A 115,343-nucleotide genomic window follows, 5' to 3' on the forward strand; every position below is an offset into this window, starting at 1 on the left:
AAGATCGTTTCCTTCACGAGTGCGCTCGCCGACGCCGGCGAAGACCGAGTAACCACCGTGCTCCGTCGCGATGTTACGGATCAGTTCCTGGATCAGGACCGTCTTACCGACGCCCGCACCACCGAACAGACCGATCTTTCCACCCTTCGCGTAAGGCGCGAGAAGGTCGACGACCTTGATACCGGTCATGAGCATTTCAGTCGCCGTCGCTTGGTCTTCGAATTTCGGAGCCGCACGGTGAATGTCCCACGATTCAGTGGTCTTCAAGGGACCCGCTTCGTCGATCGGCTCGCCGATGACGTTCACGATACGACCGAGGACGCCTTCGCCCACGGGTGCTTGAATCATTTTACCCGTGCTCTGCACTTTCGCGCCGCGGACCAGACCTTCAGTCGAGTCCATCGCGATCGTACGGCAAACCGAGTCACCCAAGTGCTGAGCCACTTCGAGTACGAGGTTGTATTCTTGATCGTTGATCGCCTTGTTAGACACGCGCAGAGCGGTGTTGATCGGCGGCATCTGCGATGCGGGGAACTGAACGTCAACGACGGGTCCCAACACCTGTGTTACTTTTCCGGTTTCCATTTCAAAACTCCTTAATCAATCCGTATTAAAAAATTAGTTCAAAGCTTCCGCACCGCTGACGATTTCGGTCAACTCGGTCGTGATCTTCTCCTGACGGGCCTTGTTGTAGGTCAGCGTCAGTTTGTTCATCACTTCCTTCGCGTTGTTGGTCGCGTTTTCCATCGCGGTCATACGCGCCCCGTGTTCGGCCGCAACCGATTCCGCCATTCCGCGGAAGACCTGCACCGTGAAGTGTTTGAGCAGCAGTTGCTCAATCATCTTTTCCGGAGCCGGCTCGAAGATCATATCGGGAGAGAACTGAGTCGCTTCGCCCAACACGCCCGCACGTTCCAGATCGACGGGCAACAGCGTCTCGGTGACCACTTGTTGCGAGATGGCCGATTTGAACTCGTTGTAGACGAGACGGACTTCGTCGTATTCGCCCGCGAGATATTGCTTCATCGCCTTTTCCGCGACTTTCGACGCCAGCGCGTAGCTGATGTCTTTATCCAGGCGCAGAATCGTTTCGACGGGCTTCACCCCGCGACGAGCGAAGAATTCAGCCGACTTTTTACCGATGAACATCAAGTCCAACGTTTCGTATTTCCCTTTGTTGTCACGCAGGTACAATTCGGTGAATTTCGAGATGTTCGCGTTGAATCCACCCGCCAGACCGCGATCCGACGAGAGAACCAACAACAGAACGCGTTTCACTTCCTCGTGGGGAGTGATGAGCGGATGCTTTACTTGTTCCGACTTCACGAGATTGCCGATCACGCGCAGAAGTGTCTGCGCATACGGGCGCATGTTCACGATCTGGTTCTGCGCTTTACGAAGTTTCGCGGCAGAAACCAGCTTCATTGCGCGGGTGATCTGCTGCGTGTTCTTCGTCGAGTCAATCCGCGTGCGGATGTCCTTCAAATTTGCCATACCGGCTTAATCCTTCCGACTTACTTGAAGATCGCTTTGAACTCTTCGAGAGCCTGCTTCAGTGCCGCTTTGGTTTCGTCGGTGATCGCCTTTTTCTCGGCGATGTTTTTAGCGATGTGCGAGTACTTCGTTTTCACGAACTCGAGCATCTCTTTTTCCCAGCGCTTGACGTCTTTTTCGTCAATGCCGTCCGCGTAACCGTTGGTCGCTCCCCAGATCGAGATGATCTGATCTTCGACACGGAAGGGCTGATACTGACCTTGCTTCAAGATTTCGACCAAGCGACGGCCACGGGCCAGCTGCTGTTGCGAAGCCTTATCGAGATCCGACGCGAACGCCGCGAAGGCTTCCAGCGCGCGGAACTGAGCGAGTTCAAGTTTGATCGTTCCCGCGACCTGTTTCATCGCTTTGATCTGAGCGGCACCACCGACACGCGAAACCGACTTACCAACGTCGATTGCGGGACGGATCCCTTTATAGAACAGATCCGATTGCAGGAAGATCTGACCATCCGTGATCGAGATGACGTTCGTCGGAATGTACGCCGAGATGTCACCCGCTTGAGTCTCGATGATCGGAAGCGCCGTCAACGAACCGCCGCCTTTATCCGCCGACAGTTTCGCCGCACGCTCGAGCAGACGGCTGTGGAGATAGAAGACGTCGCCAGGGTAGGCTTCACGTCCCGGAGGACGACGGAGCAAGAGCGACAGCTGACGGTAAGCCTGAGCTTGTTTCGTCAAATCATCGTACACGATCAGGGCGTGGCGGCCGGTATCACGGAAGTATTCCGCCATAGCGGTACCGGTGTAGGCAGCCAAGAACTGCATGGGAGCGGGATCCGAAGCACCCGCCGCGATGATGGTGGTGTATTCGAGAGCGCCGGCCGCGCGGAGCTTTTCAACGACGACCGCGATGGTCGACTGTTTCTGTCCGATGGCGACGTAGAAGCACTGAACGCCCAGACCTTTTTGGTTGATGATGGTATCGATCGCGATGGCGGTCTTACCGGTCTGACGGTCACCGATGATCAATTCACGCTGACCACGGCCGATCGGGATCATCGCGTCGATCGCTTTGATACCGGTCTGAAGGGGTTCGCTGACCGATTGACGGTAAACGATACCGGGTGCCTTCAGCTCGACGACACGTTTGTGTTCTGTCTTGATTTCACCACGTCCGTCGATCGCTTGTCCCAGGGCGTTCACCACGCGACCCAAGAGGGCTTCACCAACGGGAGTTTCGACGATCGCTTTGGTGCGCTTAACGGTATCGCCTTCTTTGATCGCGCGGTCTTCACCGAACACGACAACCCCGACGAAGCTTTCTTCGAGGTTCAAGACCATACCGAAGGTTTCGTTCGGGAACTCAACGAGCTCACCGGCCATGACGTTTTCCAAACCGTACACGCGAGCGACACCGTCACCGACCGACAAAACGGTTCCGGTTTCGTTCACTTCGACTTTTTTAGCGTACTGGCTGATCTGTTCTTTCAGGACGCGGCTGATTTCTTCGGCGCGAATTTGCGTATCCATCGACTGTAGCTCCTTAATAACTTTTCAAAAAAATCTTTTAACTAAATCTATTCCAAGGAAGGCTCGGGTTAGTGTCCCAGTCCCTCTTTCAACGACGTCAAATGCGACGTCAGGCTGTCGTCAAACGTCCAACCGCCGACGGTCGCCACCAGGCCACCCATCAAGGTCGGATCGACATCGAACTTCAAGATGACTTGTTTACCGGTGACCTTACGGACCGTCTCTTCAAGGTTCTTGCGTTGTTCAGGATCGAGCGCGGCGGCCGAACGAACCACGCCACGAGTGACGCCGTTTTTTTCGTCGATCAGAGCCTCGAAGGCTTCCGCAATTTCACCCGCGAAGGCCAAACGATCCTTGTCGTTCAAGACATTCAGAAGATTCTCCACCGGAGCCGAGAACTTGCCTTTCAACGGAGCGAAGATCTTCGCTTTGTCGGCTTGGCTCACGATCGGCGAATTCAAGAAGGCTTTCACGTCGGCGTTTTTGGAAACAGCCTCACCCAACGAACGCAGGTCACCCAGAACTGCGTCGGAGTTTTTCGCTGACTCACTCACTTCAAACAGGGCTTTTGCGTAACGACTTCCGATTTGCGAAATCATGACTGTGCCGCCTCGATATTACGGATGAATTCTTTGTTCAGGCGCTGGTGGTCTTCCGAAGAAACTCCGGCGCTCATTTGGTTACGAGCGGCCGCCACGGCGTCGGTCAAAAGCTGCGTGCGCAGCTGTTCCACGGCGCGGTTCACTTCCAATTTCGCCGAAGTCTCGGCGTCCGTACGCAGACGGTTTGCGGTGGTCTCGGCATCCGCGATCATTTGTTTGCGCACATCCGCCGACTCGGCACGAGCGCGCGCGATGCTTTCCGCTGCGGTCGCTTCAATCCGGGTGAGTTCCGCACGGATCGACTTCAGATCGTTCTCGGCTGCGGTTTTTGCGGCTTGAGTTTTTGCGGCCGCATCGACGTAAGCCACCTTCTGGGCCGCGAAGAATTCGCGAACGGGCTTACGCAAAACGATGATCAAGCCCACAACGAGGATGCCGACGTTGAAGGCCTGCCAGCCAATCAAAGTCCAGTCCGGACCGTGGTGATGACCGTCCCCGTGAGGAGCCGCGATCGCCACATTCGCCAAAATTGTCAGAAGCGAAAAGAGTGTCATCGATTTCATGAGTTCGCCTTCTTCGAAAGAAGTTTCGCCGCGATCGCGTTGGCCACGACGGGAACTTCATCCTTCAGCTTGCGCTGGGCTTCGGTCACTTGGGCCGCCACCGAGGCACGAGCTTTCTCGACGATGGAGTTCGCTTGCTCGCGAGCGGTCGTCAGAATTTTTTCCGACTCCTTCACTCCTTGGCTGCGATTTTCGTCGTAGATCGACTTGATTTCGCCATTGATCGAGCGCGCTTTCGTCTCGAATTGCTGACGGAGAGAGTTGGTCTCGTTGACCAAATCTTCCGACGCGGCGGAAGCACCCTTTGTGCGTTCTTGACGTTCTTCGAGGGCTTTCGCGAACGGCGAAAACAGACCGAAGGTCAGAACAAAGAATGTTACTGAAAAGATAGCGAACTGAAGAAAGGCTGTATGGTTCAGCCCTAGAGCGTTGAGCATTTCCATTCTATTGAATTCCCTACTGAATTGAAGCTGGGGTTATCCCGCTCCAAGAAGAGGGTCAAGGCAATAGATGGCGCTGCTTACGTCTTCGGCATGTACGAAGCACCCTCGAAAACCACGCCCTCATCGATGCGCAGCGAAGGTGAGGTCACGGTGCCTTTGAAAGTCGCGGGAGGATGCATAATCACGCGGCGCCGCGCGAAGAGGTTTCCCTCCACGCGGCCACAAATGACGATGACGTCGGCTTCGATGTTCGCTTCGACAAGCGCACCGGCGTTAATGACGACATTGTCTTGGGTGAAGATCTCTCCGCTGAATTCGCCACCGATTTTCACGGTGCCTTCGAACGTCAGTTTACCCTCGAACCGCGATCCCGACTCCAGAACCGCGGAAATATGCGAGGTGGACAGCTCTTCCCCAAAGATTTCTATGACTTCTGACATCCGACCCGAATCCGATCAACGACGGACGTAAGTTGCTCGTCCGTATAATATTGGATGGCCACGCGGCCCTTACCCTCATGGTAATCAATCGTGACCTTCGTTCCAAGGAGCTTCTGCAGCTCTTCGGACAGACCCTGGATCAAACGACCGGTCACACTTTCCTTGGCCGTGTCCGTCGCCGATTTGGGCTCTTCAGTTTGATCTTTCTTCAGCATTTTCTCAAGCTTACGAACGGTCAGCCCTTCTTTCAGTACGGACTGCGCCCACTTCGATTGCTCTTCGGATTCCGGCAAAGACAGCAGAACTTTCGCGTGCCCCACGGACAGTTCTTTAGTCGCGATCAGTTCGCGAACGTCACGGGGCAGCTGGAGCAAACGGATCGCGTTGGTGACGCTGGCCCGCTCCCGACCGACCTTTTCCGCGACCTGTTGCTGGGTCAATTCGAACTCATGAGCCAGACGTTGGTAGGCCTCGGCCTCTTCCATCGGATTCAAGTCTTCGCGCTGGATATTTTCGATGATGGCCATCTCGAGCGTCTCGCGATCGCCCATGTCTTTCATGATGACGGGAACTTCGTGAAGTCCCGCCAGCTGAGCCGCACGCCAACGCCGTTCACCCGCGATGATCTCGAAACCCGCAGTTCCCGTTTTCCGGACCACGATCGGCTGGATAATTCCGCTGGTTTTGATCGATTCGGACAGCTCTTCCAGCTTCTCTTTTTCAAACTGGGTCCGGGGCTGGAACGGTGAAGGTTTCAGCTTGTCGATTCCCACCTTCCAGATGCGCGCTTCCGCAGGAATTTGCGGTTGTGGAGCGGGCGCCGCCACCGGTGCCGGAGCGGCGGCCACCGAAGCCCCTGCCGCCGGCGTCGGCTGAGCCGGTCTTTGGACCGGCTTTTCGATGCTATTTCCCATCAATCCTGAGCTCGAATTACCTCCAAGCAAAGAACCAATTCCGCGGCCCAAGGCCTTCTTTTTGTTTGAATTATCATTAATGATATCAGGCATTTAGATCCTCACTTGCCATTTCTGCGTTCGCAGATTGCGCAGCCCGAAGATCCCGCTCCACGAGCTCCGTCGCGAGCTCTTGATACTTGATCGAGCCAATCGAACGAGGATCATACTGAATGATGGACTGACCATGGCTGGGAGCCTCGGACAGACGAACATTTCGGGGAATGATGGCGTTGAAAACCTTTTCGCCGAAGTGAGTCCGGATCTCCTGGACAACTTGGTGAGAGAGATTGTTACGGGTATCAAACATCGTCAGAACGATGCCCTCGATATGGAGGGTGGGGTTCAGATTCTTTTTGACCAGACCTGCGGTATTCAGCAGCTGAGAGAGCCCTTCCAGGGCGTAGTATTCGCACTGCAGGGGAACCAGAAAGCTTTCCGCCGAAGTCAGCGCGTTCAGGGTCAAAAGCCCCAATGACGGCGGACAATCGATAATGATGTAGTCAAACTCATGGGCGAAGGGCTTGATCGCACTTTTCAGGCGATATTCCCGCTCCGGCATATCCACGAGCTCAATTTCTGCACCGACGAGGTCCGGATTGGCCGTGGCGATCTTCAGATTGGGCAGCTGGGTATCCGCCAGAACCTCACCGAGCGACTTTTCGCCGATGAGAACGTGGTAGATATTCGACTCTTGAAACTCGTGGCGTTTCAAACCGAGACCGCTGGAGGCATTCCCCTGCGGATCCATATCGATGAGAAGTACGCTCTTACCAGCGGTCGCCAAAGCCGCAGACAGGTTCACCGAGGTGGTCGTTTTACCGACTCCACCCTTTTGGTTGGCAATACAGATGGTCTTCGCCACGCGAGCCCCCTTATGGTGTGAAAAGTTCTCCCTATTAGCGGAGAAATTCAAGGAAATTGCGTTTTTATCCGATGTTCCACGTGGAACATTGGGGGTTTTCAGGTGTTCGATCGCGTTTTCAGCCTTATTCTTTGTTGTGGAGTGGTCATGACTACTCTCACAGGCTGCAAAAAGGCCGATCCCAACCCTGAGTTGAAGGATCCTCTATATCAGGCTCTCCAAGCCGAAGTCGCAGCGGCGACTGCAGATGTGACTGCGGCCCAAACGGCAGTGACCGAGGCCGAGGGAGAGATCAAAAAGGTCGTTCCCCAAACGGGTCAGATCAAATACGCGGAAAAACGCTACTGGGAATCCCGCAACAAACTCACTTTGGCAGAACAGAAGAAGAAAGCTCTCGAAGTTCAGGCTCAAATGCGGCTTTGGAAGACTCGAGTGGCCTGCCTCGAGGCTTTTCACGCCGGAAAAGAGTGTTCCGATCCTGCGGCCCTCGCAAACTATCAATTGGATCAAGCCGTGCAGAAATCTCCTCGCAATTGGAGCGTAAAAGATCGTCGAGCGGCTCTTGGCCTGTCGACCGGTCGCACTCCTGACGGAGATCCTACAGCGGCCGCCGCAAAACAAGCGGAAGGGGCTCAATCAGGGGCCGAAGCCGCTCCCGCCCATTAATGTTCCACGTGGAACATTGGATATCCGTCGACGCAATGCGCTGCTTAACCGAGAAGAAGTCGGTCCGTTCTATTCCGAAAACTTGTCGGTACGGACAATGGAGAAATTCACTTCTCCAATGGGGAGGCGATATTCGGCCATGAGAGCCGGACGCCAGAAGCTGCAAAGTTGAGTGGGAATTTCCGAGACCTCTTTGAACCACTCTTCGCCTTTCATATGAAAGACGACTCCACCCTTCTTGACGGGCTTACGGAGGACAAGAATACTACGACTAATTGACGCGAGGCCCCGACAAACCACGAAGTTCATCGATCCTTCCGGAAGTTTGTCGATCTGACTAGTCACGACCTTCAGGCTGTTCAAACCGAACTGTCGAGCCAGACTAGTCACGAACTCCGCCCTTTTGGGGTCCGGAACCACGAGAGTAGTCTGAGTAGTCGGACTCAGGATACTCATGATCAGTCCAGGAAGTCCGTTGCCTACTCCAATATCGAAGACTTCATTTTTACCAATAATTTTAAGCATTTCCCGAGACGCCAAGATGCAGTCCGCGAAATGAATCGCGTCCGCATGACTAATCGTCTTCACGCCAATCAAGTTCATCGACTTATTGGCCTTCAAAAGCTCTTCATGGAAGACTTTAAACTGCCCCAGCTGTTGAGCACTCAGCTCCGGAAACCATTGCGGCAGTCGCCAATGAATAGCCAGACCTTCACCCAGATGGGCTTTATCGTTTTCGTCTTTTGCGCCTTTTCCGAACTTAGACGGTTTGTCCAAGCGATTCCCCTGACTTCTGCCTTGATCGCAGGAAAATCATTATCGCCTGAATTGCCGAAGGATTCACACCACTGATGCGCTGAGCCTGACCGAGAGTTCTCGGTTTTACGGCCGCCAGCTTCTCTTTCTCTTCATTCGAGAGCCCGCGAATCTGTTGGTAATCCAGATCCGAGGCCAAATGAAGCTCTTCGAACTTTCGCGCCTGCTCGATGAGCTCGTGTTGTCTTTTAATGTAACCGGAATATTTCACTTCGATCTCGACGGGTTCACAAACCACGGGATCCGAGTCGATCTCGAAACCCAATTTTCCCAAAGACCATGAGTCCACCTCGGGTCGACGAAGAAGCTCTTCCCAGGTGACCGATTTCAGAAGTGCGGGAGTCCCCAAAGCGAGCAGTTTTTCCTGCATTTCCGGCTTCGGATAACAGCGCTCCGCCCGAAGCTTTTCTAGTAGGGCCGAACGCCGCTCACGCACGGATTGGTACAGCGCATTCGCGCTCTCGTCGATCAAACCCAGACCTAAGCCGATCTGCCCCAAGCGATCGAGAGTATTGTCTTCCCTTAAAACCAGACGATGCTCCGCGCGCGAAGTGAACATCCGGTAAGGTTCGCGGGTTCCTTTGGTCACCAAGTCGTCGATCAAAACTCCGATGTAGGCTTGATCCCGTGAAAGCACGAGCTCATCCCGACCCAAAATCTTGTGGGCCGCGTTTACGCCCGCGATGAAACCCTGCGCGGCCGCTTCCTCGTAACCCGAAGTTCCGTTGATTTGCCCCGCCAAGAAAAGCGAGTCGATCTGACGGGTTTCCAGACGATGCCAAATTTGCGTAGGTTCGAAATAATCATATTCGACCGCGTAACCGTAACGAACGACCTCCACATTTTCGAGACCCGGGATCGTCCGCAGAAACTGATCCTGGGTTTCTTGCGGAAGACTGGTCGAAATCCCCTGCAAATAGATCAAGTCCGTTTCCAAGGATTCGGGCTCCAGAAAAGTCTGGTGTGAATCGCGATCGGCAAAACGAACGACCTTGTCTTCGATACTCGGGCAGTAACGGGGACCCGAACCCTCAATCACCCCACAATACATCGGGGATTGATGCAGATTTTCACGGATAATATCGTGGGTTTTTTCCGTGGTTCGCGACAGATAGCACGCGACCTGGGGAAGCTGGAATTCACGGGACGAACGCATCGAAAACGGAAAGAACTCGGGATCCCCGTATTGTTCCGTCGTTTTCGAAAAATCGATGCTGCCGGCGCGCAGACGGGCGGGCGTCCCGGTTTTCAGTCGTTTCACTTCAAAACCGAAGGATTTCAGCTGATCGGAAAGACCTAAACTGGCTTGATCACCAACACGGCCCCCGGCGGTTTGCACCGACCCCATATGCATCACGCCATTCATGAAAGTCCCGGTGGTCAAAATGACGGTCTTCGCGCGAATCACCGAACCATCTTGCAGAATCACACCCTCCGCGAGGGCCTGACCGGCAGAGTTCTTACCCAGAAGCAGGCTTTTCACTTCGCCTTGCATGACGGTCAAATTCGCCTGGCTTTGCAGGCGGGTTTTCATCTCGCGGGCGTATTTTTCTTTGTCGGATTGAACGCGGGTTCCGCGAACGGCGGGACCTTTCCGGGAATTCAGGCGTTTGAACTGCAAACAAGTCAGGTCGGCGACCAAACCCATCTCCCCGCCAAGAATATCGATTTCCCGAACCATGTGGCCTTTAGCCAAACCACCAATCGAGGGGTTGCAGCTCATGTAGCCGATGCGATCGACATTCGTGGTGACCATCAAAGTCTTCAAACCCAAACGCGAAGGCGCCAGTGAAGCTTCGATTCCGGCATGGCCGGCACCCACCACGATCACATCAAAATCGGTTCCCATATTACTTCCCAAGGCAGAACTCTTTGAAAATCTGATCGATGACCTGCTCGTCGTAACGAATTCCGAGCAGACTTTGCACCCGAACCAGGGCTTCCTTCAAGGGCATCGCCAGAAGTTCGCGACCGATGCGGTCCCGCGCCATCCCCAAAGCCTCGTCCATGGCGGCTTTCGCCGCCGTCAAAGCTTCGAAATGACGGGCCCGCGAAATCACGACGCTTTCCCCCGCTCCCGTCGCCGAAATCCGCAAAGCCACGGACTCGCGAATCCGCTCGACCAGATCCGCACCCGCACTGCGAACTGAACCTTGCAGTACCGGAATCGCCTCGGCGCCGGAAACAGTCGCCACCGCCGCTTCACCCAAGTCCGCCTTATTACGAAGGAAGACCAGAACATCGGGGCGTTCTCGTAAGATCCATTCCAGGTCTTTCTGATCTTCACCCACCATCACATCGGGAGCGCTGACCCAGAACACCAGATCCGCACGGCGCAGCTGTTCGCGGACACGATCAATTCCTAGGTTTTCGACGACATCCGCGGTTTCACGAAGACCGGCGGTGTCCGTCCAACAGACCCGCACGCCGTTCACCTCGGTCCAAGCCTCGATCGTATCGCGGGTGGTTCCCGCGATCTCGGTCACAATGGCGCGATTTTCACCCAAAACCAGGTTCAAAAGACTGGATTTGCCGACGTTCGGAGGCCCCGCGAAAACGACGCGGAAACCTTCTTCCAAAACCCGGCCACGCTCATAGCCAGCCACCAGCTGATCGATTTCGCGGGAAACCTGTTTCAGCGAAGAAATCAGCTCATCGGAAGACATCGTTTCCAAACCTTCGGTGGAAAAATCGATATCCGCTTCCAGATGCGCGAGCGTATGCAGAATCTGTTTTTCAATCGAGGCGACCTGTTGGGAAACCGCGCCGCCCAATTGCTTGAGCGCATTCGCTTTTTCAAACGGTGACTGGCTTTCGATCACGGACAGGACGCTTTCCGCCTGCACCAGATCGAGTCGACCATTCATGAATGCGCGGTATGTGAATTCACCGGGTTCCGCCGGCAAACTTCCGGCGTGAATCAGTTCTTTTTGAATTTCGTCGATGATCACGGGGTTTCCGTGACAGGAAATTTCGACGCACTCTTCGCCCGTAAAGGAGCGCCCGCCTAAAAAAGGCGTCAACAGAACCTCATCGATGCGATGAGCTTCCATCAGCAGTGATTCAAGATGTCCGTAGTAAACTCGATGCGATTCAACTTCGGCGGGAAGGAAGGGCGCAAGTTTGCGCACCACCGAAACGGCGCCGGGACCGCTGATCCGCAGGACCGCGATTCCCGAACGCCCAAGGGGCGTCGCCAAAGCATGAATGGTTTGCGACTCCCGCAACCGATGGTCAGCCATGGCGACTACCTAGCACATGCTTAAGAATCCGTCCGGCCCTCTTCGACACCCGAAGATTTGGCAGGATAGATTTTGATCTTTTTATAAAGTCCATCGCCGATGGAGCGGCTCTTCACGCGCTCGTCGCCCGCCAGGTGCTGGTGGACGATCTTGCGGTCTTTGGGGGGCAGGGCACGGATATAGACCGATTTCCCCTTGGAAATCGCGGTGTCCTTGAGTTTATCCGCCAGCTCGATCAGGGCCGCATTCGACTCTTCACGGTAGCCGTTGCAGTCGATCTGGATCGAGGTTTTGTCTTCCGAGAAATTGTGCTGAACGACCCGCTGAAGGAACAGCTGGATCGAGTCGATCATTTGGCCTTCACGCTCTTTCAAAAGCTCTTCATCGGGGCCCGAGATCTCGACGTTGATTTGCGGCTGACCTTTGTCGTCATCGCTGGATTTCACGTCGAACGAAAGATCGAAACCGCCCTTTTCGATCAAGCCTTCCATGGTCGCGCGCACGAGCTGTGCGACGTCGCCATCGGCTTGCGAACCCGTCTCTTTTTTCTTTCCGCCGAAGAGGCGGCTTAGGAATCCTGTCATTGTACGTCCCCTTTTCCTTTTAAACTTTTGTCACCGCAACTTTGTTCGACTTGCGATCCAGCATGAAAAGCTGCTGTTGGATCACCCCGAAGAGAGTGCTGATGAAGATATAAAGCGTCAGTCCGCTGGGCAGACCGAATGTAAACACACTGAAGATCAACGGCATCCACAACATGATCCGCGCCTGTGCGGGATCCATCGTGGTGGGCGTGATTTTTTGCTGAACGAACATCGTCACGCCCATCAAGATCGGCAGAACGAAGAAAGGGTCCTTCTGGCTCAAGTCATGAATCCAGAAGATGAACGGCGCTTGGTAAAGTTCGATCGACTGCCCCAAAACCTGATACAGAGCGAAGAAGACGGGCATCTGCAGAAGCAGCGGCAAACAACCACCCAAGGGGTTGACCTTCTGCTCGCGCATCAGCGCCATGGTTTCGCGGTTCAAGGCTGTGGGATCTTCCTTGTAGCGAGTCCGCAGCGCTTGCAGCTGCGGCTGAATGACCTGCATCTTCTTCATCGAACGATACGACGCCATGTTGAACGGCAGAACGATCAAACGAACCAGGACGGTCAAAATGATGATCGCCCAACCCCAGTTGCCGACCAAACCGTGGGACCACTGCAGGACTTTCAACAGCACTTTCCCGATGGGAGAGAAGAAACCGAAGTTCACGACCTTCACCAATTCCGGATTCACCTTCTCGAGAACCGCCGACGACTTGCCGCCCGCGTACGAGATCCATTTGAATTCCATGGTCGGTTGCACGGTGACCGGAGCGTAAGTCGCGATACTGCGCAATTCACCGGTCGCCTCGGATTCCATACGCACCGAGGGCATCACGGCCGATTGATCGACCACCGCCGAAACGAAATACTGCGAGCCGATACCCCACAGATTCGCGGCTTGGTAATCGTGAGCGACGGGCTCACCGTCTTTGATATGCAGACGCTCGACCGAACCGTCGATTTCCGCGAGGAATTCTTGGTGATCCAGCGAGGGCATGAAGAAGTTGCCGCCGGTCACTTTGCGACGAGGCTCGACTTGTTTCACCGTCAGACCCTTAAAGTCCGCGGGCACGTTCTCTAAACGAACCAAAGAGTCGATTTTCGCGGTCTCGGGATCGACGGTCATCGTGTGCGTGATGACTAGGGCCCCCTGGCGAGCCTGACCGACAAAGGTCGTTTCCGACTGGCGCGCGACGACGAAATCCAGAGGAGACGACTGACCGACAACGCCGATTTCGAAAAGACGGAAGCCTTCGACGGCGCCGAGCTTGATCTCTTGCTCTTGATGATCGCGATACTTGCGCAGGCGGAATTTCTGCAGCCCCATCCCTTTGGAAGAGATCTCGAAGGCCACGCTTTCGTTTTCAAAACTGTGAACCGATTCGGGAGTCGAATCGACCGCAGCCTCTTGAGCCACGGCGGCGGCACCGGCCTGCGCAGCATCGGCGGTGGGCGGACTTAAAACGCCCGTGCCCGCAACGGTTCCAGAGCCCGCGGTTTCGCCGGTCACCTCTCCAGAAGCGGCGACTTGCCCTTTGGGCTTATAATATTCGGGATATTTGTGGGTCATCCAGGCTTGCCAGCCGAAGAACAAAACCGCGCAAACCGCGACGGCCAAGATGGTCTTGTTGTCCAAGAAGTTGTTGTTGTTCTCTGGTGTCGTACTCATGGAGTGTCCTCAATGACTTTCGCGGTAAAAGGAACGGGATCATAACCGTAGGGTCCACCGGGACGGCAGCGCCACAGACGAATCAAAGTGAGTTTCAAGGCGGTTCCAGGAGACAAGGTGCGGAAGGCTTCTTCGGCGTAACGTGAACAGCTCGGTTCAAAACGGCAAACGCCACCCATCGACGGGGCCAGAACCACGCGATAAAACGCGATTCCCCAGAGGCCGATCCACCGAAAGATGGACTTAGGACTCAAGCTGAAGCCCACGTGTTTTCCACTGGGATTCCAGGTCTCGCAGTTCGAGAGTGTCGTAATGTTCGCCCTTTTGTGGACGAAAGAAGAAGTGCACATCGATCGACAAGTCCTCATGCTCCCGGACTTGTTTGCGAACGATCTCACGGGCCCAACGCCGGAGGCGATTACGAAGAACGGCCTTTCCCACTTGGCGTGGAATCGAAAAGCCGTAGCGTAAATAACCAACGGTGTTCGGAACGTAAATGATCGTCAGCCAACGGCAGGAGCTCATTTTACGACCCGATTGGCGCAGCCGCTCGAAGTCCGACTTCAGAACGAGGCTACGCCGGGGCCGCGAATTACTTGCTACCAACTGCGACAGTCAGACGTTTGCGACCTTTTGCACGACGACGCGAGAGAACCGCGCGACCGTCTTTAGTTGCCATGCGAGCGCGGAAACCGTGAGTGGTTTTGCGACGCTTATTGCGAGGTTGGTAAGTGCGTTTGCTCATCTGAAGCTCCCTCTGGATGACCTCTGCAGATCATCCGTTTCGTAGTCACGTCCGGTGCTCCTCCATAGAGCTCTCTTTTGAGCGCTCGTTGGAGCGACGCCGAACCGAGATAATTTCTAGAGATTTCAATCTGTTCCGTCGTCGATGGTTTCGAACGAATAACGTCGAAAAGTTCGATCTGGAACTCAGGGCTCTAGAGGCCGGAATAAATCACAACGCATTATGAGGGTCAATAGTTGAAATACCCCCCTCACCCTGTTAGCTCCCTCCCATCCGCCAAGCAAGGTGGCCGACACGAGCAGAAGGGGGTCTTGTTCGTGGAACTGAACTCTGATTTTTGGGCATCCATCAAAAACAGTATCAAAAGCCGCAACCGGGAAAACCGGTTGATTGAGACCTTTTTGGAGCCCATCCATTATGTGGATACCGCCGAGAATTCGGGGCTTCCTAAGATGGTTTTGGGCGTTCCTTCGCCGATCCACCAGTATTTCGTCATCGAAAACCTCCTGGAAAAGATCTATCTCGAGGTCTCGGAGTCCTATCGTTCTCCTTATGAAATCGAAGTAGTTGTCACCGGACAACGTGCGGGCGAAGCCCCCAAGGAAAACCCTGCGGCCGTAGCCCCGGTTCAAGAGGTCATCGAGCCGCACCCGGCGCCTCGGCCCTTTGCGCCAACTCAAGGGAAGTACTTCGATTTCTTGAATCCCGAGTACACCTTCAGCACCTTCGTGGTCGGCCGCAATACCGAGTTTGCCCACGCCGCAAGCTACAACGTCGCCCGCAATCCCGGACAGGGCTATAATCCGCTGTTTATCTGCGGACCTGTCGGAATGGGTAAAACGCATCTTCTGCACGCCGTTGGTCATCAGATTCTCGAACAATTTCCGCACCTTCGGATTAACTACTTCTCGGCTGAGCGCTTTTTGAATGAGTGTATTTCGGCGATCCGTCGCCAAGAGATGGATAAGTTCCGTCAGAAATACCGTGAAAACTGCGACATCCTGCTGGTCGATGACGTTCAGTACATCGGCCGCGGGGAAGCGACGCAGGAAGAGTTCTTCCATATGATCAATGCGTTCATCGAAAAGCGGAAACAGGTGGTTCTGGCTTCCGATCGAATGCCCAAAGACATCCTGAATCTGGAAGACCGGAACCGCTCACGTTTGGAGTGGGGTTTGATCGCCGACATCCAAATGCCCGATTTGGAAACACGGGTGGCTATCCTCCGTTACAAAGCCGAGCGCATGGGCCTTCGTCTGGCTGAGGACGTGGTCAACTACATAGCCAGAATATCCAAACGGAGTATTCGTGAGCTGGAGGGCAACCTCAAAAAAGTGAAAATGTTCAGTGAACTTCAGGGTTTGAGCATCGACATCGAGCTCGCCAAGAAAGTCTTGAATAGTCACGAAACTCAGACCACGATTTCGCTCGAGGATATCCAAAAGCTGGTGGCGGATCATTTTAAGGTGAAGATTGCGGACCTGAAGTCCACAACCCGCGCCAAAGTGATCGTCGTTCCCCGGCAGATCGCCATGTATCTGATCAAAAAGCATTTGGATCGTCCGCTCGTAGAAATTGGACGCGCTTTTGGCGGCAAAGATCACACAACGGTGATGAATGCGCTGGAACGGGTCGATTTTCTACAGAATAAAGATATGGATATTAAGAATGATCTCGAGGAGTTAACGACAAGAATCCACAATATCACAGGGGTGTGAATCTGCCCTGTGGAAAAACCTGTGGAAGAAGTTGAGAACTTCTTTGTGGATTCGAGTTCCCCCCAAATTTGACAGAGATTTGGGTTGGCCTCAGGTGAAACGGTCCACTAGATTCTGCGAGTGTTTTTGAAGAGTTAAGTAGAAAAATGAGTTATCCACGCCCCTACTACGACTACGAGTATTATATGTATATAGAAATAGATAAGAAAGAGCTCCTCAATCTGATCGGGAAGACCCTGAACATCGTGGAGAAAAGAAACACGATGCCCGTTCTGATGAACGTGCTCTTGGAAGCAGATGGTCAGAACCTGAAGGTGTTCGCAACAGATCTTGAGGTCAGCCTCACAGATCAGAGTCCTGCGAAAGTGAACACACCCGGTAAGGTGGCGGTCAGTGCTAAAGCTCTTTTCGATATCGCGAAAGAGTTGGGCGATGGACGTATCTCGCTGACTCGCAAAGAAAACAACTGGCTCGAAATTCGTCAGGGTCGTTACCAATCCAAGATCGTTGGGATCAGCGCCGAAGAGTATCCGGTGTTCCCCACTTTCACCGGACAAGGTTTCGCCGAGATTCCTGGGCCCGTCCTTCGTGAGATGATCGATCGCACGGTGTACAGCGTTTCGAACGACGAAACTCGTTATCACCTGAACGGTGTTTATTTCGAACAAAAAGGCGATGCGGGTTACACGATGGTCGCGACCGACGGTCACCGTTTGAGCCTGATCCAAAAGAAGTTGCCGGCACAAAAGCTCATGACTCAAGGTCAGGGCGTGATCATTCCCCGTAAGGGTTTGAACGAAATCAAAAAATTGCTGGATAGCTTGGAAGGTCCGTTCGAAGTCGCGATCGAAGGTTCGCAGATGATTCTGCGCAACTCGAACACGACGTTGATGATTCGTTTGATCGAAGGGAAATATCCCAACTATTCACAGTTTATTCCACAGAACCTGAAAAAGAAGATCACGATTCATCGCGACTCTTTCCTGACTTCGTTGAAACGCGTTTCGCTTTTGGCGAATCAAAAATCGAAAGCGATCACGCTCTCGATCGCTGACGGCAAAATGGAAATCGCTTCGAACAATCCCGAGCTCGGTGATGCGAAGGAAGAAATCGAAGTCGAATACGCGGGACAAGATCTGCGGATCGGTTTCAACGCGAAGTACATCCAGGATGTGCTGACCGCGATGACCGAAGAAAAAGTCGATTTCGAAATCAACGATCAGCTTTCGCCCGGATTGATCCGTCCGCACAATGATCCCGCCTACACGTGCGTGGTCATGCCCATGCGGATTTGATCGGTAACGGGCAATGCTGAAGCGGCTTCGACTCTTTGATTTCAGAAATTTCAAAGAGCAGTGGGTCGATTTCTCGGCGCAGACGAACGTTTTCGTCGGCGACAACGGTCAGGGAAAATCGAACATCCTTGAAGCCATTTATCTTCTGCTGACGGGCGAGTCCTTTCGCCCGTCGGAAGTTTCCCACTACGTGAAATGGGGATCGGAAGCGGCCTCTTTACGGGGCCTTTTCGAAAACGATCAGCACGAAGCCCTCGACGTTTTTTTGAAAATTCAAAACGGCAAAAAAGCACTGACGGTGAATGAAAAGAAGTTCACCGCGCAGGACTGGCGGCGGATGGATCCGCCGATTCTGTTCAGTCCCGAATCTTTGAACGCGATTAAGGGCAGTGCCGAAGAGCGTCGCGCGCTCGTCGACGAACTCGTGCTGAACCTTTCGCCGATCGCCCACCAAACGCACCAGGATTTCCGTAAAGCGCTGCGAATGCGCAACAAGATCCTCCGGGATCACCGGGACGCCCGTGAAAGCGGAATCGGCCTTGGCGCGGCTCTGGAAAAACCTGTGGATAAAACTTTGGCGTTGCTCGAAGCACTGAATCCAAAGTTCTTGGAACTGGCCGTCATTGTGACGCAACAGCGAATTGAAGCTCTTCGCAAACTCGAGCCGGATGTGAATCTGGCGATGCAGAGCGTTTCTGAGGGATTTCCCGCAATTCAGCTCCAGTACTGGATCTCCCAACAGCCCGCGATCCACTATTCCCACCAAGATATCCACAACTCACTGCAGAAAAGACTCAAAGAATTGCAGTCGGCTGAGCTCTCTTCGGGCACAAGTTTGGTGGGTCCGCACAAGCACGACATCGTGTTCCTATTTGGCGGAAACGATTCAAGATTTTTCTGTTCGCAGGGGCAGCAAAGAAGCTTGATTCTGGCTTTCAAAGTCGCTCAGATCGTGTATCATCGGAAGGTTCTCAAAAGGCGTCCCATCCTGCTTCTGGATGACGTTTTATCGGAACTGGATGGCGCGAAACGAAAAAATTTCGTCGAGCTGATGAAGACCATGGAGTCGCAGATCGTGTTGACCACAACCGACTACGATCTTCCCCAAGTTTTCTCGTCCACTTCCGCTGAATCGCAGATCTCGCTCAAGCGAGTTCTGGATGGGCGTGTGACAGACTAGCCTTGTTTTGTTTTCGAAAGGGCGGGGGATGAGTACGGATACTGTTCAAAAAACCGAACAGAAAGAATACGGCGCGGATTCGATCCAGGTTTTGGAGGGTCTCGAGGCCGTTCGCAAAAGACCTGGAATGTACATCGGCGATACCGGTGTGCGCGGTTATCACCACCTTGTGTACGAAATCGTGGATAACTCGGTCGACGAAGCCCTCGCGGGTTTCTGTAAACACATCAACGTGACGATTTCGACCGATGAGTCGATCACCGTGGAAGACGACGGCCGCGGCATTCCCGTGGAAGCTCACAAAAACGGAAAGTCGGCCCTCGAAATCGTCATGACCGTCCTGCACGCCGGCGGTAAGTTCGATGGCGGCAGCTACAAAGTTTCCGGCGGTCTTCACGGCGTCGGCGCTTCCGTGGTGAACGCGCTTTCCGTGCGGACGCGCGTGGAAGTCAAACGCAACGGCTTCACTTGGATTCAAAACTACGCCAAGGGGCAACCGCAAGGTCCGCTCGAAAAAGGCGAGGCCATCACCAAGACCGGAACGAAAACCACCTTCAAGCCCGATACCGAAATCTTCAAAGATCTTTCGATCTCTTACGATTTCAACACGCTGGCGAATCGTTTCCGCGAACTCGCATTCTTGAATGCGGGGCTTTACATCTCGTTGAACGATGAGCGCACGGGGAAGAAACAAGAATTCCAATATGCGAACGGCATCGCGGAGTTCGTCAGCTACTTGAACCAATCGAAAAAAGCTCTGCACAACGACGTCGTGTACTTCCGCGGCGAACGTGACGATGTCGAAGTCGAAGTGGCGGCGCAGTGGAACGATTCGTATTCCGAGTCGATCTTCTCGTACTGCAACAACATCAACACCATCGAAGGCGGAACGCACTTGATCGGTTTCCGTGGCGCGGTCACTCGGACCACCAACGCCTACGCGACCGAAAAGAACCTGCTGAAGGATCTGAAGGTTTCGCTCGAGGGTGAGGACATCCGTGAGGGGATGGCTGCGGTCGTCTCGGTGAAAGTACGTGAGCCCCAATTCGAAGGGCAGACGAAAACCAAACTCGGTAACAACGAGGTCAAGGGGATCGTCGAATCTCTCGTGAACGAAAAAATGGCCGACTGGTTCGATCGCAATCCAGGTCCGGCGAAACAGATCATCGGCAAATGCGTGGAGGCCGCCCGCGCGCGCGAAGCGGCCCGTAAGGCCCGCGAGCTGACCCGTCGTAAGACGGCGCTCGACGGCGGAACGCTTCCGGGAAAGATGGCGGACTGCCAAGAACGCGATCCTTCGCTCTGCGAATTGTACCTGGTCGAGGGAGACTCGGCCGGTGGATCCGCGAAGCAAGCCCGTGACCGTCGTACCCAAGCGGTTCTGCCGCTGAAGGGTAAGATCCTGAACGTCGAGAAGGCGCGTTTCGACAAAATGCTGTCGAACGAAGAGATCCGCATGATGATCTCGGCCCTCGGAACCGGGATCGGTAAAGACCAAGTCAGCGCCGAAAAAATCCGTTACCACAAAATCATTATCATGACCGATGCGGACGTCGACGGCTCGCACATCCGTACGCTGCTGCTGACGTTCTTCTATCGCCAGATGCCCGAAGTGCTCGAGCGCGGTTATGTGTACATCGCGCAGCCGCCGCTCTACCGCGCGAAAAAAGGCCAGGCCGAGAATTATCTGAAAGACGATCAGGCGCTGAATGAATTTTTGCTCACCAGCGGTTTGAAAGACGTCGTGCTGACCTCGGGTTCGAAGAACGCGGATTTCCGCAAGTTCATGTCGAACATTCAGCGCTTCAATCACGTGTTGAAAGTTGCCCGCAGTAAATTCGATCCCGACCTTGCGGCGTACCTGGTGGCGAATGCGACCGGACTGGAAGAAACCCTGAAGGACGAGTCGAAGACTTTGGCGCTTTTGGCGAAATTCAAAGACTTCTACCCGACCCAGAAAGACGTTTCGATCACGGATATCGCGTGGAAGCCGGTCGTCGAAGACGGCGTTCCGTCGGTGATCGTCGAAACTTTCCGTTTTGCGGATAAGTCGACGACGAAACTGAATGCGCAGTTCCTGAAAATGCCCGAGTGGATTGAATTGAATTCGCTGTGGAGCGAGATCACCGGCGTATCGAAATTGCCCGTGACCCTGACTCTCGGCGGTTCGGAAAAAACTTTTGAAGATTATAAATCACTGCATGCCGAAGTGATGGAGAGCACGAAGAAGGGCTACTACATCCAACGCTACAAGGGATTGGGCGAGATGAACCCCGAGCAGCTGTGGGAAACCACGCTGAATCCCGAGCATCGTAACCTGCTCCAAGTGAGCATCGACGATGCGGTTGCGGCGGATGAAACCTTCAGCGTCTTGATGGGTGAACTTGTCGAACCCCGTCGGAAATTCATCAACGACAACGCACTTAGCGTGCGTGAGCTGGACGTCTAAGGAGCAAGCTCATGGAAGAAAATCAGAGCCCTCGGGGCGTGACCGTCGTCGACATCAACAAAGAGATGCGCGACGCCTATCTGCAATATTCGATGTCTGTCATCGTGGGTCGTGCTTTGCCCGACGTGCGTGATGGACTGAAACCCGTTCACCGCCGGATCTTGTTCGCGCAATACGAGATGGGGAACAGCCACGACAAACCCTACAAAAAATCAGCCCGGGTTGTTGGTGAAGTGATGGGTAAATATCACCCTCACGGTGATATGGCGATCTACGACTCGATGGTGCGGATGGCGCAGGATTTCTCGCTGCGCTACCCGCTTGAAGACGGTCAGGGAAACTTCGGTTCCATCGATGGTGATGCTCCCGCAGCCAGCCGTTACACCGAAGTCCGCGTCACCAAACTGGCCGAAGAGCTTCTTGAAGACATCGACAAAGAGACCGTCAAGTTCGGTCCGAACTACGACGATTCGCTTGAAGTGCCGATGGTTCTTCCGGCGAAGTTCCCGAACTTGCTGGTGAACGGTTCGGCGGGGATCGCCGTCGGTATGGCGACGAACATTCCGCCCCATAACCTGGGTGAAGTGATCGACGGTTGTATCCACCTGATCGATAATCCTGACTGCTCGATCGACGATCTGATGCAGAAAATTCCTGGCCCCGACTTCCCTTCGTACGGCGTCGTCTCGGGCACGCAAGGCATTCATCAAGCCTACAAAAAGGGAAAAGGGATCATCACGCTGAAAGCCGTTGCGGATATCGAAGCCCGCAAAGACGGTCGTGAAGAGATCATCGTGACCGAAATCCCGTACCAGGTGAACAAGGCGAAGCTGATCGAAAGCATCGCCGACATGGTTCGTGAAAAAACGATCGAAGGCATTTCCGATCTGCGTGACGAGTCGTCGCGCGAGGGAATGCGCATCGTGATTTCGATCAAACGCGGTGAAAACGCGTCGGTGATCCTGAATCGCCTGTACAAGTTCACGCAGCTGCAAGTCAGCTTCGGTATCATCATGCTGGCGCTCGACGCGAAGAACCAGCCCGTCACCTTCGATCTGAAGATGATGCTTCAGGCGTTCATCGAGCACCGCCGTGACGTCGTCACTCGTCGTTGCTTGTTCGATCTGAAGAAGGCGCAGGAAAAAGCGCATATCTTGGAAGGTCTGAAGAAGGCCCTCGACAACATCGATGCGGTCATCGCGACGATCAAAGCCTCGGGGGATTCGTCGGTTGCGACCACGAACCTGATGGATAAGTTCGCGTTCTCGGAACGCCAAGCGAAGGCGATCTTGGAAATGCGTTTGCAACGTCTGACCGGCTTGGAGCGCGACAAGATCTTGGCGGAACTCGCCGAGCTCATGAAAACCATCGACTGGTTGAAAATGGTTCTGGCGGACGTCAAAGAAATCTACAAAATCATCGTCGGTGAATTGACCGAGATCCGTAAACGTCACGCCGATCCCCGTCGCACGCAAATCGCGAACGACGGTGGCGACATCGAAGACGAAGATCTGATCGCGGAAGAACCGATGGTCGTCACCATCACGAACACGGGTTACATCAAGCGCATTTCGCCGGATGAATACCGTGTGCAACGTCGTGGCGGCAAAGGCCTGAAAGGCATGGAAACGCGGGACGAGGACTACGTCACCGACATCTTCAGTGCCAGCACCAAGACGAACCTTTTGATCTTTACCGACAAAGGGAAGGTCTATTGGACGAAAGTTCACCGTCTGCCCCAGGGCAATCGGACCAGCAAAGGGAAAGCGATCGCGAACGTCGTTCAACTGCAGAACACCGAAAAAGTGATGGCGGTTCTGCCGGTCGAGAACTTCGACGAAAATCGCTTCGTCGTGATGCTCACTCAAAAAGGGATCATCAAGAAGACTTCGCTCGACGCGTTCGCGAATCCGCGGACCGCGGGAATCATCGCGCTGACGACCGATCTGGATGACCAGGTCATCGACGCGAAGATTTCGGACGGCGAAAGCGATATCTTCATCGCGACCCGCGAGGGGATGTCGATTCGTTTCAACGAAAGCGACGTTCGTGCCATGGGCCGTTCCGCACGTGGCGTGAAAGGGATCACCCTGGCGAAGACCGACGTGGTGCAGACCATGGAAATCCTCGGTAAGGGTTCGAAAGACACCCTGCTGGTGGTCACAGAAGGCGGCTACGGTAAGCGCTCGGAACAAGAGGAATACCGTATCCAAGGTCGTGGCGGCGTCGGCATCATCACCCAGAAGACGACCGACAAAGTCGGGAACGTCGTGGGTGCAAAACGTGTCGCGAACAACCAAGAAGTCATCCTGACCACCGATAAGGGGCAGGTCATCCGCATGAAGGTCACGGACATTTCGCTGTTGGGTCGTAACACCCAGGGCGTACGTTTGATCAACCTTGCGGACAAAGATGAATTGGTGACCGGATTTGCGGTCGTTGACGATGAAGAGCAATTGGAAACCACGCCGCCGGCGGGAACCCAAACGCACTAAATCGGAGTCGAAATGCGAAAGAGCCAACAGAGGCGAAATCTCAATGGACGAGGTCACGGGGTGATTCGAGTCTGGTGGGTTTACGGGTTGGCTCTTTTCTTTTTTCTGGCGTGTGAGCGACCGATTCAGAAAGAGTACAAGAAGGCCGAAACCGAGGCTTCGTCTCAGAACTGGCGTACGGCGGTCAGTTTGTTTGAAGACATCGTCCGGACGGAACCCGCGAGCGCGGAAGCGCTGATGTCGGCGCGGGAAGGAGCGCGTATCGCTTCTCTGGAAATCAAAGACGTCACGCGCGCCATTCCCTTGTATCGCCACTTGGTCTTGTATTCGCCCGAGCCGAAGGAATCCTTGAACGCGCAAAAACAGATCGTGGATATCGTCTTCGCGCAGATTCAGGATTACCCACGCGCCATCGAAGAGATTTCAAGTCTGCTGCAAGTCGAGACCGACGCTGAAGAGCGGGTCGCTTACCGCGTGAAGTTGGCGCGAAGCTATTACCACATGAATAACTTCATGCAGGCGGCGGCCGAGCTTAAAGAGCTTCTGCGTGGCCCTCATGACCATAAGTTGGATTTTGAAATCAAAGAGCTGCAAGCGAACATCTTGATCGCCGACAAAAAGTACGACGAGGCTTCGGTGATTCTGCGCGATCTTCTAACGAAACATCGTGACCAGGCGATTCGCGAGAACGTCCCGATGACCTTGGCGGTCGCTTTGGAAGAGCAAAAGGACTTCAAGGGTGCGATTGGTATTCTTGAGTCGGTGAAGGCCTCACATCCCGTGCCGGAATATGTGGAGCTTCGCCTGAAAAGACTACGCGAGCGCTCGCTCAATCAGCCCGGCGCTCGAGGATGGAAGAAATGAAGCCAAATAAAGGGCTTATTTTCATGGCGATGGGTTTTGAACTCGTCGGATTGATTTTAGGGTGCATATTTATCGGGCAATGGGTTGATGAGAATTACGGCACGAAGGGGCTGGGGCTGGTTGGTTTTTCAGCAGCGGCTTTAGTGGGCTGGCTCGTGCACATTGTGCAGCTCTTGAAGAAGTTTGAAGCGGATTCAGAAGAGCCCGAATCGAAATGAATGTCTTGTCCGAGGGTCAGCGGATCAGTTAAGCCCCATTCGTGCTTAAAAGCTTCTTTGTTATTCAACTTGCTTTGATCGCGCTCGTGACCGTATTGGCCGGTTTCTTCTCGTGGGAAACTGCCGCATCGGTGTTCATCGGCGGTGTGACAATGCTCGTGAATTTCGCGGTGCTGGCCGGTTCTTGGGCTCTGATCAACAGCAAAAAACTCATTGCTCTCTGTGTTTTAATCATTGTAAGTAAGTACACGATTTTAGCCGTGTTGTTGTATCGCATTTTGAGCCTTCCCTGGGTTCAGCCTCTTAGCTTTCTCGTGGGAATCTCGATATTTGTGTTCGCGGCCGTTTTGTTAGGACTTTATCAACAGAGTTCTTTCAAGGCGCAGGAACAGGAATAGGAATTAGCCGATGGCTTCAAGTTTGACCTCATTGATCCCTGGAGTGGGCGACACCTACGCTCACGTTGCGACAGCTGGAATTGTTTCGGCAGGTTTGATCGCCGCAACTTTCATCGCACGCGCTCAACTGGGTACCGGTGAAACGGCGGTTGTTCCCGCTGGCAAACTTTCGTTCCGCGGTTTCTTCGAATTCATCACCGAGTTCATTCAAGGTCTTTCGGACATGGTCATTGGTGAACATGGACGCGCGTTCGTCCCCATGTTCGCGGCGACTTTCACTTTCGTTTTGATTAACAACCTCGTCGGGATGATTCCCGGTATGGTTCCCGCGACGGAAAATCTGAACACCACGCTGGCGATGGGTTTCTTCATGTTCTTCGCCTACAACATCTTCGGCGTGAAAGAGAACGGCGTTGCTTACTTCAAACACTTCCTGGGTCCCATCTGGTGGCTGATTCCGTTGATGCTCGTCATCGAGTTGATCTCGCACTTTGTGCGTCCGATCAGCTTGGGTCTGCGTCTGGCGAACGTCCTTCAAGGTGACCATACGGTTGTCGGCATTTTCTTGAATCTGTTCCCTATCGGGTTGCCGATCCCGTTCTACATGCTGGGCCTGTTCGTGGCCTGCGTTCAGGCTTTCGTGTTCACGCTGTTGTCGATGGTTTACGTGGCTCTCGCGACGGCGCACGATCACTAGAAATTTATTAACAAATCAGAATTGTACAATAAGGAGAAACAGTTCATGAAAAGCACAATCCGTAACATCTTGATCACTATGACTGCTGCAATGGCGGCAACTTCGGCTTTCGCACAAGATGCGGCAGCAGTTGCAACTTCGCAGAACGGCATGATCGCAATGGCAGCTGGTCTGGCCATCGGTCTGGCAGCTATCGGCGGCGCGATCGGACAAGCAATGACCGCAGCTTCGGCTTTGGACGGCATCGCTCGTAACCCCGCAGCTCAGTCGAAAGTCTTCACTCCCATGATCATCGGTCTGGCTCTGATCGAGTCGCTGGTCATCTACGCGTTCGTTATCGCGTTCTTCCTCCAAGGCAAATTCTAATCTCCGCTTTCGCGTAGATTCGAAATCTTGAGACTAAGGCCACCTTCGGGTGGCCTTTTGTTTTGGGGCTTTCACATCTTTTTCACTGTCGATTTTCCGGACGGGCGTCAGTCGTGAAAGGGCCGTTCTTTGCTCTTTCACCGGTCCCGATGACGGCAACGATTTTCGCGTCTTCCAGGCTCCAAAACGGGTGATTCATTTGCACTGACTACCGGGCAGAGGTGGCAGGATGCGATTCTTCGTTTGGGCCCTCATTCTCCAGTTGTCGGTGGTTCCCGCATTCGCGATGAAGTACCGCACACTCCAAGGCGTGAAAGAGTCCACGGTACGGACCCTGAACACGGGCTTCAACGTCCGTAGTGAACGCTCCACCACGAGCTCCTCGCTGGGACAAATACAAGAGCTGATCAACGGTGGAAGGTTTGAAGTCGACGTCCGAGAGGTCGACGAAGATTGGATCCGCGTGCGCACGGCGAAGGGCGATGGGTGGATTCACCGGACCGCGCTTCAAGACGTGGAAGTGAAAACCGATTTTGTCCTACGTCACGAACCGAACTCCATGGCCGCCAATCGCGGCACGATCGCCGAAGGGCTTTTCGTTCGCGAGAACGACGCCATCTTGACCGGACGGACGGAAATCGAAGAGCGCAACGGTAAGACGAACAAGTGGCATGAGATCTTCGTTCGTGGCGAGCGCGCGTGGGTTCATGAAAATGCGATCACCAAAAAGGAAGAGGCGGCGGTGACTCCCACTCCGGCTTCGGAACGCGCGTCGGCCGAGGCGAAAGCGGAAGAAAAGGTCGAGGAAAAGCCGAAACCCAAACCGGAAGTTCAATGCGTGGGGAGTTTGAACGAAGCCCGCGGTGAAGAGCGTTTCCAAAAATTGCTTTCGCGCGGCAACCCGTTCACGACGTGGAACGGCCCTTGGGGCGCGACCATTGCGGTGCAGTCCAACGGGCAAGCGATTCTGAACCATCCGATGAAGGGTAAGATTCCGCTGACGCTGGCGTTGTGTATGGATAAACGTGATCGCGCCTTCATCACGGTGAACGGTACGAAGATCTATTTCAAAGACGAAAACATGAGCCGCATCAGCGTGACCGATCCCACATCGGGCGATGCGTATGATTTCTCCCGGGGTGTTCAATGATGCGTTTCATGACCGTCTTGGCGATGATATTAGGTGCCTCGGGTTTCGCAATGGCGCAAGATTGCCGGTACCAAACTCGCCCGAACGACGTGTTCTTCCAGAACCTTCCTTCCGAAATCAAAGGTTGGGTCAACTGCGGTGCGAGCGGCGGGAACGTGATCTACGTTGCAAAAACCGAAAAGAAATCCGTGATCCAGTGGCAATCTTGGTTCCGCGAATACCAACTGGTTTTGAATCCCGAAGAAGCGAAAATCACCGTGCTGAAAAGTGGAAAGCTGGCGGGTGGAATCGAAACCCATTGGCTGGAAAGTCAGCGGAGCACGGGCGCGACCCGTCATTTGCTGATCGTGAAACCGGATGGCCGGAAGAATAGTTTGGTCTTTATCCAATCGGCGAACGTGGGAACCGGCGAACGGGCCGCATTCACGGTGCCGGATTCCCTACGTCGCATCATTCGCGGAGTGGATGCGGTCTTGCTCGATCGGGAATTCCCGCTGAATTAAGGGCCCGCGTTTCCGCGCGCCCCGGATCACTCACAGATATTTGTTCACGACGTTTTCGACGCGATCGCGGATGCGCTTCAAGCCCGCTTCGCTGGTCGACTCGAAACGCAAGACCAGGACGGGTTGCGTGTTCGACGAACGTGCGAGCGCCCAACCATCTTCGAAACTCAGGCGGATGCCGTCGGTTTCGTCGATCTTGTATCCCGCACCGCCTTGAGGGAAGGCTTCTTTGATCTTCTCGACGATCAAAACCTTCTTTTCCTCAGTAGTATCCACACGAATTTCGGGAGTGTTGAACGCCGAGGGTAGGCCTTCCAGAAGTTGCGTGATGGTCTTGCCGGTTTTCGACAAGATCTCGCAAACGCGCAGTCCTGCGTACAATGCATCGTCGTAACCGTAGTTACGGTCCGCGAAGAAGATATGTCCGCTCATTTCGCCGCCGAAGGGGCTTTTGTCGGATTTGATTTTTTCTTTGATGAGCGAATGTCCGGTCTTCCACATGACGGGAACGCCGCCGTTGGCTTTGACGTCCGCGTACATGCGATCCGAGCACTTCACGTCGCCGATGATTTTCGCGCCGGGATTGGCTTGCAGAACGCTCCGACTGATCAAAACCATCAGCTCGTCGCCGTAAATCATGCGGCCCGTTTCGTCGATCAGACCAATGCGATCGGCATCGCCGTCGAAACCGATGCCAACGATGGCTTTTTGCTCGAGAACTTCTTTGCGCAGATCCACCAGGTTTTTTTCGACCGTGGGATCCGGATGGTGGTTGGGGAAGCGTCCATCGGGTTCTTCGAAGAGGATCGTGGGCTTCAAGCCTACGGCTTCGTACAAGCGACGCGCGATGCAGCCGCCCGCGCCGTTACCCGTGTCGAGGACGACCTTGATTGGCTTCATCAAGCCGAATTCCTTTTTATACTTTTCGACGTAGGCCGGAAAGATGTCGTACTTTTCGCTGGTGCCTTTGCCCTGCAGGAACTCGCCTTTGTCCATGATCCGACGCAGCTCTTGAATCGCTTCGCCGAAGATCGTTCCCTTGCCGACGGAAATCTTGAAGCCGTTGTAGTCGGGAGGATTATGCGAACCGGTGATCATCACCGCGCCCGCCACGTTCGGGATCGTGAAGGTCGAAAAATAAGAGATGGGCGAAGTGATCAATCCCAAATCCAGAACGTTGAGTCCCGACGACGTCAGGCTTTCCACCATGGCATCGCGAATCGAAGGACTGGAAAGGCGAGCGTCAAAACCCACCGTGACGGTCGAATTCGCCGCGTTCGTTTGGCGTTGCAGATAAACCGCATAGGATTGACCGAGTTTGCGAACGAACTCGAGATCGAACTGCTTTTCAAAAACTCCGCGGATATCGTACTCACGGAAGATCACTGGATCGTGCATGACGTCCTCCAAAATATAGGAATTCAGCCAATCTACGGGCTAAAATCAAGTGCCATTTTAAGCGCGGCTTTCATTGAGCCGTGCTTGGCGCGGCCGGTGCCGACGAGCTCCGTCGCGGGGCCGTGATCGACGGATGTTCTTAGAAAGGGCAGGCCGAGGGTCACGTGGACGCCCTCATCGAAGCCGTGGATCAGCTTGAAGGGAATCAGGCCCTGATCGTGATACGCGCACAGAAAAGCCGCGTATTTTCCCCAGTTTTCCTTCTGGAAGGCCGTGTCGGGTACGAGCGGGCCGACCAGGCGCGCCGATTTTAGCCCCAGGTTCTCTTCTTCCTCGCCGATCAAGGACTTGTCGCCGGCGTGGGGATTCAGGCCGACGAAAGCGAGGGGACGTTTGTCGTCCGGAGTGGTGGCGCGCAGAAAATTCTGAGTCAGTTCCGTAACATTCTGAATTCGCTCGGCGGTCCACTGTTTCGGAACTTTCGAAACGGGAATGTGCCCGGTCACCAAAACGACATTGAAATGCGAACCCCAAAAACTCATGTAGAGCTCCCCGGATTTTGAAACTCGGCGCAGAATTTCGGTGTGGCCCAGATCCGTCAGCCCCGCCTTGATGATTCCGGGTTTGGACAGAGGGCCGGTGACCAGCGCGGCGAACTTTTCGTCAAGGCAAGCTCGCGCGGCTTGCTCGACCCAAAGCGCGGGGGCCGCGCGGTCGAGTAAAATCTGTGCTCCGGGTTCGGAAGTCTGCGCGGCGATTTCCCAGTCATCGAACATCGGCAATTGCCGGCCGATCGCGCGCGTGAAGGCGGGCTCCTGCTCGGGGTGGAGCACGACGGTGACGTTTTGCTTAGAGCTCAGCTTCAATTCACGCAGGGACTTCGCCGAAATTTCGGCGCCGATACCGTTCAGGTCCCCGGTGGTCAGGATCAGGCGGCGCACGCGATCAGCCTTGATTGATGCGTACGAAGGCGTCGTCGCGTTTGGTCTCGATCCAATGTTGGAACTGCTGTTGGAAGGACTTTTCGCTCAAGACCGCGCGCAGGCGTTCTTTCTCTTGTTCGAAACGCGGATCGGGAATCACTTTGCGTGCGACGACTTTTAAGATGTGAAAGCCGGTGCGCGAGGGAACCACGCCTGAGCTTTCGCCGGGCTGCAGACCTTGAACGGCGCGCTCGAATTCAGGACTCATCTCGCCGGTTTTGAAAACTCCCAACGATCCACCTTGAGTGAAATTGGAATCCTCAGAGTGCTGTTCGGCCAGGGCGTCGAAAGTTTGTCCGCCTTTGATTTTTGCGGCGACTTCTTCTGCGCGTTGCTTTGCCGCTTCAGGCCCGCCTTTGCGCGGATTGAAATAGATGTGCGCGAGCGTGTACTCGGCGCCCGATTCCGACTTCGGGAAGCGGCGTAGGTACTCGGCCAGGACGTCTTCGTCGCTGACGCGAACTTTCGAGGTGATCTCTTGCTCCATGAGAGCCTGACGCTCGATCCGCGTTTTCATGAACTGCTGGTATTCGGACATACGCACACCCTGCCCGAGCAAAGCTTGGGTGAGTTCGGCGCGGCTCATATTATTGCGTTTTGCGATCTCGCGAATTTCTTGTTCGACCCGCTCGATGGTGACGGCGAGGTTCAGGCGTTTGATTTCGGAATCCAGAATGCGCTCCGAGATCAGATAGTTCAGCTGCGCTTTCGGATCGGTCTTCAGTTGATCGGGTTTCATGCCCACCAGCAAAAGTTCGTCGATCATGCCGTTGTTTTTGATCTTTTCCCGAAACTTATCCACATCCGAACGCAGGATAATTTCGTTGTTCACGACGGCGACGATGCCTTCAAGAGGTTCGCGCGCGGCTTGAGCGCTCGAGGCGACCAGCAAGGCTAGGATGAATGCTTTCACGTCAGCTCTCCTCATCTGTCAGATCTCGGCGAACGATCAATCGCGGGTTTCGACTTTGAGCGCGTTGATCAGGTCACGATTGATCGAAACCCGGGACGAACGCAACTGTTCGTCCATCCATTGGGTGTACTCTCTTTGCTCTTGCTGACCAATGAGAATCTTGCGGATGACCGGTCTCAAATCGTCGAATTTACGGTAGCCCGCGGGCTCCTTCTTTTCGACTTTGAAAATGTGAAAGCCGTAGGTGCTTTCCAGCACCTGACTGGTTGCGCCACCGGCCGAGAGGCCAAAAGCTTTGTCGAAAACGTCCAAGGAGCCGCGTTCGATCCACCCGACCAAACCGCCGTTTTTTCCCTCTGGAGCGATGGAGTACTTCGTTGCCAGGGTTTCGAACTTCTTTTTGTTTTTGAGCTCGGTGTGGATGTCCTGCGCTTTACCCAGATCGTCGACGACGATCTGGCGTAGATACACCCGTTCGGGGTGGCGGTATTTTTCTTTGTTCTCTTCGTAGAACTTCTTCATTTCCTCTTCGGTCGGGGCGATCGCCTTCTTTTGGAACTGCGCGAAGACTTTTTTCTGCAGCAACAAGAAGCGGATACGATCACGCCATTCCGAAAGGGACAGGTTTTCTTCGGCGAGTGAGCGGCGGAAGGAAATGTCGTCCGGAAATCCCGAGCGAATTTCGTTTACCTCTTGGTCCCACTCACCGCTGGAGACGTCGACTTTATTGTTGGTCGCGTAACGGGTAAAAAGGGCTTCGGTCAGAAAATCTTGGATCACGGACTTCCGCGCGCGATCCACCTGTGCGGGATCTTTCGCGGCGAGGGCGTCGAAATTTTTGAGCTGGCGTGAAAGGCGGTCGCTGAACTCTTTCAGATTCATGCTGCGGTCATCGACTTGGATGACCGCCTGGTCCGCGACGGGAGTGTTCTTCCAAAAGCAGCCGGTCGGAAGAAAAAGCAAAAATGCGCCGGCCGCCAGGAACTGAAGTTTCATGACCTCAGTTCTACTCTAGAGCTTTGATATTGGTCGAGATTTTATAGGTCTTTTTAACGCGGTCGAAATAGTCGTTAAAGAGGTCCAAACGCTTTTCGTTGTGCACGGCCATGCGGATTTGACGTTTGTCGGCATTGGCGAAAGTCCGGCGTCCGGTGACCCGCACGATGTGGTAACCGAAGGGCGTATCCACCAGGCCGCGAGTTTCGCCGACGCGCATTTTCGACAGGACGTCGTAGAAGTTCGGCGTCAGGGTCATGCGGCTTTGGAAACCCGCATCGCCACCGGTCTGTTTGGTCACGAGGTCATCCGAGTACAAACGGACCAGCTCTTCGAAGGGGCGTTTTGACTTGGTCACTTCGCCGTAAATTTCGTCGGCGCGTTTTTTCGCTTCCGCACGTTGGGCGGCGGTGGCTCCCGGCTTCACTTCGATCACGATATGCGAAAAGCGGATTTCGGGATTGCGCTTGTAATACTCTTCCATCTCTTTGTCCGAGACGGTGATTTTTTGGATGCGATCGCCCAGTTCCTTTTCGAGGAAGGTCTTGTAGAGTTCCGCTTTCACGCGCTCTTGGAAGATCGGATCTTTTTCCAGATTCCGTTTTTCCGCTTCCGCCAAACCGACTTCGAAGCGCACCAAGTCTTCCAGGAACTGCTGCTTCGTGGGAGGGTTGAACGTGTTTTTCACTTCGTTGAAGCGGCGATTGAAGTCTTCGACGGTGATTTTGCGGTTGCCGACGGTGGCGACGACTTCGTCTTTTTTGCCTTGCGCGATCGCGAGCATGGGAATGGTCAGCATGACGAGCGCTACTCGAAGAAATTTCTGAGTCATTTCAAGTCCTTTGAGAAGTCCGTTTCTCTGTCCGTACAGAGTAACACCCTTAAGGACGGGGCAGCAAACTTTTTGCGGCCTGAAGTCGGGACTCATGGAGCGCTTTTTCGAGTCCCTCCTTCAGGACTAAAGACCGGGGATCCTCGTCTTTGCTGACCGGCGGAAGCGCCTCGGCCCAATCGATCAGGACGCGCGCGAAGGGTTTAGGAAGAAAAGTTTTGTTCCACGACTTTTCGAAACGCCAAGCCCGGTCGACCGCGACGCCGACGGGAAAAATGGGCGCCTGAAGCATGCGACTGACTTCGAACACGCCCGGCTTCACTTGATAGATGGGGCCCTTGGGGCCATCGACCGCGAAGCTGGAATTGCGGCGGTCTTCACGAATCTTGCGGATCAAACCTTTTAGCGCGCCGACCGCACCCCGCGTGGAAGATCCACGTGTCGAGGTCGCGCCTTGCAAGTGCAAGATCGTGTTCATCAGCTCGCCGTCTTTCGACTGCGAGGCGATGGTCGTCACTCGATATTTTCCGATGAGGTAAAGCAGCACGAGTTCGTCCCCGTGCCAGTGCGCGAACAGGACGGTCGCGCGATCACGTAAGGCCTGGGTCAAAGATTCGGGCTGACGAACTTCGATCCTCCAGGTGAGGACCAAAGTGCGATAGATCAGCCAAACGATGAAACCCAGGACCTTTTGCTTCAGCATTATTTATGCAGGAGCGTTTTGAACTCTTGAGTCAGCTTCGGCACGATTTCGAACGCGTCACCGACGAGTCCGTAAGTCGCTTTTTGGAAGATCGGTGCGTTCGCATCGTTATTGATCGCGACGATCACTTTCGAACCGCTCATTCCCGCCAAGTGCTGAACCGCGCCCGAGATTCCGACCGCGATGTACAAAGTGGGGGCCACCGTTTTGCCGGTCTGGCCGACCTGCATCCCGTGACCGACCCAACCCGCATCGACGACCGCGCGCGAAGCGCCCACCGTCGCGCCCAGCACGTCCGCGAGCTCTTCGAGCATTTTGAAGTTCCCGGCCTCTTTCAAACCACGACCGCCTGAAACGATGATGTTCGCTTCGGTGAGATCGAGCTTCGCGCTGGCGCCTTTGACGACCTCTTGGATCTGCGCCCACAGGGGAGCTTTCACCGCGAGGGTCGTTGCCGAAGGCGACGAGGTTTTCGTCGAAGCATTCACCGGAAGTTGGTTCGCGCGCATCAGCACCATCTGTACGGGCGAATCTTGGAATCCGACTTTGGCGAAGACTTTACCCGCCATGTAGGGCTTTTTCGCGGTGACGGTCGTACCCGACCATTCCAGACCGACGCAGTCGCTGGCGACGCCGGCTTTCAAGCGGGCCGCCGCGCGGGGGAAAAGGTCGCGGCCGCTGGCGCTGGCCGAACCGAGGATCACGGTCGCGCCGGATTTTTGTGCGGCTTCGACCAAGACGTCCGTGAAAATTTCAGGATTGTAGTTGTCCGTCGAGGTATCGGTCGCGACGAAGACATTTTCCACGCCCCACGTGCCGAGTTCGCCGGTCAGCGAAGCGGCGTTCGCGCCAAAGGCCACCGCCGAGGTCGTGAGGTTCGCACTTTGCGCCCACGAGAGAAGTTCGGTGGCGCTGCGCTTGAGTTTGCCATTTTGATGTTCGCAATAGATCAGAACTTGTGACATTCGCGGCGCCTTTCTTAGATGACTTTCGCTTCGTTACGAAGCGCTTCGGTCAGGGTTTTCGCTTGGGTGGCGGCATCGCCGCTCAACATCTTGACCGCGGGTTTTTCGGGCGGCATTTCGAAGCTCAGAACGGGAGTCTTCGCTTCGAGCTTCACGCCGAGGGTCGCGCCGTCGATTTCCTTCACGGTTTTCTTCTTCGCTTTCATGATTCCTTGCAGGCTCGCGTAACGGGGCATGTTCAGGCCCTTGTTCGCCGCGATCACGGCCGGGAGTTTCACACGCACGACTTCTTTCGCGCCACCTTCGGTGTCACGTTCGACGGTGACCGCTTCGGGATTCCAGCCGAGTTTCGAAACGACCGAGGTGTGACCGATGCCGAGGTTTTCCGCGAGCATTTGACCGACCGCCGAGGCGTTGTCATCGATCGCGAGCTTTCCCGAAAGGATCAGCTGCGCGGGGCCTTCCGCGGCGATCGCCTTTGCGAGCAGTTCGGCCGTGACCGAGGCATCGATGTTTTCCGGAGCGTCGACGACGAGGCCTTCATCGGCACCCATGGCCAGCGCGGTCCGCACGACTTCGATCGCGCGTTTCTTAGGACCCACGGTGATCGCGAAAATCTGGCTTCCCGCATTTTGATCACGAATTTTGATCGCTTCTTCCACGGCGTATTCGTCGTAGGGGTTCATCACCCATTTGACGCCCGCGGCGTCGAGGCTTTTGCCGTCAGCGGCGATTTTGACTTTGGTTTCCGTGTCGGGAACCTGCTTGATGCAGACGAAAATCTTCATCGTTTAACTCCTGGTCATGACATGCTCTTCGAGGCCCGCACTATCAGCGAATTCGAAAAGTGAATCAAACCGATTTTGCCCTTTGAAAAGGCGTTTAACATTGCGCAGCGAGATTGCATTTTCCGAAGCTTTCCAACGCCTTCTGGACAGAAAGTCGAGCCGGGCGTATGAATGAAAGGGAACTGATAAAACGCCTCCATTTTGACAGGGATTTCTATGGCAAATGCAGCAGCAAATGCAGTGGGAGCGGGTGCGAAAGCCCGGCCCTTCTTTCTCACGAGCATCGGTAAAAAATATTTGATGGGTTTGACCGGTCTGATTTGGGCCGGCTTCGTGTTCGGTCACATGGCCGGCAACATGCTCATGTTCATCTCGGCCGATATGTACAATGCATACGGACACGCGCTGGTGAGTGGGAAAATGATCTACGTGATCGAAACGGTGCTGGTGACGGCGCTTCTGGTTCACGTGGTGGCCGCGGTCAGCCTGACGCTCGAAAATCGGGCGGCTCGTGGCGGTCAGCGCTACGCGGTTCGTAGCAAAACCGCGAAGGGCGCCTCGCTGGCGTCGCGGACGATGGCCATTCAGGGTTCCGTCGTTCTGGCGTTCGTGATCTTGCATCTGGCGACATTCAAGTACGGCACTTACTATGAGACGACGGTCGATGGCGTGGTGATGCGCGATCTGCACCGTTTGCTGGTCGAAACCTTTCAGTCTCCGGGTTACGTGGTGTGGTACCTCGTCGCCTTGGTGATCTTGGGTTTCCATCTTTCGCACGGGATCGGATCGTTGTTCCAATCCCTGGGCGTGAAGAACGAACGCACCGAACCTTTGATCAACAAAGTCAGTCTGCTCTACGGAATCGTGGTCGCGGGCGGATTCTTGGCGCAACCCATTTACATCTTTTTGAGCGCGTAACGGGAGTCAATCATGTCGACAATTCTGAACAGCAACATTCCCGGCGGCGCGGTCCAAGACAAGTGGGACAACTTCAAGTTCGAAGGCAAACTCGTCAACCCCGCGAACAAACGTAAACACACGATCATCGTTGTGGGCACGGGCCTAGCGGGCGCGAGCGCCGCGGCTTCGCTGGGTGAGCTGGGTTACAACGTGAAAAGCTTCTGCGTTCACGAAAGTCCGCGCCGCGCGCACTCGATCGCCGCGCAAGGTGGAATCAACGCCGCGAAGAACTACAAAAACGACGGCGACTCGGTCTACCGTCTGTTTTACGACACCGTGAAGGGCGGGGACTTCCGCGCCCGTGAAGCCAACGTCTATCGTTTGGCGCAAATTTCGACGCAAATCATCGATCACTGCGTGGCGCAGGGCGTGCCCTTCGCGCGCGAGTACGGCGGCTTGCTCGCCAACCGCTCGTTCGGGGGCTCGCAGGTTTCGCGGACGTTCTACGCCCGCGGTCAGACCGGTCAGCAGCTTTTGTTGGGCGCTTATTCGGCGCTGATGCGGCAAGTGGATTTGAAGCAGGTTCAACTTTACTCGCGTCGCGAGATGCTCGACGTGGTGACCGTGAACGGTCAGGCGCGCGGGATCGTCGTGCGCAACCTGAACACCGGGGAAATCGAAGCTCACGAAGCGGACGCCGTCTGTATCGCCAGCGGTGGTTACTCGAACGTCTTCTTCTTGTCGACGAACGCGATGGCGTGCGCGGTGACCGCCGCTTGGAAGGCGCACAAGAAGGGCGCGTTCTTCGCGAACCCGTGCTTCACGCAAATTCACCCGACCTGCATTCCCGTTCATGGCGAAATGCAGTCGAAACTGACCTTGATGTCCGAGTCGCTCCGGAATGACGGCCGCGTTTGGGTTCCGAAACTCAAAGGTGACAAACGTCATCCTTCGCAGATTCCCGACGATGAGCGCGACTATTATTTGGAGCGCGTCTATCCGAGTTTCGGGAACCTGGCTCCCCGTGACGTGGCTTCGCGCCAAGCGAAATACCGCGTGGACGAAGGACACGGCGTCGGTGAAACCGGCATCGCGGTTTATCTGGATTTCCGCGACGCGATCAAACGTTTGGGACAGCCGGCAATCGCCGCTCGTTACGGCAATCTGTTCGATATGTACGCGCAGATCACCGGTGAAAATCCTTACGAACAACCGATGCGTATCTACCCTGCGCCCCACTACACGATGGGCGGACTGTGGGTGGACTACAATCTGATGAGCAACGTTCCGGGCCTCTTCGTCCTGGGCGAAGCGAATTTCTCGGATCACGGTGCGAACCGTCTGGGTGCCTCGGCGCTCATGCAGGGTTTGGCGGACGGTTACTTCGTCATTCCGCACACGATGGGGAACTACATCGCCTCGACGAAACTCGAAAAAGTCTCGACGTCGCATGATGCTTTCAAAGCTTCGGTCGCGGCGGTCAACGCGGAAGTTTCGAAACTGATGGGTATCCGGGGTGGCCGCTCGGTGGATAGTTTCCACAAAGAACTCGGCCATATCATGTGGGAAAACTGCGGAATGGGTCGGAACGCCAAAGGTTTGGCGGAAGCACAAACTAAAATCTCGGCGTTGCGTGATGAATTCTGGCAGAACGTGCGGATTCCTGGCGAACAGAACTACATTAACCCCGAACTCGAAAAAGCGGGACGCGTGGCGGATTTCATGGAACTCGGCGAGCTGATGTGCCGGGATGCCTTGGTTCGTGAAGAGTCTTGCGGTGGTCACTTCCGTGACGAACACCAGATCGACGGCGAGGCGAAACGTGATGACGAAAAATTCTGTCACGTGGGCGCATGGGAATACAAAGGGGCTTCGGCGCAGAAGTCCGTCCGTCATCAAGAAGAATTGAAATTCGAGAACGTCAAACTGGCGACTCGCTCGTATAAGTGATTGAGGGAAATATGGCAGCACACGGAAAAACTCTGAATCTGACCCTGCGAGTGTGGCGGCAAAAATCGGCGAAAGACGATGGTCGTTTTGTCGACTATCCCGCAAAAGGTGTTTCCGCCGACGCTTCGTTTTTGGAAATGCTCGATCAGGTGAACGAAGGTCTGATTGGTAAGGGCGAAGATCCGATCACTTTCGATCACGACTGCCGGGAAGGGATCTGCGGCTCTTGCGGCTTCATGATCAACGGCGACGCGCACGGACCTTTGAAGGGCGTCACCGTCTGCCAATTGCACATGCGCACGTTCAGTGACGGAGAAACTCTCACGCTGGAACCTTGGCGCGCAAAAGCCTTCCCCGTCCAAAAAGATCTCATGGTCGATCGCAGCGCATTCGATCGCATCATCGCGGCGGGCGGCTACATTTCGGTCGATACCGGTAACGCGGTGGACGCGAATTCTTTGCCGGTGCCGAAGCCCAATGCCGACGCGGCCTTTGAATCGGCGGCATGTATCGGATGCGGCGCTTGTGTCGCCAGCTGTAAGAACGCGTCGGCGATGCTTTTCGTCGGAGCGAAAGTCTCGCATTTCTCGTTGCTGCCGCAAGGTCAGGTGGAAAGCCCTGAGCGCGTGGACCGTATGGTGACGCAAATGGATCATGAAGGCTTCGGCAACTGCACGACCACGGGTTCGTGTTCGGCGTCGTGTCCCAAAGAGATCCCTTTGGCGAACATCGCACGGATGAACCGCGAGCTTTTGGTTTCTGCTCTGACTAAACGCGAAGCCTCGTCGGGCGACGGCATCTAATCCGCGCCCATGTCGTCGACTCCACGCGTGTTTATTGTTCACGGCTATTTAGCCAGTCCGTCGAGCCATTGGTTTCCGTGGCTCCGTGACGAATTAAGTGAGCGTGGGGCGAACGTGGATGTCATTCCCCTTCCGCAATCGGAAAGCCCCCAGCTCGAAGCTTGGTTGGATTGTTTGAAAGATCGAGTGGGCGTTCCGGATGAGCGGACTCATTTTGTGGCCCATAGTTTGGGTTGCGTGGCGACGCTGAAGTACCTGCAGGCTTGGCCTTCGGACACGCTGATCGGCAGTCTGATGCTCGTGGCGGGCTTTACGGGGCGACTTCTCAACCTACCGCAATTGGATGGTTTCACGGAAAGCGCTGTCGATTTTGCGAGTTTGCGGCGTATGGCGCCGGTCCGTCACGTTCTGCTTTCGGAAAATGATATGGTGGTGCGCCCGCCCCACACGGAAAAGCTGGCGGAAGACCTGCTCGCGAAGTTATGGCGGGTCCCCGATGCGGGGCATTTCTTGGGTTCAGAGGGCGTGACTCGTTTGGACCAGGCGCTCGAAATCCTCGCGCCCCGTCTGCATCAAGGAACGTAGTATTTCACGTTGAAGCTGAACTGAATCGGTTCGTGTTGGCAGTCCGACGAATCGTTGTCACCCGTGGTGATGAAGCCGAAGCGATGCGCATCCGCGGGCAGCTTTTTCGCCGCGAATTTATAGAAAATCTGCTTATCCATATCGAGTTTGATCTGACCGCTCGTTTGCGTTGCCGGCATTTGCACGCTCGCAAGGCCGATTTCCTGTCCGACGATATAGGGATCATAACCCGAAACGTTGGTGGCTTTGCCTTTCAAAGCTTCCCACTCGTAACGACGAAGATCCCCGTCTTTCGGCAGCATATCCGTCAGGTTCTTATAAGAAGAGGCCAGGACGTAGCCATTGAAGGTCATGATGATCTCATCGTCGTAAAGCATGTCTTGCTTGGGGAAGTTGAAGGTGACATCGCAGACGACCGCGTTCGGGGGAACGGGCAGATCGTAGCGTTGTTCTGAACGGGCTTGGACGTAACCGTTGCGCTCGGCGAGGTTGCCGTCCTTATTCCATTTACAGCTCGGCGGCTTCGGGAAATTCACCGTCGCATTGGCGGTGGAAAGAGAGCGGTTCGAACAGTTTTGCTCCGCTTCCGTTTCCGAGATCGGCAGATCGCCGTCAAGATCGGGAGGACCGGGAGGTTTTTTGTCGTCGTTGCCACCACTCGACGTCACGTCCACCGCGTCCGAGGTGAAATTCGCTTTCGAGCAGTTTTGAAATGCGAGTGCCGTCAAGGCCAGACACACCGTGATCACGGACGTAGCCATGCGTTTCATTGGAATCCCCCTGTCACAGTTTAGCGCGTCCGAAAAAAAGTTGGGCGAAATCCCTTCCGTTTTCACAAAAGCGTCTCGTAACGAGCCACATCAATTTGCCCGAAAGCCTTGCTGGGCGTGTCTTTCCGGAAGGACGGGCGTCAGGCATCTTGAGGATTCTCCCGATAAGTCCAGTCGAGGTGTGAATGAAGAAGATGGGCGACTTGATGAAAGAGCTGGGTTTTCGTGAAGAGGGATCGGAAAGCGTGAAGCGCGCCTTCGTCGAAAATCTCCGTCGTGTCCTCGAACAACAAGAGGCGGGAAAACCCGCATCGCCCGCGCGCGAAGCGGTCACGACCTCGGCGAAATGTCCCGTCGTCAAAACCGCGTTCCAGAGCGCGGCGAATCCGCCCGAACAGCTGTCTCTGTTTGAGACGACCGAGACGGTCTTGCGTCCCAAGCGCGTCCGCGCCAGCTAAGGGCTGTCGATGATTTTTTCGACACCCGTTAGAACCTGAACGATCAAAACCCCCATGTTCGCGCCTAAAAGGCACTGGCTTTGCACACTTAGCCGGTGAGGCACGAGACATATGGGCATGAAAACGAAACACCTTATTCTTGGAATCGCGACCAGCATCACGCTGAGCGCGGGTGTTTCGTTCGCCGCGGGTAAAGAAAAAAGCTGCATCAGCGGTGGCTCCGTCCCTGCTAAACTCCGTGTTGGTCAGACCGGATTTCAAGATGAAGATATCACCGTTGTCGAAGGCGTATCGGGACCTGAAGTCCGTATTGGAAAGACGACGATGTTCTTGAGCCCCGGCAGTGCGGAAGAAGAGAAGTCGAGTGGTGGCGAGCCAAGTCGCAACAACAGCTGGTGTTTCATCGACCCCGAGCTGAATCGCCGTAATCAGGGAAAGCCGACCGACGTATCATGTGATCCTTTTGGCTCGAAGAAACAGGACGGAAGTTTCGAAAAACCGCTATCCATTAATGGATCCAACGGCCGCCCGATCGCAGAGATTCATGCGAAAGAAGTCAAAGATAGCAACGGTAAGAAAATGATCCAGCTCATTTTCAAGAAGTTAGGTAGCAGTGATTCGCGCGACAAAGCGACCAACAAGCTGGTGATCACGGGACATGCGAAAAAAGAAGGTCCGAACGTCAAATCGAGTATCCGCTTGGAGTCGCGAGATTTCGACGGCGATCATTTGAACGGCGTTCTCGAGTCCACGATTTTGGGAAGATTGAAAGAGGGCGACACCGGAAATGATCCGCGTGGAAGCGATCAGTTCTCAAGCTGCAAATCGCCGAACCAAGCGAAAGGTCAGTATAAAAAAACTGATAACGAAGCTCCTGAGAGCTGGGTTGATTTACAAGGAAACCATTTGGTGATGCGCGGAAACGAGCGTTACATCCAAGATCAGTACCGCAAAGACCGTGCTCCTCTGCACGCAGAAGACAATACCGGTCGTGGGGGCGGCGTCAGCTAAACTTATGGCGTCTCAATCCGAGACGCCGACATGAATCCCGTCGTTCCCACCGAGAAATCACCATTAAATCCGCGTTCGGGTTACAATAAATTATGTCGAGTCTTCGCCGATTCGTGCGCAACTGCGCACGCTTAACACCGCTTTTGATCGTGGGGTTCTGCTTTCAGAACTTCACGGAGTTGCAGGTGCCGCCGCGTCCGGAGTCCGCGCCCGCGCGACACGGGACCGAGGCGACGTCGGTGAACGCTGCGGCCGAGGACTTCCTGCGCACGCAGTGGATGCCCGAGCTGCGCAGCCTGGAGCAGCGCTACGCTGAAAAACTTCAGTTTCAGTTTTCACCACATCGTCCAGACGTGGGCGAGATCGAAATGAACTTGCTCGGAGACGCGCTGCCCGCGCACCGAAGCGAGGAAACGATGAAAGTGTCGGTGGTGAACGACCGCCTGCGTTTCCGTTTTACGAACATGGATCTCGCGTGCGATTACCAGCCGGCGAAGTCTCTTCTGAGCTTCCGCACGCAGATGAATACGCCCGGCCAATTGCAGTTCGAACACTCCGGACGCGACCAGACCAGCCGCTTGAGCTGGCAGATGTCTTGGTAAAATCCTAAGCCCGAGCCCCTCGAAAGTCCGTTCGCGCGACTCGCGCTAATTTCTCTCATAAACGAAACCCGCTGGACTTCGGTGTGACATTCACGCCTTCCGTCCGGAAATTCGCTTCCTGAGCGCTTTCGGGGATTCCGCGCGAACTCGAGTTGCTATCCTAATCCGCGAAACCCAATCAAGGAGCCACCCTATGTCGATTCATGGACGAATCGCCGTTTCTTTTCTTGTTCCGCTCGTTACGGCGCTGGTCGCCGCACTGCCGGCCGCGGCCCAAAAGAAGCCCGAAGTTAATCCCGCACCGGAATTCATTCCCGGACAGTATCTTGTCCGCCTGCGGACTCCTGGAATCATCGGCTCTTCGGCGATTCAAGCGCTCGAGGAAAAAGCGAAAGGGAAAGTCCTGCGCGTACACGAAAATCAAAACTTCGTGCTGCTGCAGAAGCCGCTCATCCAAAGCGCGGAAGGCGCGCTCATGGACATTCAATCTACGGACGATGTCCTTTTGGTCGAACCCAACTACGTCTATCGCGTGAATAAGACCGCGAACGATCCCGATCTGGGGAAGCTTTGGGGTATTCGTAACTCGGGACAACAAGACTCTTCGCGCCAAGCGGGCGTCGCGGGCATCGATGTCGACGCGGAACGCGCGTGGGATATCACGACAGGCTCGAAAGATGTCGTGGTTGCGGTCATCGATACGGGTGTCGACTATCGTCACCCCGATCTGGCGGCGAACGCTTGGGTGAACGAAGCGGAATTGAACGGGAAACCCGGCGTCGACGATGACGGTAACGGTTTCGTCGATGACGTTTACGGCGCGAGCTTCGCGGATCCCGCGAAACCGACCGGAAATCCGATGGACGATCACGGTCACGGGACTCACTGCGCGGGTACGATCGGCGCGAAGGGCGATGACGGTCGCGGCATCGTCGGCGTCAGCTGGGACGTACGTATCATGGGCGTGAAGTTCCTGGGCGCGGACGGTTCGGGAAGCCTGGAGGGCGCGATCCAAGCGATCGACTACGCCACCCGCATGGGGGCGCGCATCCAGTCCAACTCGTGGGCGGGCGGCGGTTACTCGAAACTTCTGGAAGAAGCGATTCAACGTGCGGATGCGGCGAACGTTCTGTTCATCGCGGCGAGCTCGAACTCGGGCGGCAATAACGACGCGAGCCCGGTTTATCCCGCGACCTACAACGTGCCGAACATCATTTCCGTCGCGGCGATCGATAACCGCGGAACGTTGGCGGATTTCTCGAACTACGGACGCACGACGGTTCACGTCGCGGCTCCTGGTGTGAACATCCACAGTTCGCTTCCCGGCAGCGCTTACGATTCATGGTCGGGAACGTCGATGGCGACCCCGCACGTTTCGGGTGTGGCGGCCTTGCTGGTGGCGCATGATGCCTACGCCACTCACTATCAGTTGCGTCAGCGTATTCTGGACGGCGCGCGTCCCCTGGCGGGCCTGCGCGGCAAAGTTTCTACGGGCGGCGTCGTGAACGCCTACTACTCGCTGACGGGTCAGGCTCCTCCGGAAGATCCGAACGATCCCGCGAAGTGGTTGCAACAGTCGGCGAACTTCTCGACTCCGCATCCTTACGTGAAGAAAGAGCTGATCGAGTGGGAGCTGTCGATTCCCGGCGCGACGCAAATGGCGCTTTATTTCTCGAAGTTCCAGACGGAGCGGACTTACGACACGCTGACGTTGAAGAACCGCGCGGGCCAGACGATCGCCGTTCTTTCGGGATCGATGGATGATTCGTTCTCGCCGATCATCGCGGGCGATTACGTGAAGCTAATCTTCAAGAGCGACGATTCGATCGAAAAATACGGAATCGACATTACCGGAGTCGCGTTCCGCTAATTTGACCGGAAAGTTCACTTTTCTTAATGGGGCGCGCGTAAAGCGACGCCCCTTTTTTATTTCGGCACTTGTTGACGGAGCTCGAGCATCGGCCCAGAGTCGATGTATGGGTCACACGCGCCGGGATTTTTTGAAGACCGCGATCGTGATGGGAGTTGCCTCCCACCTGCCGGCGATCGCCGCGCCATCCCCCGTGCACGAAGTCGTCCTACCGGGAACGAAAGAGTCCGTGTTGCGTGTCGGCCTGGGGACCTTCCGCGTTTTCGATGTCGGCAACGATGCGAACAAAAGGACCGAACTCAAAAAGGTACTCAAAGCTTTCCACGCGGCGGGCGGTCGGCTCATCGATACGTCACCGATGTATGGCTCGGCCGAAAAGGTTTTGGGTGAGCTTAGCACCGAACTCGGTCTGAATGACAAGTTCGTCGTGGCCACGAAAGTATGGACTCACGGCGCGAAAGAGGGACGACAGCAGATCGATGCCTCTTTCAAGCTGATCAAACGCCAGAAGTTGGACCTTTTCCAAATTCACAATCTGATGGACTGGCAAACCCAACTCAAAACTTTGCGCAAACTGCGTGACGAGGGGAAGATCAAGTATATCGGCATCACGCACTACATGCCCTCGGCCTTTGCGGAGCTCGCGCAAGTTTTGAAAACCGAAAAGATGGATTTCCTGCAGATTCCCTACTCGTTGCAAGAGACGTCCGCCGAACGTGAACTACTTGGCGTTGCGGCCGAACATGACGTGAAGGTGATCGCGAATGAACCCTTTGGCCAGGGTGAGCTGTTCCGCCGCATGGGCGACCAGAAGCTGCCCCCGTGGGCGAAAGACTACGAAATCGAAACTTGGGCGCAGCTTTTCCTGAAGTTCATTTTATCCGAACCGCGTGTGCACTTCGCGATTCCCGGTACGGGTCGGCTCCGTCACGTGGAAGACAATCTGCGCGCCGCGCGCGGTCCCTTGCCCGAGGCGAAAGACCGCGCGAAGTTTCGCGCGCTCCTTAAAATCTAGCGCGCGCGGGGCTGCGTTTTCGCCCACAGAATGAAAGCGTATTCCGAGGCGATCTCTTTCAAGCGCTCAAACCGTCCGGAGGCGCCACCGTGTCCCGCTTCCATATTCGTACGGAAGATAACGACGTTCGGAGTCGTTTTTTCATCGCGCAACCGTGCCGCCCATTTCGCCGGCTCCCAGTACTGCACTTGTGAATCGTGATAACCCGTTTCGATGTAAATGTGGGGATAAGCCGCGGGGCGAACGTTGTCGTAGGGCGAATAAGACTTGATGTAGTCGTAGGCCGGCTTTTCATTGGGATTGCCCCACTGCTCATACTCGGCGGTCGTCAAAGGAATCGAAGCGTCCAGCATCGTGTTCACGACGTCCACGAACGGAACTTGCGCAACGATGCCGCGATACAGTTCAGGGCGTAAATTGATGACCGCACCCATCAGTAGACCGCCGGCGCTTCCGCCCATCGCGAAGACCTGATCCGGGTCCGCGAGCCCCGATTGGATCAAATGATCCGTGCAGGAGTTGAAGTCCGAGAAGGTGTTTTTCTTGAACATCATCCGACCTTTTTCGTACCAGGCCCGGCCCAAGTCCGAACCGCCGCGAATGTGCGCGATCGCGTAGGTGAATCCGCGGTCGATCAACGAGAAGATATTCGAACCGAAGCGCGGTTCGACGCTGTAGCCATAAGATCCGTAGCCGTAGATCAGCGTCGGACGAGGTTTTCCTTTTTGAAATCCTTTTTGCCCGACGATGGACATCGGGATGAGCGTGCCGTCTTCGGCTTTGGCCCAAATGCGCGCGCATTCGTATTTCGACGCATCGAAAGTGGGGACTTCGGTTTTTTTCACGACCGTCAGCGCGCCGGTGGTCAATTCGCAGTCGTACCAGGTTTGCGGCTGCACGGGCGACGAATAAGAAAGCCGGAAGACCGCCGTGTCGTATTCGAGATTGGTGGAGGTCGCGGTCACGTAGGTGGGATCGGGGAAGGAGACGACCCGTCCCGCGCCTTTAGGATCCCGACGGTCCAAGATACGTAGACGCGTCAGTCCCGCGAACCGCTCTTCCAAAACCAAATGCGTTTTAAAGACGGTAAAGCCTTCGATGAACACTTCGGGATTGTGGGGAACGACCTCTTGCCAAGTTTCTTTGGGGGCGGGGTATTGGGGCGTCCACATCAAACGGAAATTTTCGGCCTGCCAATTCGACAAGACGTAGTAGCCGTCGCCGCCATCACTGACGGAGTATTCATGTTTGGTTTCACGAGGCAGGAAGACGACGGGCTCGGCGTTCGGCAGCATCGGGTCCAGTCGACGAGCTTCCGCCGAATCAAAACTGAAGGCCGTGAGGAAAAGGCTTTTCGAGTTCAGCGATTTCGAAATGTGTAGACCAAAAATTTCATCCGGTTCGAAGTAGACGAGTTTCTGTTCGCCCGAGACACTGTCGAAGCTGACGCATTTTTCGTAGCGCAGGGTTTCGGGATGTTTCATGACGACCAGAAGCGTGCGGTTGTCCCCCGCCCACTCGAAATTGCCCGCGGAACCTTCCAGCTCGACTTTCGAGATCTCGCCCGTTTTCAGATTTTTAGTGCAAATCGAGAACAAGCGCCGACCCACGCGGTCCAAAGCGAAGGCGATTTTTTCGCAATCCGGCGACAGCTTGATGCCCGAGACGTCGCAGTAACTCATCCCGACGGCGAGCTCGTTCACGTTCAGTAAAATCTCTTCCGGGCCGCCGCCGCGCGGGCGCCGGCAGTAGATCTGATACTCTTTGCCGGTTTCGAAGCGCGTGTAGTACTCGAATTCGGCGTAAGGACTGGGCGGAAGGCTGTCGTCCTCTTTCACGCGGCCCTTCATTTCACCGAAGAGCTGGGCCTGGAGTTCCTTGGTTTCCCCCAAAACGGATTCGAAATAGTCATTTTCACTTTTGAGGTGCTTCAAGACCGCTTCGCTGTCGCGTTCACGCATCCAGAAGTAAGGGTCCAGGCGAACTTCGCCCAGATGCTCGTGACGGTGTTCTTTGCGGTCCGGTTTGGGAATCTGGATGTTCATGGGCACTCCAATCTTGGCCGAGAGGGGAAAATTCCTCTATAATGGGGACAGGTCATCAACTCAAGGAGATCGCCCATGAAGCGGATTTTCGGCGCCCTGGGTCTTAGCGCCCTCTTCACCCTCGGACTTGCGTTATCTATTTCGACACCGGTCGACGCTTATCAAATTTCGGTCAAACAGAAACCGGGCAAATTGCGGTTCGGCGTGGTGGAAGAGGACAGCCTTTACGCGAAGGCGGGAATTCAGCGCAACGACATCATTCGCGAGATCAACGGCAAAGTCGTCGACGACACGACCCCGATCTCGGATGTGGAAAACGTTGTGCGTAAAGGCGGCAAGATGACGATTGAGCGCAACGGCAAGCTGATCAAAAAGAATTTGAAACCGATGAAGCTGGAAGATGAGCTTATCGAGCTTCCGCCGCCGGCGTCTGAATAGTCGTTTCGATTTCTCGGTTCACGATGTCGGGTAAATCCAGCTGCGTGCAATGGGAGCCCTTGTCGACGACGACGTAGCGGCTGCCGGCGATGCTTCGGTGCATGGATTCCTGGAACGAGAGCGGCGTCACGAAGTCCTTCGCGCCCGCCAAAACGAGTGTCGGCTTGTCGATCCGGCGAGCCAGATCTTCCCCGTCGAACTTCATCATGTCTTCGAAAAGCGGAATGAACATGTCGAGCGACATCTCGGCGGTTCCTTTAGCGTAAATTTCGATGTCCTTCCACTCGGTGTAACGCAGATTGAATCCACCCAGCGCGCCGGTCACGATGAACGAAAGCGGGTTCTGCGTTGAAAACTTCCAAAGCGGCGTCCAAATTTCGGGAATATTTTTGTGCGCGAAGCGACCGATTTTAAACAGTCGTTCCACGAGATCGACGCCGAACATGCCCTGGATTGGATTCTTCGCGAAGCCGTTGATGAATGTGTAGGAAAGCGCGCGTTCGGGCGCCAAATCCGAAAATTCAATGAGCACCGGAACCCCGAAGCTGTGTCCGGCGAAATGCGCTTTCTCGATTCCCAAGTGGTCCATCAGAGCCAGGATGTCTTTCGCCATCGACTTCACGGTCATTTGTTTCAGGTCGGCGGGTATCGCGCTTAAGTTGTGACCGCGCAGGTCGAAGGAAACAACCTGGTAATTGTGCGAAAAGTGTTCGAGCTGGTGATGCCAATGATTCATCAGGCAGGCGATACCGTAAACCCAGATCGTGGGTTCACCTTTGCCGCGGATTTCGTAATAGATCTCGGTGCCGTCATAGCTCGGAAAGTATCCGGTCGATTTGGGGACGATGTTGCCGGGAAGATTCATTTCACAAAACTCACTTGGATCAAGGTGGTGCCTATCCGGATCGTATCACCCTCTTGTAGCTCGTGGCGAATGTCGGATTGTCCATTCACGTGAACCATGCGCGGGAAGTCGGTCGTGAACACGGCGCCCGTGGATGACGGCGCGATGGTGAAAGCGATCGCGGGACAAACGGATTCCTTCAATTCGATATCCAGATTGTCCGAGCCGAAGTCGCGCGGGCCGAAGCCGAGTGTCAGGTATTCATCGGCCTGTTGACCCTCGATGAAATCCAATCGCAGCGCCTGTTTGAAAGCTTTGACGGGTGTTTTGACCGCAGGGCGCGCCATCTTCAGCTGCGCGATCCCTTCGCGCAGAACTTCGTCCCATGATTTTTCGATGACGGGTTCGGGAGGAGCGTCCTCCACGCGTTCGTCGCGTTCGACGACCTTGAAAACGGTGCGACCGATTTGAAATTGCACGCCGTGCATGAGTTGCACGCGTTTGACCTTTTGCCCGTTGATCTTGATGAGGTTGGAAGAGCCTTGGTCGATGACCAAAAGTCCGCCCTTCGGATCTTTGACGATCGCGGCGTGGAAACTCGAAACTTTCGAGTCTTTCTTCAGCTGAATTTGACCGCGGACCCGCCCGATTTCGGTCCCATCGCGGATCGAGAAGCTCTGCCCCGCGTGCGGTCCTTCGATAATTTCGAGTATAAACCCCATAGATTCATTTTAAGGCCTTGGAGGGGGATGGCCAAGGCCCTGGCAAATCAACTTGTTCTTGATCGAGGTCCATGTTAGTTCCCTGTCCTTGTTCATCATAACCTTGCTGTTGGGAAGACCCCATCGGCAGCCCCGAAAGGTAAGCTAAATGGCTGAAACTATTCTGAAATCGTCCGAAGTTCTGAAGCCCTACGAAGCGGTCATCATCATGCACCCCGAAGCTTCGCTGGACGAGCAAAAAGAACTCCTCCGTAAGAACAAAGGCATCGTCGAGTCGTTCAACGGCAAATTCAACTCGCTGGACACTTGGGGCAAACGCAATCTGGCCAACCTCATCGGTAAAGTGAAAAAGGGAACTTACTTCCACGTCACTTTCGAAGCGCGCCCCGCTGCGATCGCCGAGCTCGAGCGCACCATGCGTATCAACGATAAAGTCCTCCGTTTCATGCACACCAAGTTGGACGCTCGCGTCTCGCTGACCAAGTTCATGGAAGACTTCAAAAAATCGCTGGCAGAAACTGCAACTCGTGAGCGTGAGCGCGAAGCGAAAATCCAGGCGAAACGTGCCGCGATGGCCGCAATGGCTCAGGATCGCCGCGACGCTTAAGGAAAACCCACTTGAGTTCACAGATCTCGAGATTAAAAGAGCCCAAAGCCTGGGCTCTTTTCATTTCTGGCAGTTGTTTAACCCTTCTGACGCCCTTTCTGGGCGCGCCGTTCCTGCGTATTCTGCAGAACGTCTATGGCTCGGTGGCCTATTGGCTGCTGGGGTTGGTCGCCACGGCGACGGTCGCGGCTTCAATGCCGGGGACGATGGCGATCTTGGCCGCGTCGGTTTGGATCTGCGTCGGCGTTTTCGGTGAGTTCGAGAAAAAGGGCTACGGCCGGTTCTGGCCCGGAATGCTGGGCGTGGCCCTCGCGACCCTGCTGTCGTGGGTGGTCCCGGGACTTTTGAAGAATCAGTTCGGCGTCGATGTCGGCCCCGGGGTCGAAGAGAGCCTTCAGGCCTTGGTGAAACAGATCGAAAACAATCCTGAGCAGAAGGCGTGGATGGAAACCATGGGTTTCCAAACCGAAGCTCTGCTGGGTCAGGTGCCTTCGATGCTGGCCCTCGTGTACTTAATGTGTTTGGCCTTCGCTCTGATGTTGGCGCAGCGCATTGCGGCGGTCTTCCGGGTCCCTTACGAGCGGATCGCGGGCACGGGACGTTTGCTGGAATTCCGCATCCCGGACTGGATTTCGATCCTTTTGATCCTCTCGTTTCTGTTCAGCTTTTTGAAGGTCGACGTGCCGGGGCTGAACACGGTGGCTTTGAACCTGCTGCAGTTCTTGATCGGGCTCTACTTTTTTCAAGGCCTGGCCGTCTTGGAGACGACCTTCATCCTCTTGCGGGTCGATCCGATTCTGAAACTGATCGTCTACATTTTCGTTGTAGCCCAGTTGTTCTTTTTGTTAAGTCTCGTGGGCTTAGCGGATTTCTGGCTGGATTTTAGAAAGCGCCTACGCAATTGGGTGCTGAAAAAATCGAAGGAAAACGAGCCGTAACATGAACCAATACCTTACCCGTATGGGCCGTGGCCCCGGGATGGAGAAACAGGATTCAAGAGAATCCCGTAGAACTAGGAGAGAGAAATGAAAGTCATTCTGCAAAAAGACGTTAAAGACATCGGTAAAGTTGGAGATCTCGTTAGCGTCGCACCTGGTTTTGCGCGGAACTTCCTGTTCCCCCGTAAATTGGCAATGGAAGCGACCGAGACCCGCGTTTCGGAATACGAACACTTGAAGCGCGTTTCGGAAGCGAAGAAGAAAAAAGCGGTCGCAGAGCGCCAAGCATTGCTGGCGAAAGTGAACGGAATCGCTTTGAACTTCAAAGTCTCGGCGGGCGAAACTGAAAAGCTCTTCGGTTCGGTCACGACTTCGGACATTTCGCGCGAACTCGAGAACAAAGGTTTCTCGGTCGATCGCCGCGATATCCATCTCGAAGAACAAATCAAAGTCTTGGGTAACCACAAAGCGACCATCCGCTTGGGTGACAACTTGGAGACGACAGTTCAGATCGTGGTTGAAAGAGCGTAACGCTTTTCCAAAGATCGAATTAAAAAAGGGCATCCCGCGCAAGCCGGAGGCCCTTTTTCTTTTTGGAGGGGCGACGTTTAGGCGCTTTCGGATTCGAGAATCATATCCTGCAGAATGTCCGCGAGGACTTCCCGTAGATCGTCGAGCGAAAGGTCATAGGGGTTTTTCCCCCGGGATTCGGCCTGAGCGGCGAACCAAGATTCAATTTGGTCTTCGGGCATACCCGACAGACGGATGACTTGCTTGAGGGGGCTTCCTTCCATGGAATCTCCTGCGTCATGAGTTTCGAGAGGGACCTTTAGACTTTCAATTAGGCCCCTATTTCAAAGACTTAGTTATTGAATCAAGGGGTTAATCGAAAGCATACTGGGGCCCATCGATTCCCGACCGAAGTCGGGGGTGCGGAAGGGCTTTGGCTTATCTATGGAACAAACAGTTCTGATTACCGGCGGCGCCGGCTTCTTGGGATCGCATTTGGCGGAAAGATATCTTCTTTCCGGCCATCGCGTCATTGCCCTGGATAACTTCGCCACCGGACGCCAAGAGAACATCGCCCTTCTACAAAAGGTGGCTGGTGACCGCTTCCTTTTCATCGAGGCCGACGTCTGCAAAGACTGGTCGACTTGGATTCCGCGGATCCCGGCCTCATGGATGACGGGGCTGAAAAGTTGTTTCCATTTCGCGTCTCCGGCCTCGCCGCCGCATTATCAACGCTTGGGAATCGAAACGATGTGGGTGAACACACTCGCGCTCGAGCATTGTCTGCGTTTCGCGGATCAGTTGGGCGCGCACGTGACGTTCGCGTCGACGAGCGAAGTGTACGGCGATCCCGAGGTTTCTCCACAAACCGAAAGTTATCGCGGCTGGGTTAATACCTGGGGACCGCGCGCTTGTTACGATGAAGCCAAACGTTTCGGCGAAGCGCTGATTTACACTTGGAACCAAAAGCGCGGCACCCAACACGGCTGCGTGCGGATTTTCAATACCTACGGTCCGCGTATGAATCCCGTCGACGGTCGCGTGATCATCAACTTCCTGGTGCAAGCATTGAATGATCAGAAGCTGACGATCTACGGAACCGGTCAGCAGACGCGCAGCTTCTGCTACGTCGACGATCTGGTGGATGGGATCGTTCTGTATTCGACTCGCCGTCTTTCGCGTCCCGTGAACATCGGTAGCGAGGGCGAGTTTTCGGTGAAGGAACTGGGCGAGATGGTTCGTCAGATCTTCGCCCACAAAAATTTGGAATTCGAATATCAACCGCTCCCGGCGGACGATCCCAAGCAACGTCGTCCGGATCTGACTCTGGCGCGCGAGTGCCTTGCGCCCTGGGGTGGACCGAAGGTGGATCTGAAGTCGGGTCTTTTGCGCATGGTGGATTGGCTCGATAAAGAGCTGCGTTCCAAGCCGGGCGGCCTGGCGACGGCCCCGAGCCCGAAGGTTCAACACCAATGAGCCGTCCGGAAATCCTCGTCACGGGTGGGGCCGGTTACATCGGAAGCCATACGTGCAAGCTCCTCTCGCAACGGGGTTTCACGCCCGTCATCGTCGACAATCTGGTTTATGGACACGAATGGGCCGTGAAGTGGGGACCGCTTTATCGCGGGGAGCTTTCGGATCGCGAATTTCTGCGCTCCGTTTTTCAAAAACATAAAATTCAGGCGGTTCTTCATTTCGCGGCGTACGCGTACGTCGGTGAAAGCGTGAAAGACCCGTTGAAGTACTACACGAACAACGTCGCGGGTTCGCTGAGCCTGATGAGCGCCGCGGTCGAGGCGGGAATTCCGCGTTTCGTATTCTCCAGCACCTGCGCGACCTACGGAGAGCCGGAGCGTATGCCCATCGCCGAGACGACGCCGCAAAATCCCGTCAATCCGTATGGGGCGTCGAAGCTGATGATCGAGCGGGCCTTGAAAGATCTGAGTGCCGCCGCGCCCCTACAAGTGGTCGCGCTTCGCTACTTCAATGCCTGCGGCGCGGATGTCGATGGCGAAATCGGCGAACACCACGATCCCGAAACGCATTTGATTCCGCTCGCGCTCGAGGCGGCGCACGGCAAACGTGAGTTGACGGTTTTCGGAACGGACTATCCCACGCCGGATGGGACTTGCATTCGTGATTACATCCATGTCACCGATCTGGCCGAGGCCCATGTGATGGCCATGGACTGGATGACTCGCAATACCTCTGCGAAGTTCGAGGTTTTCAACCTCGGCACGGGTCAGGGTGTGTCGGTGCGTGAGTTGATCGACACCGTGGCGCGGATCACGGGCCGACAGGTTCCCGCGAGAATGGGCGCCCGCCGCGCGGGGGATCCGCCGGTCCTCGTCGCCACGGCCGCGAAAGCGAAAGAGCTGATGGGCTGGGAGCCCCGCCATTCGGGGCTCGAGAACATCGTGCGCACCGCGGATAATTGGTATCGCAAACATTTCGGTGCGGAGGTCGAACGATGAAAATCGTTTACCAAGCCTACGGGCGTGAAGACATCGTTCGCCAGGTTCTTTTTTCGGTCGTCAGTTTGAAGTCCCGCGCGGAAAGCACCGAGGGTTGGACGATCGAGATTTACACGGATCAACCTGATCGTTTGCAGAGCTTTTTCGCGGGTTGGCCCGAAGTGAAAATCGTGCCGATCACGACGGCCGACATTCAGGGCTGGCGTGGGGCGATTGATTTCGTTCACCGCGTGAAACTGAAAATTCTCGAGAAGGCGACCGAAAGTCTGCATGAACCTTTGATTTACTTGGACGGAGACACCTACTTCGCGAAGGATCCGACCGCTTTATTCGCGCAGATCTCGCCGACGCGCTCTTTGATGCACATTCGGGAATCCCGTTTGGATGAAGCGCGGGACCCGCTGACGAAAAAGATCGCGAAATTCGTGCGCAAAAATTCCTTCTCGGTTGATGGTGCGTCCACGCAGATTCCCCAAAGTTCCGAGATGTGGAATGCGGGCGTCATCGGAATTCATCCGGCGAACTTCCAGCTTTTGCCTTTGATGGTCGAGTTGACCGACCAAATGTACGGCCGCTACCAAAAGCACGTCATGGAGCAATTGGCGGTCTCGTACCTTCTGCAAACGAAAACGGTCGTCGCCTCCAGCCACCTTGAGGTCATTCATTATTGGCCGAGCAAAGAGGCCTTCGATGCCGCCATCGGTAACTTCCTGGCGTCGCGGACGAACGCGAGTGAGGCGCTGGCGACGATCGGCGATTTCCATTGGCCCGCGCCGATTCAGCCGCAGATCAAACGCAGCTGGCTGAGCCGTCTTTTCGGTCCCTGATTCTAGCGGGTGTCGTGATCCCGACACCTGTCGAGACGTGGACGACAGCTTCGGGCACCGTCTCAAATCGAGATTCGCTTTTCCTCCCTCATTCGAATTCAGCGCGTGCTGAGCGTCGGGAACGTCTCGTAATCTGACGTTTTTTCGGTACGAAATTCGCAATAGCTTAGGGTTGAAAGGTACGGGAAGCGACGTGAAAACCTTGAATTTGACCATGGCCATGATCGTTTTCTTCGGAAGTTGGATGCCCCAACTGGCCGAAGCGCGCACGGCGAAATCACGGAAAATCTCGCGCGACTCTTCAAGTGCGCGCGTTATCCGTGAAGAGATGGTCCCCGTCACCACTTACGTTCAACCGGCGGCCCCGGTCGCGGGTATCGGTGCGAATAGTTATATTCCCGCTCCTCAACCGACGACTCAATATGTTTACCAGGCGCCCGTGCAACCCGAGCAACCGAATATGTTGCTGACGATGGCGCCCGCCTTGATCCAGGCGTTGATGGCCCTGACGAAAAACTTCTCGAGCAGCGGTTCGACGACAGCATCGAGCCCGCTGGCGAACGATCCGACCGCAAACATGACCGAATCGCAGATCAATACGCGGACGTACACGAATAACCAACCCGATGCGCTGGCGGATCTGAACGCGACATCGCACGATGACGATACGCCGGTACAGGTCCCGGGGGCTTCGCCTTCGCGGACAATTTCCGAGCACGGACATTTACACTCGATGAAACGCGACGAAGCGACGGCCATGGGGCAATGCCTTGCACCCGTGAACACCGTTGGCGAAGCGAAGCGGATTCTTGTTCGTAACAACGTGCAAGTCGGCCGTGAAACCAATGATCGTCAGTTAATTTCGGTCGCGATGGGAATCCAGCAACTTCAGCTGTTGAGTGGAAATCGCGCGAACTTCGTTAGCGGCGCGACCTTCCGCTTCTTGAAAAACAGCCGCTACTCTTCGCAACGCCCGAACGGGATCTACATGGGTGCCAATCACCAAGACGGCAACGTCTCGCACGTCATGCACGAGCTGGGACACTACGCGGGCAATCAGGGACTGTATGCGGGCTACAAACAGCTCGGTCGCTGCAATCTGACAAGTTACTCGCATAAAGTTTGGAGCGCCGAAACCGCGCGCAATGAAGAGTTCGCCGAAGCCTTCGCGGCTTTCGTGGCCTCGCCGGGCCGCTTGCGTGATTCTCAAGAGCAGGCTTGCCGCGATGTCTTCGCGTACTTTAGCAAACATTATCCCAACGCTCAGAAATACGCGATTTGCGATCGCAACGCTTTGATCGCGGCCGTCAAGAATGGCGGACAGGTTGAAGTCGCTTCGGCCGATCGCCGCACGGCGAGCGATCAGCGCGCGGTTCAGTAAACGCGCGCCGTTCACCCTTTCCCAAAGTTGAAGACTAAGTTTGTGCGCCCGGAGCGAAGTTTTTCGGTTTCGAACCGCCGAAAGGCGTGACGCCAGCCGGAGGCTGCATCGGCGGCGGGGGCATCGGATGCGAAGGTTCCGGATCCGCGTCGCGGAAGCGACCGAACTGGCCATCAAAGCGCAGCGCCACGGTGCCGGTGGGACCGTTACGCTGTTTGCCGATGATCACTTCGGCGTGACCCTTCTTTTCATCCGATTTGTCGTAATACTCTTCGCGGTAAAGCATCATGATGACGTCCGCATCCTGCTCGATCGAGCCGGATTCACGAAGATCGGACAGCATGGGCTTTTTCTCGGTACGGCTTTCCACGCCCCGGTTCAGCTGGGCGAGGGCGATGACGGGAACGCGGAGTTCCTTCGCGATGGCCTTCAAGGTTCCGGAGATCTCGGCGACCTCACGTTCGCGGCTATCGACTTTTTCTTTCAGTTTCATGATCTGAAGGTAATCGATCATGATGCAATCCAGACCGTGCTGCGCTTTCAGACGACGGCAGCGCGAACGCACCTCGAAGGGGCTGATGCCGGACGTATCGTCGATGAACAACGGCGCTTCGGATAAGCGGCCAGCCGCATCGATCAGTTTGGGCCAAGCCGAGTCGCTGATTTGACCGGTTTTGAGTTCACCCATATTCACGCGCGCCTCGGAAGCCAGAAGACGCATCATGACCGCTTCCTTACTCATCTCGAGCGAGAAGTAGGCGACGGTCTTCTTCAAACGAAGCGCGATATGTTGAGCGATGTTCAGCGAGAACGCGGTCTTTCCCATGGAAGGACGGGCCGCGAGGATCAAAAGCTCGCCCGGGTTGAAGCCCGAGGTCATTTTATCCAGGCCAGTGAAGCCCGAACCGAGGCCGGTGACGGCCGCTTTTTTCTTAAAGCGCTCTTCAATTTCTTTGATGCTCTGTTTGACCAGTTCCATCGGGCTGACGAGCCCTTCGGTTTGGCGAGCCTCACCAAGGCGGTAGAATTTCCCTTCGGCTTCATCCAAGAAGCCGGCGACGCTTTCGAAGTCTTCCGAGTAGCCCTGGTCGATGACTTCGCCCGAGATGTGAATCGCGCGACGGACGAGGGCTTTTTCCCGCACGATTTTGGCGTGCGTGACGACGTTCGCGGTGGAAACGGTGCGGTTCACGAGCTCGACGAGGTATTCCGTTCCGCCGATCGCTTGGAGCTGATTCTCGCCGGTGAGGTAGTTGGTGACCGTGATGAGGTCGACCGGCTGATTCTTAGCGATCAGGGTTTTGAAGGTCGTGAACAGGATGCCGTGAGCGGGCTTATAGAAATCTTCAGCCGAGATTTGGTCCCCCAAAGAGTCCCAAACCATCGAATCGAGCATGAGCGCGCCCAAAATGGACTGCTCAGCCTCAATATTCTGTGGCGGTAAACGGCCTGCCATCTTCCCCTCCAAGCTGGCAAAAAATTGATCTTTATCTGACAATTCAAGGTGCAGAGAGGCAAGGTAAAAGCACAGCGGCTAGACCCTGAAATGCGCCACGGTCGCGGGACTCCCGGCGATGTTCGTGGAAAACTCTCTGGATAATGTGGGGATAATTTCGGAAGGCGGATTCAGATGAGAATCCGCCTCGGAAAAGGCCTCTTACGAGAGGTGCGGGCCTTTTTTAACGCGGATCTTGTAGGTGTCGATTTTCTTTTTCAGGGTGTTGCGGTTGATACCCAACATCTGAGCGGTTTTCACTTGGTTGCCATTGTAAGCGCGCAAAGCGATCTCGATGAGGGGACGCTCCACTTGCTCCATGACCACGCCGTACAGACCGTTCAGTTCAACTTGAGCTTCGCGCTGTTGTTGGAACAGGACTTCCAATTTGCTTTTCACCAGCTTCTCAAGGCTGACTGCCGACAAGTTTGCGACAAACAGTTGGTCCGAGCTGTTCAGGTTGGGAGTCATGGTACTGCCAAGTTCGACGGGCTGCAGGTTCATATTCACACTTTCCGTTCTGCGGGGTTCGAGAGAAGGGCTCTCGGGGGTTACTATTTTCTGCGGGAGTCGGGTCTTCCTTGGACGATCCGTGGTGAACGAATTCGCTCCAAAAAAGATGTGATCAAACTCCGCGCGTTTCGGGACTCCAAATATATTTATGAAGCTGCAATTGCAAGCGTGCAGGTGATCTTTCGTGCAAAATCTTTTCGGCCAACCAGCGGGGTTTCATTTCTTCATATGATGGACTGTATAAAACCGTGAACTTTCCAAACAAATCATGTTGACGGCAGAAATCTTCGGCCCAAACGAAATCCTCGTCCGTGCAGACGACGAACTTGAACTCCGTTTTTTCATTCAAATGATTGAGATTTTCGCTCACAAACGAATTGGCGGCGCCACTGGAGGGCGTCTTCACGTCCAAAATGGTATGAACCCGGGGATCTACGCCCGCAATGGATTTGCCACCACTTGTTTCAAGCGAAACGCTGTAGCCGCGATCACACAGTTCGGTCATCAGGGTTAGAGATTCTTTCTGGAGTAAAGGCTCTCCTCCCGTCACGCAGACGTGGCGTGCGGGGTGACGCGCGACCTCTTCCAGGATTCGCGCCCGGTCCATGAATTCGCCCTCATGGTAGGAATACTTGGTGTCGCAGTAGGTGCAGCGCAAATGGCATCCCGTGGTCCGGATAAAGACCGTGGGGAATCCCACGAACGTGGACTCGCCCTGGATGCTAAAGAAAATTTCGTTGATTTTGATCACTGCGGGTACGGCTCCGTAAACCTAGACTTTCCAGGGGTCCTGTCATGCGCCTGCGGGGCTGTCAAGGGCGCCCCGGGCGGAAGCCCGGGTCTTTGGAACTGGCCTCCCCAGCCCTTCGGTAACCCCGTAAATTTTGAAGGGTGAACCGCCTAATAACGAAAATGAAATTCGACCTGTTGGCGCTGATTTATTTCGGCGGCGGCATCTTCCTTTCCTTTGCTTTGGCGACCTTCAACCCCAAGGACCCTTCGCTCAATTCGCTGAATTGGAGTCGTGAAGTTCACAATGCCTGCGGGGTCGTGGGTAGCTTCCTGGCCGATCTCTTCCTGCAGGGGGTGGGCCTCGCCGCGTTTCTGATCCCTTTGGCGCTCTTTGCCCTTGCTTGGCGCGATATCGTGCGTGTGGGGGGCAAGCTCAATCCCCTCAAGATCGTTTTCGCGGTCTGTTTGGTGCTGACGGGCGCGGCCCTGTTGAATCATTACTGGCCCGATCACCGCTTTTTTCAGAATGAAATCCGCGCGGGCGGTCTGGCGGGCCTGGGGATCAACCATCTTTTCGTGAAAATCTTCAATCCCGTGGGCGCCCAGATCATGATGTGGCTGGGGTTCTCGCTTTTTGCGGTCTGCTGCTTCGAAATGTCGGTCATGGACCTTTTGGCCCATCCCGGAGCCGCGTTGAAAAAATTGAAGGGACTGCTGGTGCTGTTTTGGGGTGCCCTCGGTAACGCTTTCAAGGGTGACCCCGAGGCCGAGATGAAGGTCAACCGCCTGAAGCTGCAAACCGCGAGCGCCGGGGCCAGCCAAGAAGTGAAAGGCTCAGCCCTGTTCCGAATTTTCGATCGTGATCCCGCGCCGAGCGAAACCAAAAAAATGCCGTTGATCAAAGAGGCCAAACCTCAACCGGTTACGGCTTCCACCAAGTTGAGTCTGATTCCGCAAGTGGTGAACGAGCCCGAAGAGACCGAGGTCGACGACGACGCGGAACGCGCGCCCGTCCCGGTTCGCGTGGAGACGCGCGCGCCGGAAAAGCGCAAGGTCGTGGAAAAGGTGAAAGTCATGCGCCGGATCGAGAACTGGGAGCTTCCCAAGGTCTCGCTGGTGGAGGACCCCCCGCTTTCGCGCATCCGTATCGAAGAGAAAGAAATTCGCCGTAAAGCGGATCTGCTGAAAGAGAAGATGTCGCATTTCTCGGTGCGCGGGGACGTTGTCGCGGCGAAACCGGGGCCCGTCGTGACCATGTTCGAGTTCAAACCCGATGCGGACGTGAAGCTTTCGAAAATTACGGAGCTTTCGGATGACCTCGCGCTCGCTCTGTCCAGTGAGTCACTGCGGATCATCGCGCCGATTCCGGGCCGTGACGTCGTCGGTATTGAAACGGCGAACGCCCAACGCGAAACCGTCTACATGAAAGACATGTTGGTGGACGAGGATTTCTGGCGCGAGGACATCAAGCTGCCAGTCGCATTAGGCAAGCAGGCGAACGGTGACCCGAAGATCGTCGATCTGCGCCGTATGCCCCACTTGATGGTTGCGGGGACGACGGGATCGGGAAAATCGGTCTTTACCGTTTCGACGATCACGGGACTGCTCTTCCGCCATTCGCCCAAAACTCTGCGGTTGATCCTGATCGATCCGAAACAGGTTGATCTGGCCGCGTTCGAGAAGGTTCCGCATCTTCTGATGCCGGTCCTGAACGATTCCCGTGAAGCGGTCCTCGCGCTCAAATGGGCCGTCCGCGAGATGGAGAAGCGTTATAAGTCGATGTCGAAGTTCGGTGCGCGCGGCCTTGAGGATTACAACAAAGTCGTCGCGGATCTTTCGAAGTCGCAGATCGAAGAACATGCGCAAGCGAACGTCGAGCTGGAAAATACGCCCGGTAAAAAGGGCGAAGCTTATTACTATACGCCCCAACCGTTCCTGGTCATCGTGGTGGAGGAGTTCGCCGACTTGATGATGGCCGACAAGGGCGCGGTCGAAACTTCGGTCGTCCGTCTGGCGCAGAAGGCGCGGGCGTGCGGAATCCATTTGATGATCTGTATGCAGAGCCCGCGCAAAGAGGTCGTCACGGGCCTTATCCGCACGAACTTCTCGTCACGGATCGCGTTCAAGGTTTCGGGCGCGATGGAATCGCGAATCATCCTGGACGGCACCGGCGCCGAGCGTTTGCTGCAGCAAGGTGACATGCTCTTCATGGGGCTCGGAAATTCGAGCCTGGTTCGCCACCACGGTCCGTTCCTGAAAGATGGGGACATCGCGGCGGTCACCAAACATTGGAACGATCAGGCGGAACCGGAATTCGATCCCCTCATCATGCGCGCGCTCGAAGGGACGCCCGAAGGCGGCGACTACGACGGCGGGGGCGAGGGTGGAAATGAAGAGTACGATGAAAAGTACGACGAGATCCTGGCTTGGGCCGCGACGCAAAAAGAAATCAGCGCCTCGCTCATTCAACGTCGGTTTCAATTGGGTTATCCCCGCGCCGCTCGTTTGATCGAAACCTTTGAGCGGGAAAATGTCGTCGGACCGGCGAACGGCAGCAAGCCGCGTCAGGTCCTGATCGGCGCTATTGGCTCGATGAGCTCTTAATTCTCTCCGTTTATTCCCTCCGGTTTTGGGGTTGACCCCGACCTTTGTTGTGGTTGGATGTTCACCATCAACCTATTCCACAGGAGGGAATATGATCCGTAATTTGACACTGGCAATGATGCTGACCCTGGGCCTGAGCGCGAACGCAAGCGTTCTGACCGATATCGGAACTCAAGTCGCGAAACAAACCGTTCTGAGCCAAGTCGAAGCGACCGGCCTGAACTTCAAAAAAGGCGACTCGGCGAACTACAGCCTGAACATGTCGATCATCCAAGGTTCGATGGTCATGTCGGTTTATGACATCGTCGCGGATGGCGTTTGGATTCACCAAGACGTCGACATGAGCTTCGCGGGCAAACAAAAAATGGAAATCCTCATCGACCCGAACACCGGCGAAACTAAAAAGCTGATCGTGAACGGTAAAGAAGAGAAAATCCCCGAGCAAGGTGACATCGAAGTGATTGAAACCAAGGAAGAGTCGATCCGCGTTCCCGCGGGCACTTTCACTTGCCTGTACATCAAAGCGAAAACCAAAGACGGCGAAGCGCAACAATGGGTCAACCTGAAAGACATCCCGGTCTTCGGAATGGTCAAGTCGATCATGCAATCGCAGTTCGGACCCGTGACTATCGAACTGACTTCGTTTAAAAAGCAATAATGCCGACGAACGAAACTCTCAGTTTCAGAAGGAGTTCCCTCGCGGGAGCTCCTTTTTATTTGGTGCTCTTATTGTCCCTCTCTTGTTTTGCGAGGGCGGCCAACACTGAAACCTACCGCGACATCATCGAAAAGGCCCAGACGCTGAGTTTGCAGAAAGAGCGGGGGCACGCCCTGCAACTTCTGACGAGTTCACTCACGCGGGAGTCAAAGAAGGGCCCGGCTCCGAAAGAGTTGGTGACCGCACTTGAAGAGGTAGCGTCGCTCTTTCTAAGTGATAAAGCCCAGCAGCTTTATGAACTGGCGTTGTCTTTACGTGAAAACGAACCGCAGCTCGCTTTGCAGAAATTGGCCGATGCCGCGAAGCTCGAGCCCGATAACCTCCAAATCCAACTCGAACAGTTCCGCGTGTCTTCGATCTTGGGGAACTGTAATGAGGCGGGGGCGGCGATCCTACGTCTTTACGAGAGTTTGTCGACGCTGGAAGTCGTTCGCTTGGCGGCGGCGCAAGCGCAGCTGTGCCGGAACCAGCTCGACGACGCCCAGAAAATCCGGAACGGCTTCGATTTTCGCAAATCCCCCCTGATGCCGGTGTGGACCAGCACGGATGTCGAGATCTTGCTTCGGCAGAAGAAGGGCGACAAAGCGCTGGAGTCCCTCGCGCAGGCGCAGAAGGTCGACCCCGATTTTCCCGAAACCTACTACTGGCAGTGGCGGGCCGAGCAGGATTTGAAAAAAGTTTCGGAAAAGCCGGGCCCCAAGTACGTGGCCCTTTGCAAGAGCCTCTCCCCCCGCTCTTACCGGCGTTACCTGGCCGAACCCTTTTTGTGCCGACGGGTGCAGGAGGTTGAAAGTTCGCTGAAGAAGAACAATACTCCTTCGGCATGAACCTTCGTTTGTTTTTTGGTGCCATCGGCCTTTCGTTCTTCACGCTGTCTTGCGGGGTGAAGGGGAAACCCTTGCCGCCTTTAACCGCGCCGCCCATCGGCCGCGGACAGCCGACAATGGCGCAACCGCCGGAAGAGGCGACGCCCACACCGACTCCCGAGCCGCGTTCGGGCGGGAGTACCGGACGATGAGTTTGGCGACGCGCACATGGACGCACATGAATGGCGCGGGGAATAGTTTCTTCGTGATCGATGCGCGTGAAAATCCCCTGCAAGAAAGTTCCCAAGACCGCGCGGCCTTCGCGAAGAAGTTGTGCTCGCGGACACCCGGTCTGGCGGCGGACGGACTTTTCATTCTGGAGAAGGCCGCCGGCCTGGATTTTAAATGGGACTTCTACAACTCGGATGGCAGTCATGCCGAAATGTGCGGAAACGCCTCGCGCTGCGCGACCCGCTTTTTTTTGGATCGCGTGCGCGAGCAAAACGAAGTGCGATTTGAAACGGCGGCGGGAGTGATCGTGGGGCAAAAAGTGGCCCACGATGTTTATCGAGTCCGCATGCCCGAGATCCCGTCGGCCGGGGCGCCGCGTGCGTTGACCGTCGAAGGACGGGTCGGTGATTTCTACTTCGTGAATACGGGAGTGCCGCATCTGGTGATCCCGGAAGCTCCGTCGAAAGAACGGGCGCTGCAACTTCGCCAGGCCCCCGAGCTAGGCGCCGCGGGGTCGAATGTAACTTTCGTTGAAAGGCTAAGCGAGACGAAATTCAACGCCGTGACCTTTGAGCGTGGCGTTGACGATTACACGCTGGCTTGCGGAACGGGGGCGACCGCGGCGGCGGCCTTTGCGCGGATGCAGGCGCCGCATGCGACGGTTTTCGAGATCCAAATGCCCGGTGGGCTTTTGAAGGTCGAGTGGGTCGGCGACCGGCAAGCGTATTTGTCCGGACCCGCGGTCATCGATTTTGACGTGAAACTGGGAGAGTGAATATGGGAGCGCAACTGGGACATCAATTCCGCGGCATCATCACGGCTTTGGCCACGCCCTTTCTGCACGGACAAGTCGATTACGAATCGCTGGGCCGTTTGGTGGAGTGGCAAACGAGCCAAGGCGTGGACGGTTTCGTCGTGCACGGCACGACGGGTGAAAGCCCCACGGTCGAAGGCGAAGAGCGTTTCAAGATCTATAACTTCATTCGTTCGCGGGTGGGTCGGGATTTCCCGTTGATCGTGGGTACGGGTACGAATTCGACGGCGCACACGATCCAACTTTCGAAAGAGGCCGAGAGCTGGGGAGCGGACGGCATCCTCGTCGTGGTCCCCTATTACAACAAGCCGCCGCAAGCGGGGCTGCTGGAGCACTTCAAATCGGTCGCGTCGAGCGTGTCGATCCCGACGGTGCTTTACAATGTTCCCGGACGTACGATCACCTCTTTGAGCGTCGAGACGATTCAAAAACTCAGTCTGCACCCACGCATCGTCGGTATCAAAGAGGCTTCGGGTGATTTGAAAATGGCGCAAGAGATTCGCAAAGCTTGCGGCGAAAAGTTCACCTTGCTTTCGGGTGATGACGGCACGGCGGACGACTTCCAACGCCAAGGGGGGCAAGGTGTGATCTCGGTCACCTCGCATGTCATCCCGAAGGCGATGAAGAATCTGGAAACCAATAAATACCAAGAGGTCGTGGATCTGATGTTCGTGGAAGCGAATCCGATCCCGCTGAAGATGGCCTTGTATTGGATGAAAATCATCGCCTCGCCGGAAATGCGTTTGCCGCTGGTGCCGCTTTCCGAGCCCGCACAAGAAAAACTGAAAGCCGCAATGGCGAAAGCGGGGCTTCTGTGAGTTCGTTGCGGTTGGGTTTGGTCGGCGCCGCCGGCCGTATGGGTCAAGAGATCGTCGAGATCACCCAGGAAACGCCGAAACAGTGGAAGCTTGAGTTCGCGAATTCTAAAATCGAAATCGCGGGCTTCAAAACCAGCCGTGATGACGTGAATGCCTTAGCGAAAAGTGCCGCGGACGTCGTGATCGATTTTTCGTCGCCCGAGGCTTTGCGAGCGTTGTTGAAAGCGCTGACGAAGTCGCCGAAACCGCTTGTGAGTGGAACGACGGGCATCACTGACGCCGATATGAAAGCATTGAAGGCACTGGCGAAGAAGGCCCCCGTTTTCTGGGCGCCGAACACGAGCCTGGGCGTCGCGACCCTGAAGCAAGCTTTGCGGAGTCTGGCGGCGGTGGCGGACTATGACTTTCAAGTTGAAGAGGTCCATCACCGCTTCAAGAAGGATGCGCCTTCGGGTACGGCCAAACTTCTGAAAACGGAAGTCGACAAAGTCACCCGCAAGACTTCGCCCGCAGCGCTCAGCATGCGTGGGGGGGGCGTTCCGGGGCTCCATCGGGTATGGGCTTTCGGCCCCGAAGAATGGCTGTGCTTCGAACACATGGCCCTGCAAAGAAAAGTTTTTGCTCGCGGCGCCGTTCAAGTCGCGCGTTGGATCGTCGATCAGAAACCCGGTTTTTACTCTATGGATGATTATCTTTCGGAGAAGAATTGAGCTCGCCGGATTTACTGCTCATTGGACTGCGTTCGGATTTCCTGGCGGCGCTGGCGCCGTTGCAGACGTGGGTCGCGCAGGCCCGGGCGCGCTTTCCGGATTTGAAGCTTTCGAATGTTTATCGCGTGCAACCCGAGCGAACACAGAATGACTGGTTGTCAGAGCTGTGGGCGGTCGCGGGTGTTCCGGCTGATTTTGATGTGCACGAGCTCGAAGCGGTGCTGTTCTCGTTGGGGCAAGGTGTAAGCGTGGAAATGACGCCCCTTTTATGGGGTGACCGCGTGATGCTTCAGCCGCAGTTGCCGATTCCCCACCCCGATTTGCACCGCAACCTTGTCTTCTTGCAGTGCGCCTGCGAAGTGGACGCGAGCATCCGTCACCCTATCCTTGGACAAAGCCTTGGCGAGCGGCTACATCAGGAGAAAAGACTGACTCCGCTGGAGTTTTTCGCCCAAGGACGCCATCTTTTTGAACCTCGCTTGAAAGCACAGGAGTCGCCATGAAGTTCTTTATCGATACCGCCGACATCAACGAAATCCGCGCCGCCAACCAACGTGGATGGGTGGATGGAGTGACCACGAATCCTTCGCTCATCGCGAAGTCGGGTCGCGATTTTCATGAGGTCATCAAAGAGATCTGCAAAGAGGTTTCGGGTCCCGTTTCGGCCGAGGTTCTCTCGACCGAATCCGAAAAGATGTACGCCGAGGGACGTGAACTGGCGAAGCTGGCCAGCAACGTTGTCGTGAAAATTCCGATGACGGAAGACGGCCTCGTGGCCGTGCGCCGTTTGACCGCAGACGGCATCAAAACGAACGTGACGTTGGTGTTCTCGTCGGTGCAGGCCTTGCTCGTCGCCAAAGCGGGCGCGACCATGGTGTCCCCCTTCGTCGGACGCCTGGACGACATCGGGCAAGACGGCCTGAACCTCATCCAAGACATCGTGCAGATCTACGAAAACTACGATTTCCAGACGGAAGTCTTGGTCGCAAGCGTTCGTCATCCTATTCACCTGTCACAAAGTGCTATGATGGGAGCCGATATCGCGACGATGCCTTTGAAAGTCATGCAGCAGCTTTGTTTGCATCCGCTGACGGAAAAAGGCCTCAAAATGTTCATGGACGATTGGAATAAAGCGCAGAAGAAATGAAAAGAATCGGATGGGTGCTGATTTCACTCTTGCTCTCGGGTTGCGTCACCTCGGGTTATTACCTCGATGACGTGAATCGGAACATGCAGGACATCCGCACCTCGGTTCAGAACCTCTACGGAATCCAATCCGTCAGCGATAATGAGCGGGTGGTGCTTACGCCCCCGCTGAAAGCGGATCCGAACGATCCCACTCCCCCGAAACTTATGAAAAAGCGCGTTTACGCGCGCATCGTGATCGTGAACGACCAACGTCCATACCGAATCTGGGTCCAGGTGTACCAAGAACGGAAAGTGGGCGGCGAGTGGGTCGAGCTCGACATCGACGAACGTCTATCCGAAGAGTTCGCGCGCGAAATCCACCGCGAACTGATCGACAGTCGTGATAAACGGAATGTCATTGACGATTTTCGGGCCTTTTAGACAGACTGAAATCAGCTATGTCGAAGATCTGGTCGCGTTTTCCACGCCGATTTAGAATGTCACGGAACCGCTTCAGAGGGGTTGCCTTCCTGCGCGTGCTGGCCGCGATCTTCGCCTTGGTTTGGCTTATGCCCGATACGCGGCTGGAGCACCCACGGGTTCGCTTCATTTCGAAGCCGTTAAAAATTTCGGTTTCGAAAACCAACCCGCCCCGTTTGGCATTTGAAGAAACTCTGCAGATTCGTCGCGGTCCGCGGCTGGGCGAACCGATTCCCCGGGTGCCCGCAACGTTGGAGCGCGCGGTTTCGTTGAACGAAGTGATCGGGCGCGGACAGATGCGTCCCGCGCGCTTGGCGCTTTACTATCGTCATGTGGAGTTGCGGCCCATGGTGATCGCGCGGGATGAGGTCTTGCGCAGTGTGCGCGCGCAAAACGTGCCGGTGAAAACGACGGCGCCCGCACCGCGCTTGGCCGACGGTCCGGACATTCCCGAGCGTCGCTTCGAGCCGACGACTCCCCGTACGCCGACGCTCGATGAAATGAATTATTCGGGTGATGAAGCTTGGTTCGACAATCTTTCACCCAGACAACAACGCCTGCTGCAAGCGTCGGGCTTACGAAGCGCCGACCTGCGTGAGGCGATCGCGCCCGGTTTGGCGGAAACCTTGGCCGCAAAAGTCGAAGAAGAATTGAAGCGTCTGCAGGCGGGTGGAACGGTCATCACGCCCAGCGGTTCGCCCCAATTGCCGACGGAAGTCACCGTCAAAACCGAAGAAGATAAAAAGACGGAACCGCCCAAACACATCAAAGTGGCTGGCCATCTTTTCCTGGACGCGCTGACCGCCTTTTTGCCCGACCACCGGATTGAAGTCGTTTGGATGCGCGAGGGTATGAACCGTCGCACGGGTCGTTTCAGTATGAACGACTCGCATTTCTCAATCGACGTGGACGAATTGGCCGGTGCGGTTCGTTTAGAGATGTACGACCGCGGGGGGCACGTCGTGGCCGCCGGGGGCGTGCGCTTGTCGCCCGAGCTGAGTTCCCAGTCGCTGACGCAGCTGCAAGTGCGTATGCGTCCTGTCGGTCAGGTCGCTTCGACCTTTACGGATTTCTACAAACAGCCGACGGAGCTTTTCGCGCTGAACCGCAAAGGCAAAGTGTGGTCATTCGGTAAAAACCCAATTCGCACGAAAGCGTCGTTTGATTCCGCATCCACTTTCGAGGCGGATCCCCAAGGACAGCTCTTTATCGACGGCATCGCGGGCGGTTCGTCGTCGTTCGCGATGACGGAAAGCGCCGATTATTATCCGTCCTTGCATATGATCACTTCGGGTCAGCAAGAGGCTCTGCCCTTGATCTCGAAGAAGACCGCCAAGGCGATGCTGGAGATCATCGAGCAGCAACTGGGATTCACGGACGCGCAAAAGAACGGCGCGATCGTCATGGGTCAAGTCACCGCCGACGGCCGGGCGTTGTCGGGCGCCGACGTTTCCTTGGAAGGTTATCCCGAGGCGCGTCCGGTGTACCTGAATGAAGTGTTGATTCCGGACCCGCATTTGAAGACGACGAGCGGCTCGGGTTATTTCGTTTTCGTGCATTTGCCGCAGGGGTTTTACTCTTTGCGCGCGATGCGGGGACCGCAGTTCGTCGGTTACGGAAATGTGGTCAACGAACCGCAGGCGGCTTCCTTCGTGGAGTTGCGTGAGTCCAGCCGTTTCGCGCCCTTTGATATTCGTGTCTTCGACGCTTTTGCGGGGACCGCGCAGTCCGCAGAGCTCGCGCTGCAGTCGCTCAATCAGAACATCCAAATTTCCGGTTACGGGCAGATCCAGCACCCGATCTTGGCGCAGTACACGATGCTCGAGGCGACTCCGGCATCTGACGATCATGTCCCCGCGATTTACCCTTATCTGGGTGACGCGGAATTCGTGCATTTGCCGTTAATCCCGCGCGCATGGTTGGACGAAAAGATCGCCGCCACAAAGATCAATGTGCTTCCGGAAACAGGCGCGATCATCGGCTTCAGCGAGCAAGGTGGCTACGAGATTTCTTTGCCGCACCTTCCGGACAATGCGGAAACACAGGTGATCTATTTCGATGTTCAAGGGCGTCAGGTGCCCGCCTCGGTGGAAAATGGCGGTTTTCTGCTGGTGAACGTGCCGGCCGGGGCGCAGACCGTGGTCCTACAGCACGCGCTGGGCGGAGTCGTGAGCCGCGTCCTGAACGCGGACGCCGAGCGCCTTACGGTTTCGAAGTTCGTTTTCTAAAAAAATCCCCTCGATCTTCGAAGGATTTGAATTCATCCAAGCTGGTTCCGCCGGGACTCAGTAGCAGCATCGCGCCCGATTTTAATGAAGGTAAAATGTGATCCAGTGCCGCCGCGAGGGTGGGGGAAACTTCGCCGGGCAAAGCCGATTTTGCGCGTGCGAGCTCACCGCATTCGCCGAAGAAGTGAAATTGGAACCCACGGCCTTTCAGTGCGTTCAGTTGCTCCCACGGCAGGTTCTTATCTCGCCCGCCTAAAAGAAGGTGCGCACTTTTCCGGTGGGCGACGAGCTCCGCGACGGAGTCCGCGGCCTGCAGAACGGACGCCATCGTCGTCGCTTTGCTGTCGTTCAAAAAAAGGATGCCGTCGCGTTCACCCAAGTTTTCCAGGCGATGCGCCAAGCCGGGGAAGTTCAGCAGTCCCTGATAAAATTCGGGCGGCATGGCGTGCGCCTGTCCCCAGCTCCAGACGAGCGCCAGGTTGTCACGGTTGTGTAAGCCGACCATCTTCATTTTCTGGAAGTTTTCGGCCGCGAGATCGTGCCGGTCGGTCCAGTGATCGCGGGCATCTTGAAAACGGTCGCGGTACTTCGTCAGATCGAGACCCGAGTTATTGAAAAAGCGGGGGCCGGGCGTTTTGGCGGCGAGGCTCAGCTTCGTTTCGTAATATTCCTCAAGCGAGTCGTAGCGCTCGAGGTGATTGGGTGTCAGCGAAGTGAGAATCGTCGATCCCGGCTTGAACGACGCGAAGTTTTCAAGCTGGTAAGAGGAAAGCTCCAGGACGACGTACTCCGCCGGAGGGCGCTGGTCCTTCACGCGCTCAAGTGCGTAGCGCGCGAAAGGGAATCCCAAATTTCCACCGGTGAAGTTCGAAATGCCCGCGGCATCCAAACCCGCTCCCAGTAAGGAGGTGACCGTGCTTTTACCGACGGCGCCGGTGATACCCACGACTTTTTCGCTCGTCAGGCATTGGGCGGCGAGCTCAAGTTCACTGGACAGCCGCACTCCTTGCTTTAAGAGCTGCTGGATCCACGGCGTGCGCAGCGGCACTCCGGGACTCACGACCAGGGTCTCGGGATTGCGCGCGATCACCTCTTCGGGGGTGCGTGCGTCGCAGGGCGATTTTTGATCGTGGGTGATGATGCGCTCCCGAGGGATTCCCCGACCCAGTAAGAGGTCCAAGGCGGACTGCCCGCTCAAACCCAGACCGATGATCGCGATGGGGAGTGGTGGCTGGTTCTGGGGCACGGGACTTGCCTTTCGCTAAAGCGGCATCAAAATAGAGATAAGATGGGGTTAACAGAAGAGTGGTCAAAAGCCAAGTTCACGGCGGTCATCAGCGATTTGCACCTGACCGAAGCGGAGCCCGTGAATCCCCGCTTCCCGCTGTGGAAGAAGTATAAAACCCGTGAGTTTTTCTTCGATCAGGTCTTTGGCGACTTCCTGAATGAAATCGAAAAGCGTGCCGGTGACGAACAAGTCGAATTGATCTTGAACGGCGACATTTTCGATTTCGACAGCGTGATGAAGATGCCCGACCAACCCGCTTTCCGGATTTCGAATCTGGAAAAGAAGCGGGGCCTGTTCGCGCGTCCCGAGCGTTCACAATTCAAAATTCAAGTCATCACGGATCACCACGCGGAATTTTTCTGGCATTTGAGAAGTTTCCTAAGGCGCGGACATCGTGTCGTTTTCATCGTGGGCAATCACGACGTGGAACTGCACTTTCCCGAGGTGCAGTCGCATCTACTGGACGTGCTGGATCCGGACGAGCGCGCGCGCGGCCGTATCCGCTTTTGTGAGTGGTTTTACATTTCAAACGGCGACACGTTGATCGAGCACGGGAATCAGTACGACCCTTACTGCGTTTGCGAAGACCCGGTGCAACCTTTCGCCCGTGGCTATAACTACAAGACGTTGCGGTTACCGTTCGGCAACATGGCTTGCCGATATATTCTGAATGGACTGGGATTCTTCAATCCCCACGTCGAATCGAATTACATCATGACGGTCACCGAGTACGTGAAGTTCTTCCTGAAGTACATGGCCCGCGCGCAACCGCTGCTGATTCTGACGTGGCTGGGCGGTGCGTTCATGACGCTTCTGATGTCGATGAAAGATCGACTGTCGGTCGCGATCCGCGATCCGTTGCGCATCGAGGACCGCATCGAGGAAATCGCCGCCCGGTCGAACGCGACGCCACGTATGGTGCGGGAGCTGAAAGAGTTGGCCGCCGAGCCCGCGACCGGGGACATCTTCGCGATGGCCCGTGAGTTGTGGTTGGACCGCGCTTTGATCGTGTTTTTCGCCTTTTTCCTTATTTTGGAAGCGTTCGTGCTGATCAATACGGTTTTTCACGTCTCGTTTTATTGGATGTTCATTCCCCTGTTCGCGATGCTCCCGTTTTTTCTTTTCTATAGCCAGTCGATCCAAAGTTTGGTTTCAGGCTATAAAGAACCCGATGAGCGCATCTTAAGCACGGCGGGTCAGATCACGAAAACGAACCGGATCGTGTACGGGCACACCCATATCATGCGCCACGAAATGATCGGTTCCGTGGAGCATCTGAACTCGGGCTGCTGGTCACCGGCATTTTTGGACGTGGAGTGTACGCGCCCCATCGGCCAGAAAACCTTCGTGTGGATCGAGCCCGAAGAGGAATATCGACGCGCCCACCTGTACCAATTTGCGGATGGCGCCATCCAAGAGATCAAAGCTTTGCCGCGGTCGGGCGGCTAACCACGCGCCGCGCATCGCGACTTTGGGTTTGCTTGGCCCGCTTTTGCGGTGTCAAATTCAACCCATTGGAGAAGGAGTCTTCCATGGCAGAAGTTTTGGTTGTGACAAGCAAAGTCAAAAAGTACATCAAAGAAAAAGGCGGAATGAACACTTCGGCTGAAACGATCGACGTGCTCAGCAAAGCGATCGAGCAACTGTGCGCAAAAGGCATGGACTCGGCGAAAGCGGACGGCCGTAAGACCGTTATGGCTCGCGATATCGTGATCGATCACCTGTAATTTGGTTTTCAACCGGCCGTCGTCTTCGGGCGTGCGGCCGGATTCAGCCGACGAGAGCTTGCAGCTCGTCCCAGCTGATCATCTTCACCCCGAGGCTCTGCGCTTTATCGACCTTTGAGCCCGGATCGTCGCCCACCACCAAATAAGACAATTTCGAACTGACCGAGCTCAGAAGCTTTCCGCCGTTGGCCTCGATGAATTCGTGCGCCTGATCCCGTTTCACGGGAAGCGTGCCGGTGACGAGGAAGCTGAGGCCCGAGAAGGGGCCTTCCGCTTTTCGCCGTGGGGCTTCGAATTCCAAGCCCGCCTTCAGAAGGCGTTTGAACTCGGCTTGGAACTGTTTGTTTGAAAGCGACTGCTGAATGTTTTCGGCGACTTTGGGTCCGATATCGGGAACTTTCAAAAGCTCTTCTTCGCTCGCCTCTAGGAACTTTTCGGGCGTACCGAAATGGTCGGCGAGCATTTTCGCGGTCTGCTCACCCACCATCCGAATCCCCATGGCGAAGATAAGGCGTCCCAAGGTCGTCTTTCGCGACTTGTCGATCGAGGCAAGGATGTTGTCGGCGGACTTTTCGCCCTGGCGTTCGAGCGAAAGGATGTCGGATTTTTTCAGATGATAAAGGTCCGAATATTTGCGGACGAGTTCCGCGTCGAAGAAGGCTTCAATCAACTTGTCCCCGACTTTGTCCACATTCATCGCGCGGCGGGCGACGAAGTGTTTCAGCGATTCCTTCATCACGGCGGGGCAGAGGGGGTTCACGCAGCGAAGGACGACTTCGTCCTCTTGTTTCGTGACGGGCTCCGCGCAGGCGGGGCAACGATCCGGCATCTGGAAGGCGTGCGACTTCGCGGGACGTTTTTCAAGAATCACGGAAACGATTTCGGGAATGACATCCCCGGCGCGGTGAACGATGACGCTGTCGCCGACGCGGACGTCTTTGCGTTCGAGCTCTTCGCTGTTGTGTAGGGTCGCGTTCGTGATCGTCACGCCGCCGACTTTGACCGGCGCCATGATCGCGACGGGAGTCAGCGCGCCCGTGCGCCCCACTTGAATGACGATGTTTTCGATCAGGGTTTCGGCCTGCTGCGGTTTGTATTTCGCGGCGGTCGCCCAGCGGGGGCTGCGGGCGACGATACCCAGATCGTTTTGCAAGCGCAGGGAGTTCACCTTCACGACGATCCCGTCGATCTCGAAGGGCAAGTCGTACCGAAGCTTTTCGATGTCGTGATAGAAGGCGACGATCTCTTCCGCACCGTTCACGGGCCGGCGTAAATGCATGCCGCCCACTTCGCCGGCGACGGGAAGCCCCCACTCACCGAACTGCGTTTCAAGCTCGTTCTGGGTTTTGAATTCACGATCCTCGATGACGCCCGCCGAGTAAGCGAAGAAGCGGAGCGGTCGACTGGCGACGATACTCGAATCGAGTTGGCGCAAAGTTCCCGCGGCGGCGTTGCGGGGATTGGCGAAAACCGAAAGACCTAAATCGTCTTGGGTCTCGTTCAATTTCACGAAATCCTTCTTGAACATCAGCACCTCGCCGCGGATTTCGGCGAGCGAGGGTGGGTTGGCATCGTTCAACGTCAGGGGGATGGCGCGAATAGTTTTCACATTCTGCGTGACATCTTCGCCGACGGAACCGTCGCCTCGCGTGAGGGCACGGGTGAGTTCACCCTTTTCGTAAATCAGTTCCAAAGCGAGACCGTCGAATTTCAATTCGCACAAATACTCGACGGGTCCCTCGGTATTGAGAACTTTGCGCACGCGCGTGTCGAAGTCGACGAGGTCCTCGGGTGAGTAGCTGTTGGTTAACGACAACATCGGTAACCGGTGGGGAGCCTTGACGAATTGCTCGAGTGGCGGGGCGCCGACCCTTTGGGTGGGGGATCCGCGACGATCCAGCTCCGGATGGGCCTCTTCCATTTCGCGCAGCTCTTTGAAGAGCTTGTCGTATTCGAAATCCCCGACCAGCGGCTGGTCCAAAACGAAGTAGGCATGGTCGTATTTGGTCAGCAGATCTTTCAGTTCGCGGTGCCGGGATTCTACGGATGATTTCGCGGATTTGGAGGCCATCCTTGGGTTCTGACAAAGTTGCGTTCAGGGGTCAAATGTGATGAATTACGAAGGTTATTCACCGCGCCGAAAGGAAGCCCATGGCTGAGTCCTCCATCGATCGCGCGGCCGTCGAAAAGGCCGCGAAACTCGCCCGCTTGGAAATTGAACCGACCGAAATCGAACAGCTCACGAAACAGCTGCAAAATGTTTTGGCGAACTTCGAAAAGGTCGCCCAAGTTCAAACCGACGGCGTCGAGCCCTTGGTGACGCCTTCGGATTTCGAGGCCCAGGTTCGTGCCGACGAAGTGAAAGTCGAGCTGAAGGCAGAGGACATCACCGCCAATGCTCCCGCGAAGCAAGGCAATCTGTTCGCGGTTCCCCCGGTCGTTTGATATTTTGAAATGAGGATGAAATGGATCTGTTAACGGCGGGCCTCGGCGAAATCGCGGGCGCGGTGAAAACCAAAAAAATCTCCGCGAAAGAAGTCTCGCAATTCTTCTTGGATCGGGCCCAGCGCCTGGACACGAAGCTGAACTCCTTCATCGGTTTGAATCCCGATCTGCTGCAACAAGCAGAGGCGGTGGATCAGCGTATCGCGAAGGGTGAAGACGTCGGACCGTTGGCGGGCGTCCCCTATGGAATCAAAGACATGTTTTGCACGAAGGGGCTGCGTACGACGGCGGGCTCGAAGATTCTTGAAAATTTCGTGCCCCCCTATGACGCCACGGTCGTCGCAAAAATCAAAGCGGCGGGCGGCTTGGTTCTGGGTAAACTCAATCAAGACGAATTTGCCATGGGCTCGTCGAACGAGACCTCGTTTTTCGGCAGCGTGAAAAACCCTTGGAACACCGATTACGTTCCTGGCGGTTCTTCGGGCGGTTCGGCCGCGGCGCAGGCGGCGCGTTTGTGCGCGGCAAGTTTGGGCACCGATACGGGTGGATCCATTCGTCAGCCCGCGAGTTTTTGCGGCATTGTGGGCGTGAAGCCCACCTATGGCCGCATCAGCCGGTACGGGATCATCGCCTATGCGTCTTCGCTGGATCAGGCCGGACCCATGGTGAACTCGGTTGCGGATGCGGCACTCAGTTTGGAAGTGCTGTGCGGTAAAGACGCGCGCGACATGACGACCGCGGACCACGAGGTGCCGGCGTTCTCGAAAAATATCAACCGTTCGTTGAAGGGTCTGAAAATCGGTTTGCAGAAAGAAGCGGTGCAAGCCGGCGGCCTGCATCCCGATGTGCAAAAGTCGGTGGATCAAGCCGTTGCCTTTCTGAAATCCGAAGGCGCCGAGATCGTCGAAGTCTCGATTCCGCTGACGGAAATGGCCGTGCCGGTGTACTATCTGGTCGCGACTTCCGAGGCGTCTTCGAACCTGGCCCGTTATGACGGCGTGAAGTACGGTTACCGCGCGGACTTTCCGAACCTCAGCGCCATCGACTTGGAAGAGTTCTATTCGAAAACGCGCGGTCAAGGTTTCGGCAAGGAAGTGAAACGCCGGATCGTCCTTGGGACCTTTTGCCTTTCGGCGGGATACTACGACGCCTACTACAACAAAGCCTGCCAAGTGCGCCGTTTGCTACGCGACCAATACTTGGCGGCGTTCAAAAATTGCGACGTCATCTTGTCGCCGGTTTCGACTTCGCCCGCTTTCAAATTGGGCGACCGGATTTCCAATCCGCTGACGATGTATTTGAACGACATCTTCACCGTTTCCACGAACCTGGCCGGGCTTCCCGGCATGAGCGTGCCCTTCGGGTTTTCGGGCGAAGGCTTGCCGATCGGCATTCAGCTGACGGCGGCGCATTTCGAAGAGCAGAAGATGTTGAACGTCGGCGCGGCCTTGGAAAGTGCGGCGCCCGACAAGAAGAAGGTGCCTCATGTCTATTAGGGGATTCGAACCGGTCATCGGGCTGGAAATTCATGCGCAGCTGAAGACGAAGTCGAAAATTTTCTCGACCGACCCGACCACCTTCGAGGCCGGAGACAACGAAAACACCAGCCCCGTCAGCGTGGGGATGCCCGGGACGTTGCCGGTGACGAACGCGGCCGCGATCGAGTGCTCGATCAAAGCGGGTCTGGCGTTGAACTGCGAAATCCGTAAACGGTCGGTGTTCGCGCGGAAAAACTATTTCTATCCCGATCTTCCGAAGGGCTACCAGATCTCGCAGTATGATCAGCCGATCTGCGAGCGCGGACAAGTGACGTTCAAAGTCGATGGCACCGTCAAGACGGTCAAAATCGAGCGCGCGCACATGGAAGAAGACGCGGGGAAGTCCACCCACTTGGGGGATATGACGCTCGTGAACTACAATCGCTCGGGCGTTCCTTTGCTCGAAATCGTTTCGGGTCCGGATATGCGTAGCCCGGCCGAAGCGGCGGAGTACGCGCGCACCGTGCGCCAGATTCTGCGCTATCTCAATGTTTGTGACGGCAATCTTGAGGAAGGTTCACTTCGTTGCGACTGCAACGTCAGCGTCCGTCCCGTCGGCCAAGAGAAATTGGGAACGAAGGTTGAAATCAAAAATATCAACTCGTTCCGTTTCGTCGAGAAGGCGATCGAATACGAAATCGAACGCCAGATCGATGCGGTCGAGCGCGGTGAAAAAATCATCCAAGAGACCCGCCTTTGGGATCCGGATAAGAACCGCACTTTCTCGATGCGCACCAAAGAGGACGCCCAGGACTATCGCTATTTCCCCGATCCCGATTTGCTGCCGGTCGTGGTGTCTTCGGCGATGATTGAAAAGTGCCGTGGCGAGCTGCCCGAGCTTCCGTTCGCGCGCATCGAGCGCTTTACGACGGCGCTCGGCCTACCGCCACAGGACGCGGAAGTGCTGACAACCGAGCGAGAGGTTGCAGACTACTTCGAGATCGTCGCCCGGGTTTGCGGAAATGCGAAAGCCGCGTCGAATTGGATCATGACGGAGCTGCTGCGTGAGTTGAATCAAGCGAACAAAACGATTTCGGATTCGCCGATCAAAGCGGAGGCGCTGGGCCAAATGATCGCGCTTGTCGAAAAGGGAACGATTTCGGGCAAGATCGGCAAAACCGTCTTTGCCGAGATGTGGGCCAGCGGAAAAGATCCGGAAACGGTCGTCAAAGAGAAAGGCCTGGTGCAGGTCAGTGACACCGGCGCGCTCACGAAAATCATCGACGAGGTCATCGCGGCGAATCCCGCGCAGGTCGCGGATTATCGCGGCGGCAAGGTGAAACTTTTCGGTTACTTTGTCGGCGCCGTGATGAAGGCGTCCAAAGGGCAAGCCAATCCGGATGTCGTGAATCAAATCCTGACCGAGAAGCTGAAAGGTTAGTTGCCTATGCGCATCGCCGCTTTGGATTTAGGATCGAATACTTTTTTGTGTTTGATTGCGGAAGGTGAACTTGTGGACGGAAGTCCGCGACTCAGCCGAATCCTGAGTGATGAAGTGCGTATGGTGCGACTGGGGCAAGATGTCGATCGTAACCGGCGCTTCCATCCCGACGCCCTCGCGCGGGCGGAAACCGCGCTCGCGGAGTTTCAAGAAACGATTCAGAAATTTCAACCGGACCGAATTTTGGCGATGGCGACTTCAGCCGCGCGCGATGTCGAAAACGCCGACGCGCTTTTCGATCTGGGGCGAAAGTACGGCATTCCGATCGAAGTCATCCCCGGCTCCCAAGAAGCGCAGATCACCTACGCGGGCGCGACGAGCGGCGGCGCCAGCGACACCCCGACCCTCGTCATCGACATCGGCGGGGGTTCCACGGAGTTCATTCGTGGTGTCGGCACCGAGATGGGCTGGGGACACAGCCTGGACCTGGGTTGCGTTCGTTTGAAAGAACGTTTGGGTTATCGCGAAACGCTGACGGTCGATCTTGAGCGCGAAGCGCGCGCCAGAATCCAGGAAGAGCTACGCTCACTTCCGGCGAAAGTCGGATTGAGCGACGAAGCGACGGACATGAGCGTCCAAAATATCCTCGCGGTCGCCGGGACCCCGACGGAACTCGCGCGCATGGAACTTGGGGCTTTCGATCCGGCGAAAATCGACGGCTTCACTTTCACGCGTGAAAGAATAGAAGAGTGGGTTCGTCGACTGGCTCCTCTGACCCCCACGCAAATTCACGAGCAGTTCCAAGTTTCCCCGGGCCGGGCCGATGTCTTGGTGTTGGGGCTTCTCATTTTAAGTGAAGCGATGACCTTTTTCGCGCGACCGAGCTTGCAAGTCTCGACTCGCGGAGTACGCTTTGGCGTGGCATTCGTCGCGCTGACACGGGGGTAAGATGCGTTTTTGGATTGGCCTGATTTCGATTGTCCTGACCTCGACCTTCGCCCACGCGGAAATCAAATTCCCGAAAGAAAAAATCAAACTGGGTGGCAAGACCATCACGGTCGAGGTCGCACGTTCCAACGAGCAGCTCGCGCATGGCCTGATGTACCGCACGCAGATGGGTGAAAATGACGGCATGATTTTCATTTTTCCCGACGTCGATACGCGGTCGTTTTGGATGAAGAACACCTTCATTCCTTTGAGTATCGGTTTCTTCGACGAAGACAAAATCCTGGTGGATATTCAGGACATGGAGGCCGTGAAATCTGAAATGGTCACGACTCCACCGTCTTATGTGAGCGCGAAGCCTGCGAAGTATGCGCTCGAGATGAATCGGGGTTGGTTCCTCAAAAATTCCATCAAAGTTGGCGCGAAGTTCGAGGGTCTGAGCGACACCAAAACTCCCCGGAAACGCCCGTAAATCGCGGGGACTTCCGTCTAGCTTTCGCACCGGACTGGACCTTTTGATCCTGGCATAGGTCTTTGCATCATGAATTTTTTATGTCTATGATGGACCAAAGAGACAGAAGGTCTCGTTAAAACTTCAAGGAAGAGTTTTATGAATAAACGCCTTGCGTTGCTACTGAGTGTTGTCGTCGCCTTTCATATGGGCGCTTGTACCTCGAATGATTCGAGGGACGACGAAGCCGCGGCCGAAGAATCCATGAGTGGAGAGGAATCGCTCGAAGACGTCGAGGGATTGGACGGTGATGCGGTCGCCGAAGATTCCACGTCGGGTGAGGAGTCCTTCGAGGAAGCTCCCGCGGACGGCGGTGACGCGATGGCGGATGCTGGCGCAAGCGGTGGCGACGAAGGCTTCTCGGAAGACGCCCTGAGTGACGATGGCGGCGCGGTCGCGGAAACTCCCCCCGGCGACGGTGGCTTCTCGGAAAGCGATATGGGTTCGGATACGGCCTTCGCGGATAGCGGTTCTACGGACACCGCAACCGTGACCGAGACTCCCCCGATGTCGGAAACTCCCCCCGTTTCGGAACCTCCTCCGGCGATGGACACATCCTCTTCGTATGATTCGGGCTCGAGCAGTGCGAGTACCGGTGGTGGTGGCGGCGGACGCAGCTATCCCGTCATTCCCGTGAAGAAGGTCGAAGGAGCCCCATTCGAACGCGATGGTGTGCTTTTGAACGCGGTCTACTTCGCCCGTCCCGGCGACACCTTCTCGAAAGTCGCGAAGATGATTTATCAGGACGGAAAGAAAACGAAAGAGCTGAAGAATGTGAATCCGGACACCATGCCGCGCGTGGGTGATCCCATTTACTACAATTCCCCGAATCGTCCCACCGACAACTCGGTCATGAAGGTTTACTACGAAGACGCGGGCATCCAGCCGAAAGTCTATCTGGCGAACGAAGGCGATGATCTGAAGAAAGTCTCGAAGAGCTTGTTGGGCTTCGATGGCGCGTGGAAAGAAGTTTGGGCTTCGAACTCGGTCGAGTCGAAGTCGAAGGTCCCCGCCGGCACCGAATTGAAATACTACTCGGATTCGGACAGCGAACTGGCTCCTCCCACGATGGCGCAAAATACGCCGCCGGTTCCGGAAACTCCGATGCCTCCCGCTCCCGACATGGATTCGGGTATGCCGCCGGCGCCGGATATGGGAATGCCCGGTGCGGACATGGGGATGCCTCCGGCTCCTGATATGGGAATGCCTCCGGATCAGATGGCCGATGTACCGCCGCCGCCGGACAATATGTTGCCGCCGCCGGATGCGGGTCCCGACGCGGGAATGGCGGGCATGAACGAGATGCCTCCGCCCGACATGATGCCTCCGCCGCCGCCGCCGCCCCCTCCTCCGCCTCCGGAGAACAACATGGCGCAAAACCGGCCCGACCTTTCGGCGGACAGCTCGGATAACGACATGATGCTGGCTCTCGGTGCCGCAGGTGGAATCGCGGTGATTCTGGCGGTCGTGATGGTCATGCGCCGCAAACGCCAACAGCGTGAGATGGCGGCCGCGTTCGGCGATACTCAAGTCGGAACGTAAATTCCAAAGTCAGACATTTGAACGACGCGCGCCCGGAAACTCGGCGCGCGTTTTCTTTTTTTGGGAAAAAGAAAAAGGCCCTCCGTAGAGAGCCTTTCGATGAACGTGGTTTTTGGAAGCGTCGCTTAGGCGACTTTTTTGAAGATCTGATCCAGGATGCCGCGTGTGCCGGAGCGCTTCGATTCGACGAAGTAGATCAGATCGTCGACGATCTGCACGTCACGGTTGTTCTGCGGCATGAACTTCACGCCCGAACCCACCGAGTTCGACCAAATCACGACCGCTTGAACTTGGCGTTCGCGACCGCTGACCTGGAAAGTCAGATTGAGTTTCTCACCGGCGCGCAGGGCGCTTTCGCGGTGGGAAAGGAATGCACCAGAGAGACTGATGTTTTTCAGGCTACCGCCGCTGGCTTCACGAGCGTAGCTCTTGCGAAATTCGACGACGATATTGAGCGGCGTACGGGGAGCCGGGGACTTTTCTGCTTGCACAACTTCCTCCTCTTTCACGTTCTTGCCCTAAAGATCGGCAGGATTTCTTGAAAACTGAAAGCCAAAGAAATGTCGAAGTTCGCTTTCACGAAAAACTCTTAAGTTTGTAATTAATTGAGTTAATCCAAATGGTTATGCAATCTTCGGAGGCCTCAAATTCGAACGTTGGGTGTTCAGACAATCGACGTTTTCGGCCACATTTGGGGTCGGAATTAGGCCATCTATTGACAACCTATGCGCAGCGTCTACAATGAATCTCGACCAAGGTTCAGAGCCGAGTTATTCAAAGCCGGTAAGGCGCAATCCCTAACAAATGAATACTGTAAGAAGAGCTCTCGGCGCTTTTCGATAACCAGAATCCCTTATTCAATCATTCCAAATCTAATTTTATATTTTCATTTTCTAGTTTGCCCCTCTTATCAAGGAGACCCAGTTGTCTGAGGACAAAGCCGCGACCGGCGAAACCACTAAAAAGAAAACCCGTAAAGTCGCCACGGCGGACAAAGCAGAGCGCGCTGAAAAAGGCGGCGGCGAGCCCCGCGAGATAGCGGAAGCTCCGGCGCCGCAGCCCCGTGAAGAGGCGCCCCGCGCGGAAGCTTCGGCTCCGCAGGAGTCAGGTCGAGGTGGTGGCGAAGCCCCCTCGGCCGCTCCGGACGCGCCCGCAGAAGGTGGCGGCGGTGGGAATCCGAACCAAGGTGGCGGCCGTCAAGAGCGGCAAGAGCGCCAGGGTGGCGGAGACCGCGGACAAGGCGGCGGAGACCGCAACCGTCATCAGGGCGGCGGCGGTGGCGACCGCGGGAATCGCGGCAACAACAACCGCTTCTTCGACAAACGCAATAATCAAGGTGGGGGCAAAGGCAACCACGGCGGCGGTGGCGGACGCAATGACGGCCGCAACAACTACCGCAACAATCAAGATCGTCACAACCGCTTCCGCGACGACGACCAGCCCGATTCGGGCCTCCCGCCGATTCAAACCGCCGAAGTTGACGTCGACCTTTCCCAGATCAATCTGACGGACGAGGAAAAGAGCTGGCTCTCGTCGAAGGATCTGAAGTCGAAGAACATCGGTCAGCTGAACGAACTCGCGATCAAACTCAAAATCGAGAACGCCGCGGGACTTCGTCGTCAGGATCTGGTCTTCGAAATTCTGAAACGCGCGGCTCGCCTGGGCGACATTTACGGTTCGGGTTGCTTGGAGATCCTGCCGGACGGCTACGGCTTCCTGCGTTCGCCCGATTACAACTACCTTCCGGGTCCCGATGACATCTACGTTTCCCCTTCGCAAATCCGCCGTTTCGGCCTGCGGACGGGTGACACCATCACGGGCACGGTTCGTCCTCCGAAAGAGGGCGAGCGTTACTTCGCGCTCTTGAAAGTGGACTCGCTCAACTTCGAAGCGGGCGAAGGCACCAAAGATAAAATCCTGTTCGATAACTTGACCCCCTTGTACCCGAACGAGCGTTTGAAGCTCGAGCACAGCCCTGCGGACTTCACGACTCGCGTCGTGGATCTGATGGCGCCTTTGGGTAAAGGTCAGCGCGCATTGATCGTGGCGCCTCCGCGCACCGGTAAGACCGTCCTGATGCAAAACATCGCGAATGCGATCTCGATCAACCACCCCGAGGTGAAACTGATCGTTCTGCTGATTGATGAGCGTCCCGAGGAAGTCACCGACATGCTTCGTTCCGTGAAGGGCGAAGTCATTTCGTCGACCTTCGATGAACCGCCCACGCGTCACGTTCAAGTCGCGGAAATGGTTCTGGAAAAAGCGAAACGTCTGGTCGAACATAAACACGACGTCGTGATCCTGCTCGATTCGATCACGCGTCTGGCGCGCGCGTACAATACGGTCGTCCCGCCGTCGGGAAAAATCCTGTCGGGGGGGGTGGACTCGAACGCGCTCCATAAACCGAAGCGTTTCTTCGGCGCGGCCCGTAACATCGAAGAGGGTGGCTCGCTCACGGTCATCGCGACCGCGCTGATCGACACCGGTTCGCGGATGGACGAGGTCATCTTCGAGGAATTCAAAGGAACCGGTAACGCCGAGATTCACTTGGATCGTAAGCTCATGGAAAAGCGGATCTTCCCCTGCATGGACATCAACAAGTCCGGCACGCGGAAAGAGGATCTGCTGATCGAGAAAAACGACCTGAATCGCCTGTGGATTCTGCGTAAAGTTCTGGCACCCATGAACGTCGTCGACGCCATGGAGTTCCTGACCGACAAGATTAGTGGTACCAAATCGAACACCGCGTTCTTAAGCGCGATGGGCGGCTAATTCAGCGTTCGAGCAGCTGATAAGTTACTGATTTCACGAGGGGATAAAGTCCTTGATAGGCCCTAACCCTTGTGATAACTCCTGCGGACTTAGCGACCTATTTTAGGCATTGATAGAGGATTTCGAGATGAAAAAAGATTTGCACCCGAAAGTTTATGACGTCGTTTTCAAAGACGTTTCGAGCGATTTCTCCTTTTTGGGTCAGAGCACTCAAAAATCCGCTGAGACCACGGAGTGGGAAGGTAAGACCTACCCCTTGATCAAAGTGGAAATCTCGAGCGCATCGCACCCCTTCTACACGGGTAAACAACGTGTGATGGATACTGAAGGCCGCATCGACCGCTTCAAGAAGAAATACGGCCGCAAGTAGCGTCCCCACTGAATTTAGATCTCTTCGCCCGAGTGCAACCTCGGGCGTTTTTATTTGTCCGCCCCTGTTTTCCGGCGGCCCTCATCGCCGCCGTCTCATCGGTGATCTATGTTTTCCAAACTTGATGAAGTTGAATCCCGCTATGAGCAGGTGAATCTGCAGCTGCAGAATCCCGCCGTGGCTGGCGATCAGGCCAAATACCGTTCGCTCATGAAGGACTTCGCCGAAACCGGTAAAGTCGTCACCGTCTATCGTCAGTACAAGAAGCTCGTGAAGGAGCTTGCGGACAACCAAGAGCTCGTGAACGAGAACGACGAAGAAATCCGTGCGATGGCGAAAGAAGAGATCCGCGAGATCGAGCGTCGGCTTCCCGAAATTGAAGAAGAGCTGAAGATCCTGCTGTTGCCGAAGGATCCGAACGACGACAAAAACATCATCATGGAGATTCGCGCCGGCGCGGGTGGTGATGAGGCCAGTTTGTTTGCGGAAGAACTCTTCCGCGCCTATACGCACTACGCGGGAAAATTCGGCTGGCGCGTTCAGCTGATGTCGACGAGCGATGGGAACGTCGGCGGCTTCAAGGAGGTCATTGCGAGCATCAGCGGTGATCAGGTTTACTCTCGTTTGAAATTCGAATCGGGCGTTCATCGCGTCCAACGTGTTCCGAAAACGGAAACCCAAGGACGTGTTCATACGTCGACGATTACCGTTGCGATCATTCCCGAGCAGGAAGTTTCGGAAGTGAAACTGAATATGAACGAGATCCGTATCGACGTGACCCGCTCGCAAGGAGCCGGTGGGCAATCGGTCAATACGACGGACTCGGCCGTCCGGGCGACGCACTTGCCGACGGGGATCATCGTTTTCTGTCAGCAGGGAAAATCGCAGACCTCGAATAAAGAGATCGCCCTTCAGATTTTGTATTCGAAACTTGTCGCTTTGGACGAAGAGAAACGGATGAAAGAGGCGTCGGATGCGCGTCTGGCGCAAATCGGAACGGGTGATCGTTCCGAACGTATCCGGACCTACAACTTCCCCCAAAGCCGCATTACGGATCACCGGATTGGTTTTACAACCCATGCGATCCATGATGTGATGTCGGGCAGTGTGGACGTCGTGATTGATCCCTTGATCGCGCACTTCCGCGCGGAAGCCCTCAAACAACAGACGCAGCAATAGCTCTCGCGAGGCCGCCGATGAAGATCCAGGAAGTCCTGACGAAGACGACCCAATTCTTCAAAGAGAAGAAGATCGAAACCGCACGTCTTGATGCGGAACTTCTGATCTCGAAGGCCCTCGGTATTCGTCGTATCGACCTGTACATGAAATTCGAACAGCCCTTGAAAGACACCGAGGTCACGCAGTGCCGTGAGTTCGTGCGTCGCCGCGCGGCCGGTGAGCCCGTCGCCTACATCTTGAATGAGAAGGGTTTCTTCGGTCTGGATTTCTTCGTGGATAAACGGGTGCTCATCCCGCGTCCGGAATCCGAGATGCTGGTTGAAACGGCGCTGGATTATCTGCAGGCGCTGCGTCCGAAGGCGCGCAAACTCAATAAATCGGCGACCAATCAAGACGTTGCCGTCGCGCAGGCCCTGCTGACTCAGGGAACGGATGTCGAGGCCGGAGCGACGACGGTCTTACCACCCGTGACGAGTGAGCCTTCTTCCGCCGAAGAGTTCCACATTATGGATCTGGGATGCGGTTCGGGTTGTCTGGCGCTCGCCACGATCGTGCAGCGCCCGGATGCGCGCGCGACTTTGGTTGATCGTAGCGAGCTCGCCCTGGATGTAGCGAAATTGAACGCCGAGAAACTCGGAGTCGCCGAGCGCTGCGAATGGCGCCAGGGGCGGGTGCAAGAGCTCTCGTTCGATGGCGACGTGGATGTGATTCTGGCGAATCCTCCCTACATCCGGAAGGGCGATCCGCTTTTGGAAAAAAATGTGGAAGTCTTCGAGCCCTCGCTCGCGTTGTTCGGCGGGGAATCGGGCATGGACGAAATCGAGCAGTGGCTACCGCGGGCTTACGCCTGGTTGAAACCCGGCGGGCTTCTGGCGATGGAGATCGGTGCCGATCAGGGCGCCGCCACTCTGGCGGAATTTCAGAAAAATAATTTCATCGACTGTGAACTCAAAAAAGATCTGGCCGGACTTGATCGCGTAGTGACCGGCCGCAAAGGATAAACTTATGGATAAAATGATCGTCAAGGGCGGAGCGGTTTTGAATGGCGAAGTCGCCACGGGCGGCGCGAAGAACTCGGCCCTGAAACTCCTGTTCGCGGCCCTGCTCGCGGAAGGTGAACACATCTTCCATAACGTTCCCGATCTTCATGACATCATCGCGACAGGACAGCTTCTGCAGTCTCTCGGATGCGAGATGACCCGTGACGGAAACACGATTCGTTTGAAGGTGACGAAGCCGAAATCGATGGAAGCGCACTACGACCTGGTTCGTAAAATGCGCGCCTCGATCCTGTGCTTGGGTCCGCTCCTCACCAAATACGGCGAGGCCGTGGTTTCGCTTCCGGGTGGTTGCGCGATCGGTTCGCGCCCCATTGATCTGCACTTGGAAGGCATGAAGGCCTTGGGTGCGGAAATCGAGCTGAAGGACGGTTACGTTCACGCCCGCGCCAAGCGCCTGAAGGGCGCGCATTTCCTGTTCGAAATTTCAACCGTCGGCGGTACCGAGAACGTGATGATGGCGGCCGCTTTGGCCGAGGGTCGTACGGTTCTAGAGAACGCGGCGAAAGAGCCCGAAATCGTCGATCTGGCGATGTACCTGAACGCCATGGGCGCGAAGATCAAGGGCTACGGTACGAGCGTCATCGAAATCGAAGGCGTCGAAAAGCTGAAGCCCGCGGAATACAGCGTGATGCCCGACCGGATCGAAGCGGGAACGCTCATCATCGCGGGCGCCATCACGGGCGGCGAAGTCACCGTGAAGAAAATGGTGCCTGAACACGTCGATTCGCTTCTGTTCAAACTGCGCGAAGCGGGATTTAAACTTTCGATCGGTCCGGATTCGGTGACCGTGCATCCGCAAAAGGGCTGGAAGGCCGTCGACATCACGACGCAGCCTTACCCGTTCTTCCCCACGGATTTGCAGGCGCAGTTCATGGCGCTGATGACCGTCGCGGAAGGCACGAGCGTGATCTCGGAATCCGTTTTCGAGAACCGCTTCATGCACGTTCAAGAGCTCACGCGTTTGGGTGCGGACATTTCGCCAAAGACCCGTGTGGCGGTCGTGCGCGGTAAGCCGGGTGGCCTCAGCGGTGCGCCGGTGATGGCAACGGATCTGCGCGCGAGCGCGTCGCTGGTTCTCGCGGGCCTAGTGGCGAAGGGTGAGACCACCGTGAACCGCATCTACCATTTGGATCGCGGCTACGAAAAGCTCGAGGCGAAGCTAGCGTCCCTGGGCGGGCAAGTCCTCCGGCAGGGCGGTAGCGTCTGATGCCGGTGACGGCCCCGGCCCAACCGTCGAACCGCTTGCCGCGGTGGATGTGGATTGTTCTGGGGGTCATGTTTCTGACCGCCGTCGGCCTCGCGATGGCGATGCCCTACCTGCAGAAGCTCTCCACTGAATCCGGTGATCGTCACCTCTTCGCGCAGGCGAACCGGGTGCGGGTCTTCGCCAACGCCCACAAAGCCAAGCACGGCGAGTTCCCCAAGACTCCCGAATCCTTCAAAGCGGTGACGCTGCCCGAAGGCGACCTCGAGAACGTCATCCTGATTACCGAGAGATCCGAAATCCCCGAGGTCTTCCACAAAGACCTTTTCGAAAGCTGGCTGCCTCGGTTTGAAAAGGAAGAGTTCCAAATCCTCTTCGTATCTAGATCCCTCTCCGGTGAGAGGACGAGCCTCTGGCTGGTGAAGTCCGGCGCGACGAAACCGCTTAAACTCCTTGAGCGTTAGGAAGATGAAGCCGCGCATGTCTAGAAGGCGGATTGTTCTGCGAGAGCCCCAAAAATAAAAAGCCGGTCAGGGATCCTGCCGGCTTTTTTCTTTTCGGAAACGTCGTTCCCAGAAAAGAAAAAGCCTCATCCTGGAGGGGGGGTGGACGAGGCTTTTAAGGACTTATTCAAATTTTAGAATTGCGCGGGTTCAGGAGGGGACTTGAACCCGCGCTGCAAAACACTACTGAAGGATACTCACGTTATAAACAATCACCACAGGGGCGACCGGCATACGCTCTTCGATGGCTTGGAGGGGGTTAGCCATCTGAAATTCGTAAACCGGACCGACCTTGTGTTTGATTTCAAATCCAATCACTTCAACCACCTGACCATTGAAGTTGGTCAAATCTTGGTTGGAGCGGAGTTCGTAAGTCGCGTCTTCGGTCATCAAGTAAGTCTGACCATCGACGGACACGATCATCTCACCCACGAAACTTTGCAGCTGGTTGGCTGCCGAAGCCTGCGGGGGTTGCGGGAAGATGCGCATTTCAGTGGCGCGAGCCGATGCCGAAAGACCGATGATCAAGAGGACGTAAAGACCAATCAGAGTATTGCGGACTTTGCGTTGCTTGAGGCCGTTCTTCAGGATGTTCATCATGCTGCTTTTCATTGTGTGCGTCTCCCTGACTCCTTTCGATACAGCAAGGGGAGTGCCAACTAGTTTGACAGTCGAGAAGCCTTTATATTCGAGATGAGATCCGCTTGCCGGATCCAAAATCGATCTAGACGTGGTTCCAAGCTGGACTTTGGTTCCATTGTTGAACCGAGAGGGAATTGGACTCGGGGGAACCCAAAACACGAGTTAAAATCAAGGTCTATGGCTCGAAACCCGTCGGACAATTCGACGCACTGGCTCGTGATGTTGCCGGCCGGCAAGATCATTGGTCCCTACACATCCGATGCGGTGTTGAAGCTCATTCGCGAAGGCGCGGCGAATGAGGACTGTCGTATTAAAAAGATGGGCACGGGAACCTGGCATCCCCTCAGTAAAGAGGCGCAGTTTTTCGACGCGATCTTAGAGGCGATGAACAATCCCGCGAAGGGCGCCGGGAATCCAAATCATCAAGCCGAAAACTTTTTCTCGGAAACGATCATTCAGAAAGCGCCGCAGTCCGCGGAAGCGACCCGCATCAGCGGCTCGATGGTTGCGAATCAACAGGACGAGATGACGGTGCCCGGGGTTTCCAGCGATGAACAGGGTGCGCCGGATATTATCAACGCGCCTCAGGTGCGTGCGTCCACGAAAGCCGCGGATAAAAAAACCGACGGTAACGTCCTTGAGCTGTCGAATCTGGGACAAGTCGCGCGCGAGGAAATTCGTAAGAACTCGAAAGGTCCCATCGCGCTCGTGGTGGGGGCGGTCGTTCTGGCGTTGGCGGCGTTCTTCATCGACACCGGTCCCGGTCCGCAAGAGCTGCAATTGATTTTGCCGAATCTCAATCGACCCCCGGTCGCGCAGTTCGACGAACGCATGGTGGATGCGGCCTTCAACAAAGCACGCACTTATTTCTGGGCCGACACGGTCGAGGGCTACTTGTTGTCGCAGGCGCAGCTGGTGACCTTGATCGAAGCGGTGCCGCAGTACATGCCCGCGCGCGGACTGCTTTGCCAGGTTTACCGCGAGCTCTGGCCCTACGTGAAACAGGCGAACGCCGAACTCGAAATCGTGAAGAAGCTTTATAAGTCGACCCGCGCCCTTGATCCCACGGGCCCCGCCGGCGCTTACTGTGAGGTCACGCAGCTCTTGATTCAGGGACGGACCAACGAAGCGGTCGGCGTCGTCGGATACTTCTTGGAAGTTTGGGACCGCGACAACATCGAGTATCTGCGCGAAATGGAAAGCAAGGGGCGCTTGGCGCACCGGTTCTCGGAAGATCCGATCATGATGTCGTTCCGTGCCGAGCTGTTGGCCACCGTTCGAGAGGACGGGGGGACGCGCATCGATCTGTCGACCGCGGCGGCCTACACGCAGAACATCCAACAGCGCGTACCCTACTGGGTGAAGATGTACTACCTGCAAGCCCGCTTTCTGATGCAGGCGGGACGGCCGCAAGATGCCGCGCAAGCTTTCGAGAAAACGTTGAAGCTGAATCCCAATCACAAGCCGTCACTGATTGAGTTCGGGATCATGAATTACACGCAGTTCCGGCAGGCTGATAAGGCCTTGAACTATATTACGGGCGCGCTCAACGCGCGCGGGATCGTCACGCGCAACCTCGAATCCCGCGCGAACTTCACGCTCGCGAAGATCTACGCGGAACGCCGCGATCTTGCCGAGGCGTTGAAGTACGCCGAAAAAGCCTACGATTTGAATCCCGCCGACAGCATGACGAAGAACCTCGTCGTGGAGTTGGGCGGGAACGTGAAATTGTCGGACTCGGCAGCGCGCAACAATACGCTCGTTCTCGAAGGCGATCAGCACGAACGTGAAGGCGACTGTCTGATGGCGCAGGGTCTTTACAAATCGGCTTTCGAAGCGGACCCGCAAAATGCGCCGGCGGCGATGAAAGCGGGCAAGTGTTTGAAGCAGTTGAATCGTCCGCGCGAAGCGATCAATTGGCTGCTGAAAGCGATCAAAGCCGATCCCAAATTCACGACTCCCTATTTGCTGCTCGCGGACTACTATTCAGAGGCTTACGATTTCCGCCGCGCGGAAGCGATTCTTAATCAAGCCGCGCAACGTTTTCCGAACCACTACGAAATTTTGCGCGGTTACGGATTGCTGTCGTTCCGTCAGCTTCGTAACAAAGCGGCGATCGGGTATTTGACCCGCGCGCTGAAGGGCTACGAAGGCGACATTGAAACCTTGATCCTTTTGGCAAAGACGTATTTGCAGGATCAGGACTACCAGCAAGCTTTGAATTTTGCGACGCGCGCTTTGGAGCTTGATCGCTCGAATGTCGAGGCCCACATCGTGTACGGACGGACGCTGGCGCCGTTCAAAGGCCTTGATGCCGCGATCACGTATTTGCGCGATCAGCGTCAGCAGTTTTCGCGCAACGTGGAATATCCGCTCGCCATCGCGGAGCTTTACCGCGATACGGGCCGCTGCGCGAATGCCGAGCAGGAATTCAAAACCGTGATCGAGTGGAAGCCGCAAACGAAAGCCGCCTACGTCGGGCTTGCGGAATGTTACTATTTGGCGGGAAGCATTCGTGAGGCGGTGAAGGCCTTCTACGAAGCGGCTTACTACGACCCCTCCGATGCGGAACCCTTCGTGCGCATCGGTATGGTCTACATTTCGGCCAATCGTTACGGTGACGCGCTTCCACTTTTGAAGCGGGCGCTGACGGTGAACGAGATGAAGCCGCTCGTTCGTTATTATCTGGGAAAAGCCTATTTCGGAATGGGCGACTACAAAGCCGCGCTGGACTGGGCGATGCAGGAAGCCGCGCAGAACCCCAGACTCGCCGAGCCCTACGTGCTGGCGGCAGAGGTGCACTCCGCGACGGGCGCCTACAAAGAATGCGCGGATCAGTATCAAAAAGCGGTGGGTTTAAGGACCGCGAATCGTGCGGAACTCTACGTCAATATGGCGCAGTGCCAACGTCAGTCCCAGAACCTCGACGGGGCCCAGGGTTCGCTGGATATCGCGATCACGCTGGAATCCGGTCGGCCCGAAATCTATCGTGAGCAGGGCGCGCTGTTCGAGCTTCGCGGGGATCTCCGCGCGGCGGCCGCCGCGTACAATAAATATCTGACCTTATCGCCGAACGCGCCGGATCGCGCGGGAGTCGAATCACAGCTCAACCGCTTGGGCGGTGCGGGCGATTAGGTCTCGACGCTGCCGTCGGAATGTCGTTATACTGAGTCAAAGCAGGAGGCTGAGACGTGGGTTTGGGCGCTAAAGTTTCGAATATGTCGCAACAGTTGCAAGAGGGTTTCCGTATCACGGTCACCGGATTGCTGGGTTGGTCACTGAAGCTTTTCTCGGCCTTCATGATCGGTTTGACGTTTGCGCTGATCGGTCAGGAAGCCTTCGCCTATGGCAACATGGCGTTTCTGTTAGTGCTTGTTGTCTCGGCGGGCTTGATTGTGCGGTGGATTAGCGCGTGGACCATTCTTAACGTCGTGGTCTTCGATTTGATCTGCGTGCTTGTCGGCTTGTCCCTGAAAATGTATATCATGCTGGCTCCTTAAGCGAAGGACGAACCACATGATTGATATTAAGCTCCTCGATCGTAAAGCCGAGAACGGCCCCTCTTTTGCCGACCAGTACCGCGAATGCCTGAAGAATCGCGGTGCTTCGACGGACGTGCTCGACAAGCTGCTCGCGCTCAATCGCGAGCGCAAAGAGTTCATCACCAAAGCGGAAACTTCGAAAGCGCACCAGAACAAGGTCAGCGCCGAAGTGCCGAAGCTCAAAAAAGAAGGCAAAGACGTTTCGTCGCTGCTCGAAGAGATGGGCCGTCTTTCGAAAGAAACCAAAGAACTCGAGGCGCAGGCTGCGGCGGTGGACGCGCACGTCACCGAGATCGCGCTCACGCTGCCGAATATGCTGCATGCATCGGTGCCGGTCGGTTCGTCGGCCGAGCAGAATGTCGTCGTCAGTGTCTGGGGTGAGCCCGCGAAGATGGGTTTTCAGGCGAAGGACCACGCCGTCCTTGGCGAGAAGCTGGGGATTTTGGATTTCGAGCGCGCGGGTAAAGTGACGGGATCGCGCTTCACATTCCTGAAGGGGCGCGGGGCGCAGATGGAGCGCGCGCTGATTCAGTTCTTCATGGATTTGCATTCGAATCGCCACGGTTACACCGAGATGATTCCGCCCTATATGGCGAACTCGGCGAGTTTCGTCGGAACCGGTCAATTCCCGAAGTTCCAAGAAGACGTCTTCCACTTGGGGGGGACGGATTACTTCTTGATCCCGACGGCGGAAGTCCCGGTGACGAACTACTACCGCGAAGAAATTTTGGAAGAAAGCGAACTGCCGTTGTCGTTCTGTGCCTACTCGCCGTGTTTCCGTAGCGAAGCGGGGGCGGCGGGTCGCGACACGCGCGGGTTGATCCGTCAGCACCAGTTCCACAAAGTGGAGCTGATGACCTTTGCGCATCCCGCGAAGTCTTACGACGTCCACGAACAGTTGACCGGTCATGCGGAAGAGTGCCTGAAGCAGCTGGAGCTTCCGTTCAAACGTTTGGCGCTTTGTTCGGGCGACATCGGCTTTGGCGCCGCGAAGACCTACGATCTGGAAGTCTGGATGGCCGGCGCACAGACCTACCGCGAGATCAGCTCGTGCACGAATTTCGAAGACTTCCAATCGCGTCGGGCGAACATCCGCTTCCGTCCCGAAGGTGGCGGTAAGCCGCAATTCGTGCATACGTTGAACGGCAGCGGTTTGGCCGTGGGACGTACGCTCGTGGCGATTCTCGAGAACTACCAAAACGAGGATGGCAGCGTGCGCGTACCGAAAGTGCTTCAGCCCTATATGGGTGGATTGACTCAGATTTCGGGGTAAATCCCCTTGCTCGCCGGGATCAAAGTGTCTAGAACTGATCCCGGACAGTTGGTAGAGCGGTTGAATACACCAGTCTTGAAAACTGGCAAGCCCTCACGGGCTTCGAGGGTTCGAATCCCTCACTGTCCGCCACCTCAGCCTTTGTCTCATTTCAATACGCAAACATCAGTACATAATGAAAGTGCGATTAAGGGTTTCTAAGCGAAATCCGATAGGTTCTTCATGAGCAAGATCCGATTGCCGACCTCGGCGCTGGCGGCGCTGACCCTCTTGTGGGCGAGCGCGCTGATCATTCCGCTCGCGCAGGTTTCCGGCGCGCATTACTTTCCTTTTTTGGCGCGGCCGTTGACCGGTCTTGCGTCGGACTCCGCGCCGCGGATGGATCACTTCTTGGGCACGACGTGCGGATGCTCCGAGAAGGTTTTGAAGTACCTTGAAGGTCGCGGTTCGCAGGTGAATGAGGTCGTGCACATCGTGGGGCCCGGCGAACCGTGGGCTTCGCGACTGAGCGAACGCGGCTTTCAAGTGGAAGTGCTCAGCGAAGACGAGGCCCTTTCCCGGTACCAGCTGGAGAGCGTGCCCCGGCTTTTGATTTCCGCAGCGGGGGAGACCCTGTACCAAGGCGGATACAACGAAGATCAACGCCATAACTCGCGTTACGAAGACCTCACACTGTGGGAAAGCCTCGCCCGGAAAGGCGGAGCGGCCGTGGAGCGGAGCTACCCGCTCTACGGGTGCGCGAACGGAAAATTGCGTAAAGCACAACTCGATCCATGGAAAATGAAATATGAATAACGCCGAACTTCCGTTTTATCAGAAGAGCAACACGGTCATGCTGGCCGTGATGGCTTTGAACATTCCAGTCATGCTTTTGACCGCGGTCATGAGCGGGACCAGCTTCTTTCAGGCCTTGGGATGGTCATTGGCGATCCTGGCCGGGCCCACACTGAGCTGGATGAACTCGCGCGGATCGGTCCTGACCTCGATCCTGCTGGGGATGTCGAGCATGATGTTCAGCGGACTGAATGATCCATCTCGGGAAAGGCATGATCGAATGCCATTTTCACGTTTTTGTCTTTCTGTGTGTCCTGACCTTGATGGCGGAACCTCTGGCGATCCTGGCCGCGGCCGGGACGATCGCCGTGCATCACTTGTCGTTTTTCTTTTTACTGCCCTCCAGTGTTTTTAATTACGACGCCGGGATCGGCATCGTATTACTGCATGCGCTGTTCGTCGTGGTGGAAACCGTTCCCGCGACTTATGTGGCTTTCCGGTTCAAGAAACTCGTGGTGGTGCAAGGTCGCATTCTGAATGACCTCGATGGCGTCGCCGAGGATCTCGAGAGGGTCTCGGGGATCACGGCGGAAAACTCGACGAAGATTTCCCACGCCGTTCATGATCAGGGGGAAACGATCCGCACTACGGTCTCGGCGATGGATGAGATTTCCTCCATGGTGGAGGCGAATCTGAATGCGGCCCGTGAATCGCAAAAAGTCGTTGAGGACAGCATCCAAGCGGCGCGCAACGGCCGGAAAGAAATCGCGGAAATGGCGGAGCAGATTCGTGCTTTGGCGGAGCAGGCCGAGCAAACGGCCGTCGATTTGACCGACAGCAACGTTCAGCTTCAAGAGATCACGAAGATCATCGGTTCCGTCGGCGCGAGAACCAAGGTGATTAACGAAATCGTGTTCAAGACGGAACTGTTGTCGTTCAATGCGTCCGTCGAAGCGGCACGCGCGGGTACGCACGGCCAAGGGTTCGCGGTGGTCGCGACGGAAGTCGGAAACCTGGCGCGCATGAGCGGTCAGGCGGCCGACGAGATCGGCGAAAATGTCGAGGCGAGCGTGACCAAGGTGCAGGAGCTGGTGACCAGCTCCGCCGCGAAGATGCAGAGGATCGTCGCCGGTAACGAAGCGCGAGTGAGCTCGGTCCGGGCGTCCTCGGAAGCTTGTTTGCGGCGGCTTGAAGAGATCAATCACCACATCCAACATCTTCAAGAGCGTTTCGACGGGATTCTGCGGGCCAGCGACGAGCAGGCGAAGGGCGTTTCAGAGGTTCAGCGCGCGATCGGAAGCTTGGACGAGATTTCGGACAATCAGAAAACGATGGTGAAAAGCTCGGAAACCACGTCGCAAGTTCTGCGGGATCGGGCATCGGAAGTCAGCGCTTTGACGGAAGCTCTCAAACGAGCGTCGTAACGGCATGCGATGGCTCCATCGTTACGACAGAAATCGATTTAGATAGGGAAGCAAGATTTTCGGATCGACCATGTGATCTTGGCCGGGGACTTCGATGAAGTTTCCGGGTGGGACCACGGGTTTGACTTGCTCGGCGACGCGCAGGATGGAGTCCGGGCTCTTGGCGCCGTAAAGAAGCTGGAAAGGCACCTTGATTTTCTGCATGCGCGCGATCGGGGCGAGGGGTTCCGTCAAGGTCATATCGTACAGCAGGGTCGGCGCGAGCGCCTTCATGCGCCGCCATCCCGGCATCAAAGGAAGAAGATAAGTGAAGATGCGAGGCATACCGATGCCGACCAGAAACTGCCGGATGGCCGCCGTGTGGTGGCCGTTCGCGAGTGAGGTTTCGACTTCGCGGCGAAGTAAGCGGTACTCGGCCTGTTCGCGCTCCGAGGCCGAATAGGGGATGTCGTAGAGGACGGCTTTGGGGACCTTTTCCGGAGTTTTGAGCGCGGTTTCCAGCGCGAGGACGGCGCCGGAGGAGTGTCCGTACAAAAAAGCCTTCCCACCGCAGGCGTCGATCAGAGCTTCGATGTCTTCGATCTCGCGTTCAATGCGGTAAAGGGGCGCATCGCTACTGTCGCCACGACCGCGACGGTCGTAGACGATCGTGCGGAAAGACTGCGCGAAAATTTTTGCGTCCTTCACGATCGGCGAAAATTTTCGATGGCAAATGGCTCCGGAAATATAGATCAGTGCGGGACCGTTGCCGAACACATCATAGGCGATCTGGGTGCCGTCTTTGGAAACTACGACCATCTTGGTAAGGTCGCATGGCCGCAGGCCGGTTTCAACTTGACGAAGGTCCGAGAGATTTGTGCGATCGCGCACTAATTTTGTGGCCGCGTGAAGCGGTCGTGAATCAAACGTGCTTCAATTCCATGTTCGAGAAAGACTTTCGCTCCGGCAAGCACGAGCGAAAATCCGCCCAGGGAATCGAGAACCTTCGCGACCACTTCATCGTCGGTTCCGCGATGCCCGGTTTCTTTGACGTTCAAGACGGTCTGGTCTGAAGCGACGCTGGTGAAGGTCCACTCCACGTGGGTCATTTCGCCCGGGTCGCCCCACTCCATGACGATGCGGCGCTGTGGGACGATTTCATGGACGATGACGTCCGCACCGACTCCGTACATCTCCCAAGTCCATCGCACGGTCTTTCCCGCCGCGAGAGGCCCGCTGCTTTTCGTGAACCAAAAGCGTGTTGTGACGGCGGGGTCGACCACGGCGTTGAAAACATCCGCCACGGGACGGCGGATGAGCATTTCGGTTTCCATTATGGGTCGTGTTTTGAGTTCCACCGGATCACCTCCGGACGGATTCTAGCGCTTAATCGCGCCAACCTTCAATCCAGCGGCAAAGACTGCTGTGCGCGTCGCAGGCGAAGGGACTCAGGCCTTCGCAGAAGGTACGGTGGGCTTCGTAGCCACGGCGAGGTTTGCAAATTCTTTCCGCCGAAAAGGTCGGAAGCGCGAACAAGAGGATCGTGAAAAGGATGAATGGTTTCATTTTGCTCCTTGGGTGTAGGGATGGCCCCTCCATTGCCAAGAGCGTGCCGGACTTATCGCACCGGTAAGCCTTCGAGTAGGCACTGCACTTTAAGCTCAGGTCCCTCGCGGACCTTGCCTTCACGGTGACGGTAAAGGCTGTCGACCAGGATCCCGCGTCCCCAGACCACTTCGCCACGTTCACCCATCCACGTGGCCATGAGGCTGACGACACGATCGGTTTCGGGTGTGGCGAGCTCATCCAATACGATTTCCAGATACGCCCGTTGTCCGGCCGGTTCCACGGCGCTTTGGAAGAGCGAGGAGCGAAGCTTTCGTCCATTCAGGGTGACGTCGACAGGAGCGCCGATGTTATCGCGTGGATCGAGCCCACGGTAACTGAGTTTGATGCGGTAATCGTCTCCGGTGAGCGTGTCGCAAGCGATATCGATTCGCGACTGTGCGTGAACCGGTCCCACCCATAAAGCGAAGATCACCAGAAGAGTTCGCATCCGACTTTTAGGGTAAAGAGGGTGTTGCGTGACGGTCAAGCGGAAGAGTTTAGTAAAGAGAGCGGAGATAGCACTCGTAATCGAAGCTTTCCGTCTGCCGACGGTAACAGGCCGCGAGTCCCGCAAGCGGAACTCCGTAGGATTGACCGGGGTCCGCGACGCGGGTCGTGTCCGCGCCTTCAACTTCGCAAGGGTTGTGGACCGAGCAGGGGACGTTGTCTCCGCTGTAGTGCGTGTTGGCGAGTCCGACGAGTTCGTTTGCGGCGTTGAGCGTGAAGGACCCGGAGAAGCCGGTGTAGAACTCGCATTCGTTCGAAAACTTGATCGCGGGACCGGTCCAGAAAGGCCCCTCGCGAAGTCGCGTGATCGAATCCAAGACGCGGCAGCGTTGTTCGCGATTGTAGTACGAGGCGAACACGCGGACTTCTTCGCCCTCGGTCGCGTTCTTTTCGGCCAGCAGGAACGGCGCGATCTGTAGACGCTCCCTCAGCTCGCGGTAGGTTTCGGTCAATTCGAAAACGGCGACGTCCGTTCCGGTCATCGTCGCGAACTGCAGCTGGCGAACTTGGACGGGTTCGTTGCGTCCTTCAACCTGCAGCGTGATGACGGTGTTGGCGCGAACTTCGGAGGAATTCAAATTCGTGAAGACCTCGCCCGCTTCGGGAAACGATTGCCCGCGTCCGAGGATCTCGCGGTAGCGCACGCAATGTCCATTTGTCATCACGAGGGCAGGGGCGTCTTCGGTTTGCCCCGGCGCCGCGAAGAGGCCTCCGGAACAGCCGTTCACCGTCGCGTAGGCTTTCGGTGTCTGCGCGCGTACGGCCTCGGTGGGAATGTCGCGCAGGCGGCAGCCTTTCACCGAGAGGTCGAATCTTTTTTCCGGGGTCAGGCAGGTCGAGAGGCTCGCGACCTCGGAGGCCCAGCTCGAAATTTTCCCGTTGTACTCTTCCGGATAACTTCCGCCGACGTTGAGCCCGACGATTTGCCCAGAAGACTCGTCGATAAGGATCGATCCCGAGTGTCCCGGTTCGCTGACGCAGCCGAAGTAAACGAACGGATCAGAGAGGAAATCGGTTCCGGCGTCATTGAAGAAAATCTTTTCGAGCTGAAGATCGACTTGGCAGCGCTGCACGCCTTCGAGGTTGTAAAACGTGATGGGGGTACCGACGGCGGGGCGGGACGGGCTGACCCAACGCGCGCGAATGCCGAACTGACTTTCGATTTCACGATAGGTTTGCGTGAGCTCCAGTAAAAGCAGGTCGACGCCGGTTTGGGTGCCGAACAAAATTCGGTGCGCGCGAACGGCGCGCTGTCGTCCCGACGGATCGTGAAGGTACACGGGCTTATCGATTGCTTCGTTTGCGCGAAACGCGCCGACCGGCATGCCGTTGCAGTGACCGCAGGCCAGGACGTAAGCGGGGGTATCGAGGCTTTGTCCTTCAAAGCGAATGAGCGCCGCAGGAGGCGTGCGACCATCGAACTGAATGGCGAAAAGGCCGAGTCCTTCCGGGCTGTCCGGAGCGGGGCTCGCGAGGGCTGTCAGGCTCATCAAGATGGTGATCAAAAGTGTAATTGCAGGCATTGAGGCTCCCCTGCCTGCGGAGTTAGCACGGCGCGGGGGCTCCCAAGCGGGAGCATGACTTCGGAAATGTGTTCAATAGGGGGAAGGGAAGAAATGGCGGAGAGAGAGAGATTCGAACTCTCGTTACGGGTTAGCGTAAACACGATTTCGAATCGTGCGCCTTCAGCCACTCGGCCACCTCTCCGCGATAACGGATTTGTGTTAAAGGAAAACCCTACATGGGGCAATCTTGGGCTCCATTGCGGCGCGTCTATGGCGGCTTGGGCGCCCGGGATTGCGGCAGACTTAGAAATCTCTAGCGGGAGATTGGTTCACCATGGCTCCCGGGCCGCAAAACTTCTCGGCGAAGACGTAGAGGTCCGGCTGATCGGTGATCACGCCGTCGGTACCCAGCTCGATCGCGCGCAAGGCTTCGTCCGGGCGGTTGACCGTCCAAGGGATGACCTGCACGCGACGGTCGTGAAATTCACGCAAGGTGGCCGCGCTGACTTGGCTGACGTGCGGGGTAATCAGGTCAAGGTTGAGTTCGCGCGCGATGTCCAGACCGACGTTGATGTCGGGCAGAAGCGCGGCCAAACGGATCGTGGACCGTTGGCGGCGCAGCTCGCGTAGAATATCGATGTCGAAGGACTGCACCAAAATCCGTTCGTTCGAGACGCGAGCCTGATCGAGGGTTGCGAGCAAGAGCTGCACGTATTCCGGTCGTGAGGGATAGTAGCGCGGGGATAGCGTGGGATTGTATTTGATTTCGATATTGAAACCGACGGGTTGATTTTTACGGGTCGAGATCGGGTGCAAAGACTGAAGAACTTGTAGCAAGCTGGAGATACGTTCGCCCGGTACGGGTTGTCCCGTTTTGACTTTGGATCCGCAGTCGTAAGTCTGAATTTCGGCGAGCGTCATGTCGCGATAGAAAATCTTCTCGGCGCGCGGCTTTCCGCCGACCGTGCACTCTTCTTTCATCCAATGATCATGCGCGACGACTAAGCGAGAGGGCTTCGGTTCGCTATCGCTCGCGACCTGCAGGTCCATTTCGATCACGTCGGCTCCGAGTTCTACGGCACGATGAAAAGCGGTCAGCATATTTTCGGGACGATCCGCGGCTCCGCGATGGGAATGCAAAACCATGCGTCTCAAGTTTTCACATAAGCGCAAAGATGTTTCGGTGCTCGCCGGAGTACGCGCGGAAGGGGTTTTGCTGGCGCAACCGATGAGCGTGGCGATTGACACGGCGACTGACACGAATGAGAGGGAAAACTTGATCATTCATAAATGTTAGAAGAGGAAACGCCCGCCGCTGAGTCCAGAAAACCGTCCCTGGAGCGGTTTCCCAGCCTGAAGTCCAAACGCAGATGCGTAGCCTTAAGAATTTCTAATGTTTCTGAACCTTGCATGGATCAGGAACTCTCTTTTAGCATCCAATTATGCGTCGTATTCTTTTGATCGAAGACCAGTTGGATTTTCAGTTGATGGTGAAAGCGACTCTCCAGCAACAGTACGAAGTGATTGTCGCCTCGAATGCGGAAGAGGGATTGCGTTTGGCGGATCATGCCGACGTTGAACTCATCCTGCTGGACGTCGGGTTGCCCGACGAGGACGGGCTTTCATTATTCACGAAGCTTAAAAATCTTCCACATGCGGCGGCAGTTCCGGTGATGTTTTTGACCGGCCGCTCTTCGACCGAAGATATCGTCGCCGGTTTTCAATTGGGAGCGGACGATTATATCGTGAAGCCTTTCGACGCGAACCAGTTCAAAGCACGGATCGACGCGCGTATGCGCTCGATGCAGAATCGGAAAATCCCCCCGATCGTTATGCGTAAAGGTTCTTTAGAACTCGATTGCGCGATGTCGAAAGCCTACGCGGTCGGGGAAAAAAGCTCGCGCCGCGATCTAGATCTGACACCCCACGAGTTTCGTTTGCTCGTTCACTTCATGCAAAACGAAGGGCAAGTCCTGACAAGGGAACAACTGATGTCGGCCGTGTGGGGTAACAATACTCACGTTCTGATCCGTACCGTGGATCGCCATATCTCTTCGCTGAGAAAGAAGCTCGATCCGCAAGTTGCGACCGTGGATGCGGTTCACAACTCGGGCTATCGATTCTCCGTCGGTTAAGCTAACAACGGGATTCCACGAAGCGGGTAGATGTCACGCAGGGGCACGCCGTCTTTCAGATATCCATGTAGGAAATCGCTGACCGTCGCATACTCCTCGGCGAAATCCATGACGTGAAACTGTTGGATGTCTTGGGGAGAGCGGCCGGAAGCGTTCTCAAGAAATTCGGCCATCCGCCCAAGCTTGATCGCGCCGATATTCAGGCTTGAGGACTTGACCGAATGTGCCGCCGCACCAAGAGCTTTCCAATCCGATTTCGCGTAGGCGTTCAGCACGGTCGCGATGAAATCCGGCATGATCTGCAAGTAGGCTTTGAAAATTTCATCAGGATTCGGGAAAGCCGGCCCTTTACGTAACCATTCTTCGATCAATGCGAGTAGGCGGTCCGTCTTGAAAGGCTTCGAAACATAGTCGTCCATTCCCGCGGCCAGGCAGCGATCACGATCCCCAACGAGCGCATTCGCGGTCAGCGCGATGATGGGAATACGCGACACGCGTAAGGTGTTAAGCTTGCGAATGCGACGGGTGGTTTCGTAGCCATCCATCTCGGGCATCTGACAATCCATTAAGATCAGATCGAACTCGTCCGTCTCTAAAAGACGGAGTGCATCGGCGCCTGAATCCACCGCGGTGATGGTAAGTCCCGTGTTGGCCATCGCGTGGATCGCGACCTTCTGGTTTACGGCATTGTCTTCGACCAGCAAGATTCGACCGACGATGGCGAGCACCGAAGCGACGGGTTCTTCGTATCGCAGCACTTCCGCCTTGGCGGCGACGGGATGTCCGTAATCCATACGGACGTTGAACCAAAACGTGGAACCGATGCCGAGCTGGCTGCGCACGCCGATTTGCCCGTTCATTTGCGTGATCAAATGTTTGCAGATCGAAAGCCCTAGGCCGGTGCCGCCGTAGGTGCGTGATGTCGAGGCGTCGGCTTGTTGAAAGGCTTGGAAAAGTTTGTCGAAGGCATCTTGCGCGATCCCGATGCCGGTGTCGCGAATTTCGAAATCGATCACCAGGCGGCCGTCTTCGCAAGCGGAGCTGCGAGCCGCGACGGTGACCTGTCCCTTAGGGGTGAATTTGATCGCGTTACCCACCAGATTGAGCAGAACTTGGGAAAGGCGACCGGGATCGCCTTTGACGTCGGCGTGAAGGGCGGGATCGATTTCGAAAACGAGATCCACCGCTTTTCCATCGGCGGCATGCGAGAAAATTTTCTGCAAGTTACGGAACACCGTCAGCAGGTTGAAGTCCTCGTGGGCGAGGACGAGCATTCCGGCCTCGATTTTCGAGAAGTCGAGAATATCGTTGATGATCGCCAAGAGGGATTCGCCGGAACTCTGAATGGTCATGATCGCGTCCGCCTGAACGGGCGCGAGTTGCGATTGCAACAAGTGCTCGGCGATTCCCAAGATGCCGTTCATGGGGGTTCGAATTTCGTGGCTCATGTTTGCGAGAAACTGGGATTTGGCGCGGGTCGAGGATTCGGCCTGTTCCTTCGCGCGCAAGAGTTGCTTCTCGGTTTCGCGCAGACTGGTGAACTGCTGCATTTGCGTCAGGGTCGAAGACAAGATTCCGCTGACCAAATTGAGGTCGTTGCGGTGGGACTCGCCGAACCCACGCGGTTGGTGAGAATAGACCTTCAATACGCCGTAAGGCTCACCTTGCGAAAAAATGGGAAGGACAACCATGGAGCGAATTCCCGCGCGACGGCAGGCCTCGCGGTCGACGCGTCCATCTTCTTCCGTGTCGTGTGAAATAAGCGCTTCACGGCGTTCGACGCAGATTCCGGAAAGACTGCCCTCGCGATCGACGGTAATTCCGACGTTGGGTGCCTTTTCGCCGTGGGTCGCTTCGTAGACGAATTTCGGGCCTTCGATTCTCTCGACCACGGCCCCGTCCGCTTGGGTTAGGCGAACCGCGTGCTCGAGGACCAACGCGCGCACGTCGTCCTTTTCAAGGTCGGCGGTGGCGATCGCATTTTGCATCTGGATGATTTCAAGAAAGCGAGCCTCTTGTTGGGAAAGTTTCTGGCGCGCCTGAGTTTCCGCTTTGAGGCTTGAGTCTTTGCGACGTCGAGTCTTTTCGACGACAATAAATACGGTGATCGCAAGAATTGCGGTCATGAGCGTAACGAAACTCAGCAGAATCTTGTCGACATCGACGATTTCACGGGCCTTCGCGTCCGACTCGTTCAGGCGCTTGAGTTCGTTGCTGGCGAGTTCGGCGATGGTCGTCGAAATCATTCCCCACTCCGGCTCGTTGGGTAGGGTTTGTTCCATTTTTAGACGTGCGGAACTCGTTCTATAATTTTCAGCGAAGTGGCGTAGGCTTGTCGACTTTCGCTCGTGAACGGAGCGAATGTATTCCAGCCGCCCCAGTTGACTCGGAAAGTCTCGCGTCAGGCCCAAGAGCTCTAAGATCGCCGTGTCGATGCCGGCCACGCTTTGTTCAAAATTTTCGAGATGATCCGGATTTCCAGAAAGAAGATAAGCGCGATGTTCCGCGTCGGCTTTGTGAAGATTCGCGATCAAGCGTTCTGAAAGCAAAATACGCTGACGGGCTTCGGCACGTTGACGTGTCAGCCCATAGAGTTCCGTGACCTTGTTTCGTGAGCTGATATTGATCGCGATCAAAGCCGCGACGGCGACAAGAAAAAGCAGATTGAGGGAGCGAAATAGTCGTGTCATCGCAGTTCTTATCGTTTCCGGAACTTCAGCAGAACGAAACTAAAGAAACATTAAGTCTCGACGGAGGGCGAGTCCATCTCAAGGCGAGAGGTCTTCGTTAATTTCTCATTATGCGAACGGGACATCCAATTGAAGGATCGCTCCCACCCATGAAAGCTCGTTCTCAAGTCCGCTTCACGCTTCGATAAGCGTCTAAGCTCTACCGAGAGGCAGAACATTCGGATCGCGATGCATTTAGTGTCCCGTCGAATGACACGGATTTCTGCAAAATCAAGTGCGGGGAGTTCAACCCGCATGATGGAAGAGGGAGAGGTCGCAGGTGACGAATCAAGAGACGACGGATGTGGTCGACTTTGAAGTCTCGAGAATGCTGGTGGGACTTTCGCACTCGCTCGAACGGCCGCTGGCGGCTTCGAAATCTTCGCTGATTTTCGAGTTCGGACCCGAGATCGAAACAATCCTGCGTGGAAACTGCCAACGCCTGGGTGAGACCTTGAAAAATCTCGTGAAAGGGGCGATTGCGTATCCAGATTACGGGAACGTTTTGATGGTGATCCATACGGAGCAGTTGGGGACGGACCGCGTACTTCTGAAGTTTGAAATCAGATCTTTCCACCGTCATGGACCGACTTTCCGCTTCTATGCGGGGCTTCCCCGCGCCATGACGCAAGAGGGCTTACGTCCATCGCCGGACGTTCGCGCGTAAAATTGACCGGCTCGCCTGACGATCCGGGTTTGCTCCTTGAATGAGGTCATTGGCCGCGTTAGACGCGGCCTTGTCGTTTGGGGGGCATCTTGAAATTTCTGAGCGTTTTTCTTCTCGTCTCATTGTCCGTTCAAGCTTGGTCGCGGACCATCGTGGTCAGCGACATCGATGACACTCTGAAAATTTCCAACGTTCGTAGTTTGGTCGGGAAGGTGCAGAATGCGCCGAGAACCGATCTGGTTTTTGCGGGAATGCCCGAAATCTTTCAGGCACTTCATGAACGCGGGGACGTTGAGTTCGTTTACCTTTCGAACGCACCGACTTGGTTGATGACCGAGGCGCACCAGACGTTTCTACGGGAAAATGCTTTCCCCTTCGGCCGGACGTTCTTGCGTCCCTTCGGGAGTGGCGCGACCACTTTTAAACGTGAAGTCATTGATCGTCTGTTCGCGGAAGAACCATCCGACACCGAATGGATTTTGATCGGCGATAACGGCGAGCGAGATCCGTTGGTCTTCTGGGATGTTCAGCAGGCTTATCCCGCACGTAAAGTGCTTGCCTACGTCCATGCCATCTACCCGGATAACGTGGAGCTGCAGGGATACTCGTTCAACCTGAGGCCTTATGGAAGCTCCTATGACCTGGCGGCGGAGTGGGTGGCGGCAGGGATACTGTCCCCGGAGCAGGTCGAGGGAGTTGAAGCCGTCGTGCTGCGCGCGCTGTTACGGGACCTGCGGGATGAGCCGACCTCTGAGCAGGCTTTCGCCCCTTGGACGAATTGCCACCCCGCCCTCAGTTTTGAGGGCCGTGTCTTCACGCGGGAATGGGTGGATTTGCTTTCCGTGGGCTGCGCGCTGGGCCGCTGAGGCCCGGATGGTCGCGATTACTGAAGGCAGTCGTAGCTCAATTCATATTGAGCCGGGGGCAAGGTCGTGCCGAACGTGAGGCGGCGGCCGCTCAGGTTGTAGCCCGTCAGCACATTGCCGTTCAGCTTGATTTCGGGAGCAGGGGATCCCGTCTTCGCCACGGGGTTACAGTCAAGGTTGATCGACCGGATTTGGTCGAGCGTCTCTTGCCCCATGCTGCCGAGTTGATTGCCGTAGTCCGACTCACAAACGTTACCAACGATCCCGCCGGTTTTTTTCGAAAGATCGGCGTAAGTGATGCCGTGGCTTTCGTTTCCATCTTTAGCCAAGCATCCCGAGTCACCCGCTTTGACGATAATCGAGTGAAAGCTGAAGGATTTAGACGGCCATTTCGTTTTCACGAGATTGATCAAGGAGTCCGGCTTGTTCCAGTCTTTCGTTCCGTTCGACGGGGTCTCGTCTGCATCCGAAACGACTAGAACCGAAAGCGCGGCGTCGCTGCGGAAGAAATTCCGAGCGCGTACGCTACTGGTTGCGGTCCATTCGGCGGGATTCGAAGTTCCGCGCGTCACCGCGACGTAAGCCGATCCGATCCCCTGTTCGTATCCGGAAATATAACCTAAATTTCCGTCGTAGTACTTTCCACCCGACTCCGTGACTTTGGTGAACTTGAGCGTATTTTCAAAAGCCGTTTGCGCGTTCGCGAAGTTCATCGAGCTATCGAGGAAGTAGGTTCCCGTGGGCATTCCGACGAAGTTGTGAAGATGGCCGTCAACCTCGTGGACCGGCGCGGTCTTACAGTCTTTCTTTTCGTCCGCGCAGCGAAGCGAGGTCGTGATCACGCCCACGCGCCAGTTCAGTTGGGCGTCTTTCAGCTTGCTCAGGAAGCTGCCGAAGCGGGCGCCGAGATTTTTGCGCTCGGTATCCATGGAGCCCGAGATGTCGATGACCACGAGGACGTCGACTTTATCGGTCGCGGTCATATTGAACTTCTGTTTCACGAGAGTGGTCGCCAGTTCGACGCGCCAGTCGACGTTGATCGAGGAGCGGTGACCATGAATGTCCTCGGCTTCGATCACGTATTGGTAGTTGCCGACGTTGGCGAGCGAGACGTTGACTGTCGCTTCGTCACCGCAGTCCGCGAGCGCCCCTTGGAATCCGCAACGAATGTAACGGAAATCGCTGGCGTCGGTGATCCGGTACTGGATCAACGCTTCCGCGTTGTGTCCCACAACCTCGTCGGGCGTTTTCAGCAACGCGATTGAAGGCGTATTTGAGTCCACGAAAAACGAATGCGAGATCGCGTCCGAGATCAAACCGACGCTGTCGACCGACTTGACGGAGACGACATGGATGCCGTCTTCCAGATCTTTCAGTTCGAGGGGCGAGGCGCAAGCCGCCTCGGGTTGATTGTCGAGCTTGCAGAGGTATCCGCTGATGGTTCCGCCGTTAGGATCGCTTCCCTGGAAGGAGAGGGATGCGTTGGCCACCAAAACCGGGCTTGAAGGTGTTTGCGTGAAAAGGATGCTGGGCTTGGTCGTATCAACGGTCCACGACGCACTGGCGGGGAGGCTATTGTTACCGGCTTTGTCGCGAGTCATGACGTGGAAGACGTGATTGCCGTCGCCAAGATTCAGTGTGGTGAAGCTTCCGGTGCAGTTTTGATAAGTGCCACCGTTAACGCTGCAGAAAGATTGTTGGACGCCGGCGCCGCCCTCGTCGGCGACGTTGAAACTGATCGTCACCGATGTGTCTTTAATACGGCCGACCGGGGCCCGCGTAATCGAAACGGTCGGAACCGTCGTATCGATCAACCAGGAATAATTTTGCGGCGAAGATCTGTTGCCGGCGCTGTCGATTGCCCGGACTTCGAAGGTGTGGCGTTGCGATGCAAGGCTATTCCGTGTGTAAGGAGGCGTACAAGGCGTGAAGGCTTCTGAGTTCAGGCGGCACTCGAACTTATCCAGCGCGACGCCTTCATCGATCCCCGTGAAGTAGAATGTGGCGCTGTTTTCTTTGGTCGGATCTTGCGGCGCCGGTGACCCGATCGCCACGGTCGGAGCGGTCAAGTCGACGGTCCACTCATTCAGAGATGCCGCCGAGATATTGCCGGCACGATCACGCACGCGGATCTGGAACTTGTGTTTGCCGGGACCGAAATTCGAGATATCAACGGGCGATTGGCAGACCTCGAAGGCGCCGTTATCCCGTCTGCATTCATAGGCTCCGGAGGCTTCGATACCGCTACCGTTGTCGGAGTCACGTCCGCTGAAAACGAATTTTGCGTTGCCATTTCCAAGGGTGCCGCTCGGAGCTTGCGACACGGTGATGGTGGGGGCAATGCGGTCCACCATGAAAGAGTCGCGTAATTTGGTCGAGCGATTACCGGCTTTATCGATGGCAACGATCTCCACGCTATGCGAGCCGTCGTTGAGGGAATGGGACTTCTGTCCGATCTGGCAAGCGGTAGTGAAACCTTCGCTGGAGTTACACTCCAGGGACGCGATTCCCGCGGCATCGTCTTCCGTTTTGATCTCGAAATAGACGGGGTTGGCATTGATGAAAGCTCCGGGCGTACGCGCGATTTGCACGACGGGTGGAGTTTTGTCGACTTTGATATCATCGTCAAAGCAGGGAGAGACGAAATTCGGGGTTTTCTTCGGCCGGTAGCGCGCATAGACGCGTCCGTCGGGATTACGCAAAGTCCAAGCTTTCACCGGGGCATAGGCTTCCCAAACGCCGCCCGCTTCGCATGTCGGATCGTCCGTTACGTACATTTCATCCGCGTTCTCGTGGATCATACGAAGAGTGAGGGCCTCATTGTTGGTGTATTCCGCGCCATCATTAATGATGACTCCCCCAAGGATCAGGGACTGCTTCAGCTCCTCCGTGGAGAGCTCGAAGTTCTGAAGCGCGTAATTGGCGCAGTTCGTATACGAAACTGCGACGATCGGAATCGCCAGCATGACCGAAAGTTTGACGGTAAGACTACGCATGAAAGCATTCCCCCACGTACTGAACGTTTCGGTAATAATAGAGAGCAATATAAGTGCCTGTGTCAGACTGAATCTTTGACAGGCGTCAAACTCCTATATTCTCGTAGAACAGTTCGACGTCTCGATAGGGAACGTCGAACTTCTGAAATCGCCCACGAGATCGACGCTTCAATTCGAGACGTCGTCAGGCATTAAAAAAGCCATCCCGGTAGGGATGGCTTTGGGGAAGCCCCGTGTAAGGCCTTAGTCGGCCAAACAAGAGTACTTCAGCTCGTTCGCGCCCGGAGGCAGGTTCGCGGCGAAAGTGATCTTCAGGCCGCTGACCGAGTATCCCGGAGCCGCGGCACCGTTCGAGGTGATGATCTGGACGTCGGGCTTGCCGTCGCCATTCGTATCGAGCGGAGCGCAATCCAGAGTCGCCGAACGGACCTGGTCCACGGTCGCTTGACCGATGCTGCCCAACTGGCCCGAGTAATCGGCGGCGCAGACGCTGCCCACGACCCCGCCGGTCAGTGCCGACATCGTCTCGTAGTGGGTCCCGTACTGCTCGTTTCCTTGCAGCCCGTTGGGACGTGCGTACAGACATGCATCATCCCCCGATTTCACGACGATCGAGTGGAAAGAGAACGCTTTGTTCGGCCAACGATCGCGCACCAACGAGACGAGATGTTCGGGACGGTTCGCGTCTTCGCCAGCACCGCGATATGTTTCGTGCGCATCCGAAACCAGGACCACGGACAATGCGGCGGCGTCGTCGCGATAGAAGTTGCGGTTACGCGAGTTCGGCTCATCCGATTGGTTCCAGTAAACCGCACGGGCGATCGAGTAGTAAGTGGAGCGGATACCTTGCTCCCACGAGCTACCTTCCCAAGTCGGGCGTTGTACCGTTGCGGCGAATGCGGCCTTCGCTTGCGCGTAGTCCATCGACGAATCGATATAGTACCGGTTCGTTCCCTGCATTTTGATCAAACGACCCCAACGCAATTCCGAGTCATAGTCCATATCAGTTGTGATCACGCCGACGCGCCAGTCGAGGCCTTGCAGCTTGTCGAGCAGCGATCCGAAGCGCGCCGCCATGTTCTGCTGTTCGTACTCCATCGAACCCGAGTTATCGACGACGACGAGGACGTCGACTTTATTGTTCGAGTTCACCGAGATGTTTTGGGCGACGGGTTTCGCTTTAATCTCGACTTTCCAACGGATCTCCGCGACGGTGCGGTTACCGAGTTGGTCTTCCGCTTCGATGCGCGAAACGTACTCGCCGACTTCCAGATTCAAATTGATGTTCAGTTCGGCCGCGCAGTTGTCCAGCACGCCATTCAGTCCGCACTTCACGGTTTTCACGCCCGAAATCGCGTCGGTGACTTGGTAGTGGATGGGCATGGGATCGCCCTTCTTCACGACCGAAGCGGGACGTTTCAGGATGTTGATTTCGGGACCCTGAGTGTCGACGACCCACTGATACGACTTCACGTCCGAAACGTTACCGACATCATCGTAAGCACGCACTTGGAACAGGTGCGAACCATCCACGACGTTGGAGTAAGTTTTGGGTGACGTGCAAGTACCGTAGCCACCGCCGTCGACTTGACATTCAATGCGGGCGATCGTTCCGCCGCCAGCATCCGTCGCGATGAACTCAAACGGTGCGACGTTGCTATTGGTCAACGAAGCGGGAGTTTTGGTGATGGTCACGACGGGTTTCTGAGTGTCGATAGTGTATGAGTGAGAAACGACCGAGCTTTCGTTGCCGGCGCGATCTTTCGCTTTGACTTCGAATTTATGCGTGCCGTCCGCGATGTTCGTGTACGACTTGATGTTCGAGCAAGACTCCCAAGCTCCCGAGTCGTGGCGGCAGCTGACCGATTCAATGCCGCTACTGGGTGAAGGATCGGTCGCATTGAACTGGAAGGTGACATTTTTGTCGCGACCACGGCCCGAGGGACCCGCGGTGATAACGACAAGGGGTTTCACGGTGTCGATCGTCCACTCATAGTTTGCGGGCGACGAGGGATTGTTCGCGCGGTCGTAACCGCGGACTTCTAATCTGTGCGTGCCATCGGGCAAGCTGACCGTGTCGTGGGGCGAGTTGCAAGATGTCCACGCCGAAGAGCTGCCGATACGGCACTCGAACTTCGTGATGGTCATGCCGCCGTCTTTGCCGGTGAACTCGAAGTTTCCGATAGGATCTTTCGAGAAAGCCGGAGGATTTTTAGTGATCTGGACCGACGGCGCGGTCTTGTCGATTTCCCATTCGTAAGTCGCGGGATTCGATACGTTACCGGCACGGTCGTAAACGCGAACCGCGTATTTATTGTCGCCTTCGGGAAAGTTCGCGGTGACGGGGCTTGAACAAGCCGCGAATGCGCCGCCGTTGACGCTGCACTCATACTTTTCCACGCCCGAAAGCTTGTCTTCGCCGACGAAAGCGAATGTCGAGCTCGAGTCCGAAGTGATTGCCGGGGGCGTCTGTACGAAACGGACGGTCGGTTTGGTCAAGTCGATGGTGAAGCTGTCGTCGATCGGCTCGGATTTGTTGCCGGCGCGATCGGTTGCGGAAGCGCGAATCGTGTGGACACCTTCGACCAGGACGTGCTGCTTCAGATTACAAGCGGACTTCTTCCAGAGCGCGTTCGCGTCGCAGTCGACGTTGCCGACGCCGGAAAGGTTGTCCGAATAAGTGACTTCGAAACGGAAATTGGGAGTATTGAAGAACTGGCCGGCCTGACGACCGAATTTCACGACGGGCGCGATATCGTCGTGGATAATCGAGTCCGCGTAACAGCCCGAAACGATTTCGGTCGATCCGGTTTCGCGATAGCGAACGAAGACTTTCCCTTCGGCATTGTTCGCGTCGAGCTTCCATTCCATATGAGGTTTGTAAGCTTCCCACTGGCCGCCGCTTTCGCAGTTGGGATCGTTGGTAATGTACATTTCTTCCGCGCTGTTGTGGATCAGGCGCAGGTTGACATCGACCTTATTCGTATAAGCCGCATCGTCGTTGATAACGATCCCGCCTTGATTGATCGCCAACTTCTTTTCTTCGGAGGACAATTCCATATTGTCGAACGCAACGTTCGAACAGTTGGTATATCCGATCGCGACGACCGGGATAGCCAATAGAATCGTGAATTTCATCATGAGCTGTTTCATCGTTCCCCCAAGAAAAACACGTGTTCACAAGTCTTTCACAGCAAACTCGATGCCTGTACCACTCTGGACGATTCTTGAGTGTATAGGCCTTATCTTCGCGCTTAAGAGTTCAACGTCTCATCCGAGACCGATAAACTCCTGATTGTGTTTATCGGTTGAACAGGTCAAAAGCCCAAGGGATTTGGGCCGTGAAAAATCGGTGAAAGCCTTTTTAACGTGAGTACGGCGGCGAAATGGTGAGGGCCTGAGCGCGCGCGTCTCATCCCGGTGCGAAGTGGTGATCAGAAGTTCGCCGCCGTCGATGGTGACTCGATTAAAGACGACGCAGGCTGAACTTCTCGACCATCGAGAGCACGCCCTTGGGAAGGTACGTGTGATAGTTCAAGCGAGCGTCCGCGACGACGACGCCCGCGATGCGTGAGCGGATCGCGGTGCCGAAGAAACGTCCGCCAACAAAGGACAGAGGAAATAGAACGATTTCGGCGGTCAGCTGGTTCTGCGCGTCTTCCAGTGCGCCTTCGGATCCCGGAGCGAGGAAGAGAACGCTGCCCGCGCGGGTCTTCTGCGTTTGGTAGTTTTGGTAAGCATCCATGGCGAAGTAGGCTCCCGCGATGATGCCTAGCGGGTACGCCGCGATTCCCGGCATGAGGAACGAAGCCGCCAGCAGCGGAAGACCGACGGCGATGGCCGTGCCCAGCGCGCGGTTGGACTGCGTATAGATCAGCGACGTCGCGAGTCCGCAAAACTTGGGTTCTTCCATCAACGCGAATTCCACGTACGCCGAATACTGCAGAATCGTCCCCACGATTTCGTCGGTGCGACCAGCGGAGTTTTCGATGAACCCTGGGACCGCGAGGTCGCGCAAGTAACTCGTCAGCAAGTTCTTCTCGATGGTCGCGTTTTGTTCAAACTCCGAAAAGGCCGCGATCACCTCGTCGACGGTGGGATCAGCGTGGGTGAAGTACTGCAGAAAGGGCGCGGCGGCCATGAAGCTGCGATACTGTTGGAAGTGTTGGAAGCGGACTTGAATCAGACTGGCTTTGATGACCTGTCGTTCGCCCCAGCTTCCTGTGTATTTCTCTTGCTTCCAGGCGGCGAGATGGTGACGAATGATCTCGTCTTCGTAAGACTTCAGGGTTTGCTTCGCCAGCGCGTATTCTTCTTGGTTCGTGCGCTCCCAGGACTTGAGCTTCACGGTGCCGATCGTGCGCATACGGTAGTTCGGCGTGGTATCCGTTTGACCGAAACCCGAATTAAGATCGCGGGGCGATTGCGCCACCGACAGGTGAAAACGGACATCCTTGATGAGTTGCGGGATTTGAAACTTCACGAAGGCTTGCAGTTCGGCGCAGTCCTCGGATCCGGCCTTCGCACCGCCGTGACATGCGCGCAGGTTTTCGACAAAGGTGAGATCGCGATCAAGTTTTTGAACGGCTAAATCGACGACATTCGACAGGAACGCGGCGGAGCGTTTTCCTTGAGCGTCGGCCTCGGGATAACTGCGTACGAAGAGCCCCGTGGACGGTCGGCCCTGCAAAGAGCCCGGGACTTGGCAGGCTTCGCTGAAAGGGGCCTTTTCCGGGGCGGGCGCGGGACGCGGACCGGTGCCGGGGCCCAAGGCCCAAACAGGCATGCCGAGGCCCACCACCACGCCGATGGCGAAGAGGGGAAGCAGAGCACGCCGTAGGGTGACCAGAGAAAGCGCCACGGGAAAATCCTCCGTGGGACCTTTGAGCAAGGCCCGTACCGGCAAAGAGGGGAGCGGCCTGCATTCTGTGAGAGGGGACGCTTTAGATTCCGTTTGCGAGGGCCGCAAAACCGGCCCTGTTCAAAAGTTGCTCAGGAGGGCTTCGGCGCGCGGGGGCGTTGGCCGCCGCGGCGGCGGCCCCGGCGGTGCGGTCCATCGCGCGGCGAAGGGGGGCCCTGACGTGAGAAGCGATACGAAATGATTGCGGGCACCACGATGGCCAAAAGCAAGAGGGCCAAAGAGACGGGGGGAATGGGCATGACGAAAGCGAACACGAGCGAAAGCACGCCGAAAACAATCATCCAGCGGTAATACAGGTCATGGGTCCGCCGCCAGACCGCACGATTTTGGTAATTCCAAGGGTAGCGAAATCCGATCCATGGATTCATCGGCATATGGCGCATCGATAATCCGAAGACGATCATGAATAAACCCATCGAAATGAAGAGCATTTCATTCATGAGAAGACGATCCGGATAAACGCTGGTCAGAATCAGTCCCGCCTGAATTCCCAGAAGTAAAATACCGATTGCGCCCAGGAATTTGCCGAGTGAAGGCGGACCATCGGGATCTCGCATCAATGCGGGATCCAGCTTCGCGAAGAAAGACATCAACACGATCAGAAAAAGGGACAAACCGGGAAGAATGAAAAGGCCGACGGCTTTCGGCGCTTCACGATCGGCTTGCCCTTGGATGTCGAAATGAATGGGAACTTGCTCGGGCATTTGCTTCCAGAAAAGAAGCGGAAGCGCGAATGACAGAACGGTGAGTAGCAACGCGGGAATCGAGGGGCGTAACAAAGCCTTCATGGTATGGATTCAAGCACAATGAAACTGATCTGTCTTCCCGCATTTTCTCGGTCGCGGCGATGGGAGTGAAGTTCCTCGCTGCGATAGGTGTCGACCTCGAGGGTTTGGATTTGCAAATCCTTAATGCCGCATTCGCCCGCTTGCGCACGGAGGATTTTTTCCAGATCGATGCGGTACTGATCCTCGCCGATGGTTTCGATGATTTGCGTTGAGGCTAAGGCCGTCGACGCTTGCAAAAGATCGCGAGCGTCGTCGCGAACGACGAAGGATTCGCGTCGGATGTGGGGGCCAATCCAGATTTCAATTTTCGAGGGATCCCCGGTTGCTTCGATCGCGCGCTTTAAGCCATCGACGAAGATACGCTGGGCGACGCCTCGCCACCCCGCGTGCAGGGCCATGGCGAAACCCGGCGCCGTAATTAACAACGGCACGCAGTCGGCGGAAATCGAACATAAGGCGAAACCGGCGGTCCGTGTCCAGGATCCGTCCGCATCGACTTCGTAGTCCGTCGGTTGAAGATTCTGTTCGACAATGTGTTTGCCGTGAACTTGTTTCGTCCGCAGAAAACGGTATTGAGGAAAATGCGCCTTGAGTTCGGCGAGCGCGGAGTGACGATTGCCGAAGAAGACCGTCAACCCGGGACGACGGGCGATCCAACCCGACGAGTGCTTTTCAAATCTCATCAGGCGCCCTCCATAGTTTGAGTTCTTGCAGGGGCGCACGTAAATCGTCAGGCCAATCTTTACGGAACGAGAGCTTTTTGCCGTGGATAGGGTGGACGAAACCGAGCTCAAAGGCATGCAGCGCCAGACGGGGAATATGCGTGAGTATTTCTTTTTCGAGGTTCGAATAGCCCGAGGTCGCAGGGGATTTCAGATAAATGGGATCGGCCACGATCGGTGAGCCCGCTTCGCTGAGGTGGACACGTATTTGGTGGGTGCGCCCCGTCTCGAGTTTGAGCAC

At 55.9% G+C, this 115,343-nt stretch carries 114 protein-coding genes and 2 tRNA genes (1 of these 116 running past the window's edge); 65 read left to right on the forward strand and 51 right to left on the reverse strand.

Annotated elements, in window-relative coordinates; genetic code table 11:
• The 9 genes from KF767_15180 to KF767_15220 all read right to left on the reverse strand — a co-directional run.
• Window positions 1–585: F0F1 ATP synthase subunit beta (locus KF767_15180; protein ID MBX3019228.1), on the reverse strand; the 585-nt coding region annotated here is incomplete at its 3' end.
• A 33-nt stretch (window positions 586–618) separates the two neighbouring features.
• Window positions 619–1,494 carry an ATP synthase F1 subunit gamma gene (gene atpG, locus KF767_15185; GenBank protein ID MBX3019229.1) on the reverse strand — a complete coding sequence of 292 codons (876 nt, stop codon included), beginning with the start codon at window positions 1,492–1,494 and terminating at the stop codon, window positions 619–621.
• 20 nt (window positions 1,495–1,514) lie between these two features.
• Entirely contained in the window at window positions 1,515–3,026 is a 1,512-nt protein-coding gene (atpA, locus tag KF767_15190) for a F0F1 ATP synthase subunit alpha (GenBank protein ID MBX3019230.1), read from the reverse strand.
• Window positions 3,027–3,094: 68 nt separating this feature from the next.
• A complete protein-coding gene (gene atpH, locus KF767_15195; GenBank protein MBX3019231.1) occupies window positions 3,095–3,625 on the reverse strand; it encodes an ATP synthase F1 subunit delta in 531 nt (176 codons plus the stop codon).
• Entirely contained in the window at window positions 3,622–4,191 is a 570-nt protein-coding gene (locus KF767_15200) for an ATP synthase F0 subunit B (protein MBX3019232.1), read from the reverse strand. The genes atpH and KF767_15200 overlap by 4 nt, the downstream gene beginning before the upstream one ends.
• The gene (locus tag KF767_15205) at window positions 4,188–4,628 is read right to left on the reverse strand and encodes an ATP synthase F0 subunit B (GenBank protein MBX3019233.1); all 441 of its coding nucleotides are present in this window, start codon (window positions 4,626–4,628) and stop codon (window positions 4,188–4,190) included. The genes KF767_15200 and KF767_15205 overlap by 4 nt, the downstream gene beginning before the upstream one ends.
• Window positions 4,629–4,711: 83 nt before the next feature.
• Window positions 4,712–5,074 carry a polymer-forming cytoskeletal protein gene (locus tag KF767_15210; protein MBX3019234.1) on the reverse strand — a complete coding sequence of 121 codons (363 nt, stop codon included), beginning with the start codon at window positions 5,072–5,074 and terminating at the stop codon, window positions 4,712–4,714.
• Complete coding sequence (locus tag KF767_15215) at window positions 5,059–6,081, reverse strand: ParB/RepB/Spo0J family partition protein (GenBank protein ID MBX3019235.1); 1,023 nt, start codon at window positions 6,079–6,081, stop codon at window positions 5,059–5,061. The genes KF767_15210 and KF767_15215 overlap by 16 nt, the downstream gene beginning before the upstream one ends.
• Entirely contained in the window at window positions 6,074–6,892 is an 819-nt protein-coding gene (locus tag KF767_15220; GenBank protein ID MBX3019236.1) for a ParA family protein, read from the reverse strand. Before KF767_15220 ends, KF767_15215 begins: the two co-directional genes overlap by 8 nt.
• Window positions 6,893–7,039: 147 nt before the next feature.
• Here KF767_15220 and KF767_15225 point away from each other — a divergent pair, with 147 nt between their 5' ends.
• Complete coding sequence (locus tag KF767_15225) at window positions 7,040–7,558, forward strand: hypothetical protein (GenBank protein ID MBX3019237.1); 519 nt, start codon at window positions 7,040–7,042, stop codon at window positions 7,556–7,558.
• Window positions 7,559–7,627: 69 nt separating this feature from the next.
• Here the strand turns inward: KF767_15225 and rsmG are convergent, their stop codons facing one another.
• Genes rsmG through rpmH form a run of 8 tightly spaced genes read right to left on the reverse strand, consistent with a single transcriptional unit; the run spans window position 7,628 to window position 14,620 of the window.
• Window positions 7,628–8,335 (reverse strand): 16S rRNA (guanine(527)-N(7))-methyltransferase RsmG, encoded by a 708-nt coding sequence (rsmG, locus tag KF767_15230; protein MBX3019238.1) that lies wholly within the window; start codon window positions 8,333–8,335, stop codon window positions 7,628–7,630.
• Complete coding sequence (mnmG, locus tag KF767_15235; GenBank protein ID MBX3019239.1) at window positions 8,319–10,223, reverse strand: tRNA uridine-5-carboxymethylaminomethyl(34) synthesis enzyme MnmG; 1,905 nt, start codon at window positions 10,221–10,223, stop codon at window positions 8,319–8,321. Before mnmG ends, rsmG begins: the two co-directional genes overlap by 17 nt.
• 1 nt (window position 10,224) lies before the next feature.
• A complete protein-coding gene (gene mnmE, locus KF767_15240; GenBank protein ID MBX3019240.1) occupies window positions 10,225–11,616 on the reverse strand; it encodes a tRNA uridine-5-carboxymethylaminomethyl(34) synthesis GTPase MnmE in 1,392 nt (463 codons plus the stop codon).
• 20 nt (window positions 11,617–11,636) lie between these two features.
• A complete protein-coding gene (locus tag KF767_15245; protein ID MBX3019241.1) occupies window positions 11,637–12,200 on the reverse strand; it encodes a hypothetical protein in 564 nt (187 codons plus the stop codon).
• Between the two features lie 19 nt (window positions 12,201–12,219).
• Window positions 12,220–13,875, reverse strand: a complete 1,656-nt coding sequence (gene yidC, locus KF767_15250) for a membrane protein insertase YidC (GenBank protein MBX3019242.1) — start codon at window positions 13,873–13,875, stop codon at window positions 12,220–12,222.
• The gene (gene yidD / locus KF767_15255; GenBank protein MBX3019243.1) at window positions 13,872–14,225 is read right to left on the reverse strand and encodes a membrane protein insertion efficiency factor YidD; all 354 of its coding nucleotides are present in this window, start codon (window positions 14,223–14,225) and stop codon (window positions 13,872–13,874) included. The genes yidC and yidD overlap by 4 nt, the downstream gene beginning before the upstream one ends.
• Complete coding sequence (rnpA, locus tag KF767_15260) at window positions 14,119–14,481, reverse strand: ribonuclease P protein component (protein ID MBX3019244.1); 363 nt, start codon at window positions 14,479–14,481, stop codon at window positions 14,119–14,121. The genes yidD and rnpA overlap by 107 nt, the downstream gene beginning before the upstream one ends.
• Window positions 14,468–14,620: a 50S ribosomal protein L34 gene (rpmH, locus tag KF767_15265; protein MBX3019245.1), complete on the reverse strand. Its 153-nt coding sequence runs from the start codon at window positions 14,618–14,620 to the stop codon at window positions 14,468–14,470. Before rpmH ends, rnpA begins: the two co-directional genes overlap by 14 nt.
• Before the next feature lie 317 nt (window positions 14,621–14,937).
• On the opposite strand from rpmH, the gene dnaA reads away from it, so the two are divergent.
• The 12 genes from dnaA (at window position 14,938) to KF767_15325 (ending at window position 27,953) form a co-directional block, all read left to right on the forward strand.
• Window positions 14,938–16,338, forward strand: coding sequence for a chromosomal replication initiator protein DnaA (gene dnaA / locus KF767_15270; protein ID MBX3019246.1), 1,401 nt, complete (start codon window positions 14,938–14,940; stop codon window positions 16,336–16,338).
• A 185-nt stretch (window positions 16,339–16,523) separates the two neighbouring features.
• Window positions 16,524–17,633: a DNA polymerase III subunit beta gene (gene dnaN, locus KF767_15275; GenBank protein MBX3019247.1), complete on the forward strand. Its 1,110-nt coding sequence runs from the start codon at window positions 16,524–16,526 to the stop codon at window positions 17,631–17,633.
• Window positions 17,634–17,646: 13 nt separating this feature from the next.
• Entirely contained in the window at window positions 17,647–18,813 is a 1,167-nt protein-coding gene (gene recF / locus KF767_15280) for a DNA replication and repair protein RecF (GenBank protein MBX3019248.1), read from the forward strand.
• A gap of 28 nt (window positions 18,814–18,841) precedes the next feature.
• Window positions 18,842–21,262 carry a DNA topoisomerase (ATP-hydrolyzing) subunit B gene (gene gyrB, locus KF767_15285; GenBank protein ID MBX3019249.1) on the forward strand — a complete coding sequence of 807 codons (2,421 nt, stop codon included), beginning with the start codon at window positions 18,842–18,844 and terminating at the stop codon, window positions 21,260–21,262.
• 11 nt (window positions 21,263–21,273) lie between these two features.
• Window positions 21,274–23,757 carry a DNA gyrase subunit A gene (gyrA, locus tag KF767_15290; GenBank protein MBX3019250.1) on the forward strand — a complete coding sequence of 828 codons (2,484 nt, stop codon included), beginning with the start codon at window positions 21,274–21,276 and terminating at the stop codon, window positions 23,755–23,757.
• A gap of 60 nt (window positions 23,758–23,817) precedes the next feature.
• Window positions 23,818–24,621: a tetratricopeptide repeat protein gene (locus KF767_15295; GenBank protein ID MBX3019251.1), complete on the forward strand. Its 804-nt coding sequence runs from the start codon at window positions 23,818–23,820 to the stop codon at window positions 24,619–24,621.
• Complete coding sequence (locus KF767_15300; protein ID MBX3019252.1) at window positions 24,618–24,839, forward strand: AtpZ/AtpI family protein; 222 nt, start codon at window positions 24,618–24,620, stop codon at window positions 24,837–24,839. Before KF767_15295 ends, KF767_15300 begins: the two co-directional genes overlap by 4 nt.
• A 41-nt stretch (window positions 24,840–24,880) precedes the next feature.
• Window positions 24,881–25,237 (forward strand): ATP synthase subunit I, encoded by a 357-nt coding sequence (locus KF767_15305; protein MBX3019253.1) that lies wholly within the window; start codon window positions 24,881–24,883, stop codon window positions 25,235–25,237.
• A gap of 10 nt (window positions 25,238–25,247) precedes the next feature.
• On the forward strand, window positions 25,248–25,934 hold the full coding sequence (atpB, locus tag KF767_15310) for a F0F1 ATP synthase subunit A (protein MBX3019254.1): 687 nt from the start codon (window positions 25,248–25,250) through the stop codon (window positions 25,932–25,934).
• Between the two features lie 57 nt (window positions 25,935–25,991).
• The gene (atpE, locus tag KF767_15315) at window positions 25,992–26,300 is read left to right on the forward strand and encodes an ATP synthase F0 subunit C (GenBank protein MBX3019255.1); all 309 of its coding nucleotides are present in this window, start codon (window positions 25,992–25,994) and stop codon (window positions 26,298–26,300) included.
• 229 nt (window positions 26,301–26,529) lie between these two features.
• Window positions 26,530–27,450, forward strand: a complete 921-nt coding sequence (locus KF767_15320) for a hypothetical protein (GenBank protein ID MBX3019256.1) — start codon at window positions 26,530–26,532, stop codon at window positions 27,448–27,450.
• Window positions 27,447–27,953, forward strand: coding sequence for a hypothetical protein (locus KF767_15325; GenBank protein MBX3019257.1), 507 nt, complete (start codon window positions 27,447–27,449; stop codon window positions 27,951–27,953). The genes KF767_15320 and KF767_15325 overlap by 4 nt, the downstream gene beginning before the upstream one ends.
• Before the next feature lie 30 nt (window positions 27,954–27,983).
• Here the strand turns inward: KF767_15325 and KF767_15330 are convergent, their stop codons facing one another.
• From KF767_15330 to KF767_15365, 8 genes are read right to left on the reverse strand one after another with little or no spacing between them, the layout of a single operon-like run.
• Entirely contained in the window at window positions 27,984–29,351 is a 1,368-nt protein-coding gene (locus KF767_15330) for a phosphomannomutase/phosphoglucomutase (protein MBX3019258.1), read from the reverse strand.
• Between the two features lie 32 nt (window positions 29,352–29,383).
• Window positions 29,384–30,292: a 4-hydroxythreonine-4-phosphate dehydrogenase PdxA gene (locus tag KF767_15335; GenBank protein ID MBX3019259.1), complete on the reverse strand. Its 909-nt coding sequence runs from the start codon at window positions 30,290–30,292 to the stop codon at window positions 29,384–29,386.
• Window positions 30,293–30,296: 4 nt separating this feature from the next.
• Window positions 30,297–31,247 (reverse strand): peptidylprolyl isomerase, encoded by a 951-nt coding sequence (locus KF767_15340; GenBank protein ID MBX3019260.1) that lies wholly within the window; start codon window positions 31,245–31,247, stop codon window positions 30,297–30,299.
• Window positions 31,248–31,283: 36 nt separating this feature from the next.
• Entirely contained in the window at window positions 31,284–32,243 is a 960-nt protein-coding gene (locus tag KF767_15345; GenBank protein MBX3019261.1) for a peptidyl-prolyl cis-trans isomerase, read from the reverse strand.
• A gap of 10 nt (window positions 32,244–32,253) precedes the next feature.
• Window positions 32,254–33,075: a peptidylprolyl isomerase gene (locus tag KF767_15350; GenBank protein MBX3019262.1), complete on the reverse strand. Its 822-nt coding sequence runs from the start codon at window positions 33,073–33,075 to the stop codon at window positions 32,254–32,256.
• Window positions 33,076–33,124: 49 nt separating this feature from the next.
• Window positions 33,125–33,778: a lysophospholipid acyltransferase family protein gene (locus tag KF767_15355; protein ID MBX3019263.1), complete on the reverse strand. Its 654-nt coding sequence runs from the start codon at window positions 33,776–33,778 to the stop codon at window positions 33,125–33,127.
• Window positions 33,778–34,743 (reverse strand): electron transfer flavoprotein subunit alpha/FixB family protein, encoded by a 966-nt coding sequence (locus KF767_15360; protein MBX3019264.1) that lies wholly within the window; start codon window positions 34,741–34,743, stop codon window positions 33,778–33,780. The genes KF767_15355 and KF767_15360 overlap by 1 nt, the downstream gene beginning before the upstream one ends.
• 14 nt (window positions 34,744–34,757) lie before the next feature.
• Window positions 34,758–35,531: an electron transfer flavoprotein subunit beta/FixA family protein gene (locus KF767_15365; protein MBX3019265.1), complete on the reverse strand. Its 774-nt coding sequence runs from the start codon at window positions 35,529–35,531 to the stop codon at window positions 34,758–34,760.
• Between the two features lie 216 nt (window positions 35,532–35,747).
• Between KF767_15365 and KF767_15370 the strand changes: the two genes are divergently transcribed.
• Genes KF767_15370 through KF767_15385 form a run of 4 tightly spaced genes read left to right on the forward strand, consistent with a single transcriptional unit; the run spans window position 35,748 to window position 39,769 of the window.
• Window positions 35,748–36,449 (forward strand): succinate dehydrogenase cytochrome b subunit, encoded by a 702-nt coding sequence (locus KF767_15370; protein MBX3019266.1) that lies wholly within the window; start codon window positions 35,748–35,750, stop codon window positions 36,447–36,449.
• A 12-nt stretch (window positions 36,450–36,461) separates the two neighbouring features.
• Entirely contained in the window at window positions 36,462–38,381 is a 1,920-nt protein-coding gene (locus tag KF767_15375) for a fumarate reductase/succinate dehydrogenase flavoprotein subunit (protein ID MBX3019267.1), read from the forward strand.
• 11 nt (window positions 38,382–38,392) lie between these two features.
• Entirely contained in the window at window positions 38,393–39,184 is a 792-nt protein-coding gene (locus tag KF767_15380; GenBank protein MBX3019268.1) for a succinate dehydrogenase/fumarate reductase iron-sulfur subunit, read from the forward strand.
• Window positions 39,185–39,193: 9 nt separating this feature from the next.
• Window positions 39,194–39,769: an alpha/beta hydrolase gene (locus KF767_15385; protein MBX3019269.1), complete on the forward strand. Its 576-nt coding sequence runs from the start codon at window positions 39,194–39,196 to the stop codon at window positions 39,767–39,769.
• On the opposite strand, the gene KF767_15390 is transcribed toward KF767_15385, so the two are convergent.
• Window positions 39,757–40,539 carry a hypothetical protein gene (locus tag KF767_15390; protein ID MBX3019270.1) on the reverse strand — a complete coding sequence of 261 codons (783 nt, stop codon included), beginning with the start codon at window positions 40,537–40,539 and terminating at the stop codon, window positions 39,757–39,759. The genes KF767_15385 and KF767_15390 overlap by 13 nt on opposite strands.
• 185 nt (window positions 40,540–40,724) lie before the next feature.
• Here KF767_15390 and KF767_15395 point away from each other — a divergent pair, with 185 nt between their 5' ends.
• The 5 genes from KF767_15395 to KF767_15415 all read left to right on the forward strand — a co-directional run bounded on the left by KF767_15395 (window position 40,725) and on the right by KF767_15415 (window position 45,495).
• On the forward strand, window positions 40,725–40,997 hold the full coding sequence (locus KF767_15395; protein ID MBX3019271.1) for a hypothetical protein: 273 nt from the start codon (window positions 40,725–40,727) through the stop codon (window positions 40,995–40,997).
• Between the two features lie 117 nt (window positions 40,998–41,114).
• On the forward strand, window positions 41,115–42,008 hold the full coding sequence (locus KF767_15400) for a hypothetical protein (protein ID MBX3019272.1): 894 nt from the start codon (window positions 41,115–41,117) through the stop codon (window positions 42,006–42,008).
• Between the two features lie 92 nt (window positions 42,009–42,100).
• Entirely contained in the window at window positions 42,101–42,610 is a 510-nt protein-coding gene (locus KF767_15405) for a hypothetical protein (protein ID MBX3019273.1), read from the forward strand.
• 193 nt (window positions 42,611–42,803) lie between these two features.
• Window positions 42,804–44,480 (forward strand): S8 family serine peptidase, encoded by a 1,677-nt coding sequence (locus KF767_15410; GenBank protein MBX3019274.1) that lies wholly within the window; start codon window positions 42,804–42,806, stop codon window positions 44,478–44,480.
• Window positions 44,481–44,586: 106 nt separating this feature from the next.
• Window positions 44,587–45,495: an aldo/keto reductase gene (locus KF767_15415; GenBank protein ID MBX3019275.1), complete on the forward strand. Its 909-nt coding sequence runs from the start codon at window positions 44,587–44,589 to the stop codon at window positions 45,493–45,495.
• Here the strand turns inward: KF767_15415 and KF767_15420 are convergent.
• A complete protein-coding gene (locus KF767_15420) occupies window positions 45,492–47,540 on the reverse strand; it encodes a S9 family peptidase (protein ID MBX3019276.1) in 2,049 nt (682 codons plus the stop codon). The two genes, KF767_15415 and KF767_15420, sit on opposite strands and share 4 nt — an antisense overlap.
• Window positions 47,541–47,615: 75 nt before the next feature.
• On the opposite strand from KF767_15420, the gene KF767_15425 reads away from it, so the two are divergent.
• Window positions 47,616–47,978 (forward strand): hypothetical protein, encoded by a 363-nt coding sequence (locus KF767_15425; protein ID MBX3019277.1) that lies wholly within the window; start codon window positions 47,616–47,618, stop codon window positions 47,976–47,978.
• Here KF767_15425 and KF767_15430 read toward each other — a convergent pair.
• A complete protein-coding gene (locus KF767_15430) occupies window positions 47,947–48,843 on the reverse strand; it encodes an alpha/beta hydrolase (protein ID MBX3019278.1) in 897 nt (298 codons plus the stop codon). The genes KF767_15425 and KF767_15430 overlap by 32 nt on opposite strands.
• Window positions 48,840–49,544: an FHA domain-containing protein gene (locus tag KF767_15435; protein MBX3019279.1), complete on the reverse strand. Its 705-nt coding sequence runs from the start codon at window positions 49,542–49,544 to the stop codon at window positions 48,840–48,842. Before KF767_15435 ends, KF767_15430 begins: the two co-directional genes overlap by 4 nt.
• Window positions 49,545–49,707: 163 nt before the next feature.
• Between KF767_15435 and rpsF the strand changes: the two genes are divergently transcribed.
• The 3 genes from rpsF to rplI all read left to right on the forward strand — a co-directional run bounded on the left by rpsF (window position 49,708) and on the right by rplI (window position 51,620).
• Window positions 49,708–50,151 carry a 30S ribosomal protein S6 gene (gene rpsF / locus KF767_15440; GenBank protein ID MBX3019280.1) on the forward strand — a complete coding sequence of 148 codons (444 nt, stop codon included), beginning with the start codon at window positions 49,708–49,710 and terminating at the stop codon, window positions 50,149–50,151.
• Between the two features lie 11 nt (window positions 50,152–50,162).
• Window positions 50,163–51,089, forward strand: a complete 927-nt coding sequence (locus tag KF767_15445; protein MBX3019281.1) for a DUF2232 domain-containing protein — start codon at window positions 50,163–50,165, stop codon at window positions 51,087–51,089.
• Window positions 51,090–51,176: 87 nt separating this feature from the next.
• The gene (rplI, locus tag KF767_15450; GenBank protein MBX3019282.1) at window positions 51,177–51,620 is read left to right on the forward strand and encodes a 50S ribosomal protein L9; all 444 of its coding nucleotides are present in this window, start codon (window positions 51,177–51,179) and stop codon (window positions 51,618–51,620) included.
• A gap of 77 nt (window positions 51,621–51,697) precedes the next feature.
• Here the strand turns inward: rplI and KF767_15455 are convergent, their stop codons facing one another.
• Window positions 51,698–51,883 carry a hypothetical protein gene (locus tag KF767_15455; protein ID MBX3019283.1) on the reverse strand — a complete coding sequence of 62 codons (186 nt, stop codon included), beginning with the start codon at window positions 51,881–51,883 and terminating at the stop codon, window positions 51,698–51,700.
• Between the two features lie 160 nt (window positions 51,884–52,043).
• On the opposite strand from KF767_15455, the gene KF767_15460 reads away from it, so the two are divergent.
• The 4 genes from KF767_15460 (at window position 52,044) to KF767_15475 (ending at window position 56,281) form a co-directional block, all read left to right on the forward strand.
• Window positions 52,044–53,075, forward strand: coding sequence for an NAD-dependent epimerase/dehydratase family protein (locus KF767_15460; protein ID MBX3019284.1), 1,032 nt, complete (start codon window positions 52,044–52,046; stop codon window positions 53,073–53,075).
• Window positions 53,072–54,073 (forward strand): UDP-glucose 4-epimerase GalE, encoded by a 1,002-nt coding sequence (gene galE / locus KF767_15465; protein ID MBX3019285.1) that lies wholly within the window; start codon window positions 53,072–53,074, stop codon window positions 54,071–54,073. The genes KF767_15460 and galE overlap by 4 nt, the downstream gene beginning before the upstream one ends.
• On the forward strand, window positions 54,070–54,900 hold the full coding sequence (locus tag KF767_15470; GenBank protein MBX3019286.1) for a hypothetical protein: 831 nt from the start codon (window positions 54,070–54,072) through the stop codon (window positions 54,898–54,900). The genes galE and KF767_15470 overlap by 4 nt, the downstream gene beginning before the upstream one ends.
• A gap of 193 nt (window positions 54,901–55,093) precedes the next feature.
• Window positions 55,094–56,281: a hypothetical protein gene (locus KF767_15475; protein ID MBX3019287.1), complete on the forward strand. Its 1,188-nt coding sequence runs from the start codon at window positions 55,094–55,096 to the stop codon at window positions 56,279–56,281.
• Between the two features lie 34 nt (window positions 56,282–56,315).
• Here KF767_15475 and dnaB read toward each other — a convergent pair whose 3' ends face one another.
• From dnaB to KF767_15490, 3 genes are all read right to left on the reverse strand, one after another.
• Entirely contained in the window at window positions 56,316–57,737 is a 1,422-nt protein-coding gene (dnaB, locus tag KF767_15480; protein MBX3019288.1) for a replicative DNA helicase, read from the reverse strand.
• Window positions 57,738–57,938: 201 nt separating this feature from the next.
• Window positions 57,939–58,247 (reverse strand): site-specific DNA inversion stimulation factor, encoded by a 309-nt coding sequence (locus tag KF767_15485; protein ID MBX3019289.1) that lies wholly within the window; start codon window positions 58,245–58,247, stop codon window positions 57,939–57,941.
• Window positions 58,248–58,401: 154 nt separating this feature from the next.
• Entirely contained in the window at window positions 58,402–59,040 is a 639-nt protein-coding gene (locus KF767_15490) for a radical SAM protein (protein ID MBX3019290.1), read from the reverse strand.
• 161 nt (window positions 59,041–59,201) lie between these two features.
• Between KF767_15490 and KF767_15495 the strand changes: the two genes are divergently transcribed.
• The 11 genes from KF767_15495 (at window position 59,202) to KF767_15545 (ending at window position 69,558) form a co-directional block, all read left to right on the forward strand.
• A complete protein-coding gene (locus tag KF767_15495; GenBank protein ID MBX3019291.1) occupies window positions 59,202–61,625 on the forward strand; it encodes a DNA translocase FtsK in 2,424 nt (807 codons plus the stop codon).
• A 91-nt stretch (window positions 61,626–61,716) separates the two neighbouring features.
• Window positions 61,717–62,283: a hypothetical protein gene (locus KF767_15500; protein MBX3019292.1), complete on the forward strand. Its 567-nt coding sequence runs from the start codon at window positions 61,717–61,719 to the stop codon at window positions 62,281–62,283.
• Window positions 62,284–62,345: 62 nt separating this feature from the next.
• Entirely contained in the window at window positions 62,346–63,170 is an 825-nt protein-coding gene (locus KF767_15505; protein ID MBX3019293.1) for a hypothetical protein, read from the forward strand.
• Complete coding sequence (locus tag KF767_15510) at window positions 63,167–63,361, forward strand: hypothetical protein (protein MBX3019294.1); 195 nt, start codon at window positions 63,167–63,169, stop codon at window positions 63,359–63,361. The genes KF767_15505 and KF767_15510 overlap by 4 nt, the downstream gene beginning before the upstream one ends.
• Window positions 63,358–64,155: a diaminopimelate epimerase gene (gene dapF, locus KF767_15515; GenBank protein ID MBX3019295.1), complete on the forward strand. Its 798-nt coding sequence runs from the start codon at window positions 63,358–63,360 to the stop codon at window positions 64,153–64,155. The genes KF767_15510 and dapF overlap by 4 nt, the downstream gene beginning before the upstream one ends.
• Window positions 64,156–64,157: 2 nt before the next feature.
• Window positions 64,158–65,012: a 4-hydroxy-tetrahydrodipicolinate synthase gene (gene dapA / locus KF767_15520; GenBank protein ID MBX3019296.1), complete on the forward strand. Its 855-nt coding sequence runs from the start codon at window positions 64,158–64,160 to the stop codon at window positions 65,010–65,012.
• On the forward strand, window positions 65,009–65,722 hold the full coding sequence (locus KF767_15525) for a 4-hydroxy-tetrahydrodipicolinate reductase (protein MBX3019297.1): 714 nt from the start codon (window positions 65,009–65,011) through the stop codon (window positions 65,720–65,722). The genes dapA and KF767_15525 overlap by 4 nt, the downstream gene beginning before the upstream one ends.
• On the forward strand, window positions 65,719–66,225 hold the full coding sequence (locus KF767_15530) for a hypothetical protein (GenBank protein ID MBX3019298.1): 507 nt from the start codon (window positions 65,719–65,721) through the stop codon (window positions 66,223–66,225). The genes KF767_15525 and KF767_15530 overlap by 4 nt, the downstream gene beginning before the upstream one ends.
• Window positions 66,222–66,869, forward strand: a complete 648-nt coding sequence (gene fsa, locus KF767_15535; protein ID MBX3019299.1) for a fructose-6-phosphate aldolase — start codon at window positions 66,222–66,224, stop codon at window positions 66,867–66,869. Before KF767_15530 ends, fsa begins: the two co-directional genes overlap by 4 nt.
• Window positions 66,866–67,291, forward strand: a complete 426-nt coding sequence (locus KF767_15540; GenBank protein ID MBX3019300.1) for a hypothetical protein — start codon at window positions 66,866–66,868, stop codon at window positions 67,289–67,291. The genes fsa and KF767_15540 overlap by 4 nt, the downstream gene beginning before the upstream one ends.
• A 56-nt stretch (window positions 67,292–67,347) precedes the next feature.
• Window positions 67,348–69,558 (forward strand): carboxypeptidase regulatory-like domain-containing protein, encoded by a 2,211-nt coding sequence (locus tag KF767_15545; GenBank protein MBX3019301.1) that lies wholly within the window; start codon window positions 67,348–67,350, stop codon window positions 69,556–69,558.
• Here KF767_15545 and murD read toward each other — a convergent pair.
• Window positions 69,533–70,804: a UDP-N-acetylmuramoyl-L-alanine--D-glutamate ligase gene (gene murD, locus KF767_15550; protein ID MBX3019302.1), complete on the reverse strand. Its 1,272-nt coding sequence runs from the start codon at window positions 70,802–70,804 to the stop codon at window positions 69,533–69,535. The two genes, KF767_15545 and murD, sit on opposite strands and share 26 nt — an antisense overlap.
• A gap of 42 nt (window positions 70,805–70,846) precedes the next feature.
• On the opposite strand from murD, the gene KF767_15555 reads away from it, so the two are divergent.
• Window positions 70,847–72,295 (forward strand): metallophosphoesterase, encoded by a 1,449-nt coding sequence (locus KF767_15555; GenBank protein MBX3019303.1) that lies wholly within the window; start codon window positions 70,847–70,849, stop codon window positions 72,293–72,295.
• 83 nt (window positions 72,296–72,378) lie between these two features.
• The gene (locus KF767_15560; protein ID MBX3019304.1) at window positions 72,379–72,573 is read left to right on the forward strand and encodes a hypothetical protein; all 195 of its coding nucleotides are present in this window, start codon (window positions 72,379–72,381) and stop codon (window positions 72,571–72,573) included.
• A gap of 43 nt (window positions 72,574–72,616) precedes the next feature.
• Here the strand turns inward: KF767_15560 and ligA are convergent, their stop codons facing one another.
• The gene (gene ligA / locus KF767_15565; GenBank protein MBX3019305.1) at window positions 72,617–74,644 is read right to left on the reverse strand and encodes an NAD-dependent DNA ligase LigA; all 2,028 of its coding nucleotides are present in this window, start codon (window positions 74,642–74,644) and stop codon (window positions 72,617–72,619) included.
• Between the two features lie 80 nt (window positions 74,645–74,724).
• Between ligA and gatC the strand changes: the two genes are divergently transcribed.
• From gatC to KF767_15595, 6 genes are all read left to right on the forward strand, one after another.
• Window positions 74,725–75,018, forward strand: coding sequence for an Asp-tRNA(Asn)/Glu-tRNA(Gln) amidotransferase subunit GatC (gene gatC / locus KF767_15570; GenBank protein MBX3019306.1), 294 nt, complete (start codon window positions 74,725–74,727; stop codon window positions 75,016–75,018).
• A gap of 20 nt (window positions 75,019–75,038) precedes the next feature.
• Entirely contained in the window at window positions 75,039–76,514 is a 1,476-nt protein-coding gene (gene gatA, locus KF767_15575) for an Asp-tRNA(Asn)/Glu-tRNA(Gln) amidotransferase subunit GatA (protein ID MBX3019307.1), read from the forward strand.
• The gene (gene gatB, locus KF767_15580) at window positions 76,504–77,937 is read left to right on the forward strand and encodes an Asp-tRNA(Asn)/Glu-tRNA(Gln) amidotransferase subunit GatB (protein ID MBX3019308.1); all 1,434 of its coding nucleotides are present in this window, start codon (window positions 76,504–76,506) and stop codon (window positions 77,935–77,937) included. The genes gatA and gatB overlap by 11 nt, the downstream gene beginning before the upstream one ends.
• A 6-nt stretch (window positions 77,938–77,943) precedes the next feature.
• Window positions 77,944–78,885 (forward strand): Ppx/GppA family phosphatase, encoded by a 942-nt coding sequence (locus KF767_15585; GenBank protein ID MBX3019309.1) that lies wholly within the window; start codon window positions 77,944–77,946, stop codon window positions 78,883–78,885.
• Window position 78,886: 1 nt separating this feature from the next.
• On the forward strand, window positions 78,887–79,354 hold the full coding sequence (locus tag KF767_15590) for a DUF192 domain-containing protein (GenBank protein ID MBX3019310.1): 468 nt from the start codon (window positions 78,887–78,889) through the stop codon (window positions 79,352–79,354).
• A 138-nt stretch (window positions 79,355–79,492) separates the two neighbouring features.
• Window positions 79,493–80,935, forward strand: a complete 1,443-nt coding sequence (locus KF767_15595; GenBank protein MBX3019311.1) for a hypothetical protein — start codon at window positions 79,493–79,495, stop codon at window positions 80,933–80,935.
• Between the two features lie 125 nt (window positions 80,936–81,060).
• On the opposite strand, the gene KF767_15600 is transcribed toward KF767_15595, so the two are convergent.
• Window positions 81,061–81,426, reverse strand: a complete 366-nt coding sequence (locus KF767_15600; protein ID MBX3019312.1) for a PilZ domain-containing protein — start codon at window positions 81,424–81,426, stop codon at window positions 81,061–81,063.
• A 1,012-nt stretch (window positions 81,427–82,438) separates the two neighbouring features.
• On the opposite strand from KF767_15600, the gene rho reads away from it, so the two are divergent.
• The 6 genes from rho (at window position 82,439) to KF767_15630 (ending at window position 87,985) form a co-directional block, all read left to right on the forward strand.
• Entirely contained in the window at window positions 82,439–83,707 is a 1,269-nt protein-coding gene (gene rho / locus KF767_15605) for a transcription termination factor Rho (protein ID MBX3019313.1), read from the forward strand.
• 127 nt (window positions 83,708–83,834) lie between these two features.
• On the forward strand, window positions 83,835–84,077 hold the full coding sequence (locus KF767_15610) for a type B 50S ribosomal protein L31 (protein ID MBX3019314.1): 243 nt from the start codon (window positions 83,835–83,837) through the stop codon (window positions 84,075–84,077).
• A gap of 108 nt (window positions 84,078–84,185) precedes the next feature.
• Window positions 84,186–85,256 (forward strand): peptide chain release factor 1, encoded by a 1,071-nt coding sequence (gene prfA, locus KF767_15615; GenBank protein ID MBX3019315.1) that lies wholly within the window; start codon window positions 84,186–84,188, stop codon window positions 85,254–85,256.
• A 17-nt stretch (window positions 85,257–85,273) separates the two neighbouring features.
• Window positions 85,274–86,257 carry a peptide chain release factor N(5)-glutamine methyltransferase gene (locus KF767_15620; GenBank protein MBX3019316.1) on the forward strand — a complete coding sequence of 328 codons (984 nt, stop codon included), beginning with the start codon at window positions 85,274–85,276 and terminating at the stop codon, window positions 86,255–86,257.
• Window positions 86,258–86,270: 13 nt separating this feature from the next.
• Complete coding sequence (gene murA, locus KF767_15625) at window positions 86,271–87,524, forward strand: UDP-N-acetylglucosamine 1-carboxyvinyltransferase (GenBank protein MBX3019317.1); 1,254 nt, start codon at window positions 86,271–86,273, stop codon at window positions 87,522–87,524.
• A 68-nt stretch (window positions 87,525–87,592) separates the two neighbouring features.
• Window positions 87,593–87,985 carry a hypothetical protein gene (locus KF767_15630; GenBank protein ID MBX3019318.1) on the forward strand — a complete coding sequence of 131 codons (393 nt, stop codon included), beginning with the start codon at window positions 87,593–87,595 and terminating at the stop codon, window positions 87,983–87,985.
• Window positions 87,986–88,207: 222 nt separating this feature from the next.
• On the opposite strand, the gene KF767_15635 is transcribed toward KF767_15630, so the two are convergent.
• Entirely contained in the window at window positions 88,208–88,636 is a 429-nt protein-coding gene (locus tag KF767_15635) for a hypothetical protein (protein ID MBX3019319.1), read from the reverse strand.
• A gap of 207 nt (window positions 88,637–88,843) precedes the next feature.
• Between KF767_15635 and KF767_15640 the strand changes: the two genes are divergently transcribed.
• From KF767_15640 to KF767_15670, 7 genes are all read left to right on the forward strand, one after another.
• On the forward strand, window positions 88,844–91,801 hold the full coding sequence (locus KF767_15640; GenBank protein ID MBX3019320.1) for a tetratricopeptide repeat protein: 2,958 nt from the start codon (window positions 88,844–88,846) through the stop codon (window positions 91,799–91,801).
• A 56-nt stretch (window positions 91,802–91,857) separates the two neighbouring features.
• Complete coding sequence (locus tag KF767_15645) at window positions 91,858–92,166, forward strand: hypothetical protein (protein MBX3019321.1); 309 nt, start codon at window positions 91,858–91,860, stop codon at window positions 92,164–92,166.
• A gap of 16 nt (window positions 92,167–92,182) precedes the next feature.
• A complete protein-coding gene (gene serS / locus KF767_15650) occupies window positions 92,183–93,481 on the forward strand; it encodes a serine--tRNA ligase (GenBank protein MBX3019322.1) in 1,299 nt (432 codons plus the stop codon).
• Window positions 93,482–93,523: 42 nt separating this feature from the next.
• Window positions 93,524–93,613 (forward strand) — tRNA-Ser (locus KF767_15655).
• A 90-nt stretch (window positions 93,614–93,703) separates the two neighbouring features.
• Window positions 93,704–94,276 carry a hypothetical protein gene (locus KF767_15660; protein MBX3019323.1) on the forward strand — a complete coding sequence of 191 codons (573 nt, stop codon included), beginning with the start codon at window positions 93,704–93,706 and terminating at the stop codon, window positions 94,274–94,276.
• Window positions 94,269–94,670 carry a hypothetical protein gene (locus tag KF767_15665; protein ID MBX3019324.1) on the forward strand — a complete coding sequence of 134 codons (402 nt, stop codon included), beginning with the start codon at window positions 94,269–94,271 and terminating at the stop codon, window positions 94,668–94,670. The genes KF767_15660 and KF767_15665 overlap by 8 nt, the downstream gene beginning before the upstream one ends.
• The gene (locus KF767_15670; GenBank protein MBX3019325.1) at window positions 94,579–95,679 is read left to right on the forward strand and encodes a hypothetical protein; all 1,101 of its coding nucleotides are present in this window, start codon (window positions 94,579–94,581) and stop codon (window positions 95,677–95,679) included. Before KF767_15665 ends, KF767_15670 begins: the two co-directional genes overlap by 92 nt.
• 21 nt (window positions 95,680–95,700) lie before the next feature.
• Here the strand turns inward: KF767_15670 and KF767_15675 are convergent, their stop codons facing one another.
• The 7 genes from KF767_15675 to KF767_15705 all read right to left on the reverse strand — a co-directional run bounded on the left by KF767_15675 (window position 95,701) and on the right by KF767_15705 (window position 100,424).
• Window positions 95,701–96,477, reverse strand: coding sequence for an alpha/beta hydrolase (locus tag KF767_15675; GenBank protein ID MBX3019326.1), 777 nt, complete (start codon window positions 96,475–96,477; stop codon window positions 95,701–95,703).
• Between the two features lie 71 nt (window positions 96,478–96,548).
• Complete coding sequence (locus KF767_15680; protein MBX3019327.1) at window positions 96,549–96,992, reverse strand: SRPBCC family protein; 444 nt, start codon at window positions 96,990–96,992, stop codon at window positions 96,549–96,551.
• 52 nt (window positions 96,993–97,044) lie between these two features.
• The gene (locus KF767_15685; GenBank protein ID MBX3019328.1) at window positions 97,045–97,224 is read right to left on the reverse strand and encodes a hypothetical protein; all 180 of its coding nucleotides are present in this window, start codon (window positions 97,222–97,224) and stop codon (window positions 97,045–97,047) included.
• Between the two features lie 52 nt (window positions 97,225–97,276).
• Window positions 97,277–97,714: a hypothetical protein gene (locus KF767_15690; protein MBX3019329.1), complete on the reverse strand. Its 438-nt coding sequence runs from the start codon at window positions 97,712–97,714 to the stop codon at window positions 97,277–97,279.
• 49 nt (window positions 97,715–97,763) lie between these two features.
• Window positions 97,764–99,296 (reverse strand): trypsin-like peptidase domain-containing protein, encoded by a 1,533-nt coding sequence (locus tag KF767_15695; protein ID MBX3019330.1) that lies wholly within the window; start codon window positions 99,294–99,296, stop codon window positions 97,764–97,766.
• 94 nt (window positions 99,297–99,390) lie between these two features.
• Window positions 99,391–99,480 (reverse strand) — tRNA-Ser (locus KF767_15700).
• 101 nt (window positions 99,481–99,581) lie between these two features.
• Window positions 99,582–100,424, reverse strand: a complete 843-nt coding sequence (locus tag KF767_15705) for a hypothetical protein (GenBank protein MBX3019331.1) — start codon at window positions 100,422–100,424, stop codon at window positions 99,582–99,584.
• Window positions 100,425–100,720: 296 nt separating this feature from the next.
• On the opposite strand from KF767_15705, the gene KF767_15710 reads away from it, so the two are divergent.
• Window positions 100,721–101,413 (forward strand): response regulator transcription factor, encoded by a 693-nt coding sequence (locus KF767_15710; protein MBX3019332.1) that lies wholly within the window; start codon window positions 100,721–100,723, stop codon window positions 101,411–101,413.
• Here KF767_15710 and KF767_15715 read toward each other — a convergent pair.
• A complete protein-coding gene (locus tag KF767_15715) occupies window positions 101,410–104,103 on the reverse strand; it encodes a response regulator (GenBank protein MBX3019333.1) in 2,694 nt (897 codons plus the stop codon). The genes KF767_15710 and KF767_15715 overlap by 4 nt on opposite strands.
• A gap of 319 nt (window positions 104,104–104,422) precedes the next feature.
• Here KF767_15715 and KF767_15720 point away from each other — a divergent pair, with 319 nt between their 5' ends.
• Window positions 104,423–104,809: a hypothetical protein gene (locus KF767_15720; protein MBX3019334.1), complete on the forward strand. Its 387-nt coding sequence runs from the start codon at window positions 104,423–104,425 to the stop codon at window positions 104,807–104,809.
• A gap of 89 nt (window positions 104,810–104,898) precedes the next feature.
• Window positions 104,899–105,675 (forward strand): DUF2183 domain-containing protein, encoded by a 777-nt coding sequence (locus KF767_15725; GenBank protein MBX3019335.1) that lies wholly within the window; start codon window positions 104,899–104,901, stop codon window positions 105,673–105,675.
• Between the two features lie 17 nt (window positions 105,676–105,692).
• Here KF767_15725 and KF767_15730 read toward each other — a convergent pair whose 3' ends face one another.
• From KF767_15730 to KF767_15755, 6 genes are all read right to left on the reverse strand, one after another.
• Window positions 105,693–108,671, reverse strand: a complete 2,979-nt coding sequence (locus tag KF767_15730; protein ID MBX3019336.1) for a VWA domain-containing protein — start codon at window positions 108,669–108,671, stop codon at window positions 105,693–105,695.
• A 243-nt stretch (window positions 108,672–108,914) separates the two neighbouring features.
• The gene (locus KF767_15735; GenBank protein ID MBX3019337.1) at window positions 108,915–111,824 is read right to left on the reverse strand and encodes a hypothetical protein; all 2,910 of its coding nucleotides are present in this window, start codon (window positions 111,822–111,824) and stop codon (window positions 108,915–108,917) included.
• Window positions 111,825–112,137: 313 nt separating this feature from the next.
• Complete coding sequence (locus KF767_15740; protein ID MBX3019338.1) at window positions 112,138–113,532, reverse strand: hypothetical protein; 1,395 nt, start codon at window positions 113,530–113,532, stop codon at window positions 112,138–112,140.
• Window positions 113,533–113,663: 131 nt separating this feature from the next.
• Complete coding sequence (locus KF767_15745) at window positions 113,664–114,380, reverse strand: DUF1648 domain-containing protein (GenBank protein MBX3019339.1); 717 nt, start codon at window positions 114,378–114,380, stop codon at window positions 113,664–113,666.
• Window positions 114,377–115,063 carry a polyphenol oxidase family protein gene (locus KF767_15750; GenBank protein MBX3019340.1) on the reverse strand — a complete coding sequence of 229 codons (687 nt, stop codon included), beginning with the start codon at window positions 115,061–115,063 and terminating at the stop codon, window positions 114,377–114,379. Before KF767_15750 ends, KF767_15745 begins: the two co-directional genes overlap by 4 nt.
• Window positions 115,053–115,343, reverse strand: the 3' portion of a protein-coding gene (locus tag KF767_15755; GenBank protein MBX3019341.1) for an RluA family pseudouridine synthase. Its footprint extends 726 nt past the window's final position; 291 of the gene's 1,017 nt are visible here — the last part of the coding sequence; its start codon lies beyond the right edge, outside the window; its stop codon occupies window positions 115,053–115,055. The genes KF767_15750 and KF767_15755 overlap by 11 nt, the downstream gene beginning before the upstream one ends.

This window comes from Pseudobdellovibrionaceae bacterium (assembly GCA_019637875.1).
GTDB lineage: Bacteria > Bdellovibrionota > Bdellovibrionia > Bdellovibrionales > Bdellovibrionaceae > JAHBUW01.

Coding starts and splice junctions, on each gene's coding strand:
- KF767_15200 (MBX3019232.1), bottom strand. CDS start 4,191: ATGAAATCGATGACACTCTTTTCGCTTCTGACAATTTTGGCGAATGTG.
- KF767_15590 (MBX3019310.1), top strand. CDS start 78,887: ATGCGTTTTTGGATTGGCCTGATTTCGATTGTCCTGACCTCGACCTTC.
- KF767_15245 (MBX3019241.1), bottom strand. CDS start 12,200: ATGACAGGATTCCTAAGCCGCCTCTTCGGCGGAAAGAAAAAAGAGACG.
- KF767_15375 (MBX3019267.1), top strand. CDS start 36,462: ATGTCGACAATTCTGAACAGCAACATTCCCGGCGGCGCGGTCCAAGAC.
- KF767_15395 (MBX3019271.1), top strand. CDS start 40,725: ATGAAGAAGATGGGCGACTTGATGAAAGAGCTGGGTTTTCGTGAAGAG.
- KF767_15425 (MBX3019277.1), top strand. CDS start 47,616: ATGAAGCGGATTTTCGGCGCCCTGGGTCTTAGCGCCCTCTTCACCCTC.
- KF767_15210 (MBX3019234.1), bottom strand. CDS start 5,074: ATGTCAGAAGTCATAGAAATCTTTGGGGAAGAGCTGTCCACCTCGCAT.
- KF767_15670 (MBX3019325.1), top strand. CDS start 94,579: ATGGCGGAACCTCTGGCGATCCTGGCCGCGGCCGGGACGATCGCCGTG.
- murA (MBX3019317.1), top strand. CDS start 86,271: ATGATCGTCAAGGGCGGAGCGGTTTTGAATGGCGAAGTCGCCACGGGC.
- rplI (MBX3019282.1), top strand. CDS start 51,177: ATGAAAGTCATTCTGCAAAAAGACGTTAAAGACATCGGTAAAGTTGGA.
- KF767_15585 (MBX3019309.1), top strand. CDS start 77,944: ATGCGCATCGCCGCTTTGGATTTAGGATCGAATACTTTTTTGTGTTTG.
- gyrA (MBX3019250.1), top strand. CDS start 21,274: ATGGAAGAAAATCAGAGCCCTCGGGGCGTGACCGTCGTCGACATCAAC.
- KF767_15370 (MBX3019266.1), top strand. CDS start 35,748: ATGGCAAATGCAGCAGCAAATGCAGTGGGAGCGGGTGCGAAAGCCCGG.
- gatB (MBX3019308.1), top strand. CDS start 76,504: ATGTCTATTAGGGGATTCGAACCGGTCATCGGGCTGGAAATTCATGCG.
- KF767_15715 (MBX3019333.1), bottom strand. CDS start 104,103: ATGACACGACTATTTCGCTCCCTCAATCTGCTTTTTCTTGTCGCCGTC.
- rpmH (MBX3019245.1), bottom strand. CDS start 14,620: ATGAGCAAACGCACTTACCAACCTCGCAATAAGCGTCGCAAAACCACT.
- KF767_15675 (MBX3019326.1), bottom strand. CDS start 96,477: ATGGTCGTAGTTTCCAAAGACGGCACCCAGATCGCCTATGATGTGTTC.
- KF767_15635 (MBX3019319.1), bottom strand. CDS start 88,636: ATGAAAAGCAGCATGATGAACATCCTGAAGAACGGCCTCAAGCAACGC.
- gatC (MBX3019306.1), top strand. CDS start 74,725: ATGGCTGAGTCCTCCATCGATCGCGCGGCCGTCGAAAAGGCCGCGAAA.
- mnmG (MBX3019239.1), bottom strand. CDS start 10,223: ATGGGAACCGATTTTGATGTGATCGTGGTGGGTGCCGGCCATGCCGGA.
- KF767_15300 (MBX3019252.1), top strand. CDS start 24,618: ATGAAGCCAAATAAAGGGCTTATTTTCATGGCGATGGGTTTTGAACTC.
- mnmE (MBX3019240.1), bottom strand. CDS start 11,616: ATGGCTGACCATCGGTTGCGGGAGTCGCAAACCATTCATGCTTTGGCG.
- KF767_15695 (MBX3019330.1), bottom strand. CDS start 99,296: ATGCCTGCAATTACACTTTTGATCACCATCTTGATGAGCCTGACAGCC.
- fsa (MBX3019299.1), top strand. CDS start 66,222: ATGAAGTTCTTTATCGATACCGCCGACATCAACGAAATCCGCGCCGCC.
- KF767_15365 (MBX3019265.1), bottom strand. CDS start 35,531: ATGAAGATTTTCGTCTGCATCAAGCAGGTTCCCGACACGGAAACCAAA.
- KF767_15415 (MBX3019275.1), top strand. CDS start 44,587: ATGGGTCACACGCGCCGGGATTTTTTGAAGACCGCGATCGTGATGGGA.
- dapA (MBX3019296.1), top strand. CDS start 64,158: ATGGGAGCGCAACTGGGACATCAATTCCGCGGCATCATCACGGCTTTG.
- yidC (MBX3019242.1), bottom strand. CDS start 13,875: ATGAGTACGACACCAGAGAACAACAACAACTTCTTGGACAACAAGACC.
- KF767_15620 (MBX3019316.1), top strand. CDS start 85,274: ATGAAGATCCAGGAAGTCCTGACGAAGACGACCCAATTCTTCAAAGAG.
- KF767_15685 (MBX3019328.1), bottom strand. CDS start 97,224: ATGAAACCATTCATCCTTTTCACGATCCTCTTGTTCGCGCTTCCGACC.
- KF767_15345 (MBX3019261.1), bottom strand. CDS start 32,243: ATGAAACTTCAGTTCCTGGCGGCCGGCGCATTTTTGCTTTTTCTTCCG.
- KF767_15460 (MBX3019284.1), top strand. CDS start 52,044: ATGGAACAAACAGTTCTGATTACCGGCGGCGCCGGCTTCTTGGGATCG.
- KF767_15380 (MBX3019268.1), top strand. CDS start 38,393: ATGGCAGCACACGGAAAAACTCTGAATCTGACCCTGCGAGTGTGGCGG.
- KF767_15665 (MBX3019324.1), top strand. CDS start 94,269: ATGAATAACGCCGAACTTCCGTTTTATCAGAAGAGCAACACGGTCATG.
- KF767_15630 (MBX3019318.1), top strand. CDS start 87,593: ATGTTTCTGACCGCCGTCGGCCTCGCGATGGCGATGCCCTACCTGCAG.
- KF767_15485 (MBX3019289.1), bottom strand. CDS start 58,247: ATGACTCCCAACCTGAACAGCTCGGACCAACTGTTTGTCGCAAACTTG.
- atpA (MBX3019230.1), bottom strand. CDS start 3,026: ATGGATACGCAAATTCGCGCCGAAGAAATCAGCCGCGTCCTGAAAGAA.
- KF767_15330 (MBX3019258.1), bottom strand. CDS start 29,351: ATGCACGATCCAGTGATCTTCCGTGAGTACGATATCCGCGGAGTTTTT.
- KF767_15495 (MBX3019291.1), top strand. CDS start 59,202: ATGAAATTCGACCTGTTGGCGCTGATTTATTTCGGCGGCGGCATCTTC.
- KF767_15400 (MBX3019272.1), top strand. CDS start 41,115: ATGAAAACGAAACACCTTATTCTTGGAATCGCGACCAGCATCACGCTG.
- ligA (MBX3019305.1), bottom strand. CDS start 74,644: ATGGCCTCCAAATCCGCGAAATCATCCGTAGAATCCCGGCACCGCGAA.
- KF767_15660 (MBX3019323.1), top strand. CDS start 93,704: ATGAGCAAGATCCGATTGCCGACCTCGGCGCTGGCGGCGCTGACCCTC.
- KF767_15540 (MBX3019300.1), top strand. CDS start 66,866: ATGAAAAGAATCGGATGGGTGCTGATTTCACTCTTGCTCTCGGGTTGC.
- KF767_15555 (MBX3019303.1), top strand. CDS start 70,847: ATGGGGTTAACAGAAGAGTGGTCAAAAGCCAAGTTCACGGCGGTCATC.
- KF767_15705 (MBX3019331.1), bottom strand. CDS start 100,424: ATGGTTTTGCATTCCCATCGCGGAGCCGCGGATCGTCCCGAAAATATG.
- KF767_15355 (MBX3019263.1), bottom strand. CDS start 33,778: ATGCTGAAGCAAAAGGTCCTGGGTTTCATCGTTTGGCTGATCTATCGC.
- KF767_15610 (MBX3019314.1), top strand. CDS start 83,835: ATGAAAAAAGATTTGCACCCGAAAGTTTATGACGTCGTTTTCAAAGAC.
- KF767_15205 (MBX3019233.1), bottom strand. CDS start 4,628: ATGCTCAACGCTCTAGGGCTGAACCATACAGCCTTTCTTCAGTTCGCT.
- KF767_15750 (MBX3019340.1), bottom strand. CDS start 115,063: ATGAGATTTGAAAAGCACTCGTCGGGTTGGATCGCCCGTCGTCCCGGG.
- KF767_15390 (MBX3019270.1), bottom strand. CDS start 40,539: ATGAAACGCATGGCTACGTCCGTGATCACGGTGTGTCTGGCCTTGACG.
- KF767_15435 (MBX3019279.1), bottom strand. CDS start 49,544: ATGGGGTTTATACTCGAAATTATCGAAGGACCGCACGCGGGGCAGAGC.
- KF767_15735 (MBX3019337.1), bottom strand. CDS start 111,824: ATGAAACAGCTCATGATGAAATTCACGATTCTATTGGCTATCCCGGTC.
- KF767_15730 (MBX3019336.1), bottom strand. CDS start 108,671: ATGCGTAGTCTTACCGTCAAACTTTCGGTCATGCTGGCGATTCCGATC.
- serS (MBX3019322.1), top strand. CDS start 92,183: ATGATTGATATTAAGCTCCTCGATCGTAAAGCCGAGAACGGCCCCTCT.
- KF767_15745 (MBX3019339.1), bottom strand. CDS start 114,380: ATGAAGGCTTTGTTACGCCCCTCGATTCCCGCGTTGCTACTCACCGTT.
- dnaB (MBX3019288.1), bottom strand. CDS start 57,737: ATGGCAGGCCGTTTACCGCCACAGAATATTGAGGCTGAGCAGTCCATT.
- KF767_15560 (MBX3019304.1), top strand. CDS start 72,379: ATGGCAGAAGTTTTGGTTGTGACAAGCAAAGTCAAAAAGTACATCAAA.
- KF767_15215 (MBX3019235.1), bottom strand. CDS start 6,081: ATGCCTGATATCATTAATGATAATTCAAACAAAAAGAAGGCCTTGGGC.
- galE (MBX3019285.1), top strand. CDS start 53,072: ATGAGCCGTCCGGAAATCCTCGTCACGGGTGGGGCCGGTTACATCGGA.
- KF767_15430 (MBX3019278.1), bottom strand. CDS start 48,843: ATGAATCTTCCCGGCAACATCGTCCCCAAATCGACCGGATACTTTCCG.
- gyrB (MBX3019249.1), top strand. CDS start 18,842: ATGAGTACGGATACTGTTCAAAAAACCGAACAGAAAGAATACGGCGCG.
- dnaN (MBX3019247.1), top strand. CDS start 16,524: ATGTATATAGAAATAGATAAGAAAGAGCTCCTCAATCTGATCGGGAAG.
- KF767_15225 (MBX3019237.1), top strand. CDS start 7,040: ATGACTACTCTCACAGGCTGCAAAAAGGCCGATCCCAACCCTGAGTTG.
- dapF (MBX3019295.1), top strand. CDS start 63,358: ATGAGTTTGGCGACGCGCACATGGACGCACATGAATGGCGCGGGGAAT.
- atpB (MBX3019254.1), top strand. CDS start 25,248: ATGGCTTCAAGTTTGACCTCATTGATCCCTGGAGTGGGCGACACCTAC.
- atpH (MBX3019231.1), bottom strand. CDS start 3,625: ATGATTTCGCAAATCGGAAGTCGTTACGCAAAAGCCCTGTTTGAAGTG.
- KF767_15545 (MBX3019301.1), top strand. CDS start 67,348: ATGTCACGGAACCGCTTCAGAGGGGTTGCCTTCCTGCGCGTGCTGGCC.
- KF767_15385 (MBX3019269.1), top strand. CDS start 39,194: ATGTCGTCGACTCCACGCGTGTTTATTGTTCACGGCTATTTAGCCAGT.
- KF767_15640 (MBX3019320.1), top strand. CDS start 88,844: ATGGCTCGAAACCCGTCGGACAATTCGACGCACTGGCTCGTGATGTTG.
- atpG (MBX3019229.1), bottom strand. CDS start 1,494: ATGGCAAATTTGAAGGACATCCGCACGCGGATTGACTCGACGAAGAAC.
- KF767_15680 (MBX3019327.1), bottom strand. CDS start 96,992: ATGGAAACCGAAATGCTCATCCGCCGTCCCGTGGCGGATGTTTTCAAC.
- KF767_15325 (MBX3019257.1), top strand. CDS start 27,447: ATGATGCGTTTCATGACCGTCTTGGCGATGATATTAGGTGCCTCGGGT.
- KF767_15595 (MBX3019311.1), top strand. CDS start 79,493: ATGAATAAACGCCTTGCGTTGCTACTGAGTGTTGTCGTCGCCTTTCAT.
- KF767_15420 (MBX3019276.1), bottom strand. CDS start 47,540: ATGAACATCCAGATTCCCAAACCGGACCGCAAAGAACACCGTCACGAG.
- KF767_15405 (MBX3019273.1), top strand. CDS start 42,101: ATGTCGAGTCTTCGCCGATTCGTGCGCAACTGCGCACGCTTAACACCG.
- prfA (MBX3019315.1), top strand. CDS start 84,186: ATGTTTTCCAAACTTGATGAAGTTGAATCCCGCTATGAGCAGGTGAAT.
- KF767_15470 (MBX3019286.1), top strand. CDS start 54,070: ATGAAAATCGTTTACCAAGCCTACGGGCGTGAAGACATCGTTCGCCAG.
- gatA (MBX3019307.1), top strand. CDS start 75,039: ATGGATCTGTTAACGGCGGGCCTCGGCGAAATCGCGGGCGCGGTGAAA.
- KF767_15320 (MBX3019256.1), top strand. CDS start 26,530: ATGCGATTCTTCGTTTGGGCCCTCATTCTCCAGTTGTCGGTGGTTCCC.
- KF767_15690 (MBX3019329.1), bottom strand. CDS start 97,714: ATGCGAACTCTTCTGGTGATCTTCGCTTTATGGGTGGGACCGGTTCAC.
- KF767_15710 (MBX3019332.1), top strand. CDS start 100,721: ATGCGTCGTATTCTTTTGATCGAAGACCAGTTGGATTTTCAGTTGATG.
- KF767_15410 (MBX3019274.1), top strand. CDS start 42,804: ATGTCGATTCATGGACGAATCGCCGTTTCTTTTCTTGTTCCGCTCGTT.
- KF767_15350 (MBX3019262.1), bottom strand. CDS start 33,075: ATGACTCAGAAATTTCTTCGAGTAGCGCTCGTCATGCTGACCATTCCC.
- recF (MBX3019248.1), top strand. CDS start 17,647: ATGCTGAAGCGGCTTCGACTCTTTGATTTCAGAAATTTCAAAGAGCAG.
- KF767_15510 (MBX3019294.1), top strand. CDS start 63,167: ATGAACCTTCGTTTGTTTTTTGGTGCCATCGGCCTTTCGTTCTTCACG.
- KF767_15500 (MBX3019292.1), top strand. CDS start 61,717: ATGATCCGTAATTTGACACTGGCAATGATGCTGACCCTGGGCCTGAGC.
- KF767_15455 (MBX3019283.1), bottom strand. CDS start 51,883: ATGGAAGGAAGCCCCCTCAAGCAAGTCATCCGTCTGTCGGGTATGCCC.
- KF767_15360 (MBX3019264.1), bottom strand. CDS start 34,743: ATGTCACAAGTTCTGATCTATTGCGAACATCAAAATGGCAAACTCAAG.
- yidD (MBX3019243.1), bottom strand. CDS start 14,225: ATGTGCACTTCTTCTTTCGTCCACAAAAGGGCGAACATTACGACACTC.